The organism is Mariniflexile sp. (genome assembly GCF_041583155.1).
Lineage (GTDB): Bacteria > Bacteroidota > Bacteroidia > Flavobacteriales > Flavobacteriaceae > Mariniflexile.
In genome coordinates, this window is the sequence record NZ_JBFHGK010000003.1 from 1 (window position 1) to 115,343 (window position 115,343).

Below are 115,343 nucleotides of genomic sequence, written 5' to 3' on the forward strand. Positions count from 1 at the left end.
AGAAGAAAAAGAGGGTTTTTTATGAAAAAATGGGAGAAAAACCAGATTTATAAAAAAGATTTTAACAGTAGCTTACCTGTTTTAGTGTTAAGCGAATTAAAATAATTAAATGGGGATGTAGCTCAGTTGGCTAGAGTGCTTGACTGGCAGTCAAGAGGTCGGCGGTTCGAGCCCGCTCTTCTCCACTTTAAAAAAGGGTTGCAGAAATGTAGCCCTTTTTTGTTTTTAAATACAATTTGTATAAAAAGTATTGTTGTTTTTATAAGTTTTTAAACTTATAAAAGACCTAAGTAACTGTTAAATAAAAAATTTGAAAAGCAACAACTTCTTTGTAGTTAATTTAAGGTGTAAACTTTCAAGAGGCAAAAAATGAATTATAATTCAATAATTGTAAGGAGTAAAAGCAGAGTAGCCATTGAATGCTAATTAAAAACCCTCCCAGTCCTATCCAATTAATAATAAAGGCAATAATGACTTTTTATTTTTTATTTTTGGAACAGATGTTATCGGTTAATATTAGGTTAATAATATAAATAATGAAGCAATTTATATGGTTTTATGATACTTTAACTTTATGCAAATAAAATCAAGATTACTTATTGTTGGAGCTATTATTTCTTTAATTGCTTTAAGCACTCTACAAGGTTATTTAACCTTCAATACCTACGACCTAAGGAAACATAAGTTTGCCGTTGAATCGCGATCTAAAATAGGAAGTATTGTTAACACTCCTTATGTAGATTCTCTTTCTTGGGATTATAGAATGGATTTTGTAAAAAAAATTCCTGAATATAGGAATGGAAAAATAACAAAAGAACAATTGGTTTTAGAACTAGAAAATGCAGCTAAAGCCAGGAACGGTAAATTCCTTGAATACTTTAAACAAGGAGCAAATCATTTTGATTTAGAAGAGAATATTTATTTTAAAAAAGTTGCATCTTCTATTCAACTTATTTATGAAAATGGAGAAACAGATGACATTATTATTGAGAGTGATAATAATCCGTCGTTCTTAATTGGTACCGACTTTCCCATGGAAGAAGGTTTAATAATTAACGCCTGGAACTGGAGTTTTGATGAAGAATTTATTAACAATAATTTAGAAAAGGAAATAGTAGTAATTAAGTATCGCGCCACCTTGTATATGAAGATTGACGATTGGGATAGAATCATCTTCAAACAACTGATGCTACTATTTTTTATTGCCTTTTTGTTATTTGTATTTGTTATTTCACTAGTTACCTATTCCATTAGGAATTTGTTAAAATTAAAACGTATTTCAGAAATTAAAACAGATTTTATTAATAATATCACACATGAGTTAAAGACGCCTTTAGCTACCTTATCAATAGCTATAAAAACCTTGTCATCAAAGTATGCTAAAGACAATAACGATATAGCCCAGGTCTCCATCGACACTATAAATCGGCAAAATTTACGTTTACAAAATTTAATTGATCAAGTAGTTGATAATAGTTTAGGGTATAACGACATTATACTCAATCTTGAACCAATTAATCTCTCTGATTTTATAAATGAAATTTGTGATGATTTTTCTTTAACACTATCAAATAATATTCAGTTTTTACGATCCATTGAAAACACAACTACCCAAGTGAAAGTTGATAAATTTTATTTGAGTACTGCCATTATAAATATTCTAAACAATGCGGTTAAATTTGAAGGTACCGTTTTAAAAGTAGCCTACTCTATTAAAAAAGACATCCATATAATTTCAATTTCCGATAATGGAATAGGTATATCTAAAAAAAATAAAAAACTTATCTTTGGTAAGTTCTTTCGTGTTAGTGAAAAGGATACGCATAATTATAAGGGTTTAGGTTTAGGTCTTTATTATTGTAGCGAAATAATTAAAGCTCACAAAGGAACAATAGAAGTGGAAAGTAATGAAAATGAAGGCTCAACATTCTATATAAAAATTCCTTCAAATAATGACAAAAAGAATCTTGTTGGCTGATGATGATATTGATTTCGGCACAACTTTAAAACAGTATTTAGAACTAAATAAGTTTGAAGTTATTTGGGCTAAAGACGGTGCCGAGGCTTTAGATTTGTTTAAAATGCACTCTTTTGATATTTGTATCATCGATGTGATGATGCCCAAACTAGACGGATTCAAATTAGCAAAAAAACTAACTAAAAAAAACCCCGAAACACCTTTTCTTTTTGTAACGGCGAGAAAAACTAAAGAAGATCGTATAAGAGGTTTGAGTTTAGGAGCAGACGATTATATTTCTAAACCTTTTGAAGTAGAAGAGCTTATTTTACGAATAAATAATATTATAAAAAGAACGGAACAACAACAAACCATTTCTCTAGACCATCTAAAAAATGAATTAATCCATATTGGAAATTATTTGTTTGATATTGATAATCTTACCTTAACTTTTGGTAATACAAGTTTTAAAATAACTGAAAAAGAGGCTCAACTTATATTCTTCTTATATAGTAACAAAAACAAGCTTTTGCAACGAGATGATATTCTTGAAAACGTTTGGGGACATAGTAATTTCTTTTCTGGACGAAGTATGGATGTTTTTATTTCAAGGTTACGAAAACTATTTAAGGAGGATAAAAATATTAGTATAAATAGTGTAAGAGGCGTGGGTTTTGAGTTTAAAATAGAATCACATAATAATTAGGGTGCAGTTTTAGTTTAACTCTTTTTAAAGGTATCGCTTTTAACGGATTCTTTTAATATGGATTAATGGTTTTTGAAAGGCCGTAAGTTACCAGTTATAAAAAGAATTAACTGTTTTAATAAAAAAAGCCAGAACATTTATATGTTCTGGCTTACTTTTATCTAGTTAAAAAATGGTCTACTTAATTTAGTATTATAAATCAGTTCTTCACAAACTTTTTAACGGCACTATTTCCTTTATCGTCTACTATGTTCACAAAGTACATTCCACTTTTTAGGGTAGATACATCTATGCTGCTAGTATTCGTGTTTTGGGTTAAAATACGCTTACCATTAATACTAAAAATTGTGATTTTTTGGATATCATACCCAGTTATACTTAAAGTGTTTTTAACCGGGTTTGGGTAAATGGTAACTGAACTTTTAAAATCAAAGTCTTTAGTACTTAAAGCTGGGTTATCTTCATAGGTGAAATTATCAATGTATAAATAATCGAAGGTAGTAGCTGCATTGTACTTAAACGCTATATATTCGTCTGAACCTGTATAGCTTTCAAAAGAAATAATTTTCTCTTCCCAAGTATCATCAGGTAAATCAGCATCAAGATATGTTTTGTACGATGTAAATGTAGATGGATCTAGAGGATTTGTAATCGTACCTACTTCTAAACCGCCATTATTATCATCGTATACATGAAAAATAATACGTTTGGTATTATCCAAATCAGATAACATAGGAGTAATTAAATAAATGCCTGAATTTTCATCATTTCCACTATATAACCTTACACTAACTGTGCCTTCCTGAGCTTGAACTGTACTATATCTTACATAAGGACTGGTTGAAATTGGGTCGATTATGCTAGACCAACAAGGTTCTATTTCTGAGTTATTTGCAAATCCTTCAAAACTCTCTGAGAATGGTGCAGATTTAGGAGAACATAATGTTGTAAAGTTAATTGGTCCCATCCATGGGCTGTTGCCATTAGTACCGCAATTCGCTCTTACATAAATTTCATAGGAGGTATTTGCTGTAAGACTATTGTAATGAGCATTCGAAGTGTTGGATGCTGTGGTTGTTCCTGCTTCTGGAGTTCCCGTTCCTGCCAATTGTACTACATATTCCCATTCTGTTTGGCTACCTACAAAATCCCAACTTACTTCAGCGGAAGTGGCCGTGATATTTTCAGCACTAATGTTGTATACTTCAGCACAGGCTGGTTGATCGGTAATAGTAACATCGTCAATATAAAATGAAATACCAGAAGCAATTCCGGCACTGTGTTTTAAAACTACATATTCATCACTACTTGCTGGTAGATTAACAAAATATTTAATATTTGCGCCCGATGTGCCTCCGGTAGTAACAGGTACGGCAACTATTTCTTTAAATGTATTTGCATCTAAAGGATCACTCATTGTGCCCACAATAATACTGGCTTCAATATTTTCATTAGATTTTCTTGCATAATATTCCAACCTATGGGAGCCATCATTTGCAACAGTGTTTTGTGGCAAGATTAACAATATGTTGGCGTTAGAATCATTTCCTGTATTCATAATTATGGTATTCGTTCCCGAATTGGCATAAGAAGAAAAATTACTTACTTGAACGAGTGGAGATCCTGTTGAAGTTATATTTTTAGACCAACAAAAAGGAAATGCTCCGTTGGAATACGTATCAAAATTTTCGGTAAAGCCACTATTTAAAGGAGCGCAAGCTGTTCTAAATTCAAAAGGACCAAACCATACACTTTTTCCTGTGCCATCGCTTCCTGCTGCATCACAATTTGCTCTTGCGAATACTCTATAGATACTGTTTGGAACTATTGCTAAACCGTCTGTATCTGTAGTGATATTGGACACGGAAAGGTTAGATGTAGTTGCAGTTGGCTGAATGTTCGGATCAAAATTTAAACTTGTTTTTTTAATAATATATTCCCATTCTGTTTGTGTTTGGTAATCTAAAATTAAATTTAAATCAAAATTTACATCTTCGATATTCGTTGCCGTAACATCCAAAATACTTAAACAAGACGGTTGCGTTGTAACCTCAATATTATCTAAATATATCGTTTTATTATAAGTAGAAGTCGTTTCTGGTTTAAACGCTAAGTAATTATGGGTAGCATTAAATGGAATATTGACATAATAAAGCGAATAATTATTAGTGTTGTTTGATGAATTTGATAAGATAAAAGAAGATAATTCTACGAAAGTTGCTTCATCATTTGGGTCCGACATAAGGCCAACTTTAAAACTGTTATCATCTCCGGTAGAAGTGTTAATCTTTGCGGCAAATTCAATTCGGTGATTTCCATCAGCTATGATGGTGCTTTTTGGAGATATCAAATAGAAAGTATCGTCGTTATTTAATGAAATTTCGAAATAGTTTTCAGATGAATAAGCTAATGAAGCACTAGTATTTACTTTTGTGTTTGGTAAGGTTCCGGTTGAAGATACAATTGTTGACCAGCAATATGGTGTAGCCAATTCATCTGGAAGCGTATCAAAATTTTCAGAAAAATCATCGGTTGTTTCAGCACAATTGGTTCTTAACTCAAAAGGGCCAAACCATTCGCTAAAGCCGGTGCCTTCGCTGCCTTCTGCTTCACAATTTGCTCTAGCATAAACAATATATGGACTGTTTGGATTGATTGGATTGGCATCAGAATCCATTGTTAAACTAGTACTTAGTGTGGTGCTAACAATTTTTGTTTCTGTATCGGGGTTGTAGGCTAAACCTGTTTGTTTTACTGTTAATTCCCATTGTGTTTGGGTTTGCGTATCCAAGGTTAGATTGAGATTAAATGCGTTGGATGTAATATCACTAGCAGTAATGTCAAGTATTTGATAACATGAAGGTTGACTTATTACATTCACATCATCCAAATAAACTGTTTTATTTGAGCTGGAAGTTGTTTCAACTTTAAAAGCTAAATATTTGTAAGATGCATTTAATGCTATATTAATAGCATAAAGTGAATAGTTATTTGTGTTCTCTGAACTATCAGTTAACTCAAATGACGATAACTCAAGAAAGGTAGCTTCATCAGAGGAATCCGTCATTAAACCTACTTTTAGAGTTATTGTTTCAGATCCAAGATAACTACTCTTTGCAGCAAACTCAATTCGATGGTTGCCATCAGCAATAATGTTACTTTCAGGAGAAACTAGATAGACCAAATCATCATTGGTTAACGAAGATATTTCATAATAATTATTTCCTTGGTAAGCACTAAAAGAACTTGTATTTACTTTTGTTTTCGGAACTGATCCCGTTGTTGATATAATGGTGTTCCAGCAGTAAGGAGTTTCCAATTCATCAGGCATGGACTCAAAATTTTCAGAAAAATCGTCAATTGCTGAACATTCTGTTCTAAAAGAAAAAGGACCACTCCATGCGCTGAAATCGCCTCCAGAACAATCTGCTCTTAAATAATATTCATAAGCCGTATTTTCAGTTAGTAAGGTTGCAGTATAAGGTTTTGAAATATTGGACTCGGTTGGTGAACCTGTAGGCGTAAAACCTGCCTGACCAAGTTCTATGTCCCAAGCACTTTCACTACCTCCAATGGTCCAATTTAAACTAGCAGTAGTAGTTGTAATATTAGATGTGTTTCCATCTGTAGGAACAGGGCATGTTTGTGTAATACCTCCCAAAATAATATTTGGTATGTATGCATCTAGTCCGGAGGAGAAAACATTTGGAGGAGATGCTGGGTCAGGATTTACTGAGAAACTTTTGTAAGCCATCGTTCGCGTGCCTGATACAGGTGTGTTATGAAAGTCGTCCGCCGAATTGTCACTTCCAGTCATATTCTCATCAACAGCAACTATTAAATTGTCTGTTCCGTTGTATGCAAAGGGTGTTTGAAACGTTATAGTTACCCAACCTACGCCGGCAGATACATCGATTCCTCCAGAATATACTTGGGTTAAATTTGCTAACGGCTCCCAATCACTAGTACTATTAAACGCATCCTTAGTGGTATGGCCTAAATAAATAGTCAAGTCTTGGCTATTAGGTAATAATGTTGTGCCACTAAAATACCATTGTAAACTTGTGATGTTTCCAGAAGCGTTTATTTCAGGAGCTAAATAAATGCTTTGCGTGTAAGAGTAAACATTTGATGGATCAAATGGTGCATCTTGAAATTGGTTCGTGTCTGTGCCAATTTGCACTTGTGCAAATGAGCATAAATAAAATAATGATAAAATTAAAAAGTAAATTTTTTTCATAAAAAAGGCTTTGGTTAGTATCTTTTAAAGAGGTAAAATAATATTTGTTTTCTGTAAATTTTAATGACAATATTCTTTTACTACGTAAACTTATGGAGATAGGTTTAAAAAACAATAGTAACAAAGGTTAACGATAAGTTAATGATAATAAAACAAATAAAAAATACGCCTTTTATTTTACGATATTTGTGATAATCAAAAAATATAAATTATGGCTAAAAAACTACTATTAATCTTTACCGTACTATTGTTCCAAACAATAAGTGCACAGACTGATGAGGCAAATGGGGCTACGCCCATAAGTGCTTCTACTACATATATTTGTGAAAATGAGAAAACGGGCGATTTTATGGGGTTTACAAGATCATTGGAGTTTACTTGTGGCGAGTCGAATGGTTGGATTGACTCTTGGTATGCATTTACACCAACAGAAACAAAAGTATATTCAATAGAAATTGAAGCTTTAAACGGAAGTAGTCTGGATGTTAGAATAGGTATTTTTTCTGGTACTCCAGGAAGTCTTGTTAGCCAAACAGGGTGTTCAACCAGATATTACAGTGCACAATTAACGAGTGGACAAACTTATTATATTAATACCAGAGGAGCTTCAGCGAGTACACAATACAGATTATGTGTATATCCTTTTCCTAATCCACCTTCAAATGATGAACCATTAAATGCCGTTAATGTGTTAGAATCGACGTTTGATGTTTGTGAAAATCCAACAAGAGGTTATACAACTAGCGCTACCCATTCTACCGAGGCTATCTGTAGTTCAAGTAATAGTGATGTTTGGTACCGTTTTACTCCAAACGAAACGGCGGAATATACTTTTAAAACTACACATGTAAATGGTAATGCTCCATTATCTATTGCTGTATATAGTGGAACACCGGGGTATTTAAATCCATTATCAGAAGATTATCCATCGCCTACAGCTCATTGTCAAGATATTGTATTAGCAGATTTGTTAGCAGATCAAACGTACTACATTAGTGTAACATCTGCATCGTCGTCACGAGCCATTTATTTTGATTTATGTGCTTATAAATCGCCACCACCACCATCAAATGATGATTGTTCAACGCCATTGGCATTAACTGTAGGAGCAACTTTTGAAGACAGCTATATTGTTGCTACAAACACATCGGCATCGGTAAATGCAACAAATTCAAATTTCCCTACTTGTGGAACCTTAGATTTTTCAACACGTGGTAGAGACGTTTGGTTTACCGTAGTGGTTCCAGCTTCAGGAAATTTCACTATAGAAACACGTGTAGAGCCAACGGAAAGAAATATGTATGATACTGCGATGGAAACTTATACGGGATCCTGTGGTACAACTACTTTAGAGCCTTTTTATTACTTTTTGCCACCTCCAAATGCCACAGAAGCTTATTGTAATGACCAATTTGTTATTGGTGGTAATTCATTTGCAGGTATTTCGTTTACAAATAAAACACCAGGAGAATTAGTATATGTTAGAGTTTGGGCTTGGTCTTTACAACACGGAAAGTTCAGGATTGGAGCATATGATGCAACTTTAAATGTTAATTCATTTGACCTTAATAATTTTAATTATTATCCAAACCCAGTTAATGATATTATTAACGTTAAGTATAATAAGAACATTAATAATATAACCATTCATGATATTTTAGGTAAAGTTGTTTTGCAAAAAGACGCAAATGAGCAATTAGTACCTATTAATGTTTCTAAACTAGATTCAGGGATGTACATAGCAACGGTTAAGTCTGGTAGTGAGATAACAAACTTTAAGTTCGTTAAAAAATAAATTCAAATTGATGCTATATTGTTCTTATTGAATTAAATAGGAACAATATTAATAAAAGGTAGTAATTTTAAATTACTGCCTTTTATTTTTATAAAGGTTTTTATTTTAAAAATTTTAATAGGATAAAAAGTTTAAAGTTTAATGGTCAAAATAAATTTGCATTAAATCCATTTCATTTAAAGATCTTTTTAATGAAGTTGAATGTTGTTTAACCACATTTAAAATCTTCTGCATTTTATAATCATCTATAGAAAGATTTTTTTCTGAAAAAAAATGATTAATTGAAGCCCTGCCAGAATGCTTCCCGAAACAAAACCCAGGATTTTTTTGTCCGAAATCTAGCGGATTGATAAATTGATATGATGCCCTATTTTTTATGATAGCTGATGTGTGAATTCCAGATTCGTGGGTATATACTTTTTTCCCAATTAACGGTTTATTGGTTGCTAATTTTACCCTAGAATTGTAGGCAACGTATTTACAAAGTTTCGAAATAATTTTAGAGTTATAGGACGTGTTATTTTCCTTATAAATGAAGTAGGCTATAAGTTCCTCTAGTACCGAGTTGCCAGCTCTTTCACCTAAACCATTCACCGTTGCGCTTAAACATTTAGCGCCAGATTTATAGGCGGTAATGGCATTTGCAGTACCCATTCCTAAATCATTATGTCCGTGAAACTCAAATTCCATAGTTGGAAAACTATCTGTTAAATCCAAAAACAATGCTTGAATATCCAGAGGGCTTGAAATACCCACCGTATCTGCAATTCTAACACGGTTGGCACCACTCTCTTGAGCAAAGTAAATATATTCTTTTAAAAAATTGATATCAGCTCTTGTGGCATCCTGAGCACCAACGGTAACATGATTAAAGTAATTAGCCGCATATTTAGTTGTTTTTTTTAACTCTGTAAGTACCCAATCTTTGGATTTCGCTAAGGTTTCAATTTGAATGTTGGATACGGGCAATGAAATATTTATAGATGTGGTGTTAAGGGATGTAGCTTCCTTAATGTCATGTAAATTAGCACGACACCAACTTGATGTTTTATAAGAAAAACCTTGGGATGCGATATCTTTAATGATTAATTTTTCGTCATTACTAATTGCAGGTGTGCCTATTTCAACTTCATTTACACCTAACTCATCGAGCATTGATGCAATATGCATTTTTTCATTTTTAGAGAAAACTACGCCAGGTGCTTGTTCACCATCTCGTAAGGTTGTGTCTATAAGGTAAGGTGTCATAATCGGTGTTTTTAGATGAAAAATAATTTTATACTTGCCATGAATAGAACGGATGCTAAAAGATAACGTAAAGAGATTTCCGAAAACTTAAAACTTCCAGACCAAGATCCAAGAAAGCCGCCTATAAGTGCTACAACTATCCAAGGAACGATGGTTGGTGATAATTGAACGCCAGAATTAATTGTACCCAGTAACCCCGTGACTGAGTTTAACCATATAAACCCTGCTGAAACCGCTGCCGCTTCTTTTAAATTGGCCCAACCAAAAACAATTAATAACGGACTTAATATGATACCGCCACCAATGCCTATCATTCCAGAAAAAAAGCCTACAATAGCACCAACCATCATTGCGATTACAAAATTGGGTGTTTTGGATTCTTGGGTGCTTTTATTTTTAACCTGAATTAACATTCTGCTGACGGCAATTAAAAGACAAACACCTAGTGAAACTTTGTAAAATGTAGGATCAACCGATAGTTTAGCACCAAAATAAGCCGCTGGCATTGAAGCTAAAACAAAAGGAAGCAGGATTTTCCAATTAAAAAATCCGCCTTTATAATAGCTGTAAAAGGCAATTCCAGCAACAAATAGATTAAGGGTTAATGCCGAAGATTTCATTAATACGGTTTCAATTCCAAACATAGCCATTAAGGCTAAATAACCACTTGCTCCACCATGACCAATGGATGCATACAGAAAGGCTATGACAAAAAGCGAAATCAAAAAAATAGGATCCATAGGTTAAAAATTTAAATTGTTAGATGTTTTTAGTAAAATTTCATAACGGTTTTTAATCTGTGATTAAATAGGAATTGACAGCTTTGTTTTCTTCCAAAGCATCTAAAATTTCATCAATTTTATCTTCATCTGTAATGCCACCGTACCAATAATTATTTGGTTGCACAATAATTACCGGGCCTTGCGGACAAATATTTAAACAGGCTGTGGTAGTAACAGCAACATCCAATCCGCGATCTGCCGATTCTTCAGAAATGTATTGTATTAAATCTGTTGATCCTCTTTTAAGGCAGGTACCTTTAGCTTCGCCTACCATTCTGTAGGAGTTGCATAGTAATATTAAATAATCTGGCTTTTTCATTTTTAAAATTGTTTAGAGTAATTATGTAGTTTTATAAAAATAGGATACCATTATCCGCAGCCCATAGCGTTACCACCACAGCTACTTCCACATTTTGATAAGGTGGTTTTAAGTACAGCTTTAAGTTTTTTTCCTTTATAAACGGCATCAAGGCCATCGTCAATTAATCCAGACATTTCAACTACTGCAATGCCTACTTTTTGAAGTAAATCTACGGGTCGTGCACCAACGCCATTTACAAGAATGTAGGAGCAATCGTTTAAAGTTTTGGCAAGGTTTATCCAGCGTAAATCGCCTTCTCCTTTTGCTGGTGCTTTACGTTTTTCAACCAATTCGTAATCTGTTTCAGTTTGTTTATATATTAAAAAATCGGTTGCTTCCCCTAGATGTTTATTTATCATTAAACCTTCATAACTAGCCACGGCAACATGTGGTTTTGTATTATCTATTGCGGTTGGCATGGCAGCGCATTCATCAATTAGTTTAAAGGCACTGGTGTCATCTTTTCCTAACATGCCTGCGGCATCAGCTCTACATCGAGCACAATGTGTCATTGGTTTTATGTATTTGTGAATGGAGCGAACAATGTTTCTTACCATTTCACCCGTTGGTTTTTCAAAATCGGCCATATCGCTTCCTTCGGTAGGAATTAATGGAATGCAATTCATAGTTGAAGCTCCTAGTTCACTTACTATTTTAGCGACTTCTTCTATTTCAGTGTCATTTACACCTGGGATAATTACAGTGTTTACTTTTACAACAATCCCTTTTGCTACCAGTGCTTTTAAGGCTTCACCTTGTTGACTAAGCATTAATTTAGCAGCTTCTATACCACGGTACATTTTTTTATTGAAGCGTGCCCAATTATAAATCTTTTCCAGAGTTTCTAATCTGAAACTGTTAATGGTTAGGGTAACGTGCGTTACGTTTAATGTGGCTATTTCATCAACATATGGTAAAATATTAAGGCCGTTTGAAGACAGACAAAATATTCTATCTGGAAATTCATTTTTTATAAGTCTTATAGATTCTAAGGTTTTTTCTGGTTCAGCAAAGGCATCACCAGGGCCTGCAATTCCTATAGTTGATACGTTTTTTATTTTTTGTGAAATGGCTCTCATATAGTTAAGCGCCTGAAAAGGTTTTAAAACGGAGCTTGTTACACCCGGTCTGCTTTCGTTTACACAATCGTATTTTCTGTTGCAATAACCACATTGAACATTACATTGAGGTGCTACTGGAATATGAATTCTAGCATATTTTAATTTCGCTTCTTTGTCGAAACAAGGATGTATTTTATTTAAAGTTGTTGAATTTTCCATGTTCTTGTTTTTTAGTGATTATTTACATTTTTGTTCTTTTTTTGGCTACATGTATTTGTATCCAACAGGTGAATGATCCTGCATTTGTTGAATAAGGGTGTTCGCTATCAAATCAAACAATGCTTGTGTGCCTTCGTAACCAATGTGTTTAATTCGTGATCCGCCCAATCGGTCATGAATGGGGAAGCCTACTCTTGCCAACGGAATACCAAGTTCGCGTGCTATGTAATAGCCTTTACTGTTTCCTATTAATATGTCTGGTTTTAGTTCTTTACAGGTTTCTGCAATTTCTTCAAAATCAAAATTGTCATGAATTTGAATGTCTGATTTTGGTTTTACTTTTTCTAGAATGGTTTTTCTCAATAATCCGCTATTTCCACCTGAAGCGCATAACACCGTTTCAATGCCTATTTCCTCTAAAAAAGCAATCATTGCCACAACAAAATCTTCTTCACCATAAACCACGGCTTTTTTTCCAAACACATATTTATGACCATCAACATAGGCATCAATAAGTTTTCCGCGTTGTTTGGTGTATTTTTCGGGAGTTTTTTTAGATGTTAATGCTTCTAAAGCACTGAAAAAGGCATCAGTAGCTTTTATGCCTATCGGGATGTTTAGGTTTATGCGAGGCACATCAAAAGTTGTTTCTAGATATTCAGCAGCCGATTCTGTTTGTGGGTTCGATTTGTTTAAAATATACCCAAATTCTATAGATGCTTTTGAGCAACCGGTTTGCTGTAATTCTGTTAAGGTTGTTCCGCCTTTTGGAAGTTTTTCATATTCCCCGGTATATTCATTATCCAAAATATCGGAATAATCAGGAGTCATAATCGCATGAATAGATACTTCGGCTAAAATTTCTTTTAAATGATGTAAATCGGCTGGCGATAAAAATCCAGGAAACATATTAACGCTAAAAGTTCTTTCCCCAATACTAGCAAATGATTTTACCAAAGAGGTTACCGTATCATGAAATCCATTCATGTGTGTTCCCATGAAACTTGGGGTATTCACAAAAACTAATTCTGGAATGCTAGCATCGTGTTCCGTTTTGTATCTGTGAATTATTTTACGCATATCATCACCAATTACTTCACTTAAACAGGTTGTGGCAATTCCAATAATTTTAGGATTGTACTGTTTGGTGACATTTTCTATAGCAATGAATAAGTTTTTTTCGCCTCCGAAAATGGCCGTTTCTTCTGAAAAATTTGTGGAAGCAATATCAACAGGTTCTTTGTAATGGCTTATTAAATAGCGTCTTATGTAAGTTGCGCATCCCTGCGACCCGTGAATAAGTGGCACGCAGCCTTCAATACCTTTAAAAACAATACTAGACCCTAATGGTGTACACACTTTACAAGCATTACGTGTGGATGTAAAGGCTTTTTCTTTTATGTTGGTTTCGTTTTCCATGATAAGGCGTATTATTTTACTTTTTAGTGAATTGAAATACAGGACTCATAGCAGTTGCATAAATTTCTTTAGCAAAATTTAGCATGCCTTCATAACCAGCTAATGCTAGTTTTCGCTCGTGATTATGATCGCAAAAACCCAATCCTAATTTGTAAGCAATGGGTCTTTCTTTCACACCACCAATTAAAATATCGGCGTTGGTTCTTTTAACTAATTGCGTTAATTCTAGTGGGTTTGTGTCATCAACAAGAATAGTACCTTCATCACTAAGGTTTTTCATGGTTAAGTAATCTTCTTTATTGCCTGTTTGCGAACCAACTACAACGGTTTTTACACCTACCATACGCAATGCTTTTATAAGTGAAATGGCTTTAAATGCGCCACCTACATAAATAGCTGCTTTTTTGCCTTTTAAGGCTTTTTTATAGAATTCTAGTTTGGGTAATAAATCGCTGACTTCATTTCTAACGAGGTCGATGGCTTTATCCATCATTTCTTGGTTGTTGAAAAAACGAGCTACTCCGTATAGGGCATCGGACATATCTTCAATCCCGAAATAAGAAACCCGCATATTGGGGATTTGATATTTTTTTTCCATTTGAACGGCAAGGTTGCTCATGGACCCAGAACATTGCACAATATTTAAAGCGGCTTTATGCGATTGACGAATAGCATCAACCCGACCATCGCCTGTAATAGTTGCCACAATGTGAACACCCATTTTTTCGTAATAATCGCGTAATAAATAAAGTTCTCCGGCTAAGTTGAAGTCGCCAATAATATTGATACTGTTTGGAATAGTTTCATCGGTTCCTTTTGTGCCAACAAGTTTCATAAGCGAGTCGCAGGCCACTTTGTAACCATCTTTTTTAGTGCCAGCAAAACCAGGGGCTTGCACCGTAATAACATCAATGCCAGTAATTTTTGTAACTTCTTTACAGACACTTTCAACGTCGTCGCCAATTAAATCGACAATACAGGTTGAGTATACAAAAGCGGCTTTGGGGTTATATGCAGCAATTAATTCAATAAGTGCGTTTTTTAAGGTTTTTTCACCTCCAAAAACCACTTGTTGCTCCTTTATATCTGTTGAAAAACTGAGTCGGTGAATTTGTGGCCCCGATGATAAGGCACCACGAATATCCCAAGTATAAGCAGCACATCCAATAGGGCCGTGAACCAAATGAAGCGCATCTGCAATGGGATAGAGAACAACCCTAGACCCGCAAAATACACAAGCACGTTGGCTTACGGATCCTGCAAGACTAGATTTGTCACAACTTAATTCATGAGAATCTGTTCCCTTAGTCAATACCTGATTTTGTCTGCCTTTAAGTATAGATTCCATGTGTTTTGATTTTAATTTATTAATTCATTTTTTCTTGATTAGTAGATACTCAATCAGGTGTTACATTACTAATTCAAATTCAGATTCCGAGGCTTCTAAATCTTGTTTATCCATGAAAAGATCTAAGATTTTTTCTAGAATTCTGATGCCTCCCATATATCCTAATGTGGGGAAGTAAGAGTGACCTACACGATCTAGAATTGGGAATCCCATTCTTAAAAACGGTGTATTTTCATCTCTGGAAATATATTTACCATAGGTGTTTCCAATTAGTAAATCGACACCTTCATTTTTAATCCATTGGTGTAATAAGTACATATCTGCTCCCTGTCCGTTTTGGAATTTAGCTTCTGGTACTATGGGTAGTAACATGTCTTCTAGTTTTTGGTGCATTTTTTTTCCAGGGGTTCCAGAAACGATATAAACGGGTTTCATATTCATATCTAAAAGGAATTCAACAAGAGGAATTAATTGATCCGGATCTCCCCATAAAGCCACACGTTTTCCATGTAAATACTGTTGCATATCGGTAATCATATCAACTAATTTTCCGCGTTCTGTGGTGATGGCATCAGGAATTGATACTTCAGCAAGTTTTGAAAGTTGCATGATAAACCGATCGGTAGCTCGAACACCAATAGGTAATTCGGTAACTTCATAAGGTACTTTACACTTGTTTTCTAATTTAATGGCGGCATCTTCGGTAGCCCATTTACCAAAAGCCAATGTTGCTTTGCTATCACCAGTGGCAATTAAATCTGGTACTTTGGTGCCTCCCTTTGGGTACATTTCGTAGCTACCAGTTTGAGGTGTGTCAACCACATCGGAAGTGTCAGGGAAAAGTGTGAATTTGGCACCCATAAGGTTCGCTATTCTTTTTACTTCTTTCATGTCTGAAGGTTCAACCCAACCAGAAATGAGATTCACTTTGTCATTTTTAGTACCTGTAGCTTTTGAAAACCCATTTACTATTCCTGTAACCATATTGGCATAACCCGTTACATGCGACCCAACATAACTTGGGGTGTTGCAGTGTATAACATATTTGCCTTCTGGGATTTTACCGCCATCTCTTGCTTTTTCAATAATTTGAGTAAGGTCGTCACCAATAGTTTCTGATAAACAAGTTGAGTGTACTGCGATAACATCTGGCTCATAAATAGTAAAAATGTTTTCTATAGCTTGTAATAAGTTTGATTGTCCGCCAAATACGGAAGATCCTTCTGTAAATGAGCTTGTTGCAGCCATAATTGGTTCTTTGTAATGGCGTGTAAGTGCACTTCTATGATAAGAACAACACCCTTGAGAACCATGGCTATGTGGTAAACAACCGTGAACTCCCAATGCGGCGTACATAGCGCCAACAGGTTGACACGTTTTTGCTGGATTAATGGTTAAAGATGTTCTTTCTTTTATTTCTTCTGAAGTATGTCTTAGTAACATAATATCTCTAATTTAAGTTTGTAAATTGTTTTTTGAATGGGCTTGAATACGGCTTAGCAAGCTGAATTGGCCATTTTTGCTACCAACTCTGGTTGATTTTTCCATGGAGGTGGTATTAATCCCCAAATTTTGGTATTCACCATTTTGTCAATGTCTTTGTAAAAATTAATGGCGCCTTTAAAACCAGCATACGGCCCACCATAATCGTAACTATGAAGTTGTTTTAATGGCACTCCAAATTTTTGGATAACGTATTTTTCTTTGATACCGGCACCAATAATATCTGGTTTGTAGTATTCAATAAGTTTTTCGGTTTCCCAATGCGAAATGTCATCAATAACCAAACTGTTTTTTTCCATATCTGGCATCATACCGTCGTATTCACTAAATCCGAACCCTTCACTTTCAAGGGCGGTTTTTCTATCAACCAAATCTTGTCTCCAAAATGATTCATCTTTAGTAATATCTAGTTCTTCAATATTTCTACTATCGGCATCAATTTTAATGCTGTCAATTACTTTTCTACCTTCATAATCATCACGGTGACCAAACTCGTAACCTGCGGAAATGGTGCGCATTCCAATCTCTCCAAATAATTCTTGGTAGTGATGTGCTCTGGATCCACCAACGTACATCATGCATAGTTTACCAGTGGTTCTGGTTTTTACATCTTCAATGGTAGCTTGCACTTCTAACATTTCGCGTGCAATTATTTCTTCAGTTTTAGCAATTAACTCATCATCTTCAAAATATTTTGCAATTTTTCGTAATGATTTAGCGGTAGCATCGGCACCAATAAAGTTTATTTTAATCCATGGAATGCCATGTTTTTTTTCAAGCATTTCAGCAATATAATTGATGGATCTGTGGCACATTACCGCATTTAAATCGGCCATATGTGCATTTTCAAATTGATGAATACTTGAGTTTCCACTAAAGGTTGAAACCAATGTGATACCCATTTCTTCAAAATATTTTTCAAGAACAAAGGAATCGCCACCAATGTTATATTCTCCAAGAAGATTTAATTTGAATTTTCCACCTGGATCCGTATTATTTAATCCAACTACGTGTTTGAAAATGCCATTGTTCGCAATATGGTGACCGGCCGATTGACTTACACCTTTATAACCTTCACAACTAAACCCGAAGATGTTAATGCCTAATTCTTCTTTCATTTTTCTTGAAACCGCATGAACATCATCTCCAATTAATCCAATAGGACAAGTTGAAAACACGCCAATGGCATGTGGTTTGAAAATCTCGTAAGCTTCACGAATGGCTTCTTCCAATTTTTTTTCACCACCAAAAACGATGTTGGTGTCCTGCATATCGGTAGAAAAGCAGTAGTTCATATAGTTTTCGCCGTCTACACCAGCATCTGTTTGGTTTCTTCTGGTAAGCCAAGCGTAAAATGAGCATCCAATTGGCCCGTGTACAATATTGATGATATCGCGTGTTGGGCCTAATATTACGCCTTTACAACCTGCATAACAACAACCTCTTTGTGTAATAATACCAGGTATAGTTCGAATATTTGATTGAATTTCTTGGTCTATTTCCGGATCATTAGAAACTAAAGATTTTGCTCTTTTCTTTGCTACTTTGCTAGGGTATTTATGTAATATTTCTTCGATTAAATCGGATGCATCGGGAAATGGTGTGTTTTTATTATCTGTAGACATATTTATTTGTTTTAACTGTTAATCTAATACACTATCGCCAGATTCGCCGGTACGAATACTTATGGCTTCTGAGTTAGGAAGCACAAATATTTTACCGTCGCCAGGTGCATCTGTTCTGTTGGCGTTCATAATTTCTTGAACGGCCGTTTTCACTTTAGAATCTGGTACAGTAAGTGTAATCATTCGGTGTAGTCGTAGTCTTGGTTCTGGACCTAAAAGGGCTATGGCTTCTGGTTGATTGTTTTTAACACCTTCCATAACCTCTGCATCCCATTTTCCTTTACCACGCCCATACACTTGGCCTGTTGCTGTAAAAGAAGGTAGTCCTGCTTTAGATAGTGCCTCTTTTGTGCGGTTCATTGTGTGAATTCGTAGTATAGCTATAATCGTCTTCATGCTTTTTAAATTTTATAGTTCTTTGGTGCCACGACTAATTGTATAGGCTTCTTCTACGGCGCTAACAAATATTTTACCATCTCCAAAGGCACCTTTTTCTCCGGTGCGTGCTGAATCAATAATGGTTCTTGTAGCAAAATCTTTGTCTTCGTCTTTAACAACGATCATTAATAGTTCTTTAGGAATTTCGTCGTAGGTTATATCCCCAATTTTAATACCTCTTTGTTTTCCGCGCCCCACTACAGGTACTTTTGTTACAGCTACATAACCAGCTTCAAACAAAGCTTTAATAACTACAGGAGATTTCTCGGATCTTATAATGGCTCTAATTAATTGCATAGTGATAATTTTTAAATGATAAGTGAGTGTTTAATTTTTAATTTAAAATGCCGTATTCGATAAGTAATCCTTCAAGTTCTTCTATTTCAAGAGGCGTTGGAACTACAAATAATTTATTTTGATCAATTTTTCGAGCAAGCGTTCTATATTCATCTGCTTGAGGATGTTCTGGAGCATATTCAATAACTGTTTTTCTGTGGATTTCCGCTTTTTGAACCATGTTATCACGTGGTACAAAATGAATCATTTGGGTACCTAATTTTTTAGCTAATTCCTCAATCATTTGTTGCTCGTTATCAACCAAACGACTGTTACAAATAAGACCTCCTAACCGAACGGCACCCGCTTGCGCAAACTTTACAATACCTTTACAAATATTGTTTGCAGCATACATAGCCATCATTTCACCAGAAACAACAATGTAAATTTCTTCGGCTTTACCATCTCGAATTGGCATGGCAAATCCACCGCAAACCACATCTCCTAATACATCATAAAATGCATAGTCTAATGCTTTATCTTCATCATAGGCACCCAATTGCTCCAACATGTTTATAGATGTGATAATTCCACGACCTGCGCATCCAACACCTGGTTCTGGGCCACCAGATTCTGTACAGCTTGTATTACCATAACCTGGTTTTACAATATCGTCGAATACAACATCTTCTCCTTCTTCTCTTAAAGTGTCTAGTACTGTTTTTTGAGCTAAACCTCCTAATAGCAGTCTGGTTGAATCGGCTTTAGGATCGCATCCAACTACCATTATTTTTTTACCCATTTCGGCCAAACCAGCCACTGTGTTTTGTGTTGTGGTAGATTTTCCGATACCACCTTTTCCGTAAATTGCTATTTTTCTCATAATGAATTTATTAAATGAATATTTGACTTTCCAATTTTCATTTACTGTGCCAATAAAAATTGTAATAAGAAAAACTTGGACAAAAAACGGGTGTAACAAATTGTATTTCAAAAAGTTATAAAAATTGTTTTTTGTTTGGGGTAATAATTTCCTAAAGAATGAAGTTTACATAAATGTAAAAGTTTATAGCCTGTTTTACATTTATGTATAAAAATCAAGTTTGAATTATAATCATTAAATATTCTAAATTGATAAATAAAAAATCGAACTATCTAATTATTGTTAATAAAAATTCTAAATAAGGCTTATTTTGTTGAAAATAATGTATTTAGTAAATTTTACTTTTTATCTTTGATGATGAAGTTCAACCAAAGCATTTAGTATCCAATGTCTAGTACATTAAATAGTACGATAAAAGATGGTTTTAAAAGCCATTATTGCCACAAGGCCGGTAGGTTCTGCAAGGGTGATACCGAATTGCCGCTATTATTTGAAATTAGTACCATGATAAATAATAGTAGGTTTATTAAGGATTCGATGGGAACTATCATGGAATTGATTGGGAAATATCTGGATGCCGAACGTTGTATGCTAACCATCCTAAATAGAGAGGTTTCTAAAATCTTAATAGAAGCGTCTTATGGGGTTTCCTATGACGATAAAAAAGAAGCACGTTATTTAATAGGAGAGGGAATTACAGGAAATGTTGTTAAAACGGGTAAACCAATTTATATTGATAAAATTGATGGGGCTCAAGGTTTTGTAAATAAAACCAAAATGGACCTACAAACAAAAAGCAAAAAAGATATTTCTTTCATTATTGTGCCTATAAAAGTAGATTTTGAAACAGTTGGTACGTTAAGTATTTCTAGAGTTTATGACGAAAGAGTAAATAAAGATGAACTGATTCGTATACTTTTAGTTATAGGCTCTATGATTGGTCAGGCGGTTCGTGCTAGACAAGACCGAATGGAGGAAATTGAACGTTTGAAAAATGAAAATAAGGAATTACATTTAGAATTAGAAAACAGGTTTTCTTATGAAAATATTGTTGGTAACTGCTTTAAAATAAAAGAAGTTTTTAAGCAAATAGAGCAAGTTTCAAAAACACAAGCCACCGTGTTAATAAGAGGTGAAAGTGGTGTAGGTAAAGAATTAATTGCCGATGCGATTCATTACAAAAGTGACCGAGCTTCTAAACCTTTTATAAAAGTAAATTGTGCTGCATTGCCCGAAACTCTTATTGAAAGTGAATTATTTGGGCATGAAAAAGGTGCTTTTACAGGTGCTTCTGAAGCAAAAAAAGGCCGGTTTGAATTAGCTGATGGGGGTTCCATTTTTATAGATGAAATAGGGGAGTTATCGGCACCATTACAAATTAAACTTTTAAGAGTTCTACAAGAAAAACAGTTTGAACGTTTAGGAAGTTCCAAAACAATTGATTGCAATGTTAGAATTATTACTGCAACAAATAGAAATCTAGAAAATGCTATTGTAGAGGAAAAATTTAGGGAAGATTTGTATTATCGCCTTAATGTGTTTCCAATTTATATGCCGGCACTGCGTGAACGATTAAATGACATTCCGCTTTTAGCAGACCACTTTATCCAAAAAGCAAATACTAAAAACGGAACTAATATTAAAAGGATATCTTCTTCAGCACTCGATGCACTTATGATTTACCATTGGCCCGGGAATATCAGGGAATTAGAAAATTGTATTGAGCGTGCTGCCATTATTAGTACAGACCAAGTAATTCGTATTGAAAATTTACCGCCAACGCTACAAACAGCCCAATCTACAAGTACTTTTAGTAAAGGAACTCTAGATGTAATTGTTGAAAAGGTTGAGAAACAGCTTATTATAGATTGCCTAACTTTTGAAAAAGGAAATGTTATGCGAGCTTCAAAAGAACTGGGAATTTCCAATCGTAAACTTGGACTACGAATTGAGAAATATGGTATAGATGTGGCGAAATATAAAGCTAACAAATAAAAAGTAACAAGGTTGCATTATCCGATTTTTAGCGGTTTATATAAATTAAGATTCTCGTAATATGCCATCAATAGAATTCTTCTTTTTGTATAAATCGATGTCGTAGCTTAGTGTAACATGTAAAATATTGTTAGATATAAACGTGGTAGGATTAGTTTTGAAATAGCATTTGCCATAACCAACCCAAGCTTTTGAATTACTAAATAATTGGTAGCCCAATAATGCTGCAAAATTGTTTTGATCAAAGTCAGGTTCTTTTAAACCCGTTCCAAATCTAATTCGGGTTTCATTTGAAATTCTTCCGTAAATAATTTTATCATTTTTCATTTTTAGTAAATTGGTTGTAATTTCTAGACGATACCTAATTCTTTGACCATATGAAACGCCTTCGATTTTGTATTCATCATTGGAATTTAAGGCAACAATATCTTTAAACCGTTGTTCAAAAATAAAACGGTGACACAATTTTGTATCTCCCATGGCTGAGGTTATAACTAAATTTTGCCAAATTCTGTTTTCTTGTTTTGTTATTGGAGCATGCAATTGTCCGCTTGGATAAAGTGTGCCAAGTAAATAACCAACACCAAAGCATATATTTTTATTTAATTTATAATTAACACCAGTTTCAATAACAACATATTGGTGTTGTTGCAAAAAATCAACGGTCCGAAAATGTAAACGGTTTCCAATCGAAATGGTTTCAGAAAATTTAACATTATTGGTGAGAGTAAACCAGACACCCTGATCTTTATAAACGGTTATTTGGCTGTAGCTTTTTATAATACAGCCAATTGCAATAATAAAAATTAGTGGCCTTCTCATTTTATTAAATGCTTATTAAGGGTTTATTTATAAAAAATGGGCAGATTACTCCAAAAATCCAGTTGGAATTCTATAAGTACACTTGTAGTTTTATTTAAAAAATGAGCCTTTGGCTACGGTAACATATTTAATTAACAGGTAGGCATATATTATGCGCCATATTGCTAATTTCAATAACAGCACTTTTCAAATCTGTTAAATCCTCTTCTGAAGGTTTTGTGGTGTAATATTTTTCAATAGAGCATATAGATTGTATATTTTCATATTTTAAAATACGCGATTTAAGTGTTGCATCTATAGGAATTACAGATTCCAAAGCATTCATCAAATCTGTATAAGTATGATTATGTGGTAAACTTTTATGATAATCTAAAATGGCCATCGAATAGGCTTCAAACGACATAGACACTAAGTTATACCTAATTTCTGCGCCAAACCTACTTTTGGTACCGTAGGCTTTTAAATATTGATCTCCTTCTTGTAACCAGGTTTTCCAGTTGAGTTTCTTATTTGCCATGTTTGTTATATAAATTGTAGTTCTACTGCTTCGTTTTTTTGAGCTAATTTGAAATCCCCTTTAAGGGTAAGTGTACATTTCTGTTGTTTACAGGCATTTGAAAGTTCTTTAAAAAGCGTTTCTTTTTCGTTACAATCTTCGTGAAAGTGACAGAAAAAATGGGTGGATTTTGAGTCGTCAAATTGCATGATAAATGCTGTGTAATCAGGAAACACCAAATCGTCGTAGGCGTATGCAATTTCCAGGCCTGTGGCTGCTTCAATTATTAATCGTACTTTTTCTAAATCTCTATATTCCATAATTTTATAATATTAAAAACCATATTCTTAATTGTTGGTATGTTTCAGCCTGTTCATACGTTTGGCATTTTACCAATTCCATATTTATGGCATCTTCAAATTCTGTTTCATTAAAGTTCAGTTTTGCCAATAATTTTTCTTTTGAGAGGTCAGTGCAAGCATTTCTAAGTTCTTCACTTTCACTTGCTATTTTAACGAATTCAATGGCTTTACTAATTGACATGTTTTTTTGGTATTAATGGCATGATGCACACGAACCCAAGTTGCAAGAACTGCTACAGCTGGAAGTGTTAAACTGGATTTGTCCGGTAAATGGTTCTAATTCATTTTTTAAAAATAGCGCTATATTTTCTTCAAGATCTTTACTTTTAGATTTGTAGGTAAGCAAACCACTTTCTTTAAATAGCCTTAAGGCCAAAAAAGGCATATGGCTTGTTATGATGGTATATATTCCTTTTTGTTTGAGGGCTAAACTTAGGTTATCTTCTAGATTGCTTATTTCTTTGGTTTTAATCCATTTATAGCTATTATTAAGGCTGTTATATATACAGGCATATTCTGTATTATGAAAGCCTTTGGCTAGTTTATTTTTACCATTATCTAAATCTGTTACAGGGATAATTACATTCATAAATATAGATTTTAGTTAAACTTTAATTAGGATGAAAAAAAAATTTAAAAATCTATAAACAACTGTAATGCCGAAATTTTAAACAACTGAAAACCAATTACTTGTGTAAATTTTGATCTATTAAAAAATTACATTTTTGTAAAAAAAGTGAAGAAAATTACAAAAATGTATAAATTAGGGAAGGGTTGTGTAAAACCGAACCAATTTAAAGGGTTTCGTTTTGATATAAAGTTTTGGCTTTGCGTGAATTTAGAAATGAAAATAAAGCAAATGGTATGTTTTAGGAAGTTTTTTAAGCTTATTTTTTAAGAAATTTTATAGACTTCTTAACAACCTCGTTTAAATGTGATGGCAAATAGTCTTTTTCCCATGGGTGAGATGTACCAAACACATGGTTAGCCTCATCAATTATTTGAAAGTCGCTTTTTGGGTTCCATTCGTGAAGTTGTTCCGCTTCATTTAACAATACACTATCATCCTGATTGCCATGAATAATGAGGTGTGGTTTGTTTAAATTTGAAACTGCGCGTTTGATTGTTAGGCGTTTTTCATTTGCCTTAAAATCTTCATAAAACTGATAATAATGCGGCATTTTCTGCTTGGTTCTTCCGTTTAGAACATGGATTACGCCGGTTTGTTTCCAATTTTCTAAATCGCCGAGGGCCGTCATTCTAGAACCAAAATCACATACACTTGCTAAACTTATAACCTCCTTTATTCTTTCATCTTCTTCTGCCTTAATTAAGGCTATACCTCCGCCTCTGCTATGTCCAATTAATGAAATTCTATCAGGGTTTGCTATGTTTTTTAATTTAGAATTGCTTTCAATCCAATCTAAAACGCTTTGTAAATCGTCTAACTCTTTGGTGTAATTGTTATTTCCAAAAGCTTCCAGATTTGGAAAATCGATGGGTTGTGATACTGTACCACCATTATGTGAAAAATTGAATTTTATAAAGCAAAATCCAGCCTTTGCAAATTGGTCTGCCATCACATTCCAAGCGCCCCAATCTTTAAAACCTTTGTAGCCATGGCAAAAGATGATAATGGGTAGGTTAGATGAATTTTCCATATAGGTTACATCAATTACAATTGGTTTGTGATGGTCTCCATTTATAACAATATCATTGTGTACTAACATATTAAACTTCTTTTTCGGTGAAAGGAATATTAGGATTGCAAATTTCTAAAATAAGCTTTTTTAATTCAATGGTAAATGCATCAATAGTTTCGTTGGTAATTAAGGTTTCTTTTTTTGCATAAGCTCCTGGCTTATCTTTTTTTGCGAATTTTAAAAAGCCGGCACTTAAATTTTTAAATGAAATTATACCAGCTTCAATGGGGAGTTTAATATCACCAGAAAGTTGCATCATTAGGGCATAGGTAAGTACCTGGAAGCTTTTACTAAATTTTTTATAATCAGTTGAAAGGTCTTCCCAATTAACAATTTCAACTAGGTTTTGGTCAACCCGCCCTGTTTTATAATCAATAATTCGTGTTATGCCATTGTACTCATCCACTCTGTCTACTTTTCCAACCAATTTTACAGGGAAGTTTAATTCATCTATAGGCAGATTAACTTCACTTTTTGCTTCAATAGCTATAATTTTTATTTGATTTCCAGCTTTTAAATCTGCAATTTCCAAATCTATAAAATTAGAAACATAACGTTTTGCAATTTCAAAAATAATGAGGTTTTTACCTTTTGAAATATCACCTTCTTTATATTCCTTTTTGAAATGATGGCTTACCTGAGCTTCAATTTGGTTTTTCAGGTTGTTAATTACATCAACTGTTAAGGTTTGGTTTATTAATGGTTTGTAAAAATCTTCGAGTGTATTGTGTACAACGGTTCCTAAGGTGTTTGCGGCTACCGTTTCTTCAACATCATCATATTCATTTATTTTTAATAATTTTTGATAATAAAAATCAATAGGATTTCTAATATATGATGTTAGTGAGGATGGCGAAAAGCCTTGCTTAGCTAGGTTTATGATGTCTTTTTGTAGACTTTCTGTTTTTTCAATACTATTTAGTGCTGTTTCAATAATAGGTACTTGTGGCACTATAATTTGATGATTTAGATTATGAATGCCTTCTAATTCCATTTGTGTGATAAACCTACTTTTTTCACCACCAGTAAGTACATCTGCTTCTGTGTTGTATAAAATGTAAACATTTTTAGCACGCTGTAGAAGTCTGTAAAAGTGGTAGGTGTAAACAGCATCTTTTTCTTTGTAGGTTGGTAGTTTGTTTTCCAGTTTCACATCGAAGGGAATGAAGGAATTATTACTTTTTCCTGAAGGTAGCACGCCTTCATTAACAGACGAAATAATAACAGTTTCAAAATCCAAAACGCGCGATTCCAACATCCCCATAATTTGTAAACCTTGCAAGGGTTCGCCTTGGAAATCTAAAGTTTCGCTACTTAATAACTCTTTATAGATACCAAAGAGGGTGGAAATATCTTTAATGTGCTCATACTTTGTGTTTAATCGGGAAAGTTCATTAAACAATTCATTAAAGCGATACAAGTACTCTAACGCAAGTAAATTTGCAGTCTTATGTTCATCTAAATTATGTTTGATGGCAATTATGAGCTCTGAACAATTTTTTAGCGCATCTGCGATGGATTTATTCCAATTTTCAAATAACAGACTAATAATCTTATTTGATTTTTCTGCGATTTGATGTAAACGGGCAAGACTAACAAAAATGATGTTGTTGTCTTCTATGGTTTCAACGAGTTTAGAAGCGTAGTCTATACCATCAACAAAAAATAAAGGTCTTATAAATTGATGTGATATAATATTGATTACATCTTTAAAATAAAAACCATTTGATGGACTTTTATGTAGATAGAATAGGGCTTCGAACAAAGATGCTAACGGAATGGACTTTAGCGGAAAACCCATAGTTATGTTTAAAGCCTCGCTATTTTCTGGTAGTGAGTTAAGTACTGGAATTAATAAACTTTCATCACCCAGAATAACGGCTGTATTTTGAAGGTTTGGATTGTCCTTTTTTAAGGCATTTAATATGGAACCGATATATTTGGCCTGACCTATGTTTTTAGGAATACCAAAAGTTTGAATGTTTTTTTGTGTAGCGTAGTGTTCAATAACCCAATTGAAAGGGTTGCTTTCATAGTATGGCCAAGTAGCTTTATGATGCTTAGTGAATAAAGCAGCGTCGTGGTTTGGGTGGTTTATAAAAACAGTATCAATATCCCAGTAGACTTTCGCTAACTGATGTTTAAGTAAATCTTGAATAATAGTTTTTTCGCACGTATTTAGTGCATTAAAACCTAAAAAAACGTGTTGTTTGCCTGGGTTCTTCTTTATGTAATCGGCTAAGTTTTCAGCAGCTGTTCTATAAATTAATCCTTGGTAACCTACGCTATTATTTAAAAGTTGCTCTGTGAAATGGGAATAATATAAATGTATTTTTTTCCAAAAAGCTAAGTATTTTTTAATAAAATCGGTTTGATTTCCTTCAACCGACCAATGTTTTAAATCTTGAATATCGCTTAAATATTCAAAAATGTTTTTTTGTGGAATTTGATACCTATCAATTTCATTGAAATCCTGAAGCAGAATTTGTGCCCATTTTGAAAATACTTCAAAAGTATCTGCGTCTTGTTTTTTTGTTAAATGCAGGTAAGTGTTATAGAACTGGAAAAGTAATTCGGTGTTTGAAATGGTTTTTAGTCCGGATAACTCCTCTACAAATTCTTCAATACTTATTATGGTAGGGGAAAAAATAGTTTGATTAGTAACCTTACTAAGTTGGTGTTTTAAAAAGAGACCAGCTCTTTTGCTAGGTAGAATAAAGGTAAGTTCGGAAAAGTTTGCGTTATGTTTTTGCAAGTCTTTTAGAACATCAAAAATAAAAGTTGTCATTGTATAAAAATAAAAAACGCTTCGGATATCCGAAGCGTTTTTAAACTTATTATTTTAAAGTTAACTAGCTTTAAATTATTTAGCTAAGTTAATTTCAACACGTCTGTTGTTAGCTCTACCTTTACTAGTATTGTTAGTATCAATTGGTTTTGATTCACCGTAACCCATTGATGAAAGTCTAGCTGCATCAATACCATGAGAAGATAAATATTCTTTCACAGAATTAGCTCTTGAATTAGATAACTCTTGGTTTAATTTATCGCTACCTACACTATCAGTATGACCTTCTACTGTAAATTTAGAGTTAGGGTATTCTTTAAGAATTTTAATAATGTCAGCTAATACAGCCTCAGATTGAGATTTGATAGAAGATTTTCCTGTATCAAATAAAATTGTTTTAGCGTAAGCATTTAAAGTTTTTTGAACTTCTTCAGATACTTCAGGACAACCATTGTTTGCAACAGTACCTTTTACAGAAGGACATTTGTCATCTTTATCTAATACACCATCACCGTCAGTATCAGGCCAAGGACATCCTTGGTTAGCAGCAGGACCAGCAACAGAAGGACATTTATCGTCAGCATCAGTTACACCGTCACCGTCAGCATCAGGACAACCGTTTAATGCTTTTAAGCCAGCAACAGAAGGACATTTGTCATCTTTATCAGCAACACCGTCACCGTCAGTATCAGGACATCCGTTAAGTTCAGCTAAACCAGCTTCATTTGGACAAGCATCTTTACTATCTTCAATACCATCACCGTCAGTATCAGGACAACCATTGAAAGCTGCAATACCTTTAACGTCTGGACAAGCATCATCTTTATCGTAGATACCATCACCATCTGTATCAGTTCCACCAAATTTGATAGAGATACCAGCAGTGTGTTGGAAATGAGTTTGTAAGTAATCTTCAAAAGCATGTTTGTAAGCTGATTGAACTGTTAAACCGATGTTTTCGTTAAACCAAATGTTTAAACCTAAAGTTCCGTTTAAAGTTCCAGCACCAATGCCATCAACCCAAGTGTAACCACCACCAATTCCTAAATAAGGATCGATAGTTGTACCTTGTAAAAAGTTGTATTTAATAGTTCCATCAACACCGTAGTACGATAAATCATCTACTGAATCATCGCCCCAATTTTCAATTTTGTTTAAAGATCCAGCAACTCCAAAAGAGAATCCGTCACCTACGTATTTAGATACAGCGATTGTTGATAAAGAAGGTAAAATGTTCCAGTGATCACTTACATTGAAGTAGTCTTCAAAAATAGTCTCACTAAATGGAGCTCCATCTCCAGAAGGATAGGCGTCCACTGCATTTGTACCAATTGTAATTTGCCATGGATTGTTTTTGTCTTGCGCATTAGCGTTGCTAAAACCAAGGACTATCAACATAGCGAACAGTAATCTGCTAAGATTTTTCATATTCAAAAGTTTAATTTTTAAGTGTTAATTGTAAACAAAAGTAAGTTGTTAAATGTTATTAACAAAGACAAATATATAAAAAAAACGAAGAATTTACTTCAACCAAGATATTTCAGAACGTTTTTAAATAAGGTTTAATGTTTTTCCAATTGTAGTAAATGCTAGTATTGCTTTGTCTAAATGCTCTTTAGTGTGGGCCGCCGAAAGTTGCACACGTATTCTTGCTTTTTCTTTTGGAACTACAGGATAAAAGAATCCTATAACGTAAATTCCTTCTTTTAAAAGCATATTTGCCATAGTTTGTGCCAGTTTAGCATCGTAAAGCATCACTGGAACGATAGCCGAATCTCCATCTACAATATCAAACCCTGCCGCTTTTATGCCTTTTTTGAAATAGTTGGTATTCCATTCCAAGGTATCACGCAGTTCCGTATTGTTTGCCAGCATATCAAACACTTTAATAGAGGCTCCTACAATGGTTGGTGCTAGTGAGTTTGAAAATAAATAAGGTCTAGAACGCTGCCTGAGTATCTCTATTATTTCCTTTTTACCTGTAGTATAACCACCCATGGCGCCACCTAGAGCTTTGCCTAGAGTACCTGTAATAATATCAACTCTGTTCAAAACGTTTTTTTCTTCTAGTGTTCCTCGTCCTGTTTTACCAATAAAACCTGCAGCATGACATTCATCAACCATTACTAAGGCTTCGTATTTATCGGCTAAATCACAAATTTTATCAAGTGGCGCTACAATACCATCCATAGAAAACACGCCATCAGTTACAATTATTTTAAACCGGGCCCCATTTTTATTGGCAGCAATAAGTTGTTCTTCTAGATCTTCCATATTACTGTTTGCATAACGGTATCTTGCAGCTTTACATAAGCGTACACCATCTATTATGGATGCGTGATTTAAAGAATCGGAAATAATAGCATCTTTTTCTCCAAGTAAAGGTTCAAAAACACCACCGTTAGCATCAAAGGCTGCGGCATAAAGTATGGTATCTTCTGTTTGATAGAAATCGGCAATTTTTTGTTCTAATTCTTTATGTATATCTTGTGTGCCACATATGAAACGAACCGAACTCATTCCAAAACCATGAGAGTCCAAAGTATCTTTGGCTGCTTGAATAACGTCGGGATGCGATGATAGCCCTAGGTAATTGTTGGCACAAAAGTTTAAAACTGTTTCACCGGTATTTAAAGTAATTTCTGCTCCTTGTGTAGATGTGATGATGCGTTCTTCTTTAAAAAGCCCGCTATTTTTTATGTCTTGAAGCTCTAATTCTAAATGGTTTTTTAGTTTTCCGTACATAATTTTATTTTAATTTTTATCAAAATTACACTTCTTTTACTAAAACATGATCATTGATATAGACAAGAATTTTCTTTTTAATGCGAATGTTCATGTCTAATAATACATCTTGATAAGAATGTAATTGTTGAATGTGTTTTTTGTCTTCAAAACCTGTTTTGTAATCAATTATAACCCCTTCATTTTCATTGGTCAAAACCACGCGGTCGGGTCTTAAAATGATACCATCCTTTGCAATTATGTCTCGTTCGTTATAAATAGTTATGTTTGGTAAGTAATAAGCTTCAAGTACTGGATGGTTTACTATTTGTAATGCTATTTTTTTCAACCTTACTGCTTGCTCTGGTGAAATAATAGCAGCATTTAGGTATTCAGAAATCGCCATTTCAACATCGTCTTTTGTTTTAATTTTTGCCATAATGTTGTGAATTAGATTCCCTTTCTCTATTGCTTCCTCTTGGTTAGTATCCCAAAGCATTCCTGATTTTGTTACTACCTTAATATTCTGACTTTCTTTTGAAGTTGAAATAAATTCCGTTTGAACCGTGTTTTCGGATGAAATAAATTTAGGAACACTTTGCCTGCTTTGGGAGCCAAAAGTATAATTAATCTCCGAGTCGTTCCAAACACCCAAGTATTGCAGATAGTTGATAAAAAGTCCTGAATATTTTTTTGTAGTAACATCGCCTTTGGAGGTTGTCTCGTTCGATGAAATGATATAGAGTTGTTCTACCGCACGGGTTAATGTTACGTATAACAAGTTGATGTTATCCAGTTCTTGTTCCGATTTATGTTTAATAAAAATCTCATGTCCAACATTGCCAAAATTTTCAAAATCTTTATTGAAATTTAATAAGGTGTGTGTGAATCCGTTGTAAACTTCTTTGTTTATAGGGAGCCATTCTTTCGGTTCAATCTCCTTGTATATATCCAGATCCGCATAAGGGAAAATGACAACTGGAAATTCCAAACCTTTGGATTTATGAATGGTCATTATCTGTATTGCATCTTGCCCCACGGGAGAAACAATGCTTAAACTTTCTTTTTTCTTTTCAAAATACTCTAAGAAGCCGGAAATATTGGAGCCTTTTTTATTTGAAAATTCCAGAACAACATCTAAATAAAATTGGATATAAGCGTTCGATTTTTCAACCAAATTAAAACTTCTTACAATTGTTTCGGCTAAATCGAACAAGGGTAACTGCAGTAATTGCTGCTTGGAAATATGGATATTAAAAGTTTCAAAACTTTTAAAAAATTGTTCTGAAGAAAGATTTATATGATTAATAAAAAAGTCGTGCTTATTCTCAATTTTAAACTTTGAGGCTAAAAATTCTAGAATTAGTACTTTAATTTCATTGTTTTTTGGTTGAACTAAGATTGAAAGTATATTGTTTATTAAGGCAACCTCAGGAGCATTGCATATAAGTAACGTTTCCGATGAAATAATAGGAATGTTTTTTTGACTTAGATAATTAGCTACTGCTACACCTTCTTTTTTCTTTCGTACCAACACGCAAATATCTTCAAGTTTAAAGTTGTTATCTAAACAATTTTGGATGGTTTTGAACACAGTTTCACAGAATACGTCATCGCGGGTATCCTCCTTTTCTAGGTTTAAAAAGGATAAGGATACGTAACCTGCTTCCTCTTTACTAATGGTTTGTTTTGCATTTTCGTAAAGATTTATGTAAGCATCATTACTAAATACCTGAGATGCTAAATAATTAAAGAAACCGTTGTTAAAATTTACAACCTCTTTGTAGCTTCTATAATTAAAATCTAAACTTTTTACATTTTGTTCAAACAGAAATGGTTTTGATGTTTTATTAAATAAATGTATAAACTGTTCTGCTTTCCCGCCGCGCCAACGATAAATTGCTTGTTTAGCATCACCAACCAACATTGTGCTTCCAGACTCGGTAGCTAAAGAGTTATCCAATAAAGGCATTAAGTTTTCCCATTGCATGGTCGAGGTGTCCTGAAACTCATCAATAAAATAATGTTTAAACTTTTCACCTAAACGCTCGTAAATAAACGGTGTGGGTTGGTTGCATATTTCTTTACTAATAATGCTGTTAAATTCCGAAATGAGCATCTTGTTCTGGTCAATTTTCAACATATTTAATTCATTATTTATCGCATTTAAAACCGATAATGGCGTTATGTTTCTATAAAATGCTTTTAAGAATTTAATATGAAAAACAGCCTGTTTAGTAAGATTGAAAGCTTGTACTATTTGAGGCTGTAATTGTTCAATGGTTGAAGCTGTATGAGCACTCACACGTTTTGGATACAATGTGCCATTTTCAAGATTTTCTTGCCATTTGTTTCCAAACGCAACATCAAAATTTTTATCGGCCAATTTTTGAAAGTGTTTTGGTAAGTAACCAGAGGTGAAGTCATTAAACTCTAGACCGGCTTCTTGAAATAAGGTTAAAAGACTTTCAGCCCCTTCCACAATAGCAGTTTCTGTTGTTGCAATTTCTTTTTTTAATTGAGTTTTTAAAGATTTAAAGTCGTCTAAAGTTTTATCTTTTAAAGTTTCTATAAACGGTATATCGTTTTCATTGGTAAGTAACTTGGCTATTTTATTAAAATCGAATGCCACGTCCCAACTTTTATCATCATCGGCTTTTTCAATAGCAAATTCAACTAATACTTTTGTTAAGATAGCGTCGGTACCAGCTTTGGAAATTAAGCTATCTACCGCTTCACTTAGCAAAGCGTCCTGATCTAATTCAACTTCAAAATTTAATGGAAGTTTTAGGTCGTAAGCAAAAGTTCTTATTAGTTTGTGTGTAAATCTATCAATAGTTGAAATATCAAAAGCAGCATAATTATGCAAAATGGTATTCAATAATAACTTAGATTTTTCATGAAGTTCTTGCGGTGCTATTCGCAGTTCTTGGCAAATAGTTTCGAACATGGAATCAGGATTATCAAGTATCGCTTCATCCGAGAATTTTTTTAGCATTTTAATAATGCGTTCTTTCATTTCAGCAACAGCCTTATTTGTAAAAGTGATGGCTAGAATACGCTTGAACTGCTCCAAGTTTTTTGACTTAAATAAAATTTTTAAGTACTCTTTTACTAGTGTAAAGGTTTTACCACTTCCGGCAGAGGCATTATATATAGTAAAAAGTTGATTCTGAGACATGAAATTTCAAATTTTGCATACAAGATAAAAACTATCAATGATTTGATAACAATTAATTATTTTTAATTGATGGGTTTTATGCGTAAATTTGAAGAGGAAATAAATACTAATAATTAAAACAAAAACATTATGGCTTTTGAATTACCACAATTAGGATATGCTTATGACGCTTTAGAGCCTCATATTGATGCACGTACTATGGAGATACACCACACAAAACATCACCAAGGTTACACTACCAATTTAAATAATGCAATTTCAGGAACTGATTTAGAAGGAAAATCTATTGAAGCCATTCTTGCAGATTTAGATATGAATAATGCCGCAGTTAGAAATAATGGAGGCGGATTTTACAACCACTCTTTATTTTGGGACGTAATGAAACCAGAAGGTAAAGGCTATTTATCTGGTGAATTAAAAGATGCTATCGAAGCAGCTTATGGTTCTAAAGAAGGTTTTATGGATGCGTTTTCTAAAGCAGCAGCAACTCGTTTTGGTTCAGGATGGGCTTGGTTATGTGTTCATAAAGGAGGTAAAGTAGAAGTTTGCTCTTCTCCAAATCAAGATAATCCACTAATGCCAGGTGTTGGTTGTGGAGGTACTCCAATTTTAGGAATTGATGTTTGGGAACATGCATATTATTTAAACTACCAAAACCGTCGTCCAGATTATATAAACGCATTTTTTAATGTAATTAACTGGAATGAAGTTGAAAAACGTTACGCTGAAGCAAAATAAAACATACTTACATGTTTAAATAAAAGCAAGCTCATTTTTATGGGTTTGCTTTTTTTTATGGCGTTACCCGAAAGGGTCGGGCTATACGTTACAAGTCCTCGCTCGTACCTCGCTGTGGGCTTTTCACTGCTATCCCTAACGCAAATTCAAACGATAACAAATAGAAAAGATTAAAAAGTTGGGCAAAATTAATAGGTTAATATCATAAAAGTATATAAAATGAAAAAGGTGAACGAGTGTCCACCTTTTTGCCCCAAATCTACCATAAACTTAACCTACTTATGTTATGGTGAGCCAAATATATATTAGGATAAGCGCTGAATAAAATTTTTTAGTTAAACTACTAATATATTGGCTTAAGCGAGTATAATGCGTTTTAATGAATTTAAACCTAGATAAAAGGAAATGCGACGAAACTAAAGTGCATAAAAAAAGGCGAACGAGAGTTCACCTTTTTTTGCCCCAAATCTACCATGAACTTAACCTACTTATGTTATGGTGATACTAAAGTAGGTCTAATTTAGAAACTCTAAATATTTATTAGATAAAACGCAATTTTTTCAGATTAAATGTAATTAATTGAATTATATCTGTTTAAATTGATTATTTAAAAATTAATAAGCACGTTCTTTATTGCCTTCGTAAAAATTAATAAAGGCACGATTTACAACACGATTACCTCCAACAGTTGGGTAATTTCCAGTGAAATACCAGTCTCCCAAATGCTCTGGACATGCTTTATGTAAATTTTCAACCGGCTGAAAAATAATTTTCACTTCAGCTTTTATGTTTTCAGGACTTAAAAGTTCTCCTATTTTATCAGAAATTTGCTCATCTGTAAATGGATCATAAATCTCTTTTACAAAGTTCTGTACATGTTTGTCGTCCAAATCGGTTTGCTCAATACATTTATCATAAACCTCTTTTACAACATCGTATTTACCAGCTTCTTTTAATAACTCTAAGGCAGCTCTAAAAGCAACTAAACTTTCAAGATTTGCCATATCGATACCGTAACAATCAGGATAACGAATTTGTGGTGCAGATGAAACAACTATAATTTTCTTAGGATTTAGGCGGTCAAGTATTTTTAAAATACTCTTTTTTAAGGTAGTACCTCTTACAATACTATCGTCGATAATTACCAAATTATCATTTGGTTTTATCACACCATAAGTAACATCATAAACGTGTGCCACTAAATCGTCTCTACTACTATCTTCCGTAATAAAGGTTCTTAATTTAACATCTTTAATAGCTATTTTTTCTACGCGAATACGTTCTGAAAGAATATCGGTTACTTTTTCGGCGGAAAGGGACCGCTGTCCAGTTAAAATAGCTGCAGTTTTCTTTTTGTTTAATGCTGCTTCTGCAGTTTCAATCATTCCAAAGAAAGAGGTTTCTGCTGTATTTGGGATGTATGAAAACACCGTGTTTTTAGTATCATTATCAATAGCCTCTAAAACTTTAGGCATTAATAGTTTACCTAACATTTTACGTTCCTGATAAATTTCAGCATCACTTCCTCTAGAAAAGTAAATACGTTCAAAAGAACAAGCTTTTCGCTCTAAAGGTTCTAGAATTTTTTTAATAACGACTTTACCTGATTTTTTAGTAATAATAGCATGTCCTGGAGCTAATTCTTTTACGTCTTCAAATTTCACATTAAAAACGGTTTGAATTACGGGTCGTTCGGATGCAATTGCAACAACTTCGTCATCAATATAATAATAGGTTGGTCTGATGCCCGCAGGATCTCTTAATACAAAAGAATCTCCATGCCCAATTAATCCTGCCATAGCATAACCACCATCCCAATCTTTAGCTGCTTTTTTTAAAACCTTTGCAACGTTTAAGCGCTCGGCAATTAATGGTGAAGCCTGGTTTTTGCTATAACCTTCTTTTTTTACGTCTTTGTAAATTTTACTTACCGCATCATCTAAAAAGTGACCAATTTTTTCCATGATAGTAATGGTATCGGTATACTCTTTTGGATGTTGCCCAAGTCGGATTAGGTTTGCGAATAATTCTTTAACATTGGTCATGTTAAAGTTTCCAGCCATAATTAAGTTTCTGTGCATCCAGTTGTTTTGTCTTAAAAACGGATGTACACTTTCTACACTATTTTTTCCGAAAGTACCATAACGTACGTGGCCTAAAAACACTTCACCTATGTATGGAATATGTCTTTTTTGCAATGTCACATCATCTGCATATTCTGGATGTGATACAAATTCTTTATTTATACGTTCATTTATTTGAGCAAATATGTCTTGAATGGGTTGTTGTGCAACAGAGCGCACACGACTTATGTAGCGTTCTCCAGGTTTGGTGTCCAATTTAATACTGGCAAAACCGGCACCATCTTGCCCGCGGTTGTGCTGTTTCTCCATCATGAGGTACATTTTGTTTACCCCATAAAACGCACTACCATATTTTTCTTTATAAAATTCTAACGGTTTTAAAAGTCTTAAAACAGCTATACCACATTCGTGTTTTATTGCATCACTCATTTGTAAATATTTTCGCTTTTTCGGAAATTATAATTTATATTAAAAACGCGCTCTATTTATGAGCGCGTCGGTTTACGGTAATTTTATATCAAACTTAGTTAGGTCTCTAAATTGCAGCAGTCGGTTATGTACTTCTAAACTTTTTAAATTTTCCATACGTTCGGTTCCAAATTTCTCAACACAAAATGATGCTAACGTTGAACCGTAAATTACAGCATTTTTCATATTTTCAAAAGATGTGATACCTGTTTTTGCTATGTATCCAGCAAATCCACCCGCAAATGTATCTCCAGCTCCTGTTGGGTCAAATACAGCTTCTAATGGTAAGGCAGGGGCATAAAAAACTTGGTCTTCATGAAACAAAAAGGCGCCATGTTCTCCTTTTTTAATAACCACATATTTAGGGCCCATTGTATGAATTTTTCTAGCTGCAACAACCAAGGAGTATTCCCCGGTTAGTTGTCTAGCTTCTTCATCATTTATAGTGATAACATCTACGCGTTTCATTACATTATGTAAATCTTCAAGGGCGCTATCCATCCAAAAATTCATGGTGTCTAAAATAACTAGTCTAGGTTTTTTAGTCATTTGATCCAAAATGCTAGATTGCACTATAGGGTGCAAGTTTCCTAACATTACTATTTCGGCATTCCGATAATTTTCTGGAACAACTGGTTTAAAATCAGCCAAGGTGTTTAGTTCTGTTACTAAGGTATCTCGGGTATTCATATCGTTGTGGTATTTCCCACTCCAAAAGAAAGTTTTGCCCTCTTTTACAATTTCAATACCAGAAATATCAATATTTTTTTTAGATAAAAGATCTAAATATTTTTGGGGAAAATCGCCACCAACAATTGAAACAGCTGCTGCATCAATGTTAAAATGTGATGCTGCTAAGCCAATAAAGGTTGCTGCTCCACCAAGAATTTTGTCTGTTTTGCCAAAAGGCGTTTCAATAGCATCAAATGCTACGGTGCCAACTATTACTAATTTACTCATTAAAGCTTTAGGATAATTTTTTGCAAATATACTATTAAACTTTAAAACGGAATGTTAATTAGTATGCGATTTGTAACGAAGTTTTATTTTTTACGTTTCTGTAATAAGGGAATTTTAATTTGTTTTGCCGACTCTTTTCTGGTTAGTAGCATTGGGGCATAAACACCAATGGTAATAGCCATTAAAACAAAAAATGTTTTACTTCCATATGTAAAGGTATCATTTAATAGCGGCACAAATTCATTTGGATCTGTATTGTGTGAAAGCTTGATAAAACCTTTCATGGTGTAATACGCAAAAGCCCCGGGTAGCATGGGAATTACCGCAGGAATTGCAAATATAAATGGAGGTGAATGTTTATGGTGGGCAGCAATTATGCTAAGTAAGCCTATTAAAGCACAGCCTATTAGTGTGCTAAATATAATGTTTACACCCAAATTCATTAAAATTAATTTGGTAATACCGCCTAAGGAAGCCATTAAAAAAATGGAAATAATTGTTCTGGTAGGTACATTGAATAAAACAGCAAAACCAGAAGCGGCAGTACCGAACCAGATCCATTTCTCAATAAAAATAGTTGCATCCATGTTAGTAAGTATTATAAAATAAGATGGCAAGTAACAATCCTGTTGAAATAGCAAATGATACTATTAAACCTATAAAAGCGCGAACAATACCATTAATGGTGTTGCCATCTAGCATATCTGTAATAGAATTAATTAGTTGAATTCCTGGAATTAAATATAGTATAGACGTAATAAATACAATACGATCATGTTCGTATGGTAAAAAAGTACCCAAGCCGCCCGATATCATGGCGGTTATAAAAGAAGCAATAAATATGGTGAAGTAAGGGTTTACCTTTTTTTTAGTTAATTCTTGTCTTAAGAATAATCCTGAAAAAGCAGCAATGAAAACGATAAGCATTTCTGCAAAATTACCACCATTTAAACGGCAAAAGGAACTACATGCAAATGCTACAACCGATAAAACTAAAAAACGAGGATAGTGGGGAAGCTTTTTTAAACGCTCCACTTCATCAATGGCTTGACTTACAGGGAGTTTTTCTTCTACAATCAGCCAACTTAATTTGCTTAATCCGCTTACTATTTTAAAATTAGGGACGTGATGATAGGTTTGTTTTAATTCGTTAAAAGACACCTTTCCTTCAGAATCTTTAAGCGTTAGCATGATTGCTCTGTGGGTAATCAAGAAATCGGTTTGGAAATTATAACTTTTGCCTATTCGCTGTATGGTTATACGAATTCTGTTTGTATTTGCACCAGAGCTCATTAGCAATGCGCCAATGTCTAAAAGTAATGCGCCAATGTGGGACGGTTGGTTTTTATGCATTTTAAATGGACAAGCCTCTTTTATTAATTACAAATCTAATAATTTTTAAACGGAATAAAATAATTTAATGTTTGATAAAAACGGCTTGTTAAATTATTTTCTGCCAAAATCTGCAGGAATTTCCCCCCAAGCTTTGGTTTCCCATTTTGCAATAACGGTAGTGTAAGTGTTGGTTTTTAGCCAATTTTCAGCTCTTTGTATTAATTCAAAAAGTGCTTTGTTTTTTTCGTTTGGTTCTAATTTGGAGTTGCAAACTTTCTTTTTTACCCAACTTATCGCTGTTTTGCTATCTGTATATATTATGCGGTCGCTATTGTTTTTTTTAAGAAGTGCCAATCCATGCACTAAGGCTAAAAACTCACCAATATTATTAGTTCCTTGTTCAAACGGACCTTGAATAAATAATTGTTTTTTGGTTTTAGTATCAACTCCACGGTATTCCATAATACCCGGATTACCACTAGAAGCGGCATCTACAGATATAGAATGGTAATTTGGTTGTCCGATTTTTTTTAGTTGTTCGGGAGTTAAATCACTTTTAAAATCGGTCTTCTTACCTATATAATTAAAGTAATTACCTTTAAAAGCTTCTTTCGCAGCATCATAACTTTCAAACGATTTGTATTGGGCACCCTCATAATTGGTTATATGTGCCTTACAATCTTTCCAAGTTTCAAAAACGCCAGTTTTATGTCCTTTCCAAATAGTGTAATATTTCTTTTTCTTTTTCGACACGGATAATAAATAAATTAATGCTGATTAGCTTTTAGATTTCCAACTTAGTTTCCGGAATTTAATAGATCTTCCACTACCTTCGGAAAGTGTTCCATTTCTAATTCATGAATTTTAGCAGCTACATCTTGGGCAGAATCTGATGGTAAAACTTCACATTTGGCTTGAAAAATTATAGCGCCTTCATCATAATGCTCATTTACATAATGTATTGTAATACCTGTTTCAGTCTCTTTATTTGCAACGACAGCCTCATGTACATTCATGCCATACATGCCTTTACCGCCATATTTAGGTAGTAATGCAGGATGAACATTAATTACTTTATTTGGAAATTCATTCAATATAAATTCAGGAAATTTCCATAAAAAGCCAGCCAAAACAATTAAATCGGGATTGGATGCCTTTAAAATATTGAGAACATCGTTGGTTTTTGATAAAGCCATGCGATTAAAGGACAACGCGCTCACCTCAAGTAATTTACAACGATCTAAAACTTTGGCATGAGGGTTGTTGGTAAGGACCTGAACAACAGAAGCTGTTTTGGTTTCATTAAAAAATTTAATTAAATTCTCGGCGTTTGTACCACTTCCAGACGCAAAAACTATAATACGTTTCATTTCTTATTTTTAAATTTTAAGGGTGTAAAAAAGCAAATTATTTAATAATGTTCTGTATTTTTTTTCAAATTTATATCTTTTTGCCACCGATATTACTATCTTGTTCAAACAAAAAAACCAATAAATATTAACAAATTAATAGTTAAAACACAATAGTTGAAACTTATTTACTAATTTAGAATCACATTTTTTTAGTAAAGATGTGTTTTAAAAATAAAGTTTTTTATTTTTGCCAACTAATTAAAACCTTAAATTAAAAGATTATGTCAGACATTGCATCAAGAGTAAAAGCGATTATCGTGGACAAATTAGGAGTTGATGAGAACGAAGTTGTTACTGAAGCTAGCTTCACAAACGATTTAGGAGCAGACTCTTTGGACACTGTAGAATTAATAATGGAATTCGAAAAAGAATTCGATATACAAATTCCAGACGATCAAGCTGAAAATATAGCAACAGTTGGTCAAGCTATTTCTTATATAGAAGCTGCAAAATAAGCAAAAACATTTTATGGAATTAAAGCGAGTTGTAGTCACAGGATTAGGAGCTTTAACACCTATTGGCAATACCAAAGATGAATATTGGGAAGGCTTAGTAAGTGGTAAAAGCGGTGCTGCACCTATAACCTATTATGATACCGAAAAGTTTAAAACAAAGTTTGCTTGCGAATTAAAGAACTTTAATGCTACCGATTTTATCGATAGAAAGCTTGCAAGTAGAATGGACAAATTTACTCAATATGCAATGGTGGCTGCTGATGAAGCAATAGCTGATGCGAAGTTAGATTTGGATTCCATGAATAAACTGCGAGTAGGTGTTATTTGGGGAGCAGGTATAGGCGGTTTAGAAACATTTCAAGATGAAGTTTTAAACTTCGCTAAAGGAGATGGTACACCAAGATTTAATCCGTTTTTTATTCCTAAAATGATTGCCGATATTGCGCCTGGAAATATCTCCATTAAATATGGATTTATGGGGCCAAACTACACAACAGTTTCTGCTTGTGCTTCTTCTGCAAATGCGATGTTCGACGCATTAAACTCTATACGTTTAGGGCATTGTGATGTTGTTGTAACAGGAGGAAGTGAGGCAGCGGTAACTATTGCTGGAATGGGAGGTTTTAACGCAATGCATGCTCTTTCAACTAGAAATGAAAGTCCAGAAACAGCTTCTCGTCCATTTGATGCAACCAGAGATGGTTTTGTGTTAGGCGAAGGTGCTGGAGCAATTATTTTAGAAGAATATGAATATGCTAAGGCAAGAGGAGCAAAAATTTACGCTGAGTTTGTTGGAGGGGGCTTATCTTCGGATGCCTACCACATGACGGCGCCACATCCTGAAGGAAGAGGTGTTGTTGCTGTAATGAAAAATTGTTTAGAAAATGCAGGCCTAAAACCAGAAGATGTAGACCATATCAATACACATGGTACCTCTACGCCATTAGGTGACGTTGCAGAGTTAAAAGCAATTTCTGAAGTATTTGGCAGTCATGCAAAAAGTATAAATATCAATTCAACAAAATCAATGACTGGGCATTTATTGGGTGCTGCAGGAGCTATTGAAGCTATATCGGCTATTTTGGCAATGGAACACGGTATTGTGCCGCCAACCATTAACCATACAACGGTAGATGAGAACATTGATCCTGAATTGAATTTAACATTGAACAAGGCTCAAAAGCGTGATATTAAAGTAGCTATGAGTAATACATTTGGATTTGGCGGACACAACGCTTGTGTATTATTTAAAAAATTAGACTAAATCCCGAATGAAAAACATTCGTAATATATTAAGTTCCCGTTTTAAACGTAACGGGAATTTTTTTATGGAGTTAACCAAAATCCTTGGTTTTAAACCTAAAGAAATAAAATTCTACAAAAAAGCATTTACGCACCGCTCCATGAACATAAGAGATAGCAAAGGACATGCTATTAATTATGAAAGGTTAGAGTTTTTAGGCGATGCCATGTTAAGTGCTGTTATAGCATCACATCTTTATTTAGAAGTGCCTTCCGGCGATGAAGGCTATCTTACTAAAATGCGTTCAAAAATTGTTAGTAGAGAACATTTAAATGAACTAGGAAAAGAGCTAAATCTTATAAAATTAGTAGAAAGTAAAATACCTGCAGGGCAATTTGGTGATAATATTCACGGTAATTTATTTGAAGCTCTTATTGGAGCTATCTTTTTAGATAAGGGTTATAAATATTGCGAAAAATTTATTTACAGTCGTGTAATTACACCACATGTAGATATCGAGACACTAGAAGGTAAAGTAATAAGCTATAAAAGTTTATTAATTGAGTGGTGTCAAAAAGAAAAACATACCTTTGGTTATAACGTTTATGAAGATACTGGAAATGATGATGTTAGGCATTTCTCGGTAAAACTATCTATAGATAATAAGGTGGTTGCAAAAGCACGAGCTACTTCTAAAAAAAAGGCCGAAGAAAAAGCCTCGAAGCGCGCCTTTTTCGTGTTTCAAAGTAAAATGTCTAAAATGATTTAATTCGTTCCATTTAACGAAAAAAACTATAACGTTTTAGTTGGTTTACGTGTTAAGATTCACGTAAGTTTTACAAAGAAATGTTTTTAAATAGTATATTTACAAAGTTTTTATGTAAGTTATGGCTGTACACAAACTTATTTTAGATGATGTTTTTGATGAAGTAGAGTGTATTTTAATAGCAATACACACCGTTCTAGAAGATTATCGTTTAGCATATCTTTTGAATACGCATTTAAAATCCAACCTAATTCGAAAAAAATTAGATTTTAGTTTTGGTACAGGTGAATCAACATATCCTATTTTTGAATGGGAAGATGCCAATCACTTAACAACATGGAGTTTGGTTTCAAACATTTGTAAAACAGAGAGTTTAAAAACAGAAACTATCAATTCATTATTTGATACAGAAGAAAAAATAATAAAAACAACATATTTAGTACCAGAACATAAGGCAGTAAACTATTTTTTAAAAATAGATAACGAGTTCAATGTAAATAAAGAAAAACAAATTTTAAAGCAAATTTTACAAATTCAACAAGTTGCCACAGCCTTTAGTATTGATATTAATCAATTAAAATCCAAAGACAATTTAATTTTTAGCTAATGCCATTAACAAAAAAAACGAAAATAGTAGCTACGTTAGGACCTGCTACAAGTACCAAAGAAGTTCTAAAGGGAATGCTTGAAGAAGGCGTAAACGTATTTAGAATAAACTTCTCTCATGCTGATTATAAAGATGTAGCAGCCCGTATTAATATGATACGCGAACTTAATGAAGAGTTCGGATTTACAGCAGCTATTTTAGCCGATTTACAAGGACCGAAACTTCGAGTTGGTGTCATGAAAGAAGAGGTTATAGTTAACCCAGGTGACGAAATAATTTTTGCAACCGGAGAAAGATTTGAAGGAACCAAAGATCGTGTGTACATGACTTATAAAAGGTTTCCACAAGATGCAAAACCAGGAGAGCGTATTCTTTTAGATGACGGAAAATTAATTTTTGAAGTTGTTTCTACAGACGGTGAATCTGAAGTAAAAGCAAAAGTAATTCAAGGAGGACCTCTAAAATCTAAAAAAGGAGTAAACTTACCAAACACTAATATATCACAACCTGCATTAACTGAAAAGGATATTGAAGATGCTATCTTCGCTATTAGTCAGGATGTAGATTGGATAGCATTATCTTTTGTACGTCATGCAGAAGATTTAATTCAATTACGTGATTTAATTGAAAAACATACTGATCATAAAATTCCAATTGTAGCTAAAATTGAAAAACCAGAGGCCGTTAAAAATATTGATGCCATTGTTGCTCATTGTGATGGATTAATGGTAGCTCGTGGTGATTTGGGTGTAGAAGTTCCTGCTGAAGAGGTTCCACTTATCCAAAAACAATTAGTTCTAAGAGCTAAAAAAGCTAGAATACCAGTTATTATAGCAACTCAGATGATGGAAACTATGATTGATAGTTTAACGCCAACAAGAGCTGAAGTAAACGACGTGGCAAACTCGGTTATGGATGGTGCTGATGCCGTTATGCTTTCAGGAGAAACATCTGTAGGAAAATACCCTGTACAGGTAATTAAGCAAATGGCAAACATTTTAAAAAATGTTGAAAATTCACCATTAATTAAAGTGCCTCAATTAGCACCACATATTCGCACTAACCGATTTATAACAAAATCTATTTGTTATCATGCGGCTATTATGGCAAATGAAATTGATGCTAAAGCTATTTCAACCTTAACAAACAGTGGGTATACTGCATTTCAAATTTCAGCTTGGAGACCATCTTGTCATATCTTAGTATTTACATCTAACAAAAGAATCTTAACTCAATTAAGTTTACTTTGGGGTGTTAGAGCTTTCTATTATGATAAATTTGTATCTACTGACGAGACTGTTGGTGATATTAACAGAATGGCTAGAGACAATGGTTACGTATCAAAAGGAGATATGGTAATTAGTTTAGCTTCTATGCCAATTGCAGAAAAAGGAATGGTAAATACTTTAAGAGTCAGAGAGATTTCAAATTAAAAATTGATTCTATAAATTTTAAAAAAACGCTATTTACAATTTTGTTAATGGCGTTTTTTTATGTCCTAAAATTCAAACTTCAACTGAACACTTACTTGCTTTTCCTTAGGAGTTATTCTTGTTTCCGTATTCAAATTAGATATCGAAATTCCTAATAATCGAACAGAATTACTCAGTTTTTCTTGATATAATAAGTCTTTAGCTGTTTCTAATAGCAACGATTTATCATTTATAAAATACTGAAGTGTTTTGCTTCTGGTTTGCAAAGTAAAATCGCTATATTTTATTTTTAGAGTAACGGTTTTTCCAGAAACTTTGTTTTTTGTAAGTCTTCGTGAAACTTCAAATGCAATATGTTCTAATTTATCTAGCATGAACACTTCACTGGATAGATTTTCATTAAAAGTGCGTTCGGCAGCTAAACTTTTTCGAATGCGGTTTGGTTTTACTTCACTGGTATGAATACCTCTTACTACGTCATAATAATACCTGCCCGATTTTCCAAAATGCTCATCCAAATAGTCTACGGATTTTAATTTTAAATCTTTACCAGTAAATATCCCCAATTGGTACATTTTTTCTGCCGTAACTTTACCTACGCCGTAAAATTTCTTGATATCTAATGCTTCTAAAAAGGCAATAACTTCTTCGGGGTTTACGGTTTTTTGTCCGTTTGGTTTGTTGTAATCGCTGGCAACTTTCGCAATAAATTTATTAATTGAAATGCCTGCAGAAGCTGTTAAACCCAACTCGTTAAAAATACGTGATCTAATTTCCTTTGCAATTAACGTCGCACTAGGATTTCCTTTTTTGTTTTCGGTTACATCTAGGTAAGCCTCATCTAAAGAAAGTGGTTCTACCAGATGTGTGTAATCTAAAAAAATCTTTCTAATTTGTTTTGAAATTTCAGCATATCGTTCAAAACGCGGTTTTACAAAAATGAGTTCGGGACATAGTTTTATAGCTAAATTTCCGGCCATGGCACTTTTTACACCAAATTTTCTGGCTTCGTAACTGGCGGCACTTATAACACCTCGTTTCTCGCTTCCGCCAACCGCAATAGGTTTTCCTTTAAGTTCAGGAGCATCCAATTGTTCTACGGAAGCGTAAAACGCATCCATATCCACATGAATTATTTTTCGTATTGGTAAATCCGTCAACATAACGTAAATTTATGAATTCCTGCGAATGCGGTAATCTTCATTTGCCAGATTTAAACAAAATAAAAAGAAATGTCCACTCACGTGGTCCTTGTTATGATAGAAATAGAACGTAAGTTTTTAGTAACTTCAAACCAATATAAAACACAGGCCTTTAATAAAACCCGTATTATTCAAGGTTTTTTAAATACTCATAAGGATCGAACTGTTAGAGTTAGGTTGAAAGGTGATACCGGTTATTTAACGGTAAAAGGGCCATCTTCCATAAATGGTTTATCACGGTTTGAATGGGAAAAGGAAATTTTGAAAGAAGAAGCAGAAGCCCTTTTAAAGCTTTGCGAACCAGGGATTATTGATAAAACACGTTTTGAAGTGAAACACGGTGAGCATACATTTGAGATAGATGAATTTTATGAAGACAATGAAGGTTTAGTGCTGGCAGAATTGGAATTAGAAAGTGAAAATGAAATTTTTGAAAAGCCAATTTGGTTAGGTGAAGAAGTAACGGGCAATATAAAATATTACAATTCGCTATTAAGTAAACATCCGTATAAAACTTGGTAGTGTAAATCATAAAATAAAACAGATGAAAAATATAGTAGTAATATGTTTTACAATTTTGGCCATTGTATCATGTAAAAAAAGTAGTAAGGAAAATGGTATAACAGATGAGGTGTTGAAAGACACCATTGTTGAGCAAATTGTGCAAGTGCCCAATAAAAAAACTAATAAAGAGCTTAAAGAAGAACTCCATGCTAAAGGATTTGAAACCTTTGATTATGTAGATGAGAAAACGAAAGACACCATTTTGATGCAGCAATATTTTATGGCGTTTTTAAAAAGTGGCCCTATACGTTCGCAAAACGAAGAAGATGCTGAAATTTTACAAAAGGAACATTTGGCCCATCTAGGAAAAATGTATGAACTGGGATATGCGGATATTTCTGGACCATTTGGAGATAAGGGTAATATACGAGGTGTTACAATCTATAATGTCCCAACACTTAAAATGGCGGATAGTTTAGCCAATGCCGACCCAATGGTTAAAGCAGGACGTTTAGTTGTTGAAATACATCCTTGGTGGGCAGCAAAGGGCTTTTCCCTTAGGTAATGTTACGTTTATTAAAAACACTTTATTCGATAGCAAATGTTTTAATTATTTTTGGCATGCTATCCGTTCATTTTGTCTTAAAAGAACGTAGCTACCTTGATGCATTGCGATTTTATGCAATGCCTTTACCTATAATTATTGTTGTTGTTTTTTTGCTGTCTATTTTTCTTCGCAATAGGAGATATAATATAATCATAGCAGGGATTTTATTGGTTATTTGGCTAGGTAGAAGCTTTAAAATTCATATTCCTGAAAGCATTAAACCATCAGATTTAGAAGTTGTTTTTTGGAATGCGTCTCGAGATAACGGATTTGAAGAAGCATTTAAGTTAATTGAAAACATTCCAGATGTTTGCGTTCTAGTGGAGTCCAAAAGAAACGATATTAAGTTATTTCAAAAAAAGTATCCAAATTACTACTTTTATAAATCTGATACTGAAATTTATATTTTTTCTAAAAGTCGCATTGAAATTGAAAAGGATACAACATCCAATCACAATACAACCGTTATTAATTTTAAGAGTTTTGGCCTTAATTTTTATGCCATAGATGTTTCTGGAAGTACAGATGTACCACGCACTTGGGAGTTAGGTTTTGTAAATAAAAATATTACAACATCTCCTAAAACCATGCTTCTTGGAGACTTTAATGTGCCTTTTGAATCTATCAATTTAAAAGAAATTAAAGCAAATTTTAATCATGCTTTTAATGAAAAGGGTAATGGGTTTAGAGAAACTTGGTTTTGGAATATTCCATTATTATCATTAGACCATATTTGGGCTTCAAAGGATTTAGAAATTTTAAAGACAGAAAAAATTAATACATTTAAATCAGATCATTGTCTGCTTAAAACTTATATTAGAAAGTAATTTTTCTTAGAACTCATCTTGACTTTTTCTATTTCCTAAAAAACGGCTAAAATTCGCCCATATTTCGTTACTTTTTTATGCGTAGCAATGCTATGCCTTTCAAAAAGCACCTCATCTGTACAAATTTTATCTCATTTTCGGTTAAACACAAAAAGTCAAGATAAGTTCTTATTTAATAATTGTAATTAAAAAATTTCCATTAAAATCTTCATAGGTTTTAATAACATCATTATAGGTTACAGAATTCAATTTTAAAAAAGTCCAACCACAATATTTGGATTCCACAGTAAGATTCATAATTAAAGTATCGGTTTCAGTATCAGATAATTTAATCTCAAAAATATTATTTCCTTCTACTCCTATTAAATTCAAAACAATTAAATTTTCTAAACTTTCTACATTATCTATAACCACATTAGTCATGGTGTATCCATTAAAAATTATAGAAATATCATCTGAATTATAGACTTTGTTTTCAATAAGATTATTTCCGTTTGCATCAAGTAGTTTGATAAATAAACTAGGATTAGCGAAGTCAAGTAGGGAGCAATCAACTTCTTCTTTATCATCTTTACAAGAAAACAAGCATATACAACAAAATACAATAGATAAAAACTTCATTTAAAATTTTATTAGTAGATGGTATGTTTTAGAAAAGGTTGCGTTATTTTCTACTTTAAGTTGCAATGCGCTATAGTTTTAATTGAATCCACATGGGTCTGTGATCAGATATGTAATATTTCATATATTTTTTAAAGTTGGAAACGTTGGTTTGCCATAAATCAGGAAAAATGGCAGAATCAAAATCATAAACACCATTTGCTACAATTTTAGATTTTAAGGATGGTAAAAAAGCGATCTGATCGTATTGTTTATCATCATTAATATTAGAATAAACCTGTGTGGAATGGTCAGGTAATTTTAAACCACGTTGCATTAAGGCATCATAAGTTTGGTCGCCTTGTTCTATTTTAGGGATATTAAAATCGCCCATAGTTATGATGTTTTTTGAAAAGGCATACTTTGAATTTTTCCGTAAATCAGCATATCTTGAAATAGCATACGCTTCCAATGAGCGTCTTTCAACATCTGCTTTTTTTTCACTGCCAAAAAAAGAATGGACTGTTATAAAAATAAGTTTGTGGTTTTTCCATTGGAAGGAGCATAAGTACGGCGTTCTATCAAACCCTGTAAATTTTGTTTTTACACCAGCTAATTTGATGTATCTTAAGTCTTTTGGAGGAATGGCTATTTCGGCAACTAACTGTAATCTATCCACTTTTTTGCTGTCGTAAATAAAAGCGGAGCGCTCATTATTGCCTCCTGCATCCGAAAATATTAATTCATAGTGACCGGGTAGCTCCAGTTCTATGTTATTCAGTCCAATAAGGTTGTCGTTGGTTTCCTGAATGGCAATAACATCAAACCAACTAATTATTTCGGCAATGAGCTTATAATGTTCATTCCATCTTTTTTGAAGGCCCAAATTGGCTACATTCCAAGTGGCAATTAAAAGTTTGTCACTTGTTTTTTCTGGAATTTTACGTTTAGTTTTATGTTTTTTAAGGTTTTCAATTTCATGATCAACATCAAAATTGTAAACAAAATTTGGTTTTGGAAACGCAGGCATATCTTAATTTGTTGGTTTACATAAAGTTATAAATTATTTTTCATTTGTAAACAAATACTTTCGTTATACTTTACATGTTTTTTTTCTTACGAATAATACATTAGGTTTCTTCCTATTTGTTGTGACGCAATATGGATAGTTAGCTTTTTTTAAATTCTCATAAATTTACCTTGATATCAATAGCATGACGCTTACTTTCGATGTCTGTAGAGACTATTAGTTGTTTTGCAAGTTTCACCATTTGTACAGACATTTCTGTACAACCATGAACGTTTTTAGAAGTAAAAGTTTCCGCGTAATATGAAGTTTTTCAGTCCTTATACATGCCAATATAAAGTTCCCCTTCATGATCTATAGATGCCCTAAACATACCAGGTGTATTAAATTCCATTACTATATTACCATATTTATCAATGGCAATAATGCCCCCATCACCACCAAGTTTAGGTATTTTATTTTGAACAACATCTTGTGCGGCCTCTTTTAATGGCAATCCTTTATAATCCATTAAAGCAGAAATATCATGAGCAACGACTGAACGAATAAAAAATTCACCCCAACCAGTACACGAAACTGCGCAGGTGTTATTATTGGCATAGGTACCAGCACCAATTATGGGAGAATCACCAATGCGCCCCCAGCGTTTGTTGGTCATCCCTCCCGTTGAGGTTCCTGCTGCTAGGTTACCATTTTTATCGAGTGCCACACAACCAACGGTACCAAATTTTGAATCTTTTATATCGGCATCATATAGTGAAGCCGTTTTATTAGCTTTGGAGGCCTTTACTTTATTTAGGGCATCTATTTTACTTTCGGTTACAAAATAACTTGGATCTACAAGTTCCATACCTTGTTCTTTGGCAAATAGTTCGGCACCGCTGCCAGAAAGCATCACATGTGGCGATGTATCCATAATGGCGCGTGCTAAATTAATTGGATTTTTTACGGTTTTTGTGCCTGTGGAAGCGCCCGCTTTTAATGTTTTCCCATCCATGATGGAGGCATCATGTTCGTTTATGCCTTCATAAGTTAAAACGGCACCTTTTCCTGCATTAAAAAGCGGAGAATCTTCCAAAATGTTTATGGTTTTTTGAACAGCATCTAAGCTGGTTCCGCCTTTTTTTAATATGGCATAGCCTACTTTTATGGCTTCCTCAAGTTTTTGTTGGTATGCTTTTTCTTTTTCCGGAGTCATGTTTTCTTTAATAATGGAACCTGCTCCACCATGTATTACAATTGAGTAGGGAACACTCTGTTGCACTTCAACTTTAGTTTCGGGTTCTGCCATTTTTTTACAGGATAACATTAAAAACGAAATGGTTGCTAGCAAAAGGAGATTTTTCATGTGAGATTGTATAAAGGTTAATGCTTTAAAGTTAGTTGTTTTATCGTTTGGAAACTGGTATAAAAAACGACTTTTTATTGCTATATTAGTAGTCATTTTATTCCAAAACATATAATTATGCAAACTGTTACTACCGATTTTAAAATTAGCCAAACACTTGAAAGTTTAGGTATAAAAACTGTGAATGACGGCACTTCAACAGGGCAGGATAATTTTAGTTCTGGCGATGTTTTAGAATCCTTCTCTCCAGTAAATGGTAAGTTAATTGCTAAGGTCGCTACGACTTCTAAAGAGGATTTCGACAAAGTAATGAACGCTGCGACTAAGGCGTTCAAAATTTGGCGATTAATGCCGGCGCCACAAAGAGGCGACATTGTGCGACAGTTTGGTAACAAATTAAGAGAGAAAAAAGAAGCTTTAGGCACATTGGTGTCCTATGAAATGGGTAAATCATACCAAGAAGGATTGGGTGAAGTTCAAGAGATGATTGATATTTGTGATTTTGCAGTTGGACTATCTCGACAGCTTCATGGGCTTACCATGCATTCTGAACGACCTGGACATCGCATGTACGAGCAATACCATTCGCTTGGTGTTGTTGGAATCATTTCAGCATTTAATTTTCCAGTAGCAGTTTGGGCATGGAATACGGCTTTAGCATGGGTGTGTGGTGATGTTTGTATTTGGAAACCTTCAGAAAAAACACCTTTATGTGGTATTGCTTGTCAAAATATTATTGCAGAAGTTTTGGAGAAGAATAATTTACCCGATGGCATTTCATGTTTAATAAATGGCGATTATCAAGTAGGTGAATTTATGACGAAGGATACACGTATCCCTTTAATTTCGGCAACAGGCTCAACTAAAATGGGTAAAATAGTTGCGAAAGAAGTGGCTGGAAGGTTAGGGAAGTCACTATTAGAATTGGGTGGAAACAATGCGATTATAGTAACTCCTGATGCAGATTTAAAAATGACAGTTATTGGAGCTGTTTTTGGAGCTGTTGGCACTTGTGGGCAGCGATGTACTTCAACCAGGCGCTTAATTATCCATGAAGATATTTATGAGAACGTAAAAAACGCATTAGTTGAGGCATACAAGCAACTACGTATTGGGAACCCTTTAGATGAAAAAAATCATGTAGGTCCATTGATTGATGTTGATGCCGTAAAAATGTATCAAAATGCATTAAGAAAGGTAGTTGAAGAAGGCGGTACATTAATTGTGGAAGGAGGCTTGCTAGCCGGTGAAGGTTACGAAAGCGGTTGTTACGTAAAACCCGCTATTGCTGAAGCTAAACCTGATTATAAAATTGTTCAGCATGAAACCTTTGCTCCTGTGTTGTATTTATTAAAATATTCGGGAAGTGTAAACAATGCAATTGATATTCAAAATAATGTGGCACAAGGATTGTCTTCAGCCATAATGACCAATAATTTGCGTGAAGCGGAACAATTTTTATCAGTTTCCGGATCCGATTGTGGTATTGCTAACGTTAATATTGGAACTTCTGGTGCCGAAATTGGTGGTGCTTTTGGTGGCGAAAAAGAAACTGGTGGCGGAAGAGAATCGGGTAGTGATGCTTGGAAAGTGTATATGCGCCGACAAACCAATACAATTAACTACACTACTGAATTGCCTTTAGCTCAGGGAATTAAATTTGATTTGTAAATAAACGTCTTGTAATAAAAGTTGCAATTTCTTAACATTAAGATGCGCAACCCTTTATGAATAAATGTATCTTTAGAGAAAAAAATATAATGAAGTACTCTTCATATCTATTACTTTTTCCGTTGATACTAGTGTGTTGTGGTCCGCCTACGTTTGAAAAAGATACTAGAGTTTTAGTTAAAGGTAGTGTTTTAGATGAAAACAATAACCCGATCTCCGATGCAGAAGTAAATGTTTACACAAGGCGATCAACGAGCCTTTTTGATAGTTATGGTAGTAGTTTTTTATTAGGAAAAGATTATACCCAACAAGATGGAACATTTTCTGTTACATCACTTTTTGATAGAAATGAAGATTTCTACATAGAAATTAAAAACGGCGATAGATTCTCTAACTATATCTACACAACTAACACAGAGGAGTATTTGCCAGCTAATTTGGAGTTTAATTTAGATACCGTTTTTCTTAGGCAATTAGCCACATTTAATTATAACATTACAAGAACCACCAGCACGCAAGGAACCACTTTAAGGTTTTCCTTTTTACTTAAGAATACGAGTTGCTTCGAGGTTTATGATAACGGTGTATTAGTAACATTACAAAGTTCTTGTTATGAAGATTTTACATTAGGGGGTTCGCTTAATGATGTTGTTCCAGATTTGTCTAGTACTTACAAAACTCTTTTGGGCACTACAATAGTTTTTAAGTATTCCCTAAACAACGAGCCAGAAATAACCGAAACCTTTATTATTGACAAAGAAAATTATGATTTCAATTTTACTTATTAAAAAGCGAATATTATTTTGCTTTTTACTGTTTAGTATATTTTCTTTCGGTCAAGACTTTTCTAATTCAGAAACTCAAAATAACAAACTAGAATCAGCTAAAAGGCAGTTGTTGGGTTCTTTAGCTATAGATTATTATATACCTTCAACTTCTGGTGAAAATTTTGTTGGAAATGGAATGAAAGGTGAAGGTGGTTATAGTATAAAAATGCAATTATTTCCATATAAACAATTTTTTATAGGTTTTAATTTTGGCAATACCTATTTGAGCGTAACAGACCGTGCATTTACTGGGAATTATAATAAAACAAACATCAGGAACCAATGTTTTTTTACAGGATATGAGTTTTTGCCATTTAAATTAACAAGGTTAGGTTTAAATATAGGTATCTCTGGAGATGCGCATTATGAAAACATAGGTTTTACAAATAATGAAGAGTACAACCAAACAGATACTGGGGTAATAATGTATTATGAAATGTATTTTGATTATGAAGTTGGAAATAAATTTTCTATTTATTTTGCTTACAGTTACAGAAAAGACAAGATGAATATTATGGCTCCAGAGATTTTACAAGCCAATTTCAATGAAGCAATCTATCATAATTTTGGAGTAGGGATTAAATTTCATATTGGAAATAAAGATGTCATTTCGTTATTTTAGTCATTTTAAAAATAAGTCATTAAAAAAACCGTTCTAAATTTATAGCAATGTTGTAATGTTATTTTGCAATTAAACCATTCTAATTATTTCAAGTCAAAGTAGTTATAAGTTGCTTTTTTTGAGTTTTTTAAGAATTTTAATTGATTAATATGCAAACTAATCACATTCAACATCTATTTTGGCGCGTTGGTTTCGGCATTACACCCCATCAACTTCATGCTGTTTCTAAATTGGATAAAAAACAGTTAGTAGAAAACATCCTTAAAACTTCAAGAAAGATAACACCTTTACAAGTAGATACTTCAGAATTAGAATCATTAATGGTTGGTTTAGTTGAAGATGTCAAAAGTAACATCAAAGAATTTCAACGATTAAGCAGAGAAAAAACTAAAGCATTAAATATTGCTTGGGTAGATAGGTTAGCAAATACCGATGAGTTTTTAAGGGAAAAAACAACTCTTTTTTGGGCAAATCATTTTGTTTGCGAAGACAATAATTTTATTTACACCCAAAAATTTCATAACACCTTACGCCGGCACGCTTTAGGTAATTTTAAAGATTTTGTTATTGCCATTTCAAAAGAAGCGGCTATGACTAAATATTTAAATACCAAACAAAATAAAAAACAAACACCAAATGAGAATTTTGCCAGAGAACTCATGGAATTATTCACCTTAGGTGTGGGCAATTATACCGAACAAGACATTAAAGAAAGTGCCCGAGCTTTTACTGGCTATGGGCATGATTTAAAAGGTGATTTTGTGTTTAGAGAACGTCTGCATGATTCTGGAATGAAAACATTTTTTGGCAAAACCGGCAATTTTAATGGCGACCAAATCATTGAAATTATTTTAGAAAACAAACAATGCGCCAAATACATCTGTCAAAAAATATATCGCTATTTCGTTAATGATACGATTAATGAAACGCATATAAACGAAATGACTGAAGTGTTTTTTGCCGATTATAATATCGAAAATCTATTGCGTTTTGTATTGCTTTCCGATTGGTTTTATGACGATATTAATATAGGCTCGAAAATAAAATCTCCTATAGAGCTTTTGGTAGGTATTAAAACACTAGTTCCTTTAGAGTTTAATAACTCTAAACAGCTATTGAATCTTCAAAAACTATTGGGTCAAACATTACTAGATCCACCAAATGTTGCGGGTTGGAAAGGAGGTAAAAGTTGGATAGATAGTAATACCATTGTGTTGCGTTTAAAGCTCCCGTCGTTGTTACTTAATAACGCTTACATTTCAAAAGCTAAAGAGGGTGAAACCGATAAAACGGCCGATTTGCAAAAGGCTTTCTTTAAAAAACAGTATGGTAAACGATTTAATACAACCGTTAATTGGGAGTATTTTTTCAATCAGTTTAAAAATGTTTCTATCACCGATATGGAAAATTACGTGTTAGTAGGCTCCATGAGTCCTAATGCTAGTACATATATAAATTCATTAGCTAAAGTTTCAAAGCAAGAATATTGCGTGCAACTTATGTCGTTACCCGAATATCAAATGTGTTAATTATGGATAGAAGACATTTTATAAAAAATTCAGCCTTAGCTAGCAGCCTATTTTTTGTACCTAGTTTTGTAAAGGCATTCGAGCAGGTAGCAAGCAATAAATTAGGTTATAAACGCTTGGTAATTATTCAGCTTTCTGGTGGGAACGATGGCCTGAACACCGTTATTCCTTTTAGAAATGATTTGTACTACAAAGCGCGTCCAACCTTAGGCATTCTAAAAAATGAGGTTCTTCCTTTAACGGATGATATTGGGTTAAATTCAAGTTTATTACCATTAAAACGGCTGTACGATAATGGTCATTTAACCATAATAAATAACGTTGGCTATCCAAACCCAAATCGTTCTCATTTTAGGTCTATGGATATTTGGCAAACTGCAACCGATTCCAATAAATATTCCCAAAGTGGTTGGATAGGGCGTTATTTAGATAATTATGGAAAACAACCCTACAGCGCCATAGAAATAGATGAAAGTTTATCCTTAGCCATGAAAGGCGAAAATATTAATGCAATAGCAACACAAGATGCGAAGATTCTTTATAACTTATCGAAAGACCCATTTTTTAAAAACATTCACAATCAAGATGAACATTTAAGCGATCACAATTTAGGTTATCTGTACAAATCGATGATTGAAGCGGAATCTTCAGCAAAATACATTTATGAAACAAGTAAAACCATTTCTTCAACTAAAGTTTATCCAAATAACAAGTTCGGAAATCAGTTGAAAACAACCGCACAGTTTATAAATTCGGGCTTAGAAACTAAAGTGTTTTACAGTTCATTAAACGGATTTGACACCCATGTAAATCAAATAAATACCCAAAAACGCTTATTAAATATGTATGCTGAAAGTATTGAAACCTTTGTGCAAGATTTAAAGGATAATAATACGTTTAAAGACACTTTAATTTTAACCTTTTCGGAATTTGGCCGTCGTGTTAAACAAAACGCCAGTTATGGTACAGACCACGGAACTGCTAACAATGTTTTTATTATTGGAGACCAATTGAAGACACAGGGGGTGTATAATAACTTAGGTAGTTTAAGTGATTTAGATGCTAATGGCGATTTAAAATTTGAAATAGATTTTAGAACTATTTATGCAACGGTTTTAAATAAGTGGTTAGAGGTGAATGATGCCAAAGTTTTGGACAAAACCTTTAATCAATTAGATTTTATATAAAACAAAAAAACCTTGCTTCAATGCCGAATTTTTATCGGGAGAAACAAGGTTATATCTTAAAAAGATTAATAGCGTTACAAATATAAGTCATATTTAAAGACTAAAAAAAAATACTAAAGTTAACTTTAGGTTAAGTAAAAATTAAGTTGAACTAACTGTATTTTACCTTTCTTAAAACACGCATGGCTTCTTTATATAGAAGGTACAATTCTATACTATGAGCTCTCAAATATGGTTTAGCCTCTTCCAGTTTATCAATAGCTTCATGAAACAAATTGAAATAACAAATAAGATAGGTTACCGGTAAATTTTTTAAATCTAATTCTTCAGATTTTGTAAATGATTGTCCCTTCTTTAATTTTTCTAAGAGGGTGTTGGTCGTGTTATAAATATGATGAAGTACTTTTTTGTCGTACTGGGGTGCTTCAAAAAGTAATTTGGTTTCAATATGGTAATTGGCGTTGTTTTCAAATCGGATAATAGTTTCTTCTAATTGATAGTATTTATTGGAGTTTTGAAATCCAAGATTCACATATTCAATAATTTTAAACGAGTCTTCATCAATAAAAATGGCAACTTCATCCAAGGCAGAAAAAAACAATCGGACTTGTTCGTTTATTAATTCGATATCTACTCTAGAAAAGAAAATTTCATTTTTAACCACTTTTTTTTGTCCGGCCCAACATACTACAAAATACTCCTTAAAAACTTTATATTGAGGGTTATAGTCTCTTCTTTTTTTAAGAAAATCGAAAACTCCATTTAGTGTGTGTTCAATATTGTTTTGTGAATTATTTTCAATAGATTCAACAATTTTAGAATTTACATCTTGTATTTCAATATCAAACACTTTTGGCATACTCATACTGCCATCTCTAAAAAATACCGAGCCACCATAATACTTCCAAATGTTCTTTCTTAAAGATGTTAATTTCCCTGTAGGGCGTATGGTAACCAAACCAACAACTCTATGGTCGGGTAAATGTGGAAATGGAATGTTTTCGTATTGAACTATGGGCGGATTGGTTAAATAAGCATTTATGAGGTTTTGAATTTTGCTGTCATCGAAAAAATCGACGCCAACAATTTTATTATCTACATCTTCCACACCAATAACAATGAATGAATTGTTTTTTGGGTTGCTGTTTGAAAGTGCACAAACATGTTTAAGGAACTTTGCTTTGCCTTCTTTAAAACTAATATCAATCTTTCGCTTTTTGTCATAAAAGCTATTCTCATCGTTATGTGATAATAGGTTTTTTATAAGTAGGCGTTTGTTGATCATGTTTTTAATTTCTAGAAAATTATCACACCAAATTCACAAATTTTAAAAATATTTTTAATTAAAATAATTTATGAATTTACTGGTATTTTAAATGAACTTTGATATGCCATAAATCTTGAATAAATACGTAAAGTAAATAATGTTACAATGGTTTAGATAATTTACAAAGATTTATTTAAGATTGTTGAACTCGCTTGTGCTGTGCAAAACATTAATACATCTGCAATATTTACATGATTGGGTCTAGATATAACAAAATAAATAACTTCTGCAACATCTTCCGCTTGCAACGCTTTATATCCTTTATAAACAGTATCTGCAATTTCATCACCTTTAAAGCGTACTTTTGAAAATTCAGTTTCCACCAAACCTGGATTTACGGCGCCTACTTTAATGCCATAAGGATTTAAATCCATACGCATACCTTCGGTTATAGCTAGCACCGCATGTTTACTACCACAATACACGTTTCCTTTTGGATAAACTTCTTTTCCTGCCGAGGATCCAATGTTTATAATGTGCCCTGATTTACGTTCCGTCATTTGCGGAATAATGGCTTTGCTAACATATAATAAGCCTTTAACATTTATATCCATCATGGCATCCCAATCATCTAAACTGCCTTCATTTATGGGGTCTAAACCATGTGCGTTTCCAGCATTATTTATTAAGATATCTATGGTTTTAAAGGCTTCTGGCAGCGAGTCAATGGCTTTAAAGGTTGCTGCTTTGTCTCTTACATCAAAGTTTAGTATATGTACATTGGTTAGTTTTTGTAATTTTTCTTGTATTATCTCTAGTCTATCTAAGCGTCTTCCGCATATTACCAAGTTAATACCATGTTTGGCGAATTCGCAAGCAGTTGCATGGCCAATACCACTTGTTGCACCAGTAATTAAGGCTGTTTTCATCAGTTTTATATCATGTTGTATTATAATCCTGTATAAAAATACTTAAATCTTAGTTTATTATTTAGATAGAGTAGGTTATACTTTTATTAAATGGCCTTTTTAACCTATAATTAACGGGAATCCAATTTTTTTTTAACCAATATTTAACAGCGCTCAAAGAAAAATTTTAACAATTTGCATGCCTCAAATATGCTTACTATATTCGGGCTTTTAAAAATAAAAAATGATGGAAGATACTAGTACAATTGATATTAAGACTATTAATGAGAAAATTGAAAGAGAAAGTGCTTTTGTTGATTTACTAATGCTAGAGATGAATAAAGTCATCGTTGGGCAAAAGCATATGGTTGAACGTTTGCTTATTGGCCTTTTAGGACAAGGACACATTTTACTTGAAGGTGTGCCTGGTTTAGCAAAAACCTTAGCCATTAACACCTTGGCTCAAGCGGTGGACGGAAGCTTTAGCAGAATCCAATTTACTCCCGATTTACTTCCTGCCGACGTTACAGGAACCTTGATTTATAACATGAAGGTTAATGATTTTTCCATCAAAAAGGGACCAATTTTCGCCAATTTTGTGCTGGCGGATGAGATTAACCGTGCCCCTGCAAAAGTTCAGTCGGCTTTGCTAGAGGCGATGCAAGAGAAACAAGTTACTATTGGTGATGAAACCTTTAAATTAGATAAGCCATTTTTAGTAATGGCAACACAAAACCCGGTTGAACAGGAAGGTACTTACCCATTACCTGAAGCTCAGGTGGACCGTTTTATGTTGAAAACAGTAATTGACTATCCGAAAATTGCCGAAGAGCAATTAATAATGCGTGCCAATATGAAAGGTGCTTGGGATAAAGTAAACCCGGTAGTTTCAGTAGCTCAAATATTAAGAGCGCAAGAAGTGGTTCGTGAAGTGTATATGGATGAGAAAATTGAAAAATATATACTTGATATTATCTTCGCAACGCGTTATCCAGAAAAATATAAACTTGCCGATTTAAAACCGCTTATTTCTTTTGGAGCATCTCCACGTGGTAGTATCAATTTAGCAACAGCTGCTAAATGTTATGCCTTTATCAAACGTCGTGGCTATGTAATTCCTGAAGATGTACGTGCCGTAGTTTATGATGTATTAAGACACAGAATTGGCATTACTTACGAAGCGGAAGCGGAAAATGTAACCTCTGTAGATATCATAAACAAAATTGTAAACGAAATAGAAGTACCTTAAAAGTTTTTAATATTTGGTTTCAGTTTGCAGAAGCTTACTCAAAACCAAATACCCAAAACTAAATTCAACGGTTTATTGATAACTGAATACTGCGACTGAAAACTGTTTACTGAATAAATGGATACTAAAGAATTACTTAAAAAAGTACGAAAAATAGAGATTAAGACACGCCGATTGTCTGATCATATATTTGGTGGTGAATACCATTCTACCTTCAAAGGTCGTGGTATGACTTTTAGCGAAGTACGCCAGTATCAATTTGGTGATGATGTTCGAAATATAGACTGGAATGTTACTGCACGTTATAACGAACCTTATGTAAAAGTTTTTGAAGAAGAACGTGAACTTACCATGATGCTTATGGTAGATGTTTCAGGATCTGAATTTTTTGGAACTGAGCAACAATTCAAAAATGAAGTAGTAACCGAAATAGCTGCAACTTTAGCATTTTCGGCAACCCAGAATAATGATAAAATTGGTTTAATCCTTTTTTCTGATAAGGTTGAATTATATATTCCACCAAAAAAAGGACGTTCGCATGTGCTTCGTATTATTCGTGAATTGATAGAGTTTGAACCAGAAAGTAAACAAACTAACTTAGCCGAAGCTTTAAAATTCATGCAAAATGTAATGAAGAAAAAAGCCATTGTGTTTGTGTTGTCTGATTTTATGTCTGAGGATTACCACCATACCATGAAAATAGTTTCGGGAAAGCACGATGTTACGGGTATTCGAGTGTATGATAAACGTGAGGAAGAGATGCCTAATTTAGGTCTTGTACAAATGCAAGATGAAGAAACAGGCGAATTAATGTTAGTAAATACCACTTCAAAAACAGTGCGATTAAACTACGGAAAGTTTTACCGTGAAAAAGTAGAATACTTCAAAGAAAGTTTTAACAAAACGGGAGCAGGAACTATTGATTGCAGGGTGGATGAAAGTTATGTAAAAAAAATGTTAGGCTATTTTAAAAGAAGAGGATAAACGAATTATGAATAAAGAATTACGGATTACGAATAAAAAACCTAAAGTGAACGGTCTTCCGTTAACTAGCTTGTTGTCTTTCGTCTTTGTTTTTGTCTCTTGGTTCTCTTTTTCACAAGTATCTTCTTCAATCGATTCTACAAAAATTAAAATAGGACAACAAATCACATATAAAATACAAGTTGAAGCGGAAGCTAATAGTCTGGTGGTTTTTCCTGAAGGGCAAACGTTTTCTCCTTTGGAAATGATTGAGTCGTATGCGGTTGATACAGTTAAAAAGAACGATAAATACAATCTTATAAAGAAATACGGTTTAACCCAATTTGATTCTGGTAAATACACCATTCCGAGACAAAAAATTATAGTTGGCGATAAAACCTTTTTTACCGATTCGTTAAAAGTTGAGGTTAATAATGTGGTTGTAGATACCACTAAACAAGGTCTTTATGATATAAAACCAATTATTGAAGTTGAAAAACAAGGAGGCGACTGGTGGAAATATCTATTACTAACACTATTAATTGTTGGTGCCATCGCATTTTTAATGTATTGGTTTATTTGGAGAAAAAAGCCATTAACAGAAGCTGAAGAAATCGCATTATTACCACCTTACGATCGTGCAAAATTGGCTTTAAAGAAGTTAGATGAAAGTCATTATTTGCAAACGGAATCTATAAAAGAATATTACTCCGAGTTAACTTTTATTATCAGAAAATATCTTGATGAGAAGGTATACGATCGGGCTTTGGAAAGTACTACAGACGAGTTAATAGAAAGACTTAATTTACTAAAGGAAGGTAATCAAATAGATTTAAGTAAAGAAGATATTCGAAACCTAGAAAGTATTTTAAAACGTGCCGATTTAGTGAAATTCGCAAAATCTGCTGTAGATGTAGAACTTGCAAAAATAGATAGAAACACCATCGATATAGAAATTGATAATGTGAAAGAAGCACTTCCAGAACCAACAGAGGAAGAAAAACTTCTGGATGAACAATATCGTCAAGAATTAGAACGTAAAAAGAAACGTAAAAAAGTAATTATTACTGCTGCAATAGGTGTATTTCTTTTAATCGCCACATTTGTAGGTTTCTCCATAAAGTATGGTTTTGGCTATGTAAAAGATTTCATTATAGGCCATGATAGTATTGAGCTATTGGAAGGGGAATGGGTTAAAAGTGAGTACGGTTATCCACCTATTACCATATCAACACCTATTGTTTTAACACGTACCGAATTGCCAATTCCTGATGAGATGAAAGAGCAATTGGCTCAAACAACCTTCATTTATGGCACATTGTTAGATGAATTTAGTGTTATAGTAAATAACGTTACTTACAAGAATTTAGGTGAAAACAAGATAGATTTAGAAAAATCTTCTGAAGGAAGCTTAAAAGGCATGGAAGCTCAAGGCGCCCAAGATATTCTGGTGTTTAGAGAAAAATTTGTAACACCAAATGGGGCAGAAGGAATAAAAACGTATGGATCATTTAAAGTTAAAAACCAAATAAGTCAAGAAAATCAAGAATGTAACTACGTGATGTTGTTATTTAATTCTGGAAATGTGTTGCAGCAAATTATGGTAACTTATGCAAAGGATGATGTTTATGCAGATCAAATAACGGAACGCATTTTAAATTCAGTAGAACTTAAAAAAGCAGAAGAATAATGTTTGAAGGAATAGAGTTTTTAAACAAACAATGGTTTTGGGCACTTTTAGTACTTCCATTAGCCATTGTATGGTATATATTTAAACATAAAAAACAAACGGCCGAACTAAAAATATCCAGTTTAAAAGGTTTTAAAGTAACCAATTCTGCCTTGGCAAAATTTAAACATGGCTTGTTTATTTTGCGATTGCTGGCAATTGCGTTGCTTATTACAGCCTTAGCCAGACCACAAACAGTTGATATTTCTTCAAGAACAAAAACCACCAGGGGTATTGATATTGTTATGGCTATTGATGTTTCTGCAAGTATGTTGGCTAAAGATTTATCGCCAAACCGATTGGAAGCCCTAAAGAATGTAGCAGCTGAGTTTATAAAAGGTAGGCCAAACGACAGAATTGGTTTGGTGGAATATGCCGGTGAAAGTTACACTAGAACACCAGTAACCAGCGATAAATCTATTGTACTACGTTCCTTAAAAGATATTCATTACAATACCATAATAGAGGGCGGTACAGCTGTGGGAATGGGATTGGCCACCGCTGTAAACCGATTGAAAGATAGCAAAGCAAAAAGTAAAGTGATTATTTTGTTAACCGATGGTGTTAATAATACGGGTTTTATAGACCCTAAGATAGCCAGCGAATTGGCTGTAGAATATGGTATAAAAACATACACCATTGGTTTAGGTACTAACGGAATGGCACTATCACCAGTAGCCTTAGACCCTAGAACAGGAGGTTTTCAATATGCCCGTGTTCAGGTGGAAATTGATGAGGTGCTGCTTAAAGAAATTGCCGAAGTTACAGGGGGTAAATATTTTAGAGCCACCAACAATAAAAAACTAGAAGAAATTTATAGTGAAATAAACAAGCTTGAAAAAACAGATGTTGAAGAGTTTAAATATTATAATCATCAAGAAAAGTTTAGACCCCTGGTATTGTTAGCCGGTTTATTTCTTTTGTTAGAATTTTTACTTAGAAACACACTTTTTAGGAGTTTTATTTAAAAGTGAAGTCAGGTCTAGTGCAGTCCAGACCTATTTTATAAAAAAATTAGTGACCCGAGAGCATTGCTCGAACAAACGAAGTAATTCGTGGAGATATAACTAAACCAATCCACGACAAACATCTAAACAAAAATGTATCAATTAGACGAAAAAATATGGTTTTGGGTGTTAGCGGTTATTCCAGTAATAATCCTAATTTTTTTGGTGCTTCAATATTGGAAACACCGTACCCAACGTAAATTTGCAGACAAAACATTGCTTAAAAAGTTAAGCCCGAATGCATCATTATTTAAATCGATTTTAAAATTGGTGGTGTTAAGTTTAGCTTTTGCGTGTTTAGCAATTGCTTTAGTAAACCCTAAAATAGGTACGAAGTTAGAAACCGTAAAACGCGAAGGTGTTGATATTGTTTTTGCTGTAGACGTTTCAAAAAGTATGCTCGCTGAAGATATAGCGCCCAACCGATTAGATAAAGCAAAGCAATTGGTTACCCAAATTGTGAATAATTTGGCAAGCGACCGTGTTGGTATTATTGCTTACGCCGGAAAAGCTTTTCCGCAATTGCCCATAACAACCGATTATGCTTCGGCAAAAATGTTCCTTCAAAGTATGAATACTGATATGCTTTCTTCACAAGGAACAGCAATTAATGAAGCCATCAAATTAGCTACAACTTATTTTGATGATGAAGAACAAACCAATAGAATTCTTATTATTATTTCGGACGGTGAAGACCATAGCGAGGAGGCGACCGCAGTTGCCGAAGAAGCTAAAGAAGCAGGTATTAGAATCTTTACTATAGGAGTAGGTGATGTTAAAGGCGGGCCTATTCCTGAAAAACGAAATGGCATTGTTTTAAATTATAAAAAGGATAGCCAAGGCGAAACCGTTATAACGCGTTTAGATGAAGAAACGCTAAAAAATATTGCATCCGAAGCTAACGGTGTATATTTGAACGGACGAAATACCAATGATGTTGTTAAAAACATTGGCGATATTTTAAATGGAATGGACAAAAAAGAATTTGAAACTAAAGAATATGCCGATTTTAAAGACCAATTTCAATGGTTTTTAGGTTTTGCTATATTCTTCTTGCTTTTGGATGTTTTCCTACTAGAAAGAAAAACAGCTTGGTTGAAAAAGCTAAATTTATTTAACGAAAATTTATAATTTTCGCGGAAGCGTGGTTAAATTTTTATAAAACCTTTAACTATAAACGGTTACACGGTTTTTTATATTTATAAGTTGATTAAAGCACTTTAAAAATGAAATATAAATTACTAATTCTATTAACATTAATAACGACATTTTCTTTTTCCCAAGACAATGAAAAGAAAGCGTTATTGGCTGCAAAAAAAGCTAATAATTATGTGTATGAAGCTAATAATTTAATAGGTGAAAAGGATTTTGTTTCTGCTGAAAAGGAATACCGCAAAGCCATTTCAGAGCAATCAACATCGGTTGCCGGAATTTATAATTTAGGAAATTCATACATCAAAAAAGGCAATTTAGATGAAGCTATTTATCGTTTAGACCAGGCGGCTAAGGTTGCGACTTCAAAAGCCGAGAAACATAAAGCTTATCATAATATTGGAAATGTTTTAATGCAGAATAAAAAGTGTAAAGAAGCTGTTGAGGCTTTTAAAAATGCTTTAAGAAACGATCCTACCGATGATGAAACCCGTTACAATTTAGGTTTAGCAAAAATTTGCGCAGAACAACAAAAAGATCAAAACGACCAAAATAAAGACGATAAGGATCAAGACAAAAAGGATGACCAAAAAGATCAGGATAAAAAAGATCAGGGCGATAACAAAGACGACAAAAATCAAGATCAGAAAGATAAAGACGATCAGGATAAAAAAGAAGGCGACGATAAGAAAGATGATAAAGGTAAGCCAAAAGATGAAAAAGACGACAAGGGCAAAGGCGATAAGAAAGAGCAGCAACAGCCTCAGCAACCACGTCAGGGTCAAATGTCGCCTCAGCAAGTTAAGAGTTTGTTAGAAGCAATGAACAATCAGGAACAAAAAGTTCAGGAAAAAATAAATGCTGAAAAACAAAAAGGTGTTAAAGTAAAAACTGAAAAAGACTGGTAAAAATTCAACAATCGTTAATGGTTAATCCTTGTTCGTTATTTTTTATGAAATTCATAAAGCACATATCAATAGTATTCATAGTTTTCACAAGTATGCTTTCTGCTCAGGTTAAGTTTGAAGCTAAAGTTAGCAAGCAAAAGTTGGGGGTTAATGAACGGCTGCGTGTCGATTTTGAGATGAATCAGGATGGTGATAATTTCAACCCACCCGATTTTTTAAATTTTACCGTTATAGGAGGCCCAAATCAATCCGTAAGCCACTCCTGGATTAATGGTGTTAGAAACTATAAAAAAGTATATAGTTACTTTTTAGCACCGAAGGGACGTGGCACCTTTACAATATCTCAAGCTACAATTAATATTGGTGGTGAAACATATAAAACTGTGCCAATTAGTATTGAAGTTACTGCCGCAGTTGATATTCCAAAAGACCCGAACGACCCGAGTTATATAGCTTCAGAAGGTATTCATTTGGTCGCAGAAGTTTCAAAAACAAACCCATATTTAAATGAAGCAATTACAGTGGTTTATAAACTGTATGTTTCTCCAAATATTGCGGTTGATAATTGGAATGAAATAGATAGCCCTAGGTATAACGACTTTTGGAGTCAGAATATTGATACACAAGGGCAGAAGGTGCAAAACGGTATGTATAAAGGTGAAGAATACAGATTCTTAGTACTTAGAAAAACTGTTTTATACCCGCAAAAAACAGGTAAATTAAACATAGAGCCACTTAGTTTGGATATTGCTTTGCGAGTGCCTACTAACAGGCGTGACATATTTGGAAGTGTTTTAATGTCTCGCACAAACAAAGTAGTATCGGCAGGCAACAATACAATCACTGTAAAACCATTACCAGAAGAAGGGAAACCATTAGATTTTACTGGAGCCGTCGGCGATTTTACATTTGATGTTGTAGCTTCAAAAAAAGAATTAAAAGCTTCTGAATCTTTGGACTTAAAAGTGATTGTGAAGGGTAATGGAAATTTAAAGTTATTTAAATTACCTAAAGTCTCCTTACCAAGTTCCTTAGAAGTTTATGAGCCAGAACATACCGAAAATGTAAATACTAGTTTGTCGGGTATGCAAGGAGCTATTTCTGATAATTATACCGTTGTTCCTCAGTATAAGGGTAAATATCCAATACCAAGTATTTCATTTTCATATTTTGACCTTAAGACTGGTTCCTATAAACGTTTGTCTTCGGAAGAAATTATTTTAGATGTTTTAGATGGTCCTTTAAACGCAGGTAATAATACAACCGCTTCAAATGGAAATAAACAGCCTGTGGTTTTAAGTAAAGATCAATTTGCTTATATAAAAACTAAAACCGATCTTGTTAGTACAAACACATCTACTTTTTTTAAATCCACTACTTTTTGGAGTTTATTGTTATTGCCTTTTTTAGCAATTCCTATAGCCATTGTTATTAGAAATAAAAAAGCAACTAGAGATGCAGATGTTTACGGGAATAGAATAAGAAAGGCTGATAAATTGGCTAGAAAGTATTTGAGTAGTGCAAAAAAATCGCTAGGACAAAAGGAAGTATTTTACATTGCTTTAGAAAAAGCACTTCATAATTATTTGAAAGCAAGATTACATATAGAAACTTATGAGCTGAGCAAGGATAGAATCAATGATTTGCTAGTAGAAAAGCAGGTAGATTCCTTGGTTATAAAAGACTTCTTTAGCATTTTAGAAAGTTGTGAATTGGCACGTTACACACCTATTGACATTGTAACCATGCAGGAAGATTATGAGAAAGCGTCCAAAACCATTTCATTAATTGATAAACAAGCACGTTAAGATGAAAAAGTTATTATACATACTATCGTTTTTGTTAAATATTAGTGTATTTGCACAAAACAATGCCATTTTTGAGAGTGCTAATGCATTATATAATGAAGGAAAGTACGCAGAGGCTATTGATAAGTACAATGCAATATTGGATACCAAAAATCATTCTGCAGAACTGTATTTTAATTTAGGAAATGCACATTACAAATTAAATCACATAGCACCTAGTATCTATTTTTACGAAAAAGCACTTAAATTGGCTCCAAATGATGCCGATATAGAGAATAACTTAGCCTTTGCAAGGAATATGACTATTGATGCTATAGATGTAATTCCAGAAGCAGGTTTAGCTAAACTTTTAAATAATACTGCCAATACATTTACATATGATGGTTGGTCAAAAATATCTATTGCTTTTGTGTTTTGCTTTGTAATCCTGTTTTTAATTTACTATTTTGCTTACACAACGTTAAGAAAACGCTTGGCATTTTTAGGTAGTTTAGCATCTTTGATGTTTATGTGCATTTCATTGTTATTTGCATTTCATAAATTTAATTTAGATAAAAGAGATCGGCCAGCTATAGTATTTGCCAAAGAAAGTATTATAAAAAGTGCTCCCAATAATAGGAGTGAAGAATCTTTTAGGTTACATGAAGGTACGAAAGTCCAAATATTAGACACTTTAAATAGTTGGAAAAAAATAAAGCTTCAGGATGGTAAAATGGGCTGGATTCCTACTGAAGATTTAAAAGCGCTTTAAACTCTTTTTAATGTATCTTTAACCAAATAATGCTTTTGTATGAATTTAGATAAAGTATTTCAAAATAATGAAAAGTGGATTAAAGATAAATTAGCTGTTAATCCAAACTATTTTGAATCGTTAGGTGAGGGTCAAAATCCAGAATTATTATTTATTGGATGTTCTGATAGCCGGGTTACGGCCGAAGAGTTAATGGGTCTAGGTCCTGGAGATGTTTTTGTACATCGAAATATTGCCAATATGGTAATTAGCATCGATTTAAATGTGATGTCTGTGGTAAATTATGCTGTAGAACATTTAAAGGTAAATCACGTAGTTGTATGTGGGCATTATGCGTGTGGAGGAGTTAAAGCTGCTATGCAATCGGCCGATTTAGGTATTTTAAATCCATGGTTACGTAATATACGCGATGTATATAGAATTCATAAAAAGGAGCTTAATGCTATTGCATGTGATGAGGAAAAATACGATAGATTAGTGGAATTGAATGTACAGGAACAATGTGTGAATTTAATAAAAACTGCAGCAGTACAAAAAGCTTATAGGGAACGCGGTTTAATTGTACACGGATGGGTTTTTGATATACATACTGGTAAACTAATAGATTTGAAAATTGATTTTGATGTGATTTTGGAAAAGATTAGAGAAATTTATCATTTAGATTAATACCTTAAAGTGTTGAAATAAATTCAAATTTTTATAAAAGAAAAGGCTGCCTGAAAAAATCATGACAGCCTTTTTTATTTTTGATTCTGAAGCCTTAATAAATAAAACAAACTTATTTTAAAGTATTGCCGCCTCTTTCTCCAGTGCGGATTCTATAAGTTTCGTTTACATCCGATACAAATATTTTTCCATCACCTACTTCTCCAGTTGCAGCAGCTTTCAAGATAGTTTGTATAGTAATTTCCTCAAAATCATCGTTCACTACAATCGATAATTGTCTGCGTTGTATATCGCTTGTACTGTATGAAACACCTCTGTAAACATGTCCTTGTTTTTCATTGCCTACGCCTGTTACATCCCAATAGGAGAAAAAATTCACTCCAATTTCATGTAAAGCATCTTTCACCACTCTATATTTAGATTTTCTAATGATAGCTTCAATTTTCTTCATAATAACTTCATTTAATAGTTTTTATCAAAATTAAATAAAAAATTGGCAGTATTGTTAAACTGCTTCAATTTATACCATAAAAAAAGAGATGTTTTGTCAGTTAGCAAAACATCTCTTTTTTTAATACTATATGATGAGGCCTTATAGATTAATGCTCATTTAACCTGAAATCTGGATATGCGTCCATACCATGTTCGTGGGCATCTAAACCTTCTAATTCTTCTTTTTCAGAAACACGTATTCCCATAGTTTTCTTAAGTGTGAAAAGGATAATAAATGAGGTAATTAAACAGAATATCGCATAAGCACCTACACCTATTAATTGACTAACAAATTGGTCTACACCAGCTAGGTTACCAAAGATACCTACTGCTAAAGTTCCCCAGATACCACAAGCTAAGTGTACTGCAATAGCTCCAACAGGATCATCTAACTTAAGCTTGTCAATAAAGGCAACAGCAAATACAATGATTGCGCCCGCAACTGAACCGATAATAAGAGCATCAGTAGGACTCATTTGGTCTGCACCAGCAGTAATTCCAACTAAACCACCTAAAATACCATTTAAGAACATAGTTAAATCTAAATTTTTATACATTGCTGCAGAAACTAACATGGCAACTACACCGCCAGCAGCAGCAGCTAAACAGGTTGTAACTAAAGTTAAAGATGTTAATGTAGGATCTGCCGAAAGTACAGAGCCACCATTAAAACCAAACCAACCTAACCATAAAATTAATACCCCAGCAGTTGCTAATGGAATGTTGTGTCCAGGAATAGCTTGTGGTTTCCCGTCTTTAAATTTACCAATACGTGGGCCTAATAAACAAACGGCAATTACTGCGGCCCATCCCCCTACAGAGTGAACTAAAGTTGAACCTGCAAAGTCATAAAAAGGAGTTTCTAAAGTTTGTAAAAAACCACCACCCCATTTCCAAGATCCTGCAATTGGGTAAACAAGACCAACATATACTACAGTGAAAATCATGAAAGGCACAATTTTAACACGTTCTGCAACCGCACCAGAAACTATTGTTGCAGCAGTAGCGGCAAACATACCTTGGAATAAGAAATCTGTCCAGTATGTATAACCTTCATTATAAGTTAAATCCAAAGCACCTTCAGCTGTTAAAGGTGAATCTAAACCAAAACCAGCAAAACCGATAAAGCCATTAAATTCTCCTGGATACATTAAATTGAAGCCTACAAAGCAATATAAGAGTAAGCCAACGGTAATAATAAAAATGTTTTTGAATAAAATATTTAAAGTATTTTTTTGTCTTGTTAACCCGATTTCTAATAGAGAGAATCCAAGGTGCATAAAAAATACTAATGCTGTACAGATCATCATCCATACATTATTTGTTGTAAGTAATTCCATAATTTTATTGTTTTGTTTAGATGATTTTTATTTTAAAGTGCTTACGCCTTTTTCTCCAGTTCTAATTCGATAAACTTCTTTTATGTCAGAAACAAATATTTTTCCATCCCCTACTTCTCCTGTGCCAGCAGATTTTAGAATGGCTTGTACTGTTAATTCTTCAAAATCATCATTTACTACAATTGCTATATGTCTGCGCTGGATATCGCTGGTACTATAAGATATGCCACGGTAAACATGACCCTCTTTTTCGTTACCAATTCCAGTTACATCCCAATAAGAGAAAAAATTTACTCCAACTTCATGTAGAGCTTCTTTTACCACACGGTATTTGGATTTTCTAATAATTGCTTCAATTTTTTTCATTTGTATTAAATTTTAAATTTTGAAAAATCAAAAATAATAAATAATTCATATGGGGGTTAAAAAACAAGGGTGTAAGTTTTTATTAATAACAAATACACAACAGTACCCCTTTATTTTTGGGGATATATTTGTGAAATTCGAATTATTTGTAAAATTTGATATTCAAAGTAGGGGTGAGTTTTGACGTTTAAACCTGTTTTTAATGACTGAAAGCGCATGTGTTAACTAATTGTTTAAGCTTATTTAAATCATATTTAATGATTAATTTAGTGTTTCTCCGCCGCTTTCTCCGTTTCTAATTCTGTAGCATTCTTTTATTTCTGATACTGTAATTTTACCATCTCCCACCTCGCCAGTAGCTGCAGATCTTAAGATCGCTTTAATGGTTATTTCTTCAAAATTATCATTAACTACAATAGCTAAATGCCTGCGTTGAATATCGCTGGTACTATAAGAAATGCCACGGTACACATGTCCTTCTTTTTCATTTCCTATGCCGGTAACATCCCAGTAGGAGAAAAAATTTACGCCAACTTCTTGTAATGCTTCTTTTACTTCGCGAAATTTTGATTTTCTAATAATTGCTTCAATTTTTTTCATAATATGAATCTGTAATGATTTATTGGTATATTCTAGTTCATTTGATATTTAATTTTATTAACCCAAAAAAGCCTTATTAATTCTAATAAGGCTTTTTTCGATTTTGTATTTAAGTAATGTTAGTCTATTTCTCTTTGTCTCTTACCTGGGTAAGCTAAAGAGCCGTGTTCAGAAATATCTAATCCAGCAATCTCTTCTGCTTCAGAAACTCTTAAGCCAATTGCTTTCTTTAATATATATAAGAAAATAAAGGACAACGCTATAGACCATATGGCATATGCCACCACACCAATAGCTTGAGCGCCTAATTGAGCAGCGCCACCGCCATTGAAAAGACCGATACCAGTATCGCCGTCAACACCCCAAAGACCGATTACCAAAGTACCCCAAGCACCGGCTACACCGTGTACTGATATGGCACCAACAGCATCATCAACTTTTAAAGTTTTTTCAACAAATCCTATAGAGAATACTACAAGAAGTCCACCAACTAAACCAGCTAAGATTGCGCCTCCTTCAGTCATGTTTCCACAACCAGCAGTAATACTTACAAGACCGGCAAGTGAACCATTTAATGTCATTCCTAAATTTGGTTTTCCGTTTTTAAACCAAGTGAATAATAAAGCGGCAATTGCACCAGCTGATGCAGCTAAATTTGTAACAAGAACTACTTGAGAAGCTGCAGTAGCATCATCGCCACCCCAAGCTAATTGAGAACCACCATTAAAACCAAACCATCCTAACCAAAGGATAAATACACCTAATGTAGCGTACATTTGGTTGTGACCGTGCATCTCAACAGGTTTACCATTTAAGAATTTTCCAATTCTAGGTCCAACCATCCAAGCGGCAACTAATGCGGCCCATCCTCCTACAGAGTGAACGATTGAAGATCCAGCAAAATCAATAAATTCAGCAGGCATGATTCCGTCTGTGTTGTTTAACCAACCGCCATTCCATTCCCATCCACCGGCTATTGGGTAGATAAAGGCTGTCATTATAATACTGAAAATTGCGTATGTTGTGTATTTTGTTCTTCCTGCGATAGCTCCAGAAACAATAGTTGCAGCGGTTGCGGCAAATACAGTTTGGAAAAATAAATCGGCAGCACCTTGAGAGAATGTGAAGCCTCCCCAGTGTAAGAATCCGCCAGAAGCGTCAGCTCCATACATTAAAGAGTATCCAATAAACCAGAAAGCTAAAGAGCCTACTGCAATGTCCAAGAAGTTTTTCATTGCGATGTTTACTGCATTTTTTGAATCAGTCATTCCAGATTCAACTAAGAAGAAACCTGCTTGCATAAAGAATACTAAGATACCTGAAATAAGCATCCAAAGCATCCCCATATCACCTTTAACGGATTCAGCTAGTGCCTCAACAGCTGCGGTGTCTTGAATCAGGAGAGAGAAATTTAATATCGACATATTAATAAGTTTTAAGGGTTAGTTAATTATAAAAAGTAAGAGAACAATTGAACAATATAAATCCAATTGTTCTCCTTATGTGTTGTATTTAATAATTTCTTAGAAAGAATAGATAGCAGCTAAAGTAAATGCAGCAAGGTTGTCAGATGCCATTCCATCGCTATCAACATAAGGCATTGAGTCGCTCCAAGAATCTAATCTGATCTCTGGTTTAATAATTAAGTTTTCAATAGAGTAGCTTCCTGTTAAAGTAAGTCCTAAAACACTTTCTTCTGCAGGATTTGCATCGCCGTGGTAACCAAAATACTCACCTCTTAACCCAAGAGAAAAAGAGTCAGAAGTAGCTAACTGTGGGTATAATGCAGCTCCGTAAAAACCAGAACCATCATTGTCATTGTATGCAGCGTTTATGCCTAAGAAGAAGCTGTCAGATAAATCGAAACCACCAGTATAGTCAATTTCGAAACCTAATCCATCGTTGTTTCCACTATCATAATATAAATTTAAAAATTGTCCTGAATATCCTAATTGAGCACCAAGGGCATATTCGCCAGTCATTGAAGTGTCGTTAACGTCCCAAGGGTTTGTAACAGCTAACATTAAACTCCACTCATCAGATAAAGCGAAATCAGCTTTTAAACCCATATGTGAGAAAGGACCGCTTGAGAATAAATATGAACAGCTATAGTTAAAGTTAGCTGCAGGAGCAATAACTTCATAACCTAAGAATGTGTTCCAACGACCAAATGTTAAAGTTGTTCCTTCAGATACATTCCAGTAAACATATGCTTGGTTAACAATACCATCAACAATGTCAGAATTAAAAGTAGCGCCAGCACCTCTTGGCCCTGTAACTAAATCAAGAACAGCACCTACAGTTTCACCCTCGTAACTTGCTATGATGTTTCCCATGCCTAAGGCAAATCCTGATTGTCCAGCAAATGCAGTACCGAAAGATGTGCCAACATTATCAGGTGCTGATAAGTAAGTTTGATAGTATGCATCAACACTACCACTTAATGTGAATTTTGGTGATCCATCTTGTGCAAATACTACACCTGCCATGAAAAGCATTGAAAGTGTTATTAGTTTTTTCATAATGTTTAATTTTAAGTTATTAATTTTTATTGGTTAATGTTCCTTAAGAATAACTCAAAACTAAATCAAAAATGTTTAACCCCCATAAAAAGAGGGGGGTGTAATTTAATTTTTGTGAATATTTCATTTTTACCCCCTTTTTTTGACGGGTGCTTGTGTAAAAATTAAATTTTATTGTTTTTTTAACAAATAGCGCATTTGAATAATTGTCAGTATTTTCTAAAATTTTAATGTTTTATTCTAATATTCTCCTTAATTATTAGCATAAATTCAGTTATTTGCAATTATTGTTATATAATAGGTGTTGAGTATTTATTAAAAAATGTCTTTATTATTGATATATAATTATTTTTAACTCAACTTCCTTTCTAAAATCGAAATAATGAATAAACCCCTATTGTTATTCAAAAACTAGGTTATATCTTAGCGTTTCAACTCTAGTTTTAAACCAATATTTGTTGATTATGCTGAAGAAACAAGGAATGTATTCGCCTGAATTTGAACATGAAAATTGTGGGGCAGGTTTTATTTGTAATCTTAAAGGAGAGAAAACAAATCAAATCATTCACGATGCTCTAGAAATTCTTGTGAAGTTAGAACACCGTGGAGGTGTAAGTGCTGATGGGAAAACCGGCGATGGTGCAGGTTTGTTAATTGATATTCCTCACGATTATTTTAAGCGCGTATGTGGATTTGAAATTCCTGGGCAACGTGAATACGCCGTGGGTATGGTATTTTTGCCTAAGGTGCGTAACCAGTATCAATTCTGTAAAGATACTTTTGAAAAGGAAATTAAAGATCAAGGACTTTCTATATTAGGATGGCGTGAAGTTCCTGTTGATTCTTCTCAATTAGGGGAAATTGCCCGTGCATCAGAGCCAACTATTGAGCAAATTTTTATAGGAAAAGCTGGGGATATGGATGAGGCCACCTTTAAGGCTAAATTGTACGCTGCTAGAAAAATTACCGAACATGCCATTAGAAAATCTAAAATTTCTGAAAGTAGCTATTTTTATCTTCCAAGTTTATCTACCACTACTTTGATATACAAAGGTATAATTATGCCTGAAGATATTGGGCCTTATTATACCGATTTACAACAGCCAGATTTAGTTACACGTTTGGCATTAGTGCATCAGCGTTTCTCCACTAACACCATGCCAACATGGGAGTTAGCACAGCCATTTAGATATATGTGTCAAAATGGAGAAATTAATACGTTGCGTGGTAACGTAAGTAGAATGCGTGTTCGTGAAGAAATCATGAAGAGTGATGTTTTTGGACCACAAATAGAGAAATTATTTCCTATAATATTGCCTGGAAAATCGGATTCTGCTTCCATGGATATGGTTGTTGAGTTGTTAACACACACCGATAGATCATTACCAGAAATTATGATGATGATGATTCCTGAGGCATGGGAAAAACACAAAACCATGTCTGAGGAGCGTAAAGCATTCTATGAATACAACGCTTGTATCATGGAAGCTTGGGACGGACCAGCATCCGTACCGTTTACAGATGGTGATTATATTGGTGCATTATTAGATAGAAATGGATTAAGACCTTCTAGATATACCATTACTAAAAGCGGTAAATTAATCATGGCCTCAGAAATTGGGGTTGTTGATATCGCTCCAGAAGATGTTGAAAGACATGGTAGATTAGAGCCAGGAAAAATGTTCTTGGTTGATATGAATGAAGGACGCATTATTGAAGATGAAGAAATAAAAAGTAAAATTGTTTTAGAAAGACCATATAAAGAATGGTTGGATAAAACAAGGTTACATTTAAAGGATGTACCTTATACTAGTGAAACCTGTTCTATAGAAACTATTGATATTAAAACGCGTCAACGTTTATTTAATTATACATTTGAAGATATTCAGGATGTTATAACGCCAATGGCAATTACAGGTAAAGAGGCTTTAGGGTCAATGGGTACTGATACGCCGTTAGCTGTTTTATCGGATAGACCTCAATTAATTTCAAACTATTTTAAACAATTATTTGCACAAGTTACCAATCCACCTTTGGATGGTATTCGCGAAGAAATTGTTACAGATATTGCTTTAAATTTAGGTAAAGACCGCAATATATTCAGCATTACCGAAAGACAATGTAGAAAGTTAAGAATTCAAAATCCGGTAATTTCTAATGCGGATTTAGAAAAAATTAGAACTATAAAAATTGAAAGTTTCAAGGCTGAAACTATTCATATGTTATACCCAAAAGCACAAGGACTTAATGGTCTTGAGGATGCTCTGGAAGATATCGTAATTCAAGTTTCAAAAGCAATTGATAGAGGTGTAAATATCATTATATTATCAGATAGAGGTGTTAATAAAGATTTTGCACCTATACCTGCCTTATTAGCTTGTTCTTATGTAAATCATCAAACAAACCGCTTACGTAAACGTTCCTACTTCGATATCATTATCGAATCGGCAGAACCACGTGAACCACATCATTTTGCCACTTTATTTGGTTATGGCGCTAGTGCAATTAACCCTTATATGGTAAATGAAATTATCCGTGCGCAGGTAAAAGAAGGTTTTATTACGGGTATGGATGAAGATAAAGCTGTTACTAATTTCAATAAAGCCATTGGTTCAGGTATTTTAAAGATTATGAACAAAATTGGGATCTCTACTCTGCATTCGTACAGAGGTTCTCAAATTTTCGAAATAGTAGGTTTCAACTCTCAATTTGTTGAAAAATACTTTCCACATACAGCTTCTAGAATTGAAGGTATTGGTTTGTATGAAATTGAAAAAGAAATTACAGAACGTTATAAATATGCCTATCCAGATAATTTAATTGATAAACGATTAGGTTTAAATATTGGAGGGGATTATAGATGGAGACGTAATGGTGAACGCCATATGTTTAACCCTACTACCGTTTCAAAATTACAACAAGCAGTAAGGTTAAGTGATCAGGCAAGTTATGATGTTTATGCGAAAGCTATAAACGAGCAAGCCGAGAATTTAATGACAATTCGAGGATTGTTTGAATTTGATAAACTGGACCCAATTCCATTAGATGAAGTGGAACCTTGGACTGAAATCGTGAAACGTTTTAAAACTGGAGCGATGTCTTACGGATCTATTTCTAGAGAAGCACATGAAAATTTAGCCATTGCCATGAACCGTATTGGAGGAAAATCCAATTCAGGAGAAGGTGGAGAAGATAGAAAACGTTTCCATCCAGATTTAAATGGAGATAGCAGAAACTCGGCTATTAAACAAGTGGCATCTGGTCGTTTTGGTGTAACATCCCACTACTTAACCAACGCTAAGGAAATACAAATTAAAATGGCTCAAGGAGCTAAACCTGGTGAAGGTGGACAGTTACCTGGGGAAAAAGTATTACCATGGATTGCTGCAGCACGTAATTCAACCCCTTTTGTTGGATTAATTTCACCACCACCACATCATGATATTTATTCTATTGAAGATTTAGCACAATTGATTTTCGATTTAAAAAATGCCAATCGCGATGCAAGAATTAACGTGAAGTTGGTTTCAGAAGTTGGTGTAGGTACTATCGCAGCTGGTGTTGCAAAAGCAAAAGCCGATGTAGTATTAATTGCAGGTTACGACGGTGGAACGGGAGCATCTCCTTTAACATCATTAAAACATGCTGGTTTACCTTGGGAACTTGGTCTTGCCGAAGCACAACAAACCCTAGTATTAAACAATTTAAGAAGTAGAATTGTTGTAGAATGCGACGGACAGTTAAAAACCGGTAGAGATGTTGCCATTGCCGCTTTATTAGGAGCTGAAGAATTTGGTTTCGCAACAGCACCATTAGTGGCTTCAGGTTGTATCATGATGCGTAAGTGTCACTTAAACACTTGCCCAGTAGGTATCGCAACTCAAGATAAAGAGTTACGTAAAAACTTTAAAGGCACACCAGAACACGTTATTAATTTCTTCTATTATATTGCTGAAGAATTAAGAGGTATTATGGCCCAGTTAGGGTTCAGAACTCTGGCAGAAATGGTTGGTCAAACTCACAAAATAAACGCCAATAAAGCCATCACACATTATAAGGCAAAAGGCTTAGATCTTTCGGCAATATTACATAGACCGGAAGCTTATAAAGTAATGCCTGTTAGAAATACTGAAAAACAAGAACACAACTTAAATGATGTACTTGATTTCCAGATATTAAAAGATTCTCACAGAGCTTTATATAGAAAAGAGAAAATGACGTTGGAATATCCTATCCATAATACAGATCGTACGGTTGGGGCTATTGTTAGTAATGAAATTTCTAAAATTTATGGTCATCTTGGATTGCCAGAAGATACATTAAACATCAACTTTACAGGTTCTGCGGGTCAAAGTTTTGGAGCTTTTGGAGCAAATGGATTAACATTTACACTAGAAGGAAACACAAATGATTACCTTGGAAAAGGATTGTCAGGAGCCAAATTAATTGTTAAGAAACCTGCTAAAGCTACGTTTGTTGCAGAAGATAACATTATCGTTGGAAACGTTTGTTTATTTGGTGCTGTACAAGGTGAAGCTTATATAAATGGTATTGCTGGCGAGCGTTTTGCAGTTCGTAATTCAGGAGCTATAACTGTAGTAGAAGGCGTAGGAGACCATGGTTGTGAATACATGACCGGAGGAAAAGTAGTTGTTCTTGGTAAAACAGGAAGAAACTTTGCAGCAGGTATGAGTGGAGGTATTGCTTATGTTTACGATCCAGAAAACAAATTTACTAACGGATTGTGTAATACAGGTACTATTGAGTTTGAAGAAGTGTTAAATGGTGATGCGGATGATTTAAAAGCATTAATTGAAAAACATGTAAAATATACTAATAGTAACCGCGGTAAAGAATTATTAACAAACTGGGAAACTAGTTTGAAAAATTTCGTAAAAGTTATGCCAACGGAATACAAACGTGCTTTAATACGTTTAGAGACTGAAGAACCAATGGTAGAAGAATTAACAACAGCATAATTGTCATGGGAAAAGTAACAGGATTCAAAGAATTTGAAAGACAAGATGAAAGCAATGCGCCAGTAAATGAGCGTGTAAAGCATTATAAAGAATTTACAATTCCTTTAAGTGAAGCGGAGTTAACTAAACAAGGTTCTCGCTGTATGGATTGTGGTATTCCATTTTGCCATAGTGGTTGTCCACTTGGTAATTTAATACCAGATTTTAACCATATGGTACACCAAGGCGAATGGCAAAAAGCCTCTTGGTTATTACACTCAACAAATAATTTCCCAGAGTTTACAGGTCGTTTATGTCCTGCACCATGTGAAAAGTCGTGTGTATTAGGGATTATTGAAGACCCCGTTTCTATTGAAAATATTGAAAAAAATATTGTAGAACGTGCTTTTAAAGAAGGTTGGATAAAACCACAACCACCTAAAACCAGAACAGGAAAAACCATTGCAGTTGTTGGGTCAGGACCGGCTGGATTAGCTGCAGCGCAGCAATTGAACAGAGCAGGACATACGGTAACTGTTTTTGAAAGAGATGATGAAGTGGGTGGATTATTACGTTACGGTATACCAAATTTCAAAATGGAAAAAGGTATTATAGACCGTAGAGTCGCAATTTTAGAAGCGGAAGGAATCACTTTTAAAACCAATGTAAATGTTGGCGTTAATTATGACGTTAAGCAGTTAAAGGATTTTGATGCCGTAGTATTATGTGGCGGTGCTACAGAAAGACGCGGATTACCAACACCAGGAGCTGATGCTGATGGTGTGGTGCAAGCGATGGATTTCCTTACTCAGCAAACTAAAGTTGTTTTCGGTAAAGAAGTAGAAAACCAAGTATTAGCAACAGATAAACACGTTATTGTTATTGGAGGTGGTGATACAGGTTCAGATTGTGTTGGAACCTCTAATCGTCAGGGTGCAAAATCGGTAGTGAATTTTGAAATCATGCCAAAGCCACCAGCACATCGATCTCCGGCAACACCTTGGCCTTTTTGGCCATTACAGTTAAAAACATCTTCATCACATGAAGAAGGTGTTGAAAGAAACTGGTTAATAAATACCAAGGAATTTGTTAAAGATGCAGATGGTAAACTAATTGCTTTAAAAACTGTTAACGTAGAGTGGAAAATGGTTCCTGGACAGCGTCCAGAGTTAGTAGAGCTTGAAGGGACTGAAAAAACATGGCCTTGTGATTTAGCGTTATTAGCTCTAGGTTTTACAGGACCAGAAAGCACTATTGCAGACCAATTAGGTATAGAAAAAGATGCGCGTTCTAATTATAAAGCTGATTACGGCAAGTATCAAACAAACATTCCAAATATATTTACTGCAGGTGATATGCGCCGAGGACAATCTTTAATTGTTTGGGCAATTTCTGAAGGTCGCGAAGCAGCACGCCAAGTGGATATTTATTTAATGGGTAAATCCGATTTACCTACTAAAAATGAAAAGGACGATTTGGTAGCTTTATAATTTAATTGTCTAAGTGTTATATAATAAAAAAATGCAAACCTTAAGGTTTGCATTTTTTTATTATACTAGGTTAAGCTCATTAGAAATTCATCTTTGTGCCTTTTAGAAATAGCATTGTGTTGTATTGTCCTAAAAGGTTAAATAACCTACTAAGCAATTAATCGTTCTATTTCAAAACTGATTCTAAGGATGTTCTTTTTATTTTCTTCTAATCTGGCAATTTCATCTTTCTTTTCAACAGTAATTTTTCACGAGAGTCTTTCGCCAATACATTGGAATAAATTATAACATAATAACTTATTCTAACACGTACGAATTACGAATCAATTTAAAAGATACTTCGTGGGTTGAAGCTTGAAAATATTAAAAATAAATCAGAATAATCCTTGAAAAAATAATTAACAAGCTACAGATAATAAATAAATACCTATAAATAATAATTAGTGTTAGTTTTTTAATATATTAAAAACTAGGTTTATAGAAGCTATTAATCAATTCATATTCAGTTTTTAATGAAATCTCTCAAATTTTCGGTGACATTTATTGTTCTGCCATGGTATTTCAAGATAGAAAAGTCTTACCATGTTTCTTTTTTACTTCGTTACAAACATGGATGGGTAGAAATCTAATTCAAGCATTTTTCAAACATACGGAAGAGCATTGATTTGAATAGTTTTAAATGATATAATTAAGTTCATATCAATTACAAATTAAAAAAAATGAAAAAAATCAACTCATTATTATTTTTAGTTACACTGATAATTATAACAAGCTGTTCGGATAATGGTGGCAATGATTCCGATAATGGAGCCGTTTTTGGAACCATTCAGTTGTCTGGCCCTGATACAGCAGCCATTGGTACTTCATTAAAGGTTGGAAATATAGATATTGATGGGTTAGATACTACAGGCACTTCCAAATCTGTAACCTTACTTGATGAAAACACCAACATTGAAGATGGTGAACTTGTACCAACAAATTTTTCTAATGCCTTTGTTATTGTGGCTGTTCAATTTAGTGCAGAAGATATGGCTGACGGAGAGAAAGCAATTTCTATGGCTATACTTAAAAATGGCGAAGAGTTTAGATATGTATGCACCACACCCTCGGAAACTTCTTCCTTTGATACCGATTGTGGTACGGGCTTTAGTGTTGATAAAACAAATAAAAAGGTGACTTTTCAAAACACAACGGTTATTAATACCGACACCGGAACTATATTGACCATGAATGGGGTAGTGACTTGGGATTAATAGAATAGTATTATAATAGAGACTAAAACTAATTAGTGAAATAATTTCAGAATCAAACAGCTTTTAACTAATCTTTTAAAACCTTCACAAATGAAAATAAAAATTACTCTTTTAGTCATCGGATAATCATTGATTATCAATTAAACTCCCTAAATGTAATTGCTTTAAATAAAACCGTTCGGGTAATTGCACAGTACAATTATTTGCAGAGCACTATTTCCGAAGCTTGTATTCGATATTTTAGTTACGTAAATACTTTTAAACTAGCTATGGCAATATTACAACAGAAGCTATTAGTTTATTTAACCCAAAAATCCCTCTAAATGAAAAATTCAATAAATCTTATACTGGTATTAACTCTCTTTTCAAGCGCATTGTTAAGAGCGCAAGAAGCAGTTTCGGACTTTAAGTATAAACGAAGTTCATTACATACTTTAATGATAAGTGACCTTGAACAGGAATATAGTGATACCATTCAAAGCAAATTTATTAATGCACCTTTAATTGATAAGTTTAACAATCATATTGTAAACCTTCGCTTAATTCCAAAATCAGACTCCACGTTTGTTTATAAAGACACGTTGGTTAAGGAGGAAGATGACACAAAAAAGAAAGGCGTTTTTTCAAAGTTTAACCAAAATTCAAATGATAAAAAAGAAGAAAAAGCAAACCAACACCTAGCTATATTGAATTACCTAAACAGCAAGGGAATAGCCAAGGATTTGGTTGAAAAATGGTTTAATAGAAGTGAATTAGGCGGATTCAATATGGATTTAATTGCTGAACGAGGTTTCTATAACGCATCCGATTTAGATGTCAAAATAGCCAATAATACCGAAAGAGGATCAGCTATGTTGGCAGATGCAGGCGAGGAACTTATAAATAACACCTTTGTAATCGTGAACAATTTTAAATACACCAATAAAGAGGAGGTTGCAGAAAAAGCCAAAGGCTTATTAGCGAATATTTCTTCAGTTGCTTCCTATTTAGGTAAGGATGATATTGCGACCGCCAGTACTTTAGCTTCGGGTGGTGTTGGTGTTGCAGGAAAAGGCTATGTTATAAAAACAAATGCTTATCTCTACAAATTGGTTTGGAATGATGAAGTGGCTAGTATTTTTTACAATGATTTTTGGACCGATGATGCTTCCGTTGATTCGGAAAAGAAAAAGGCATTTGACGAAACAGATCTTTTTAAATTGGAATACATCGGAACTGAAACTTCTTGGGCAGACATACAAAGCACGTCCTTTTCTAAAAAAAGCAATCAGGATTTAATTAGTGTGGCAACTATAAGAGCTATAGATAACGTAATTGCAAAACTGCAACGAGAATTTGAGGTTTTTAGAACCAAAACACCCTTAATAAGCGGGGACCCTATAACCGCCAAAATTGGACTAAAAGAAAACTTAGAAAAAGGCGACAAGTATGAAGTTTTAGAACAAATACTAAATGATAATGGTGTAACGGAGTACAAACGGGTGGGTGTTATAAAAGTAGAGAAAGACCTGATTTGGGACAACAGATACAATGCCAACGAAGAAAACCCTTCAGACATGGCGTATACAACTTTTAGTGGCTCTAAAGGGAAATATTATGCAGGTATGTTAATCCGACAAATTAATTAACCTAAAACTATTAAAAACTATGACACTATACATGAAAAAACTAACTATCATGGTGGTTATTTTACTAACAGGAATAACCACTAATGCCCAATGGAAAAATGAAAAAGCCAATGAGGATACTGAAATATTTCGTTATGATATAGAATGTGAAGGGATTGGAAAATTAGGCTCTAAACTTGTTAAAGTTTGGTCGTATTCCAAAAATCCGAAACATGCTATTTCTCATGCCATGAAAAACGCAGTACACGGTATAATTTTTAAAGGGTTTGCAGGAGGGCCACAGGGGTGTACATCTTTCAGCCCATTATTAAGATCGGCAGAAAAGGCTTCTGAACATGCCGCTTTTTTTGAAGCCTTTTTTGCAGATGGTGGCGATTACCTTAGGTATGTTTCTGCGGCTACTGATGGCAATATCGCACCGGGCGATAGGCTAAAGGTAAGTAAGCGTGAATACAAAATAGGTGCTGTTGTTAATGTTCAAACAGACATGTTAAGAAAACGATTGGAAGAAGAAGGCATCGTTAGAGGTTTAGCGTCGGGGTTTTAATTTTAAATAATATTTTATGAAAAAACAGATTCATTTATACATTGGCTATTGTCTATTTTTTATAAGTACAGTAGCAATTAGCCAGGCCAAAAAGCCAACACTTATGGTTGTTCCTAGTGATGCTTGGTGCATAAAAAACGGCTATGTTATCAATTATGATGATCAAGGAACCATGGTACAAATACCAGATTATCAAAAAGCCTTTCAACAAGACACAGATGTTCTTCTTGTAATTAGCCAGATAAATGGTATGATGGCAGATAGAGGTTTCCCATTGAAAAATATGGAATCTGCTATTAAAACCTTAAAATCAAATGCGGCTGAAGACAATATGCGTTCGTCAAAAGATTCTGGTAGTGATGTTTCCGAAAGCCCAATTGATGCTTTAAAGAAAGTGGCGCAAGCCGATATTATCATGCAGCTTACATGGGTCGTAAATCAAACGGGACCTAAAAAGTCTATAACCTTTAATCTTCAGGGATTAGACGCTTATACAGATAAACAAATAGCCACTGCTGCAGGTACGGGTGCGCCCTCTTTCTCAGCGGAATTGCCAGTACTGCTTTCAGAAGCGGTTTTGGCGCATATGGATAAATTTACAGAACGTTTACAGGCACATTTTGATGATATGTTTGCTAACGGAAGAGAAATAATTGTTCGTGTTCAAAAATGGGATGATTGGGATGGTGATTTGGAAACAGAATTTGACGGCGAAGAACTTAGTTTTATTATTGAAGATTGGCTGGCTGCCAATACAGTAAAAGGTCGTTTCAGTACGGCTAATATAACCGAGAACATGGCATTGTTTGAACAGGTAAGAATTCCATTAGAAAATGAACAAGGCAGAGCTATGGATGCCCGACGCTTTGTAAACGAACTTAGTAAATACTTAAAAGAGGCTCCTTACAACATATCAAATAAGTTGGTTATGAAAGGATTGGGTAGGGCTACGGTTATCTTAGGAGGTAAATAAATTATAAAATTTAAACAAATGAAAAACTTATTATTCAGTTTCATGTTTCTTTGCTCCTTAGTGTTAACGGCCCAAAGTAATGTTAATTATGATGGTATTTTTTTAGGTTCTTATATTCCTAATCAAATAGAAAGTGTTCCTGCATATGCGGAAAACATGTTGACCAATAAGCTAAATCAAATAATTACAGCAAATGGTATTGGGCAAGGGGGGTATGGATCGCAGTTTATAATTACACCTAAAATTATAGTGCTTAGCAAAGATGTTATGCCAACGGCACCGCCAACCATTGCATTAAATTTGGAAGTAACCATGTATGTGGGTGATGGTTTTGAAGGTACTCTTTTCTCTAGTGAAAGTATTCAAGTGAAAGGTGTGGGTACTAATGAAAACAAAGCATTTATGGCGGCGGTTAACCAAATAAAGCCTAAAAACCCGGTGCTTCAACAATTAGTTTCTAGAAGTAAGGAGCGTATTATTGACTATTATAACACCAATTGTAATTTGGTAATTGCTAAAGCCGATGCGCTAGCTTCGCAAAATAACTATGAAGCTGCTTTAGGGCTATTGTCTGGTGTCCCTGTTGTAAGCAACTGCTTTAATGATGTTAAAAATAAAATAAACGCTGTTTATATCAAGGCCATTAATTTAGACTGCAAACGAAAATTAAATGAAGCAAGCAGTATTTGGGCTGCAAATCAAGATTTAGATGCAGCAAATGAAGCAGGTGCCATCTTATCAAGCATTCAACCAGAAGCGTCGTGTTTTAATGAAGTAAAGGTTTTGTATCAAAATATTGCTGAACGCATAAAAGCTAAAGAACTTTTAGATAGAGATTGGATTTATAAGTTAAAAGAATTAGATGTTGAAAGATCTAGTATTCAGGCTGCTAGAGATGTAGGGGTTGCCTATGGTTTAAACCAACAGCCAACATATAATATACGAGGATGGTATTAAATTTTTATATTTTTTTTTGTAAATGTTTTGTCATCTTGAGTTTTAATTAGAAATAATTAATTCTTTGATTCTTTCTAATTAAAAACAATACACTCAATCTGCCTTAAATGATGACAATTTAAAGGTAGATAGAAGCTGCCGCTATCTAAATTGATATTTAAAAATGAAATAGATTACTCACTTTATTTAAAATGAGAATACTACCAAATACACGTGTTATGCGCTATTTGAGGTTTTCATTATATCAAATCCATAATTTTTCACTATTAAAAAAAGAAATAACCAAAAATCAATAATTTTTAAATCATTTTAAAAATTATTTAACATAATAACAGGCTTTAAGTTTTATATTTGCTTTTTTGATAAGAAAAAGGATGTACAAAAAAACAATAGCACTTTTCTTTACTTTATTATTTATGGGGCTTATCATGGCTCCCATGGTAATTGTTGTATTAGATGATGCTGTTGATACATCAATCTTTTATTCTATAGCAGAGGAAGAAGAAAATTCAAAAGCAAAGAAGGTGGTATCTCCATTTTCAATTGCCTCTGCCGAATTTACAACCCATTTCAAATTAAAAAGCTATCAATTTTTTAATTTTAGGTTTAAGAGCTATCCTAAACCACATCTCAATTTAATTTCCCCACCTCCCGAATACATCATATTATAATTTTCCGGTTTTTTTTGGAACTTTTTGAATAAAGTCTAATTATCAAGTCTAACACCTTTTGAAAAATATCCAAGAGGTTAAAATTATTATAGTATGTTTAAAACGTTAAAAAACGACTTGCCCGCAAGTATCGTTGTATTTTTTGTTGCTTTACCTTTATGTTTAGGTATTGCTCTTGCCAGTGGAGCTCCTTTATTTTCTGGAGTAATAGCAGGTATTATTGGAGGAATTGTTGTTGGAGGTTTAAGTGGGTCTAAAATAGGAGTTAGTGGACCTGCAGCTGGTTTAGCCGCAATTGTTTTAACCGCAATAGGCACTTTGGGTGGTTATCAAAACTTTTTAGTTGCTGTAGTTTTAGCTGGAATTATTCAAATCATATTTGGAGTTTTAAAAGCTGGTGTTATTGGTTATTATTTCCCGTCTTCAGTTATTAAAGGGATGCTTACAGGTATTGGTATTATCATTATATTAAAGCAAATTCCTCATTTCTTTGGTTATGATTCGGAACCAGAAGGTGCTGACAGTTTTGTAGAGGCTTCAGGTGAAAATACATTTTCTGCAATTCTGAACATTTCAGATAATATTACCCTAGGTTCAATGACGGTTGGAATTATAGGTTTGTCTATTATCTTATTTTGGGATATAATCCTTTCAAAAAAGGCTAAGTTTTTTCAGGTTATTCAAGGGCCTTTAGTAGCTGTAATAGTTGGTATTATTTATGTTATGGTTACAAGTGATAATGAAGGTTTGGCTATTTTAGATAAACATTTGGTTAGTGTGCCAATTCCTGAAGATGCGGCATCCTTCTTGAATCAATTTAGTTTTCCAAATTTTGGAGCTATCACTAATACTGAAGTGTGGGTAATAGCTTTTACAATTGCATTAGTAGCAAGTTTAGAAACTCTTTTATGTGTTGAGGCATCGGATAAATTAGATCCAGATAAAAATGTTACACCAACCAACAGGGAATTATTTGCACAAGGTGCAGGAAATATTGTGTCTGGGTTGGTAGGTGGATTACCTATAACCCAAGTTATTGTACGAAGTTCTGCAAACGTTCAGTCTGGAGGAAAAAGTAAACTATCTACCATATTACATGGGTTTCTGTTGTTAATATCGGTTATCTTAATACCTCGATTATTAAATATGATTCCTTTATCCGTATTGGCAGCAATTTTATTGGTTGTGGGTTATAAACTTGCAAAACCGACGTTATTCAAAAAAATGTATGCATTAGGATGGAAACAATGGGTGCCTTTTATTTCTACAGTGGTTGGTATTGTGTTTACCGATTTACTAGTTGGTATTAGTTTAGGATTATTGGTAGGTATTGTTGTAATTTTATTAAAGAGCTACCAAAACTCCCATTTCCTTCATATTGAAGACAAAAGTAATGGTAAGCATAAAATAAAAATGACCCTTGCGGAAGAAGTTACGTTCTTTAATAAAGGTGCTATTCTTAAAGAATTAGATAGTCTACCTAGAGATACTTATTTAGAAATTAATCTAATAAAAACCAGGTATTTAGATAATGATGTTATAGAAATATTGGAAGATTTTCTATATAAAGCAAAGGAAAGAAATATTGATATAAAACTAGTTTCAAAACGTGGTATTGTTGAAAACCCACCTAGTTTTATCGATTTCTTTAGAGAAAGACCTAAGTCTGAATTAAGTTTAAGTTAAATCGTTATGAAAAAGGATAAATATAAAATTTTAGTACTGTCAGATTTAAAAAAATCGACTCAAACGATATTGAAAAGCACTGTTAGTCTGGCCAAAATGATTCAAGGTGATATTGAGTTTTTTCACATAAAGAAACCAACAGATGTAGTTGAAAAGGAAAATCAATTATCAGCTATTAGAACCATAAACAGCGAATACAGAAAAACGGAAAAGAAAATACAAAACATTATAACTCCAATCTCGAATGAATTTGGAATAAACATACCGTATTCATTTACGTTTGGAAATATTAAAGATGAAATTTTATCCTATATAAATGAACATAAACCAGATATCATTGTATTGGGTAAAAAGAAGTCTAAAGCATTCAATATCATTGGAGACAATGTTACAGATTTCATTTTAAAAAACCATGAAGGTGTTATCATGATAGCTGCCAATGAAAATGGTTTAGAGCCTGATAAGGAACTTGCTTTGGGGGTATTAAACAATATTGAAGAAGCGTTTAATTTGGAATTTTCCAATAGTTTGCTGGCACATTCTCAAAAACCATTAAAATGTTTCAAAATCATTAATAAGTCCAACGATTTAAAAGAAACTAATGGTAATGGAACAGATACAGATACAATTGAGTTTGTGTTTGAACAAAGCGATAACGCCATGAGCAGTCTATCCAACTACCTTGTAAAAAGTAAAGTCAACCTATTATGCTTAAACAGAGGTGTTGAAAAAGCTAAAAAAGTACCTTCGGTTAATTCCGACGTGAAAGATGTTATCAGTAAGCTAAAGGTCTCGCTATTACTTGCTGGAAAACAAAATCAAATATCACAAAAGTCCATATAAAAAAATCAAATAAAAATATAAATTATGAAAGCACATACAAGAGAAACCCAGTTAACGATGACGCCTGAAAAGTCTTTGCAATATTTAAAAGAAGGGAATCAAAGGTTTCAAAATAACCTAAAGGCAAACAGAAACTTATTAGAGCAAGTTAATGATACTAGCGAGGGGCAATTTCCATTCGCAACTATCTTAAGCTGTATCGATTCTAGAGTTTCGGCCGAATTAGTATTCGACCAAGGGTTGGGTGATATCTTTAGCGTTCGTATTGCAGGAAACTTTGTAAACGAAGACATCTTAGGAAGTATGGAGTTTGCTTGTAAACTAGCGGGCACTAAATTGATAGTAGTATTAGGTCACACAAGTTGTGGTGCTGTAAAAGGCGCCTGTGATGATGCTAAAATGGGTAACTTAACAAAGTTAATTGAAAAAATAACTCCTGCTGTAAATGCAGTTTCAGAGCCTAGTGATGCGAGTCTTAGAAATTCAAAAAATTTAGATTTTGTTGATAGTGTTGCCAAAAAAAATGTAGAATTAACTATAGAAAGAATTCATGCTGAAAGTCCAATTCTAACCGAAATGGAGAAAAACGGAGAAATTCTAATAATCGGCGCTATGTACGACGTAAATACAGGTGAAGTTGTATTTTACGAATAAACAGAATTATTTAAAAACATTATGAAGAAGAGGATAAGTATGGTAGCACTAACAATTTTGTTAGTGCTGCCTAACTTTGTAAAGGCACAAGACAGCGATTTCGGTAATTGGCTAATTTACATTGGAAATAAAAAGATTAATTCTAAATGGAATATTCATAACGAAGTTCAATATAGAAATTATAATGCGATTGGAGATTTAGAACAATTACTTTTACGAACCGGATTAGGTTATACCTTTAATGAGGGCAAAAATAATGTGCTTTTAGGTTATGTCTATATTTTATCGGAAAATTATGTTGGAGATACTGATGAAAAAGAGGATGTTAATGAACACCGAATCTTTCAACAATTTACAGCTTCACAAACTATAGGAAGCATTACATTGAATCATCGCTACAGATTTGAACAACGTTTTGTTGAAGCTGATTTTAAAATGCGTTTTCGTTACTTTTTAGGTTTAAACATTCCTTTTTCAGAAAGCAGTAAATATTATATTTCAGCCTATAATGAGCTGTTTTTAAACACAAAAACAGCTATTTTTGATAGAAATAGATTGTATGGTGGTATCGGTTATCAATTAAATAAAAATTTAAAAGTTGAAGCCGGTTATATGAATCAATTTTTTGAAACTTCAGGTAGAGACCAGTTTAATATAATGACCTTCGTTACTTTTTAAAATTTATAAAACTTAAAAAAATGTCGTAAATTAAAAGCCTAAACTAAATATAGCCATGAAGAAACTGTTCTCAAACATTAGAGGAGATGCCTTTGGCGGAATTACCGCAGGTATTGTTGCATTACCATTAGCGCTAGCTTTTGGAGTTTCATCCGGTTTGGGGCCAAGTGCAGGGCTATATGGCGCTATATTTTTAAGTTTTTTCGCAGCATTATTTGGTGGTACCAATACCCAAATTTCTGGGCCTACCGCACCAATGACGGCCGTAAGTATGGTTGTTATTGCGGGAATTGTTGCCGTGAATGATGGCGACGTTAACAAGGCCTTACCAGCCATTCTTATTGTATTCTTTTTATCTGGATTAATGCAGATAGGTCTAGGAGCTTTAGGCTTAGGTAAATACATTAAATACATTCCGTACCCCGTTGTTTCTGGGTTTATGACGGCCATTGGTGTTATTATTCTCATAACTCAAATTTTACCCTCAATAGGGTATTACCCAAAGGAAGATGAAGGTTTAGTAAACCAATTTAAACCTCAGGCAGAAGAATTAATACTAGAAAATATTCTAAAAGAAGAAGCTGGAGAAGGCATTTTAGTTTTAGAAGATTTTAAAGAAACTATAAAAAGGGCAGAATCCATTAGTGATGAGGATATTTTATTAGAGTCCAAAACCCTTGCAAATAACGAAGCATCTGGCGTTTTAGGAACGTTAAAAGTATTGCCTAGAGCTATACAACACATAAACTGGTTAGAGTTAATACTGGCGTTATCAACCATTATAATAATTTACGGATTTAAACGTATAACAAACAAAATTCCAAGTACACTAGTGGCATTAGTAGTGGTTTCTGGTGCTGCAGTAGCATTTGGTTTAAACTACAGACCCATTGAAGAAATTCCAGGAGGCATACCCATTCCACATTTAGAAATTTTCACAAACTTTAATGTTGGAACTATTACACCTTATGTTTTTACAGCCTTAACATTAGCATTATTAGGTGCCATTGATTCACTTTTAACTAGTGTTGTTGCCGATAATATGACTAAAACCAAGCACAACCCTAACAAAGAACTAGTGGGACAAGGTATTGGTAATAGTATTGGAGCCATTTTCGGAGGTATTCCTGGAGCAGGTGCCACCATTAGAACGGTTGTTAATATTAATTCTGGAGGAAAAACAAAACTTTCTGGAATGATTGCGGGTCTTATGCTGCTTATTATTCTTTTAGGTTTAGGACCAATAGCTTCAAGAATCCCGGCAGCTGTATTAGCGGGCATTTTAATTACCGTTGGAATAGGTGTTATGGATTATAAAGGACTGAAAGCCATTCCAAGTTTACCAAAAGATATTAAGTTCGGTATGCTTAAATTAAGTTCAGAAGTATTAATAATGCTAGTTGTATTGTTATTATCTTCACTTTGGAATTTAGTTTATGCTGTTGGTATCGGGCTTGTAATTGCTTCTTTGATGTTTATGAAGAAGATTGGTGATTTAACAGCCGAACGTTCCGACGTTAGAACTTTAAAGGAAGAAGCGTGGAAAGATGAAATTGGTTTCCCCGAAAAATTAAAAGAAGAAGTTTTTATAAAACATATTAACGGCCCGTTATTTTTTGGTACTACAAGCGATTTTCAAATTCTGGCAAAGCAAATACCCAAAACAGCGTCTACTGTGGTTATTCGATTAGAAAAAATGCCTTATATAGATCAGTCTGGGTTATATGCCATGGAAGATGTATTGGTAGATTTAAGAAAAGACAACATTACGGTATTGTTTGTAGGCTTACTTAAACAGCCAAGATTAATGATGGAACGCATTGATATCATCCCAGATTTAATTTCTAAGGAATATTTGTTTGAAACTTTTAATGAGTGCCTTAGTTGGATTAAGGATAATGTTGAAGATGTATACTAAAAAAAAATGCGAACATTCAAGTTCGCATTTTTATATTCTAATTTATTATTTATTGTGCATTACGCATAAACTCTTCTGCTTTTTCAACCATGTTTTTACTTCCGCAAATAAACGGAGCACGTTCATGTAATTCGGTTGGTTGAATATCCATTATTCTATTAAAACCATCGCTGGCCTTTCCATTAGCTTGTTCTGCCAAAAAAGCCATCGGGTTACATTCGTATAATAAACGTAATTTTCCGTTAGGATTTTTTGAACTTTGCGGATACATATAAATACCACCCTTTATCATATTTCTGTGAAAATCAGAAACCAAAGAACCAATGTATCTTGAAGTGTATGGTCTGTCTTCTTCATCTTTTTGGCAGTATTTAATATAATTTTTTATGCCTTGCGGAAATTGAATATAATTACCTTCATTTACGGAATAGATATGACCGTCTTCAGGGAATTGCATATTAGGATGTGATAAATAAAACGAACCAATGGCCGGATTTAACGTAAACCCATTAACGCCAGCTCCTGTGGTGTAAACCAGCATGGTAGAGGTGCCGTAAACGATATAACCTGCGGCTACTTGCTGACTTCCTTTTTGTAAAAAATCATCCAGAGTTACTGGTGTTCCAACAGGAGTAATACGTCTGTAGATAGAAAAAATGGTTCCAACAGATACATTCACATCAATGTTGGAAGAACCATCAAGCGGATCAATTAAAACAATATATTTATTTTGATGGTTTTCATCATTACTATTAATTGAAATAAAATCGTCTTCTTCCTCACTAGCAATGCCACAAACAATATTACGTTTTGTAAGTGTTTGTATAAACTTTTCATTAGCATATACATCCAATTTTTGTTGGTCTTCTCCCTGTATATTAGTGTCGCCAGCAGCGCCAATAATATCAACCAAACCAGCCTTGTTAACTTCGTGGTTTACTATTTTTGCGGCTAATCGGATGGAATTTAGAAGACTTGATAATTCTCCAGAAGAATACTTGAATGCCGATTGATTTTCAATAATAAATTCTCCTAAGGTTTGCTTTTTGTGAGACATAAAATTGTTTTTAATTACTACAAATATCAATTATTTTTTAATTAACTACAACGTTTTCGTCTAAGATTAATCTTTTAAATATTCAACTTTAAGCTATCTTTGAAATAATTTAAAAATATTATGAATTTTACAATTAGAAAGGCAAAAAAAGAAGATATGCCACGCGTATTGGCATTAATTAATCAACTAGCACATTATGAAAATGAACCAGATGCGGTAATAGTTACCGTTGAAGATTTAGAAAAGGATGGTTTTGGGGAACATCCTGCATTTGTGTGTTTTGTGGCTGAAGTAAACAATAAAGTTGAAGGTATTGCCTTGGTTTTTCATAGATATTCTACCTGGAAAGGTAAAATTTTGCATTTAGAAGATTTGGTAGTTAGTGATACCATGCGTGGTTTAGGCCTAGGTACTGCCCTATTGGATGAGGTTGTTAAATATGGGAGCCAATTAGGTGTAAAGCGTATAAACTGGGAAGTTTTAGATTGGAACAAACCCGCAATTAACTTATACGAGAAAAAAGGGGCAAACGTGTTACGTGAATGGAATGTAGTACACCTAAACGAAGAAGGTATTAAAAACTATATGGCAAATTTATAAAATGCGAGTATTCAAATTTGGTGGAGCATCGGTTAAAGATGCGGATGGTGTAAAAAATGTAGCCTCCGTATTGCAAAAAGTAGGTTATAAAAATGTTTTAATCGTGGTTTCTGCAATGGGCAAAACCACCAATGCTTTGGAAGTTGTAATTAAAAATTATTTTGATAATAAACCTGAACTGCAAAGTGCGATTCAAGAAGTAAAAAAATACCATAACCAGATTTTAATAGATTTATTTGAAGATGAACTTCATCCTATTTATAAAAAAATAGCTACTTTTTTTGAAGAACTTAATGCCTTTTGTAAAACAAACAAATCACCCGACTATAATTTTGTTTACGACCAAATTATAGGGTTTGGCGAATTAATCTCAAGCACAATTCTTAGTGACTATTTAAACGACAATGGATTAAAAAATAACTGGGTTGATGTGCGAGAGCAAATTAAAACCGATAATTACTATAGGCGAGCAAATGTAAATTGGGAAGAAACACAACGATTAATAACCTCTAATTTTAATAGTTCCGTTTTAAATATAACACAAGGCTTTTTAGGTAGCGATCCAAATAATTTTACTACTACGCTTGGTAGAGAAGGGAGTGATTATACTGCAGCTATTTATGCCTATTGCTTAAATGCTGATAGTGTTACCATTTGGAAAGACGTTCCAGGCGTTTTAAATGCCGATCCACGTTATTTTGAGAATGCTCAATTACTAAATCAAATAAGTTACAGAGAAGCCATAGAATTAGCCTTTTATGGGGCATCTGTTATTCATCCAAAAACCTTACAACCACTTCAGGGAAAGGAAATTCCTTTATATGTTAAATCGTTTTTAAATCCCGAAGCACCTGGAACACGCATAGGTAAAAATAGCACACTCGACCCAATGGTGCCATGTTTCATTGTTAAGAAAAACCAGGTTTTAATTTCATTATCATCTTTAGATTTCTCTTATATAGTAGAAGAAAACATAAGTGAAATATTTAATTTACTACATTTATATAAAATGAAGGTGGATGTAATTCAAAACTCGGCCATTAGTTTTTCGGTTTGTGTAGATAATATTTATAATAATCTAGATAAGTTATTACATCATTTAAAGGCGAAATTCAAGGTAACTTGTCACGAAAACGTGTCCCTTTATACTATTAGGCATTATAATCAGGCTTCAATTAATCAAATTGAAGCAGGTAAAACGGTGTTGTTGAAGCAATTAACACAAGAAACTGTTCAAGTAGTAAGTAAATAACAATTTAGTACATTTGCAGTCCATGAGCAAACAACAGGAGATAGGATTAGTTTCGGCAAAAGAAGTAGCTAAAGTAATAAACGTAGATAACTATGGATTTGTAGGAACGTTTGTTGGTTGGTTGCTAATGAAAGTGCTTAAAATATCTACACTTAATAGAATTTACAATCGAAATAAACACCTTAACGACCTACCTTTTTTAGATGCTATTTTAGATGATTTTCAGATTAAATTTGAAATTCCAGAGGAAGATTTGAAACGACTTCCCAAAGAAGGGGCGTACATTACAGTGTCCAATCACCCACTTGGAGGTATCGATGGTATTTTACTTTTAAAATTAATGCTTGAACAGCGTAAGGATTTTAAAATAATTGCCAACTTTTTATTGCATCGTATCGAGCCCATGAAGCCTTATATTATGCCTGTAAATCCTTTTGAAGATAGAAAGGATGCTAAATCAAGTCTTTCTGGTTTTAAAAATGCCATACTTCATTTAAGAGAAGGACGACCTTTAGGTATTTTTCCAGCTGGTGAAGTTTCAACCTATCGCGATGGTAAATTGGTGGTTGATAGGCCTTGGGAAGCTTCAGCCATGAAATTGGTTAAGAAAGCTGAGGTTCCAGTAGTTCCAATTTATTTTCATGCTAAAAATAGCAGATTGTTTTATAAACTTTCTAAAATTAGCGACACGCTTAGAACAGCTAAATTACCATCAGAATTGCTTACCCAAAAACGCCGTACCATTAAGGTTAGAATAGGAAAACCAATTTCGGTGGAAGACCAAAAGGAATACAGTTCTCTTGAAGATTTTTCAGAATTTTTAAGACGAAAAACGTATATGTTATCTAATGCTTTTGAAGAAAAATCGAAGATATTAGATAATATTCAATCTACTTTAAAAGCACCAAGGGCTCCAAAAAATATTGTAACACCAGTGGCAACCGATTTAATGGTTCAAGAAGTTGAGGCCTTAAGAAAGGACGATTCTCGATTGTTACAAAGTAAAAATTATGAGGTATTCTTGGCACAAGCCGATAAAATTCCTAACATACTTCGTGAAATTGGTAGACTTCGTGAAATTACGTTTAGAGAGGTAGGCGAAGGTACCAATGAAGCAATTGATCTTGACGGCTTTGATAATTATTACCACCATATGTTCTTATGGGATAATGAAAGTAAAGTACTTGCCGGCGCATACAGAATGGGCTTAGGTTCTAAAATTTTTGAACGTTACGGCATTGATGGTTTTTATTTGCAAGACTTATTTAGGTTTGAACCCGAGTTGCATAAAATGATGAGTCAGTCCATCGAAATGGGGCGCGCTTTCATTATTAAAGAATACCAACAAAAACCAATGCCTTTATTTTTACTTTGGAAAGGCATTGTGCACACAACGTTGCGCTACCCGGAACACAAGTTTTTAATTGGCGGCGTGAGTATTAGCAATCAGTTTTCAAACTTCTCAAAATCGTTGATGATTGAGTTTATGAAATCGCATTACTACGACCCTTACATTGCCCAATATGTGCATCCTAAAAAAGAGTTTAAAGTAAAGTTAAAAGACGCCGATAAAGATTTTGTTTTTGATGAAACGGAGGCCGATTTAAACAAATTCGATAAGGTTATTGATGAAATAGAACCAGGAGCGCTACGCTTACCTGTACTTCTTAAAAAATACATTAAACAAAATGCCAAGTTAGTAGCCTTCAATGTTGATCCATTATTTAATAATGCCGTAGATGGTTTAATGTACATTAAAATTGCCGACTTACCAGAAAGCACTGTTCGACCCGTTATGGAAGAATTTCAAGCAGAATTGGAACGTAAGTTTATGGAGAATAATGAGGAGTAACCTTAAATAATAAGCTAACAAAAAAGCCTAATGTAAATCTTACATTAGGCTTTTTTGTTTGAATTAAAGTGATTTAAACCAATCTTGAAAGTATTCACCTAAAATTGGAACTAATTTTTTTTGTCCCTCAAAAGCCCCTATAAAACTAATAATCCATAATGCCAACATCGCTAAGTTTAAAATCCATCCCAATACGGGAACAAATGAGCACACTAACGCTGCAAGCATTAAGCCAAGCATTTGCCTAATATAAAATGATGCAAATTCATTTTTAATATTATTATTCATAACAAAAGCAATTATCCAACCAATTAATGTGATGTGTGCGATAATTGCGATGTTTTTGCCATCGCTTAAATTTGTTTCGTAGGACATAATATTGTTTTTTTTGATTGTATAATAAAAATACTAAAAAAAGAATTAGTTATGTAATTCATCCTTATCTAAACAACATAATGACTCCACCTAATGCGGTAACGATAAGAATAAAACGTCTGTAATTTACATTAGAAATTAATGTTACGATATAAGCTCCAAGGAAAAACCCTAATATAATTACAGGAATTAAAACGGAGTTTAAAACTAATGTTTTAACACTTATGGTGTTCCAAACAAAAATATGAAAAGGCAGTTTAAAAACGTTTACAATAAAGAATAGCCAGGCAGCTGTGCCTATAAATTCATTTTTAGGCAGACGCATTGCGAGGAAATAGATATCGGAAATGGGACCAGCTAAGTTGCCGACCATGGTAGTAAAACCAGCCATGAATCCTGTTCCGTTTGAAAACCATTTGTTAGTTGGTACGTTGGCTGATTTTCTGTTTTCCATTATAAACATAATGAGAACAGAACCAATAATGATTACAGCCATAATACGTTTAAAAATCTCTTCAGAAATATCGTTTCCAACCCAAACACCAACTAAAACACCTACAATCATTGCCGGAAGTAATTTGATAATGTATTTCCATTGGGCATGTTTATTGTAATATACCACAGCTAAAATATCGGCACCAATAAGCATGGGCAATAAAACGCCTGTAGAAGCTTTTTCGCCAAACACAAATGCCAAAATAACTACTATAATGATGCCAAGACCTTTAATGCCTGATTTTGATAAGCCTAAAACAAATACAGCAAGACAGATGGCGAACCATTGGATAGCGGTTAGATGAAATGACTGGAGAATGTTTGAATAATTCAAAATGGTTTCTGGGTTTTGGAATTTGATTTGATTTTTTGTTTAGATTTTTTAAAGAAAAGCACTGTCTTTAGGTTCCCAAAGTTCTATTTTATTTCCATCATTATCTAAAATCCAGCCAAATTTCCCATAATCGTATTCTTCAATATTGCCTACAATGGTAACACCTTCTTCCTTTAAGGTTTCTAATAATTCAGTTAAATTTTCAACACGATAGTTAAACATGAAGTCTTTTTTTGAAGGTTCGAAATAATTGGTGTTTTCAGAAAATGGACTCCATTGAGTTGAGCAATCTTCCCCCTCTTTATCTTTCCACCAAAATGTGGAACCATAATCATCGGTATTGAAACCTAGATGTTTTTCATACCAATCTTTTGATGCCTTTGGGTCTTTGGTTTTAAAAAACAACCCACCAATGCCTGTAACTCTTTTTTTCATTTCATTTAGATTGAATTAAACATGTTGATCAACAAGTATGGCATTTCCATCGGGATCTAAAACCACAAAACTTGCCGGACCTTTGCTGTTTTCATCGGCTTCACTTTCAAGTTTTATTCCAGAGCTTTTTAAATGCTTTTGAATGGTTCTAACATCATCAAAAGTATCTAGTTTATTAGCGTTTTCATCCCAACCGGGGTTAAAGGTAAGAATGTTATTTGGAAACATGCCCTGAAACAATCCAACTAAAGCATTGCCGTTTTTCATGATGAGGTAATTTTTTTCAATGTCTCCCGCAAAAACTGAAAAACCCAAAGTTTCGTAAAATTGTTTTGAAGCTTTAATGTCTTTAACACTAAGGCTCATTGAAAAGGCTCCTAATTTCATAATTATTTATTTTTTTGGTTGTTTTTTTATGGCTTCTTCATAAATGGAAATCCACTCTTTTACTGTCATTTTAGATGCTAATTCGCCTATAAGTTCAAAAGGGATGTCGTCCATATATTTAAAACGGATACAGCTTTTGCCCATGTCAATTTTTCGTTTGCAATGTTTAGGATATTCAGAAACGAACCAATTGTATAAATCTTTTGTAGCGTACACACTGGAACTATACACAGCAATAAAGTTTTTTTGAGATGCAATACTCATGAAAGGTAAAGGGAGTTCTGGTGTGCAATGATACCCATCTGGATAAATGGAATGTGGTACCACATAACCAATCATACTATAATTAATGGTTTCTTCAAACCCATCCGGTAAGTTTTTTTTAATGATTTTTCGTAGTTTTTTTATAGGTTCTTGCCGGTCTTCAGGAAGTTGACTTATGTATTCTTCGGGTGAATTGGCTTGGTACTGCATAAGGTTAATTTAATTCTATAAAGTTAATAAAATTCTATAATTTTAGTTTTAGTACCTTTTTTGTTTAGAGCAAGCAACCTTTAATTACTTTTTGCATCTATATTGTAAGATAAAACAAATAAATAATGAAGTTAGTAAACATTTTCACGGTTAGTTTTGCAGTTTTTTTTAGCTTATTAATGGTTCAATCTTGTAGTACAAATGAAGAAACACCTTTAGAACCTTTTAATACTATTGCAAAAGGAGGGGCAGTTGTTTCGGCAAATAATCTTTTTGCTTTTTCTTTATTTGAGGAAATTGCTCAGAGCGAAACTGAAGCCAATTTTATGATTTCGCCTGTTAGCGCTTCACTTGCTTTAGGCATGGTTTATAATGGGGCTGCTGGCGATACCCAACAGGCCTTTTCTAATGTGTTTAATTATGGAGATATTACTTTAGAGCAAACGAATTTGGTTAATCAAAATATCATAAACCACTTAACCCGTAACGCCTCTGGCACAACTTTTGAAATTGCCAATTCACTTTGGGTAAATAATAGTTTTCCAGTAAATGAAAATTTTTTAGAAGCCAATAGAAGTTACTATACTGCTGAAGTTCAAAATAAAGATTTTCGCGACCCCAATACTTTAAAAACAATTAATAATTGGGTGTCGAATAAAACTAATGGGAAAATTTCAAATATTTTAGATGGAATTGCCCCAAATGCTGTATTGTACGCAATAAATGCGCTTTATTTTAAAAGTGATTGGAAGTATCGTTTTGATGTTAAGGACACTAAAAAAAGATCTTTTCAATTAAATAATGGCACCGTTAAGCAAGTAGATATGATGTCTATGAGTGAAGATTTGAACTATTTTTCAAATTCCATATTTTCTTCGGTTGAACTTCCGTATGCAAATAACGAATATACCATGATTCTCATGCTTCCAAATGTTGAAAATACAGTAGATGATATTTTAGCTATTATGAATAATGAAAACTGGATGTCGTGGCAAAGCAGTTATTCTGAACATAATTTAAGAATCACGATGCCTAAGTTTACGTTTTCCTATAAAAAAGAATTTAATGAGGCCCTAGTTAATTTAGGTTTGGGCATTGCTTTTAGTGATAATGCTAATTTTAGTGGTATAAGCGATATTTCAACCAAAATTTCGTTTGTGTTACAAAAAACTTTTATTGATGTTAATGAAGAAGGCACTGAAGCTGCTGCGGTAACCGTTGTAGGTGTAGAAACTACATCAGTTAACAGTCCTAAACATTTTCTGCTAGACAGACCTTTTATTTTTGCCATAAAGGAAAAAGAAACAGGGTCTATTTGTTTTATTGGGAAAGTTGGTAATCCCGAGTATCAATAAGCTATATAGTTGTTAGATTGTTACAAGTTTTAAAAAATTAGCAAAAATGTGCCTCAATCTTATCAACGATGGTTTGAGCTAATTTTTCTTTACTTTCTACAGTCCATCCTGCTACATGTGGCGTTAGCAATACATTTTTTGCTTGTATTAAATACTGAAATGGTTCAGGCATGGTGGTGGTAAACATATCTTCGAATGACGATTTTTCGTATTCCAAAACATCTAAACCTGCACCCAAAACTCTGCCGCTTTTTAATGCAGAAACTAAGTCTGCAGTAACAACACTCTTACCACGTGCCGTATTTATAAACCAAATTGGCTTTTTAAACCCTTTAATAAGTTCGGAGTTTATCATGCCTAAGGTTAATGGCGTTTGTGGTGTGTGTAAGCTCACAACATCTACCTTTTCCTGAAACTCTTTTAACGTTACTTGCTTTGCGTTTATATCGCCCACATTCTCTTTTATGTCGTAGCAAAGTACTTCAACATCAAATCCGCGTAGTTTTTTTGCGAATGCTTTTCCCATATTACCGTAGCCAATTAGTCCCACGGTTCTGCCGTCAAGTTCGATGCCTCTATTGGCTTCGCGTAGCCATTTGCCTGTTCTAACTTCTTGGTCGGCTTTATTTAGCTTGTTGAACAAAGATAGTAACATGCCAAGTGCGTGTTCTCCAACGGCATTTCTATTGCCTTCGGGTGCTGCTATTAGTGTAATGCCTTTTTTTTCGGCGTAATCGCAATCTATGTTTTCTAAACCAGCACCTACGCGACCTATAAATTTTAGGTTGGTGGCTGAATCCAAAAATTGTTTGTCTATTGAAAATCGGCTTCTTAGAATGATGCCTTCGTAATTTTGAATTTTAGCTTCTATTTCTTGTTTTGAAGATGAATAATCTTCATGATTGGTAAAGCCTAATTGATTAAGTTGATTAATTAATAACTCGTGATTGGTATCTAGGTGAAGGATTTTCATGTACAATATTTAGATTGTAAATTTATGAAGTTTTAAATAAACTCTAACGAAATTCGGTTTGTTACTGAATTTTGTTGGTAGGTTGCGTTAGGGATGGTAGCGGCATCCTTTTTAAACCTTAATAGTTGCAAACTTGTGGAAAACGAAAAATTCGCCAATTACTGCGGTTTATAATGTTGGCAAGACTGTTTTAAAAAGATATAGCGGACGGCCCGACCCTTTAGGGAAACGCCTAAATTAAGACTTATGCTATAAATTCACTATTAAGAATCATTGGAATCACTAATCCAACTACGATGGCAGAAATAACCATGATCCAATCCCGTTTATTAAACCTAAATATGGTTTGCATGATGTATCCCAAGAGTAGGACTGCGAAAACGATGATAATTTGAGCTAATTCTATACCTAAAGCAAATTCTAAAAGTAAAACAAACTTACTCTCAGAATCATTTAGTAGCATTTTGAATTCGCGAGCAAAACCTAACCCGTGTATAAGCCCGAAAAATAGTGTAGATAAAAATAGGATACCAATTTTTTCCTTTTGTGCGCCTTTACCTGATGTAAACACATTAAAAAGTGCTACAATTAATATGGTTACAGGTATTAAAAATTCTACTAATTGCGCTTTAACGGTTACTACCCCATAAACCGCTAAAACAAGAGATAGTGTATGCCCCAGCGTAAACATGGTTACTAATAGAAATACACGTTTCCAATCTTTAAAAAGATAAGGAACTGTTAATACAATAAGAAATAAAACATGGTCGTAGGCTTTTATATCTAAAACATGGTTGATACCATATTGAACATTAAACCAAAAATTATCCAACATACTAATTATAATTTAGGGAAATCAAATATACAATTAATTAGATTTCTTTAGCGCTGCATTATATTTTTTATTGAGTTGAGAAAGCATCTCCTTTGTAATATCTGTAAGGTTAAATTGATGTTTCCATTTCCAATCTTGTCTGGCATAGGAATCGTTGATGCTTGATGGCCAACTATTGGCTATTTCTTGCCTAAAATCGGGTGTGTAACTTATTTTAAATTCTGGTATTTGACTTTTTATGGAATCGGCAATTTCTTTTGGTGTAAAACTTATGGCTGCAAGATTATAGGACGACCTTATTTTTATGGCTTCCTTAGGTGCCGACATAATATCTATAGTAGCTTTTATGGCATCGTCCATAAACATCATAGGTAGTTTGGTGTCTTCTTTTAAAAAACAATCATAAGCACCTTCATTTAAAGCTTTGTGAAATATTTCCACAGCATAATCGGTTGTACCACCGCCCGGCAATGTTTTCCAACTTATAATACCTGGGTAACGCAAACTACGTACATCAACTCCATATTTTTTAAAGTAATATTCGCACCAGCGTTCACCAACTTGTTTGGTAATGCCGTACACGGTAGTTGGTTCCATTACGGTGTATTGTGGGGTATAATCTTTAGGAGTTGTTGGTCCAAATACAGCAATACTTGAAGGCCAGAATACTTTTTTAATGAAATTGGCACGGGCTAAATTTAAAATATGGAACAGCGATTCCATGTTTAAATCCCAAGCTTTTTTTGGGAATTTTTCACCAGTTGCACTTAATATGGCTGCCATTAAATACACAGTGTCTATTTTATACTTTTCAATGCATACTTTTACACTAACATAATTTTCAGCATCTACAATTTCAAAAATTCCAGAGTTTACGATGTCTAAATTACTATAACTGATGTCGCTTGCAATCACATTTTCATTGCCATACAATTCACGTAGTTTAAATGTTAATTCAGAACCAATTTGTCCACATGCACCAATTATTAATATTTTAGACTTCATTTTAATCGCTATTTATAGAATATGTTCAAAAATAATAAGATTTTGATGATAATTTTATATTTTAAATATAAAATATAGATGACTTGATTTGATACTAACTAATAAAAAAAGAAACGAATGCTATATATTTGTGTTTCCTATTTTACCTTTTATTATGAGTATTAAATTATTAAGTGTTTTAAGTGTTTTTATTGTGATGATTTCTTGTAAAGAAAAACAAGAACCAGCAAAACAGGAGGAGAAGAACCCTTTGGATAGTAAAACTATTAAAGCTAAGGATATTGCTAAATTTAAATATACAGATTATATTTTAGATTCTAGGGCAGGCGATTCTATTGCCAATTGGAATGAATATAAACAACTAGAGGATGTTGTAATTAGCGTAAAAAAAGGTGATTTAAGTTTTTTCATTTCCAACGGAAAAGGGGTTACCGAGCTAATGGTTAACTTAAAGCAAAACATTCCTTTGGAAATTAAAAGTGATGCTATAATGGCTAGGCTTACTGCCATAGAAACTAAAATTTTAAAACTGGAAAGTTTGTCAAATTTATCTACCACAGGCAAACCAGAGTTACTCTCGGTAATTGAAGAGTTTTTGGTAGCATTTTCTAATTTGAATTTACAAATGAATAAGAAAATTGAGAACGATAATATTATTATCGAAAGGCCTCAAGACACTATAATGCCGATTTGAATTGCTCTAAAAACCGAACATCATTTTCGCTTAACAAACGTATATCGCTAATTTGATGTAATAACATTGCAATACGGTCTATTCCAACACCAAATGCAAATCCAGAATATTCTTTAGAATCGATATTACAGTTTTCAAGTACGTTAGGGTCTACCATACCACAACCTCCAATTTCTAACCAACCTGTACCTTTTGTAATGCGGTAGTCAGACTCTGTTTCCAATCCCCAATACACATCAATTTCTGCACTAGGTTCTGTAAATGGAAAGTATGAAGGACGCAAGCGTATTTTACTTTTCCCAAACATTTGGGTTGTAAAGTATTGAAGTGTTTGTTTTAAATCGGCAAAACTCACGTTTTTATCAATATATAAACCTTCTAATTGGTGGAAAAAACAATGTGAACGTGCTGAAATAGCCTCATTTCTATAAACACGACCGGGTGAAATGGTACGTATAGGAGGTTGATTATTTTCCATATAACGAACTTGTACTGAACTGGTGTGCGTTCGTAATAAAATATCAGGATTCGTTTGGATGAAAAAAGTATCCTGCATATCGCGTGCTGGATGGTACTCTGGCAAGTTTAACGCTGTAAAATTGTGCCAATCATCTTCTATTTCAGGACCTTCACTAACATTAAACCCAATGTTTGAAAAGATATCAATAATTTGATTTTTTACGATAGAAATAGGGTGACGCGCTCCGATTTGGATGGGATCTCCCGGACGAGATAAATCGCCATAAATGCCTTTAACTACTTCTTTGCTTTCAAGCTCTTCTTTTAATGCATTTACTTTGTCTTCAGCAGTTTTTTTAAGAGTGTTTATTACTTGGCCGAATTCCTTTTTTTGGTCGTTTGGCACGTTTTTAAACTCTGCAAAAAAGCCGTTTAACAATCCTTTTTTACCTAAAAATTTTATTCTAAAAGCTTCAACTTCTTCTTTAGTTTGAGCTGAAAAAGCGTTGGCTTCGGCAATAAGTTCTTTTATCTTGTCTATCATGATTGGTTCAAAATGATGGCAAATTTAATGAAATTATTATCATTACAGGAATGAAACAATGAAGTTATAGGTAATTAATTAATGTATTCCATTTCTAAAAAGTAGTTTACAATAGCTTCTTTCATTAAAACACTTTGTTCACCTGCTTTTAAATGGGGTAAATTTTCAATGGTTCTGTAATGCGGCCAACCATCGGCATCCACAAATTCGAGGCTGTAGTAACCGTAAGGCGTTAATAGTTTGCAAATAGCAATGTGCATCAAATCTAATTTTTGGTCCTTTTTAAAGGTTTTATCCAACTGTCCTAATTCTTGAACACCGATTAAATAAATAATGGCATCAAGATCTAATGTGTCACCATCAGCAAATTGATTGGATAGTTTGTTTACCACCAATTCCCAGCGTTGTTTCAGTTGTTCGTCTCTAGACATTTTTTATTGTAAAATAATAAATTTGCAAGACAGCAAAGTTAACAAACCCTGGCTTTACTTCATGCCTCTATTTAAAAAATTATATATTTACAAAAAACGGATAATTGAATACTTTAGATACCATTTTGTTTGCTTTTTTAATTTTTGGTTTAGCTAGAGGTTTTTGGCGAGGTTTTTTTGTTGAAATAGCTTCATTAATTGCTTTATTATCAGGGGTTTATGGTGCTTTTCATTTTAGTAATTTTGCTTCAAATTTTTTAAAAGAGCGGGTAGACTGGAATGAAAACACAGTAAATATTGTGGCGTTTTTTGGTACTCTAATACTTATTGTGTTTGCTATTGCTTTAGCAGGAAAAGCTTTAACCAAAATGGCTAATTTTGCTGCTTTAGGTTTGTTTAACAAGTTGTTGGGAGGCGTGTTTGGGGCATTGAAAATTGCGCTAATTTTAAGTGCTATTCTAATTGTTTTTGAGAAAATGAATAGAACTTTACCCTTTACAACGGAAGCAGATAAAACAAGTTCTGTAGTTTATAAGCCTGTAAAGGGCATTATTCCTTTACTTTTTCCTGATATTATTTTGAACGGGAAACCGATTGGGGTTGAACAGGATAATACAGAACTTTTAGAAATTCAAAGTTTATAAATTAAAAAAGCCTTCATAATTGAAGGCTTTTAAATTTAAATTATAACTTAATTTAAGCAGAATTTCTACTCGCATTAATATTTCCAAATAAAGAACGGGTTACTATTTTCTCAAAAATCTTTATTTTTTCTTCATTTTGAACAGGATCTTTTTCTAGCTCTTGAATTTTCTTAAGTGCATATTGCTGTATAGTTAACAGTGGTAACACTATTGATTCTCTAACTTCAATAGACGCTTTTCCTGATGGTTCATTTTCCATTAGTTGTTCGTAACCTGTAAGTTTTAATAATAAATCTTTAGTTATTACATATTCATTGTAGATAATTTTCCAAAAGTCTCCAAACTCTTCATCTTTAGCCATATATTTTGTTAAATCGAAGAAGGATTTAGATAAAGCCATCATACTATTCTCTAATAATGTTTTGAAGAATTTAGAATTTTTATAAAGAGCTTCTACTTTATAGAATTCTCCTTTGTCTTCATACTTTTTCAAAGCGGTACCTACACCGAAAAATCCAGGTACATTTTGTTTTAACTGGCTCCAAGATCCAACAAATGGAATGGCTCTTAAATCTGAAAATACTAAAGCGTCCGAACTACCTCTTTTTGATGGTCTACTTCCAATATTTGTTTTGGCATAGTATTTTAAAGTACTCATACGCTCCAAATATGGGATAAACATTGGGTGACCTTTAAAGTCTTTATAAGCCCCGTAACTTGTTTCGGCTAAATCATCCATTACAATTCTATCTTCATCAGATAGTTCATGGTTTTTACTTCCTAAACGATTAAACATCCCAGAACTTATTAATTGTTCCAAGTTGTACTGTGAAGAGTCTAACGTTCCAAAGTTGGAGCTAATGGTTTGCCCTTGTATTGTAAGTTGAACTTCTTTATCTTCAATATTTGGTCCTAATGAAGCGTAGAATTGATGTGTTTTTCCACCCCCACGTGCTGGTGGTCCGCCGCGTCCATCAAAAAATATGGCAGTAATACCGTATTTTCTAGACATTGACGTAAGAAGTTCTTTTGCAGTATAAATACCCCAGTTAGCCATTAAATAACCACCATCTTTAGTTCCGTCAGAGAATCCAAGCATGATAGTTTGTTTGTTTCCACGGCTTTTTAAATGCGCCATGTATGCTGGGTTGGTATATAATTGCTCCATTACAGCTGGTGCATTTTCTAAATCAGGAATGGTTTCAAATAAGGGCACTACGTCCACAGGTAACTGATCTTTAAAAGCTACAATTTTAAGCATCGCAAAAAGTTGCATCATATTTAAAGCGGTTTGGTTGTTGCTAATAATGTATCTGTTAGCAGCACGCTCGCCGTTAGTTTCTTGTATGGTTTTTATAGCTTCAATGGTTTTTAAAGTATTGGAAACCATTTCATCTTCAAAAACACTAATATCTATCGAAATGTCTTTGATTTCTGATAATATTTTAATTTGTTCTGCCTCGGATAAATCGTGGTAATTTTTTGGGAAGCTTGAGTTTCCGGTACTTATTATGTGATCTATTACCGTAGTAAAAACCGAATGGTGAATACGGCTATCTTGCCTAATATCAAGTGTTGCAAAATGATAACCAAATAAATGAATTCTGTTAATTAAATTATTTACTTCGTTAACGTATAATTCCTGGAATTCTTTTACAAGTAAATTTCTAATACTTAGTAATTCAGCAAGAAGTTCTTTAGAGGTAATAGCTTTGGCATAATCTAAATTAATGCTGTTTTTGTAAAGGATAGTTTCTAAGCGTACAATACGCTCTTCAATACCTCTAAAAGTAAGTTTGCGTCTTAAATTTTTTAAATCGCCATAATATTTCTTTAAAACAGCTTGCTTAAGTTTTTTAGCAACACGGATGGTGGTGTCTGGTTTTACGAATGGATTTCCATCGCGGTCGCCCCCAGGCCAAAACCCAATATTAATTATTTCGTTATGTTTTTTACCATCATCGTAGATGTTTTGCTGAATGTAGTTATAAATTTCGCCAAAAGAGGTGTAAAACACATTTTCTAAATACCAAATTAAACTTTTTGCCTCATCGTAAGGCGTTGGTTTTTCGTGTTTAAAGAAAGGTGTTTTTCCTAACTGTCCGAATAAATTATGGATATTAGAAAGATTATTGTCTTTTATAGCTTGTGTTAAATCCGTAATAATTCCTAAAACAGACCCTGGGTAAAACTGAGTCGGGTGCGCTGTTAAAACGATACGAACCTTAAACTCTTCAAGGTAACTTTGCAGTTCCTCTAGGCTGTTATTAGAAACGGCTGTTTCTTTAAGGTTTCTTAAGGTTCCAATACCTTCCATATTATTTACAATAGGGAACGCTGCATCCTCCACAGCATCAAACAATACTACTTGTCGTTCAATGTATTGAATGAATCTGAAAAGTAAATTAATCTGACTTTGTTCATCGCGTCTTGCTTGGTATTTCTTAAAAAAAGTATCTACAATGGTAGTTGGATCATCACCATTTTCAAATCCTTTTTTACAAGTTTCATGAAACAAGGGTAAAAGTACACCAGTTTTTGTAATGGAATCAAAAGGTAAGGTCATAAATATACTATTGTATATTTGGTATTTTGCCAGTACGTTTTGTTTAAATCGTGTTAATTTTGGTTCTACAGACATAAGGTAGTTCTAATTGAAAAATTAATTATAAAAGTAAGGAAGCTATAGCTAAAGAAGGTAGTCTTTTTTAAATTTTATTAATTTTTTTTAATTATTGAAATATCATTAAGAATAATTAAAAAAAATAAGTGCATAATACCATTCTTTGTAATAACTATTTTTATAAAAATAGCTGTTTTTGTATAATTAATGGCCTTTTTGAGGTGATGACGTACCCGAGGATATGACAAATATCATGTTTTAGCCATGCCACATGGGCTATCTTCGCACTTTTAATTTGTTTAAAAAACACAAAAATCATGGCTAAAACACATTCTTTTCATATTCCTGTAATGGGAATTGGATTTACAATTGATTCACCTTTAAAGGTGGCTCAATATGGCATTGATTCGGTAATTTCCTTAGTTGACGATATTTTATTGGAAAGGCTAAGAAAAATGTATAGTGAAAAATTCCAAGTACCTTATGTTGAGATCACTGATAAAATTGAAGATTTTAGAGCTAAAAGAATTACTTCATATCTTAACTTAATAAGTGATATTGTTGACAAAAAATTTGAAGCTTTAAAAAATGGTGCGACTGAAAAAAGCGACGAGTTTAAAGCATATATAAACATGCTTCCTTCTAGTTCTGAAATAAAGCAAGAATTTAATAGACTTTCAGATAAAGGGTTTAGTATGGCTGAAATTAAAAGCTGGGTTGCTCAACATTTAACGAAAGGTAGTATTGATGTTAACATTATGACTAAAGTTGACAAAGATAACTACATTAAAGATGATAAATTATCGGTCGAGTATAACGATGCCCATGCTGCATTACGAGGCTTTGCGAATAGTAAACTGCAATCTTCAGTAGTACTATCAGCAGGTATGAATCCACGTTTATACGCTTACATGAGTCAGTTTGACGATTTCTATCCGTCAGAAAATGGCGAGTTCAAAAAGAAAATCATTTTAAAGGTAAGCGATTATCGTTCGGCATTAATTCAAGGAAAATTTTTAGCAAAAAAAGGCCTATGGGTGTCTGAGTACAGAATTGAATCTGGACTTAATTGCGGCGGACATGCCTTTGCTACCGATGGGTATTTATTAGGGCCTGTATTGGCAGAGTTCAAAGAAAAACGCGAAGAATTAAGAGCTTCCATTGAAAAAATGGTTAATCAAGAATTAACTAATCAAGGCAGACAAGTGGCAAACAAACCACTAGAAATAAAAATATCAGCACAAGGCGGGGTTGGTACACATGAAGAGCATGAGTTTCTACTTAATGAGTATCAATTAGATGCTGTTGGTTGGGGAACGCCTTTTTTATTAGTTCCGGAAGCTACAACTGTTGATGAAAAAACAATGGATCAGCTTATTCTAGCTAAGGAAGCCGATTTGTATTTAAGTGATATTTCGCCTTTAGGTGTGCCATTTAATAATTTAAGAGCGAACACAAAAGACTTAGAAAAGGAAAACTTAATTGAAAAAGGGCGTCCTGGAAGTTCATGTCCTAAAAAGTTTGTTGCCTTAAATAAAGAATTTAAAGAAAAAGGCGTTTGTATTGCTTCCAGAGAGTACCAACACCTTAAAATAAAAGAGTTGGATGCTCAAGGTCTTTCTTCAAAAGAATACGAAAAGGAATGGAATAAGATAACCGAAAAATCATGTACCTGTGTAGGTTTAGGAACATCGGCTCTTTTAGCTTATGGTTTAGATACTAAAAAGGAGGGGCCTGGGGTTTCAATTTGTCCGGGTCCTAATATGGCTTATTATTCTAAAATTATGAGTTTGAAAAATATGACCGACCATATTTATGGTAGAGATAATATGATTTCTAGAACTGATAGGCCAAACCTATTTATTAAGGAGCTATACATTTACATAGATTACCTAAAAAACAAGTTGGATGAGGTGAAAACGCTATTAACTGCTAAGGAAGAAAAATATTTTCAAACTTTTGCAAGTAACTTAAACGAGGGCGTTTTATATTATAAAATGATGTTTTCTAACTTAAAAAACACCTTTCAAAATATAAAAGAGGATGTTTTAAAGGAACTAGAACATGGTGAACAAGTACTTCAATCTATTAAGTTGGAAATTGAAAATCTTTCAATGGAAAACCAAAAATCTGGAGTAACTATTTAAAAATCTATTAGAAGGCTTTTTATATTGTTAATTAATCAAACTTTTGTTTAAAAAGAATTTAAAGATTCTTTAAAAATATAAAAGGTCTTCAATTTTAGTTAGTTTTTACTTCATTTTTTTAAGGATTCTCATTTCAATAAAATATTAATTAAGATATTTGTAAACTATTTGAGTTGCATAAGAAATTTTTTTTATGTAAAATGTTGAAGATTAATAGAATTCATGGATTTAGTAAAAGAAATAAATCGTCTTAAAAAGGAGAAAAACGCTGTAATACTTGCTCATTATTATCAAGTTGCAGAAATACAGGATATTGCCGATTATGTAGGTGATAGTTTGCAATTATCGCAAAAGGCAGCTGAAACCGATGCGGATATTATTGTTTTTGCAGGAGTTCATTTTATGGCAGAAACTGCTAAAATTTTAAATCCAACAAAAATGGTGGTATTGCCCGATTTAAATGCGGGTTGCTCTTTAGCCGATTCTTGTCCGCCAGAAGCTTTTGAGAAATTCACTAAGGCACATCCAGACCATGTGGTTATTACTTATGTAAATTGTTCCGCAGAAATTAAAGCCTTAAGTGACATTGTTTGTACTTCATCAAACGCCATTAAAATAGTAGAATCTGTGCCTAAAGATACACCTATCATTTTTGCTCCGGATAAAAACTTAGGGCGTTATGTAAGTAAACAAACAGGTAGAGATTTATTGCTGTGGGATGGTAGTTGCATTGTGCACGAGGCATTTTCAATTGATAAATTAATTGAACTTCATAAAAAAAATCCTAATCATAAAATTATAGCGCATCCAGAATCCGAGGAGCATATTTTAAACACGGCTTCATATATTGGTTCAACATCTGGAATGATAAATTTTGTAAAGGCAAATCCAACCGAAAAGTTTATTGTAGCTACCGAAGCTGGTATTTTACATAAAATGCAGTTAGAAATGCCCGACACAGAGCTCATTCCTGCCCCAGCAGTAGAAGATAATACCTGTGCTTGTAGCGAGTGTCATTTTATGAAAATGAATACACTGCAAAAACTATATAATTGCTTATTGAATGAAACACCCCAAATAGAGGTGCCAGAACATATACGCAAACGTGCGTTATTACCAATTGAACGCATGTTAGAACTTTCAAAATAACATGATTGAAGCGCATTATTTAGTTATTGGCTCGGGTGTTGCTGGATTAACCTTTTCGGTTAAAATAGCAGAACAATTTCCTGATAGATCCGTTATTATCGTTACAAAAGCTAATGAAGATGAATCCAATACCAAGTATGCCCAAGGTGGTGTAGCTGTGGTTTTGGATACCGAAAAAGATTCTTTTAATAAGCATATAGAAGACACCTTAATTGCTGGTGATGGTTTATGTAACGAGGATGTTGTGAAGATGGTTATTGAAGAGGGACCAAAACGACTTAAAGAACTTCTGCTTTGGGGAGCTAACTTTGACTTAGATGCCAGTGGTGAATTTAATTTAGGAAAAGAAGGTGGCCATTCAGAATATCGGGTAGTGCACCATAAGGATATTACTGGTTATGAAATTGAGCGCGCATTATTAAAACGGGCACATCAATTACCAAATATTTCAATTCTATCACACCATTTCGCAATAGATTTGGTTACGAACCATCATATTATAGATGACACTTCTGAAATCTTAACATGTTATGGGGCCTATATTTTCGACCAAAAAACAGATAATATCTTTACTATAAAGGCTAATAGTACCTTATTAGCATCTGGAGGTATAGGTTGTGTTTATGGCCATACTACCAATCCAATTATTGCTACAGGTGATGGTATTGCCATGGCATATCGAGCTAAGGCAGTAATTAAAGATATGGAGTTTGTACAATTCCATCCTACTGCTTTATACGAGCCGGAGGGGGAATCATCATTTTTAATTTCTGAGGCGGTTAGAGGTTTTGGTGCCTATTTACGTGATAAATCTGGACATCGTTTTATGTTAGATTATGATGAACGTGCCGAATTAGCTTCAAGAGATATTGTTTCTCAAAGTATTGATAATGAATTAAAAAAATCTGGAGAGCCCCATGTGTATTTAGATTGTACGCATTTGGATATGGATGAATTTAAGAAGCATTTTCCAAACATATATAACAAATGTTTAGAGCATCATATAAAAATTGAAACCGATTGGATTCCAGTGGTTCCAGCATCCCATTATCTATGCGGCGGAATCGATGTTGATAAAAATGGTAGCACTTCCATTAGTAACCTTTTTGCCTGCGGTGAATGTACAAGAACAGGATTGCATGGCGCTAATAGATTGGCTTCAAATTCGTTGTTGGAAGCGCTTGTTTATGCACATAACATTTTTAAGTATTTAATTGAGAATGATACTAAAACTGAAAATGTTTTAATTCCTGACTGGAATGATGAAGGTACAGTAATTCCAAAAGAGCATATTTTAGTACAACATAATTTAAAACAAATGCAAGCTTTAATGCGTGATTATGTTGGAATAGTAAGAAGTAATAAGCGTTTAAAACGAGCCATAAAGCATTTAGATTTAATTCACGCTGAAATTGAAGAATTATATAAAGAATCCAAAATATCTACATCGCTTTGTGAATTGCGTAATATGATAAATGTTTCCCATTTAATCGTGCAGCAATCTTTAGATCGAAAAGAGAACAAAGGTGGTTATTACAATATTGATAATGTAAAAAAATAAAACAAGGCTTCTTATTTTAAAAGAAGCCTTGTTTGACATTCAGTATAAGGGCAAAAAAAGGTTTATTTTCCAAGTAAAAGTAGCTCGCTACAAACAACTTCTGTAATGTAGCGTTTAACCCCATCTTTATCGTCGTAACTGCGAGATGTAAGCTTGCCCTCAATTGCAACCTCTTTTCCTTTGGTGGCATATTTTTCAACTATTTCTGCGGTCTTACCCCAAGCAATTATATTGTGCCATTGGGTATCTGTAATTTTTTCACCTTTAGCATTGGTGTAGCTTTCATTTGTAGCA

Annotated in this window: 102 protein-coding genes and 1 tRNA gene (1 of these 103 running past the window's edge); 50 read left to right on the forward strand and 53 right to left on the reverse strand. The window is 33.6% G+C overall.

Going from position 1 to position 115,343, the window contains the following annotated elements:
• The first annotated feature begins 111 nt into the window (after positions 1 to 111).
• From ABYI63_RS01565 to ABYI63_RS01575, 3 genes are all read left to right on the forward strand, one after another.
• Positions 112 to 185: transfer RNA gene (locus ABYI63_RS01565), tRNA-Ala, on the forward strand.
• 389 nt (positions 186 to 574) lie between these two features.
• Entirely contained in the window at positions 575 to 1,978 is a 1,404-nt protein-coding gene (locus ABYI63_RS01570) for a sensor histidine kinase (RefSeq protein ID WP_372752710.1), read from the forward strand.
• On the forward strand, positions 1,953 to 2,663 hold the full coding sequence (locus ABYI63_RS01575) for a response regulator transcription factor (protein WP_372752712.1): 711 nt from the start codon (positions 1,953 to 1,955) through the stop codon (positions 2,661 to 2,663). The genes ABYI63_RS01570 and ABYI63_RS01575 overlap by 26 nt, the downstream gene beginning before the upstream one ends.
• Before the next feature lie 199 nt (positions 2,664 to 2,862).
• Here the strand turns inward: ABYI63_RS01575 and ABYI63_RS01580 are convergent, their stop codons facing one another.
• Positions 2,863 to 6,903, reverse strand: coding sequence for a choice-of-anchor J domain-containing protein (locus tag ABYI63_RS01580; protein ID WP_372752714.1), 4,041 nt, complete (start codon positions 6,901 to 6,903; stop codon positions 2,863 to 2,865).
• 211 nt (positions 6,904 to 7,114) lie between these two features.
• On the opposite strand from ABYI63_RS01580, the gene ABYI63_RS01585 reads away from it, so the two are divergent.
• A complete protein-coding gene (locus tag ABYI63_RS01585) occupies positions 7,115 to 8,698 on the forward strand; it encodes a T9SS type A sorting domain-containing protein (RefSeq protein ID WP_372752716.1) in 1,584 nt (527 codons plus the stop codon).
• Between the two features lie 138 nt (positions 8,699 to 8,836).
• On the opposite strand, the gene ABYI63_RS01590 is transcribed toward ABYI63_RS01585, so the two are convergent.
• From ABYI63_RS01590 to nifH, 11 genes are read right to left on the reverse strand one after another with little or no spacing between them, the layout of a single operon-like run.
• Positions 8,837 to 9,946 (reverse strand): hypothetical protein, encoded by a 1,110-nt coding sequence (locus tag ABYI63_RS01590; protein ID WP_372752718.1) that lies wholly within the window; start codon positions 9,944 to 9,946, stop codon positions 8,837 to 8,839.
• 11 nt (positions 9,947 to 9,957) lie between these two features.
• Positions 9,958 to 10,686: a sulfite exporter TauE/SafE family protein gene (locus ABYI63_RS01595; RefSeq protein WP_372752720.1), complete on the reverse strand. Its 729-nt coding sequence runs from the start codon at positions 10,684 to 10,686 to the stop codon at positions 9,958 to 9,960.
• A 52-nt stretch (positions 10,687 to 10,738) separates the two neighbouring features.
• A complete protein-coding gene (locus tag ABYI63_RS01600; RefSeq protein WP_372752722.1) occupies positions 10,739 to 11,047 on the reverse strand; it encodes a ferredoxin in 309 nt (102 codons plus the stop codon).
• Between the two features lie 50 nt (positions 11,048 to 11,097).
• Positions 11,098 to 12,369 carry a NifB/NifX family molybdenum-iron cluster-binding protein gene (locus ABYI63_RS01605; protein WP_372752724.1) on the reverse strand — a complete coding sequence of 424 codons (1,272 nt, stop codon included), beginning with the start codon at positions 12,367 to 12,369 and terminating at the stop codon, positions 11,098 to 11,100.
• A gap of 45 nt (positions 12,370 to 12,414) precedes the next feature.
• On the reverse strand, positions 12,415 to 13,788 hold the full coding sequence (locus tag ABYI63_RS01610) for a nitrogenase component 1 (protein ID WP_372752726.1): 1,374 nt from the start codon (positions 13,786 to 13,788) through the stop codon (positions 12,415 to 12,417).
• A 16-nt stretch (positions 13,789 to 13,804) separates the two neighbouring features.
• The gene (gene nifE, locus ABYI63_RS01615) at positions 13,805 to 15,136 is read right to left on the reverse strand and encodes a nitrogenase iron-molybdenum cofactor biosynthesis protein NifE (RefSeq protein WP_372752728.1); all 1,332 of its coding nucleotides are present in this window, start codon (positions 15,134 to 15,136) and stop codon (positions 13,805 to 13,807) included.
• Positions 15,137 to 15,196: 60 nt separating this feature from the next.
• Entirely contained in the window at positions 15,197 to 16,579 is a 1,383-nt protein-coding gene (gene nifK / locus ABYI63_RS01620) for a nitrogenase molybdenum-iron protein subunit beta (protein WP_372752730.1), read from the reverse strand.
• A gap of 53 nt (positions 16,580 to 16,632) precedes the next feature.
• On the reverse strand, positions 16,633 to 18,264 hold the full coding sequence (nifD, locus tag ABYI63_RS01625; RefSeq protein ID WP_372752732.1) for a nitrogenase molybdenum-iron protein alpha chain: 1,632 nt from the start codon (positions 18,262 to 18,264) through the stop codon (positions 16,633 to 16,635).
• An 18-nt stretch (positions 18,265 to 18,282) separates the two neighbouring features.
• Positions 18,283 to 18,660, reverse strand: a complete 378-nt coding sequence (locus tag ABYI63_RS01630) for a P-II family nitrogen regulator (protein ID WP_372752734.1) — start codon at positions 18,658 to 18,660, stop codon at positions 18,283 to 18,285.
• A 12-nt stretch (positions 18,661 to 18,672) separates the two neighbouring features.
• Entirely contained in the window at positions 18,673 to 18,999 is a 327-nt protein-coding gene (locus tag ABYI63_RS01635) for a P-II family nitrogen regulator (protein ID WP_372752736.1), read from the reverse strand.
• 37 nt (positions 19,000 to 19,036) lie between these two features.
• Positions 19,037 to 19,915 (reverse strand): nitrogenase iron protein, encoded by an 879-nt coding sequence (nifH, locus tag ABYI63_RS01640; protein WP_372752946.1) that lies wholly within the window; start codon positions 19,913 to 19,915, stop codon positions 19,037 to 19,039.
• A gap of 333 nt (positions 19,916 to 20,248) precedes the next feature.
• Here nifH and ABYI63_RS01645 point away from each other — a divergent pair, with 333 nt between their 5' ends.
• The gene (locus ABYI63_RS01645) at positions 20,249 to 21,856 is read left to right on the forward strand and encodes a sigma-54 interaction domain-containing protein (protein ID WP_372752738.1); all 1,608 of its coding nucleotides are present in this window, start codon (positions 20,249 to 20,251) and stop codon (positions 21,854 to 21,856) included.
• A 45-nt stretch (positions 21,857 to 21,901) separates the two neighbouring features.
• On the opposite strand, the gene ABYI63_RS01650 is transcribed toward ABYI63_RS01645, so the two are convergent.
• The 10 genes from ABYI63_RS01650 to ABYI63_RS01695 all read right to left on the reverse strand — a co-directional run bounded on the left by ABYI63_RS01650 (position 21,902) and on the right by ABYI63_RS01695 (position 33,932).
• Positions 21,902 to 22,678: a DUF2490 domain-containing protein gene (locus tag ABYI63_RS01650; RefSeq protein ID WP_372752740.1), complete on the reverse strand. Its 777-nt coding sequence runs from the start codon at positions 22,676 to 22,678 to the stop codon at positions 21,902 to 21,904.
• 127 nt (positions 22,679 to 22,805) lie between these two features.
• On the reverse strand, positions 22,806 to 23,195 hold the full coding sequence (locus ABYI63_RS01655; RefSeq protein ID WP_372752742.1) for a hypothetical protein: 390 nt from the start codon (positions 23,193 to 23,195) through the stop codon (positions 22,806 to 22,808).
• 5 nt (positions 23,196 to 23,200) lie between these two features.
• A complete protein-coding gene (locus ABYI63_RS01660; protein WP_372752744.1) occupies positions 23,201 to 23,494 on the reverse strand; it encodes a hypothetical protein in 294 nt (97 codons plus the stop codon).
• 4 nt (positions 23,495 to 23,498) lie between these two features.
• Entirely contained in the window at positions 23,499 to 23,717 is a 219-nt protein-coding gene (locus tag ABYI63_RS01665) for a hypothetical protein (protein ID WP_372752746.1), read from the reverse strand.
• A gap of 12 nt (positions 23,718 to 23,729) precedes the next feature.
• Positions 23,730 to 24,125, reverse strand: a complete 396-nt coding sequence (locus ABYI63_RS01670) for a hypothetical protein (RefSeq protein ID WP_372752748.1) — start codon at positions 24,123 to 24,125, stop codon at positions 23,730 to 23,732.
• Between the two features lie 298 nt (positions 24,126 to 24,423).
• On the reverse strand, positions 24,424 to 25,266 hold the full coding sequence (locus ABYI63_RS01675; RefSeq protein WP_372752750.1) for an alpha/beta hydrolase family protein: 843 nt from the start codon (positions 25,264 to 25,266) through the stop codon (positions 24,424 to 24,426).
• 1 nt (position 25,267) lies between these two features.
• On the reverse strand, positions 25,268 to 28,027 hold the full coding sequence (locus tag ABYI63_RS01680) for a PD-(D/E)XK nuclease family protein (protein WP_372752752.1): 2,760 nt from the start codon (positions 28,025 to 28,027) through the stop codon (positions 25,268 to 25,270).
• A 75-nt stretch (positions 28,028 to 28,102) separates the two neighbouring features.
• Complete coding sequence (locus ABYI63_RS01685) at positions 28,103 to 29,455, reverse strand: OmpA family protein (RefSeq protein WP_372752754.1); 1,353 nt, start codon at positions 29,453 to 29,455, stop codon at positions 28,103 to 28,105.
• A 123-nt stretch (positions 29,456 to 29,578) separates the two neighbouring features.
• A complete protein-coding gene (gene kbl / locus ABYI63_RS01690) occupies positions 29,579 to 30,772 on the reverse strand; it encodes a glycine C-acetyltransferase (RefSeq protein WP_372752756.1) in 1,194 nt (397 codons plus the stop codon).
• A 25-nt stretch (positions 30,773 to 30,797) separates the two neighbouring features.
• Positions 30,798 to 33,932 (reverse strand): UvrD-helicase domain-containing protein, encoded by a 3,135-nt coding sequence (locus ABYI63_RS01695; protein WP_372752758.1) that lies wholly within the window; start codon positions 33,930 to 33,932, stop codon positions 30,798 to 30,800.
• 129 nt (positions 33,933 to 34,061) lie between these two features.
• Here ABYI63_RS01695 and ABYI63_RS01700 point away from each other — a divergent pair, with 129 nt between their 5' ends.
• Positions 34,062 to 34,670, forward strand: coding sequence for a superoxide dismutase (locus tag ABYI63_RS01700; RefSeq protein WP_372752761.1), 609 nt, complete (start codon positions 34,062 to 34,064; stop codon positions 34,668 to 34,670).
• Positions 34,671 to 35,284: 614 nt separating this feature from the next.
• On the opposite strand, the gene ABYI63_RS01705 is transcribed toward ABYI63_RS01700, so the two are convergent.
• The 6 genes from ABYI63_RS01705 to ABYI63_RS01730 all read right to left on the reverse strand — a co-directional run bounded on the left by ABYI63_RS01705 (position 35,285) and on the right by ABYI63_RS01730 (position 40,887).
• Complete coding sequence (locus ABYI63_RS01705) at positions 35,285 to 37,183, reverse strand: amidophosphoribosyltransferase (protein ID WP_372752763.1); 1,899 nt, start codon at positions 37,181 to 37,183, stop codon at positions 35,285 to 35,287.
• Between the two features lie 72 nt (positions 37,184 to 37,255).
• On the reverse strand, positions 37,256 to 38,182 hold the full coding sequence (locus ABYI63_RS01710; protein ID WP_372752765.1) for a PfkB family carbohydrate kinase: 927 nt from the start codon (positions 38,180 to 38,182) through the stop codon (positions 37,256 to 37,258).
• 83 nt (positions 38,183 to 38,265) lie between these two features.
• Complete coding sequence (locus ABYI63_RS01715; protein ID WP_372752767.1) at positions 38,266 to 38,769, reverse strand: threonine/serine exporter family protein; 504 nt, start codon at positions 38,767 to 38,769, stop codon at positions 38,266 to 38,268.
• Position 38,770: 1 nt separating this feature from the next.
• Positions 38,771 to 39,535 carry a threonine/serine exporter ThrE family protein gene (locus ABYI63_RS01720; RefSeq protein ID WP_372752769.1) on the reverse strand — a complete coding sequence of 255 codons (765 nt, stop codon included), beginning with the start codon at positions 39,533 to 39,535 and terminating at the stop codon, positions 38,771 to 38,773.
• A gap of 93 nt (positions 39,536 to 39,628) precedes the next feature.
• On the reverse strand, positions 39,629 to 40,270 hold the full coding sequence (locus ABYI63_RS01725; protein ID WP_372752771.1) for a viroplasmin family protein: 642 nt from the start codon (positions 40,268 to 40,270) through the stop codon (positions 39,629 to 39,631).
• A 44-nt stretch (positions 40,271 to 40,314) separates the two neighbouring features.
• On the reverse strand, positions 40,315 to 40,887 hold the full coding sequence (locus ABYI63_RS01730; protein ID WP_372752773.1) for a phosphoribosylglycinamide formyltransferase: 573 nt from the start codon (positions 40,885 to 40,887) through the stop codon (positions 40,315 to 40,317).
• Positions 40,888 to 41,150: 263 nt separating this feature from the next.
• Here ABYI63_RS01730 and ABYI63_RS01735 point away from each other — a divergent pair, with 263 nt between their 5' ends.
• From ABYI63_RS01735 to pyk, 5 genes are all read left to right on the forward strand, one after another.
• The gene (locus ABYI63_RS01735) at positions 41,151 to 41,384 is read left to right on the forward strand and encodes an acyl carrier protein (protein WP_007647141.1); all 234 of its coding nucleotides are present in this window, start codon (positions 41,151 to 41,153) and stop codon (positions 41,382 to 41,384) included.
• Positions 41,385 to 41,397: 13 nt separating this feature from the next.
• On the forward strand, positions 41,398 to 42,648 hold the full coding sequence (gene fabF / locus ABYI63_RS01740; RefSeq protein ID WP_372752776.1) for a beta-ketoacyl-ACP synthase II: 1,251 nt from the start codon (positions 41,398 to 41,400) through the stop codon (positions 42,646 to 42,648).
• Positions 42,649 to 42,655: 7 nt separating this feature from the next.
• Positions 42,656 to 43,396 (forward strand): ribonuclease III, encoded by a 741-nt coding sequence (gene rnc / locus ABYI63_RS01745; protein WP_372752778.1) that lies wholly within the window; start codon positions 42,656 to 42,658, stop codon positions 43,394 to 43,396.
• 118 nt (positions 43,397 to 43,514) lie between these two features.
• Positions 43,515 to 44,000, forward strand: a complete 486-nt coding sequence (locus ABYI63_RS01750) for an IPExxxVDY family protein (protein ID WP_372752780.1) — start codon at positions 43,515 to 43,517, stop codon at positions 43,998 to 44,000.
• Complete coding sequence (gene pyk, locus ABYI63_RS01755; RefSeq protein ID WP_372752782.1) at positions 44,000 to 45,433, forward strand: pyruvate kinase; 1,434 nt, start codon at positions 44,000 to 44,002, stop codon at positions 45,431 to 45,433. Before ABYI63_RS01750 ends, pyk begins: the two co-directional genes overlap by 1 nt.
• Before the next feature lie 65 nt (positions 45,434 to 45,498).
• Here pyk and dinB read toward each other — a convergent pair whose 3' ends face one another.
• The gene (dinB, locus tag ABYI63_RS01760; protein ID WP_372752784.1) at positions 45,499 to 46,596 is read right to left on the reverse strand and encodes a DNA polymerase IV; all 1,098 of its coding nucleotides are present in this window, start codon (positions 46,594 to 46,596) and stop codon (positions 45,499 to 45,501) included.
• A gap of 93 nt (positions 46,597 to 46,689) precedes the next feature.
• Here dinB and ABYI63_RS01765 point away from each other — a divergent pair, with 93 nt between their 5' ends.
• From ABYI63_RS01765 to ABYI63_RS01775, 3 genes are read left to right on the forward strand one after another with little or no spacing between them, the layout of a single operon-like run.
• A complete protein-coding gene (locus tag ABYI63_RS01765; protein WP_372752948.1) occupies positions 46,690 to 47,157 on the forward strand; it encodes a CYTH domain-containing protein in 468 nt (155 codons plus the stop codon).
• 22 nt (positions 47,158 to 47,179) lie between these two features.
• Positions 47,180 to 47,704, forward strand: coding sequence for a YciI family protein (locus ABYI63_RS01770; RefSeq protein WP_372752786.1), 525 nt, complete (start codon positions 47,180 to 47,182; stop codon positions 47,702 to 47,704).
• Entirely contained in the window at positions 47,704 to 48,573 is an 870-nt protein-coding gene (locus ABYI63_RS01775; protein WP_372752788.1) for an endonuclease/exonuclease/phosphatase family protein, read from the forward strand. Before ABYI63_RS01770 ends, ABYI63_RS01775 begins: the two co-directional genes overlap by 1 nt.
• Positions 48,574 to 48,741: 168 nt before the next feature.
• Here the strand turns inward: ABYI63_RS01775 and ABYI63_RS01780 are convergent, their stop codons facing one another.
• The 3 genes from ABYI63_RS01780 to ABYI63_RS01790 all read right to left on the reverse strand — a co-directional run bounded on the left by ABYI63_RS01780 (position 48,742) and on the right by ABYI63_RS01790 (position 51,548).
• A complete protein-coding gene (locus ABYI63_RS01780; protein ID WP_372752790.1) occupies positions 48,742 to 49,194 on the reverse strand; it encodes a hypothetical protein in 453 nt (150 codons plus the stop codon).
• Between the two features lie 70 nt (positions 49,195 to 49,264).
• Entirely contained in the window at positions 49,265 to 50,203 is a 939-nt protein-coding gene (locus ABYI63_RS01785; protein WP_372752792.1) for an endonuclease/exonuclease/phosphatase family protein, read from the reverse strand.
• Positions 50,204 to 50,513: 310 nt separating this feature from the next.
• Entirely contained in the window at positions 50,514 to 51,548 is a 1,035-nt protein-coding gene (locus tag ABYI63_RS01790; RefSeq protein WP_372752794.1) for an isoaspartyl peptidase/L-asparaginase family protein, read from the reverse strand.
• 117 nt (positions 51,549 to 51,665) lie between these two features.
• Between ABYI63_RS01790 and ABYI63_RS01795 the strand changes: the two genes are divergently transcribed.
• The 5 genes from ABYI63_RS01795 (at position 51,666) to ABYI63_RS01815 (ending at position 57,384) form a co-directional block, all read left to right on the forward strand.
• Positions 51,666 to 53,219, forward strand: coding sequence for an aldehyde dehydrogenase family protein (locus ABYI63_RS01795; protein ID WP_372752796.1), 1,554 nt, complete (start codon positions 51,666 to 51,668; stop codon positions 53,217 to 53,219).
• An 89-nt stretch (positions 53,220 to 53,308) separates the two neighbouring features.
• Positions 53,309 to 54,007, forward strand: coding sequence for a hypothetical protein (locus ABYI63_RS01800; protein ID WP_372752798.1), 699 nt, complete (start codon positions 53,309 to 53,311; stop codon positions 54,005 to 54,007).
• The gene (locus tag ABYI63_RS01805; RefSeq protein WP_372752800.1) at positions 53,985 to 54,668 is read left to right on the forward strand and encodes a hypothetical protein; all 684 of its coding nucleotides are present in this window, start codon (positions 53,985 to 53,987) and stop codon (positions 54,666 to 54,668) included. Before ABYI63_RS01800 ends, ABYI63_RS01805 begins: the two co-directional genes overlap by 23 nt.
• Before the next feature lie 149 nt (positions 54,669 to 54,817).
• Positions 54,818 to 56,197, forward strand: coding sequence for a DUF1800 family protein (locus tag ABYI63_RS01810; RefSeq protein WP_372752802.1), 1,380 nt, complete (start codon positions 54,818 to 54,820; stop codon positions 56,195 to 56,197).
• A gap of 2 nt (positions 56,198 to 56,199) precedes the next feature.
• Entirely contained in the window at positions 56,200 to 57,384 is a 1,185-nt protein-coding gene (locus ABYI63_RS01815) for a DUF1501 domain-containing protein (RefSeq protein WP_372752804.1), read from the forward strand.
• A 151-nt stretch (positions 57,385 to 57,535) separates the two neighbouring features.
• Here the strand turns inward: ABYI63_RS01815 and ABYI63_RS01820 are convergent, their stop codons facing one another.
• Together ABYI63_RS01820 and ABYI63_RS01825 are read right to left on the reverse strand one after the other, a co-directional pair.
• Complete coding sequence (locus tag ABYI63_RS01820) at positions 57,536 to 58,669, reverse strand: ATP-binding protein (protein WP_372752806.1); 1,134 nt, start codon at positions 58,667 to 58,669, stop codon at positions 57,536 to 57,538.
• Between the two features lie 161 nt (positions 58,670 to 58,830).
• Positions 58,831 to 59,583, reverse strand: a complete 753-nt coding sequence (locus ABYI63_RS01825; protein WP_372752951.1) for an SDR family NAD(P)-dependent oxidoreductase — start codon at positions 59,581 to 59,583, stop codon at positions 58,831 to 58,833.
• Between the two features lie 223 nt (positions 59,584 to 59,806).
• Here ABYI63_RS01825 and ABYI63_RS01830 point away from each other — a divergent pair, with 223 nt between their 5' ends.
• The 9 genes from ABYI63_RS01830 (at position 59,807) to ABYI63_RS01870 (ending at position 69,792) form a co-directional block, all read left to right on the forward strand.
• Entirely contained in the window at positions 59,807 to 60,808 is a 1,002-nt protein-coding gene (locus ABYI63_RS01830; RefSeq protein ID WP_372752953.1) for an AAA family ATPase, read from the forward strand.
• A 117-nt stretch (positions 60,809 to 60,925) separates the two neighbouring features.
• Positions 60,926 to 61,792: a DUF58 domain-containing protein gene (locus ABYI63_RS01835; protein ID WP_372752808.1), complete on the forward strand. Its 867-nt coding sequence runs from the start codon at positions 60,926 to 60,928 to the stop codon at positions 61,790 to 61,792.
• Positions 61,793 to 61,799: 7 nt separating this feature from the next.
• Positions 61,800 to 63,461 (forward strand): BatD family protein, encoded by a 1,662-nt coding sequence (locus ABYI63_RS01840; protein ID WP_372752810.1) that lies wholly within the window; start codon positions 61,800 to 61,802, stop codon positions 63,459 to 63,461.
• Positions 63,461 to 64,468: a VWA domain-containing protein gene (locus ABYI63_RS01845; RefSeq protein WP_372752812.1), complete on the forward strand. Its 1,008-nt coding sequence runs from the start codon at positions 63,461 to 63,463 to the stop codon at positions 64,466 to 64,468. The genes ABYI63_RS01840 and ABYI63_RS01845 overlap by 1 nt, the downstream gene beginning before the upstream one ends.
• A gap of 132 nt (positions 64,469 to 64,600) precedes the next feature.
• Positions 64,601 to 65,638: a VWA domain-containing protein gene (locus tag ABYI63_RS01850; RefSeq protein WP_372752814.1), complete on the forward strand. Its 1,038-nt coding sequence runs from the start codon at positions 64,601 to 64,603 to the stop codon at positions 65,636 to 65,638.
• A 95-nt stretch (positions 65,639 to 65,733) separates the two neighbouring features.
• Positions 65,734 to 66,567, forward strand: a complete 834-nt coding sequence (locus tag ABYI63_RS01855) for a tetratricopeptide repeat protein (protein ID WP_372752816.1) — start codon at positions 65,734 to 65,736, stop codon at positions 66,565 to 66,567.
• 44 nt (positions 66,568 to 66,611) lie between these two features.
• A complete protein-coding gene (locus ABYI63_RS01860) occupies positions 66,612 to 68,375 on the forward strand; it encodes a BatD family protein (RefSeq protein WP_372752818.1) in 1,764 nt (587 codons plus the stop codon).
• A gap of 1 nt (position 68,376) precedes the next feature.
• Positions 68,377 to 69,126 carry a tetratricopeptide repeat protein gene (locus ABYI63_RS01865; RefSeq protein WP_372752820.1) on the forward strand — a complete coding sequence of 250 codons (750 nt, stop codon included), beginning with the start codon at positions 68,377 to 68,379 and terminating at the stop codon, positions 69,124 to 69,126.
• A 39-nt stretch (positions 69,127 to 69,165) separates the two neighbouring features.
• Positions 69,166 to 69,792, forward strand: coding sequence for a carbonic anhydrase (locus ABYI63_RS01870; RefSeq protein WP_372752822.1), 627 nt, complete (start codon positions 69,166 to 69,168; stop codon positions 69,790 to 69,792).
• Between the two features lie 112 nt (positions 69,793 to 69,904).
• Here the strand turns inward: ABYI63_RS01870 and ABYI63_RS01875 are convergent, their stop codons facing one another.
• The 6 genes from ABYI63_RS01875 to ABYI63_RS01900 all read right to left on the reverse strand — a co-directional run bounded on the left by ABYI63_RS01875 (position 69,905) and on the right by ABYI63_RS01900 (position 75,112).
• Positions 69,905 to 70,243, reverse strand: a complete 339-nt coding sequence (locus tag ABYI63_RS01875) for a P-II family nitrogen regulator (protein WP_372752824.1) — start codon at positions 70,241 to 70,243, stop codon at positions 69,905 to 69,907.
• 148 nt (positions 70,244 to 70,391) lie between these two features.
• On the reverse strand, positions 70,392 to 71,624 hold the full coding sequence (locus ABYI63_RS01880; protein WP_372752826.1) for an ammonium transporter: 1,233 nt from the start codon (positions 71,622 to 71,624) through the stop codon (positions 70,392 to 70,394).
• 27 nt (positions 71,625 to 71,651) lie between these two features.
• Positions 71,652 to 71,990 (reverse strand): P-II family nitrogen regulator, encoded by a 339-nt coding sequence (locus ABYI63_RS01885; RefSeq protein ID WP_372752828.1) that lies wholly within the window; start codon positions 71,988 to 71,990, stop codon positions 71,652 to 71,654.
• Positions 71,991 to 72,251: 261 nt separating this feature from the next.
• Positions 72,252 to 72,590, reverse strand: coding sequence for a P-II family nitrogen regulator (locus tag ABYI63_RS01890; RefSeq protein ID WP_372752830.1), 339 nt, complete (start codon positions 72,588 to 72,590; stop codon positions 72,252 to 72,254).
• A 119-nt stretch (positions 72,591 to 72,709) separates the two neighbouring features.
• A complete protein-coding gene (locus ABYI63_RS01895; protein WP_372752832.1) occupies positions 72,710 to 74,014 on the reverse strand; it encodes an ammonium transporter in 1,305 nt (434 codons plus the stop codon).
• Positions 74,015 to 74,113: 99 nt separating this feature from the next.
• Entirely contained in the window at positions 74,114 to 75,112 is a 999-nt protein-coding gene (locus tag ABYI63_RS01900) for an outer membrane beta-barrel protein (protein ID WP_372752834.1), read from the reverse strand.
• Between the two features lie 464 nt (positions 75,113 to 75,576).
• Between ABYI63_RS01900 and gltB the strand changes: the two genes are divergently transcribed.
• From gltB to ABYI63_RS01965, 13 genes are all read left to right on the forward strand, one after another.
• Positions 75,577 to 80,091: a glutamate synthase large subunit gene (gene gltB / locus ABYI63_RS01905; RefSeq protein WP_372752836.1), complete on the forward strand. Its 4,515-nt coding sequence runs from the start codon at positions 75,577 to 75,579 to the stop codon at positions 80,089 to 80,091.
• A 5-nt stretch (positions 80,092 to 80,096) separates the two neighbouring features.
• Complete coding sequence (locus tag ABYI63_RS01910) at positions 80,097 to 81,560, forward strand: glutamate synthase subunit beta (protein WP_372752838.1); 1,464 nt, start codon at positions 80,097 to 80,099, stop codon at positions 81,558 to 81,560.
• 719 nt (positions 81,561 to 82,279) lie between these two features.
• The gene (locus ABYI63_RS01915) at positions 82,280 to 82,813 is read left to right on the forward strand and encodes a hypothetical protein (protein ID WP_372752841.1); all 534 of its coding nucleotides are present in this window, start codon (positions 82,280 to 82,282) and stop codon (positions 82,811 to 82,813) included.
• Between the two features lie 323 nt (positions 82,814 to 83,136).
• Complete coding sequence (locus ABYI63_RS01920) at positions 83,137 to 84,441, forward strand: hypothetical protein (RefSeq protein ID WP_372752843.1); 1,305 nt, start codon at positions 83,137 to 83,139, stop codon at positions 84,439 to 84,441.
• A 31-nt stretch (positions 84,442 to 84,472) separates the two neighbouring features.
• Positions 84,473 to 84,988, forward strand: coding sequence for a hypothetical protein (locus ABYI63_RS01925; protein ID WP_372752845.1), 516 nt, complete (start codon positions 84,473 to 84,475; stop codon positions 84,986 to 84,988).
• A gap of 16 nt (positions 84,989 to 85,004) precedes the next feature.
• On the forward strand, positions 85,005 to 85,961 hold the full coding sequence (locus tag ABYI63_RS01930) for a DUF6175 family protein (protein ID WP_372752847.1): 957 nt from the start codon (positions 85,005 to 85,007) through the stop codon (positions 85,959 to 85,961).
• A gap of 18 nt (positions 85,962 to 85,979) precedes the next feature.
• On the forward strand, positions 85,980 to 86,918 hold the full coding sequence (locus ABYI63_RS01935; RefSeq protein WP_372752849.1) for a hypothetical protein: 939 nt from the start codon (positions 85,980 to 85,982) through the stop codon (positions 86,916 to 86,918).
• 374 nt (positions 86,919 to 87,292) lie between these two features.
• Positions 87,293 to 87,589, forward strand: a complete 297-nt coding sequence (locus ABYI63_RS01940; protein ID WP_372752851.1) for a hypothetical protein — start codon at positions 87,293 to 87,295, stop codon at positions 87,587 to 87,589.
• A gap of 93 nt (positions 87,590 to 87,682) precedes the next feature.
• Positions 87,683 to 89,275 carry a SulP family inorganic anion transporter gene (locus tag ABYI63_RS01945; protein WP_372752853.1) on the forward strand — a complete coding sequence of 531 codons (1,593 nt, stop codon included), beginning with the start codon at positions 87,683 to 87,685 and terminating at the stop codon, positions 89,273 to 89,275.
• A 6-nt stretch (positions 89,276 to 89,281) separates the two neighbouring features.
• On the forward strand, positions 89,282 to 90,118 hold the full coding sequence (locus ABYI63_RS01950; protein WP_372752855.1) for a universal stress protein: 837 nt from the start codon (positions 89,282 to 89,284) through the stop codon (positions 90,116 to 90,118).
• A gap of 24 nt (positions 90,119 to 90,142) precedes the next feature.
• Positions 90,143 to 90,772 carry a carbonic anhydrase family protein gene (locus ABYI63_RS01955; protein WP_372752857.1) on the forward strand — a complete coding sequence of 210 codons (630 nt, stop codon included), beginning with the start codon at positions 90,143 to 90,145 and terminating at the stop codon, positions 90,770 to 90,772.
• A 21-nt stretch (positions 90,773 to 90,793) separates the two neighbouring features.
• The gene (locus tag ABYI63_RS01960; RefSeq protein WP_372752859.1) at positions 90,794 to 91,450 is read left to right on the forward strand and encodes a DUF2490 domain-containing protein; all 657 of its coding nucleotides are present in this window, start codon (positions 90,794 to 90,796) and stop codon (positions 91,448 to 91,450) included.
• Positions 91,451 to 91,505: 55 nt separating this feature from the next.
• Positions 91,506 to 93,368 (forward strand): SulP family inorganic anion transporter, encoded by a 1,863-nt coding sequence (locus tag ABYI63_RS01965; protein ID WP_372752861.1) that lies wholly within the window; start codon positions 91,506 to 91,508, stop codon positions 93,366 to 93,368.
• 49 nt (positions 93,369 to 93,417) lie between these two features.
• Here ABYI63_RS01965 and fbp read toward each other — a convergent pair whose 3' ends face one another.
• Positions 93,418 to 94,425 carry a class 1 fructose-bisphosphatase gene (gene fbp / locus ABYI63_RS01970; protein ID WP_372752863.1) on the reverse strand — a complete coding sequence of 336 codons (1,008 nt, stop codon included), beginning with the start codon at positions 94,423 to 94,425 and terminating at the stop codon, positions 93,418 to 93,420.
• Positions 94,426 to 94,545: 120 nt separating this feature from the next.
• On the opposite strand from fbp, the gene ABYI63_RS01975 reads away from it, so the two are divergent.
• From ABYI63_RS01975 to ABYI63_RS01985, 3 genes are read left to right on the forward strand one after another with little or no spacing between them, the layout of a single operon-like run.
• Positions 94,546 to 95,025 carry an N-acetyltransferase family protein gene (locus ABYI63_RS01975; RefSeq protein ID WP_372752865.1) on the forward strand — a complete coding sequence of 160 codons (480 nt, stop codon included), beginning with the start codon at positions 94,546 to 94,548 and terminating at the stop codon, positions 95,023 to 95,025.
• 1 nt (position 95,026) lies between these two features.
• Positions 95,027 to 96,277 (forward strand): aspartate kinase, encoded by a 1,251-nt coding sequence (locus tag ABYI63_RS01980; RefSeq protein ID WP_372752867.1) that lies wholly within the window; start codon positions 95,027 to 95,029, stop codon positions 96,275 to 96,277.
• A 22-nt stretch (positions 96,278 to 96,299) separates the two neighbouring features.
• Positions 96,300 to 98,129: a GNAT family N-acyltransferase gene (locus ABYI63_RS01985; RefSeq protein ID WP_372752869.1), complete on the forward strand. Its 1,830-nt coding sequence runs from the start codon at positions 96,300 to 96,302 to the stop codon at positions 98,127 to 98,129.
• A 63-nt stretch (positions 98,130 to 98,192) separates the two neighbouring features.
• Here ABYI63_RS01985 and ABYI63_RS01990 read toward each other — a convergent pair whose 3' ends face one another.
• The 5 genes from ABYI63_RS01990 to ABYI63_RS02010 all read right to left on the reverse strand — a co-directional run bounded on the left by ABYI63_RS01990 (position 98,193) and on the right by ABYI63_RS02010 (position 100,629).
• Positions 98,193 to 98,504 carry a DUF4870 domain-containing protein gene (locus tag ABYI63_RS01990; protein ID WP_372752871.1) on the reverse strand — a complete coding sequence of 104 codons (312 nt, stop codon included), beginning with the start codon at positions 98,502 to 98,504 and terminating at the stop codon, positions 98,193 to 98,195.
• Between the two features lie 64 nt (positions 98,505 to 98,568).
• Positions 98,569 to 99,333 carry a sulfite exporter TauE/SafE family protein gene (locus tag ABYI63_RS01995; RefSeq protein WP_372752873.1) on the reverse strand — a complete coding sequence of 255 codons (765 nt, stop codon included), beginning with the start codon at positions 99,331 to 99,333 and terminating at the stop codon, positions 98,569 to 98,571.
• 48 nt (positions 99,334 to 99,381) lie between these two features.
• On the reverse strand, positions 99,382 to 99,768 hold the full coding sequence (locus tag ABYI63_RS02000) for a VOC family protein (RefSeq protein WP_372752875.1): 387 nt from the start codon (positions 99,766 to 99,768) through the stop codon (positions 99,382 to 99,384).
• A gap of 15 nt (positions 99,769 to 99,783) precedes the next feature.
• The gene (locus ABYI63_RS02005) at positions 99,784 to 100,155 is read right to left on the reverse strand and encodes a VOC family protein (RefSeq protein WP_372752877.1); all 372 of its coding nucleotides are present in this window, start codon (positions 100,153 to 100,155) and stop codon (positions 99,784 to 99,786) included.
• A 6-nt stretch (positions 100,156 to 100,161) separates the two neighbouring features.
• Positions 100,162 to 100,629, reverse strand: coding sequence for a DUF1801 domain-containing protein (locus ABYI63_RS02010; RefSeq protein ID WP_372752879.1), 468 nt, complete (start codon positions 100,627 to 100,629; stop codon positions 100,162 to 100,164).
• A 125-nt stretch (positions 100,630 to 100,754) separates the two neighbouring features.
• On the opposite strand from ABYI63_RS02010, the gene ABYI63_RS02015 reads away from it, so the two are divergent.
• Entirely contained in the window at positions 100,755 to 101,984 is a 1,230-nt protein-coding gene (locus tag ABYI63_RS02015; protein WP_372752881.1) for a serpin family protein, read from the forward strand.
• Between the two features lie 37 nt (positions 101,985 to 102,021).
• On the opposite strand, the gene ABYI63_RS02020 is transcribed toward ABYI63_RS02015, so the two are convergent.
• The 3 genes from ABYI63_RS02020 to ABYI63_RS02030 all read right to left on the reverse strand — a co-directional run bounded on the left by ABYI63_RS02020 (position 102,022) and on the right by ABYI63_RS02030 (position 104,797).
• Complete coding sequence (locus ABYI63_RS02020) at positions 102,022 to 102,957, reverse strand: 2-hydroxyacid dehydrogenase (RefSeq protein WP_372752883.1); 936 nt, start codon at positions 102,955 to 102,957, stop codon at positions 102,022 to 102,024.
• A gap of 244 nt (positions 102,958 to 103,201) precedes the next feature.
• A complete protein-coding gene (locus tag ABYI63_RS02025; protein WP_372752885.1) occupies positions 103,202 to 103,792 on the reverse strand; it encodes a HupE/UreJ family protein in 591 nt (196 codons plus the stop codon).
• Positions 103,793 to 103,825: 33 nt separating this feature from the next.
• Complete coding sequence (locus ABYI63_RS02030; RefSeq protein WP_372752887.1) at positions 103,826 to 104,797, reverse strand: NAD-dependent epimerase/dehydratase family protein; 972 nt, start codon at positions 104,795 to 104,797, stop codon at positions 103,826 to 103,828.
• 154 nt (positions 104,798 to 104,951) lie between these two features.
• Here ABYI63_RS02030 and ABYI63_RS02035 point away from each other — a divergent pair, with 154 nt between their 5' ends.
• Positions 104,952 to 105,491 carry a hypothetical protein gene (locus ABYI63_RS02035; protein WP_372752889.1) on the forward strand — a complete coding sequence of 180 codons (540 nt, stop codon included), beginning with the start codon at positions 104,952 to 104,954 and terminating at the stop codon, positions 105,489 to 105,491.
• Here the strand turns inward: ABYI63_RS02035 and pheS are convergent.
• Positions 105,475 to 106,494 carry a phenylalanine--tRNA ligase subunit alpha gene (gene pheS, locus ABYI63_RS02040; protein WP_372752891.1) on the reverse strand — a complete coding sequence of 340 codons (1,020 nt, stop codon included), beginning with the start codon at positions 106,492 to 106,494 and terminating at the stop codon, positions 105,475 to 105,477. The two genes, ABYI63_RS02035 and pheS, sit on opposite strands and share 17 nt — an antisense overlap.
• A gap of 74 nt (positions 106,495 to 106,568) precedes the next feature.
• Positions 106,569 to 106,925, reverse strand: coding sequence for a hypothetical protein (locus tag ABYI63_RS02045; protein ID WP_372752893.1), 357 nt, complete (start codon positions 106,923 to 106,925; stop codon positions 106,569 to 106,571).
• Between the two features lie 104 nt (positions 106,926 to 107,029).
• Between ABYI63_RS02045 and ABYI63_RS02050 the strand changes: the two genes are divergently transcribed.
• Positions 107,030 to 107,569 carry a CvpA family protein gene (locus tag ABYI63_RS02050; RefSeq protein WP_372752895.1) on the forward strand — a complete coding sequence of 180 codons (540 nt, stop codon included), beginning with the start codon at positions 107,030 to 107,032 and terminating at the stop codon, positions 107,567 to 107,569.
• Positions 107,570 to 107,621: 52 nt separating this feature from the next.
• Here the strand turns inward: ABYI63_RS02050 and ABYI63_RS02055 are convergent, their stop codons facing one another.
• Complete coding sequence (locus ABYI63_RS02055) at positions 107,622 to 110,210, reverse strand: phosphoenolpyruvate carboxylase (protein ID WP_372752897.1); 2,589 nt, start codon at positions 110,208 to 110,210, stop codon at positions 107,622 to 107,624.
• 299 nt (positions 110,211 to 110,509) lie between these two features.
• On the opposite strand from ABYI63_RS02055, the gene ABYI63_RS02060 reads away from it, so the two are divergent.
• From ABYI63_RS02060 to nadB, 3 genes are all read left to right on the forward strand, one after another.
• Complete coding sequence (locus ABYI63_RS02060) at positions 110,510 to 112,339, forward strand: hypothetical protein (RefSeq protein WP_372752899.1); 1,830 nt, start codon at positions 110,510 to 110,512, stop codon at positions 112,337 to 112,339.
• Positions 112,340 to 112,561: 222 nt separating this feature from the next.
• The gene (nadA, locus tag ABYI63_RS02065) at positions 112,562 to 113,488 is read left to right on the forward strand and encodes a quinolinate synthase NadA (RefSeq protein WP_372752901.1); all 927 of its coding nucleotides are present in this window, start codon (positions 112,562 to 112,564) and stop codon (positions 113,486 to 113,488) included.
• Position 113,489: 1 nt separating this feature from the next.
• Entirely contained in the window at positions 113,490 to 115,049 is a 1,560-nt protein-coding gene (gene nadB, locus ABYI63_RS02070; RefSeq protein WP_372752903.1) for an L-aspartate oxidase, read from the forward strand.
• Between the two features lie 62 nt (positions 115,050 to 115,111).
• Here nadB and ABYI63_RS02075 read toward each other — a convergent pair whose 3' ends face one another.
• Positions 115,112 to 115,343: the 3' portion of a single-stranded DNA-binding protein gene (locus tag ABYI63_RS02075; protein ID WP_372752905.1), read on the reverse strand. 101 nt of this gene lie beyond the right edge of the window; the window shows 232 of its 333 coding nt (coding positions 102–333); its start codon lies beyond the right edge, outside the window — the gene reads right to left on this strand; the stop codon is at positions 115,112 to 115,114.

Excerpts from the sequence above, each read along its gene's own strand:
- ABYI63_RS01890 (WP_372752830.1), bottom strand. The coding sequence starts at position 72,590 with ATGAAAAAAATTGAAGCAATTATTAGAAAATCAAAATTTCGCGAAGTA.
- ABYI63_RS02035 (WP_372752889.1), top strand. The coding sequence starts at position 104,952 with ATGAGTATTAAATTATTAAGTGTTTTAAGTGTTTTTATTGTGATGATT.
- ABYI63_RS01685 (WP_372752754.1), bottom strand. The coding sequence starts at position 29,455 with ATGAAAAATCTTAGCAGATTACTGTTCGCTATGTTGATAGTCCTTGGT.
- ABYI63_RS01900 (WP_372752834.1), bottom strand. The coding sequence starts at position 75,112 with ATGAAAAAACTAATAACACTTTCAATGCTTTTCATGGCAGGTGTAGTA.
- nifE (WP_372752728.1), bottom strand. The coding sequence starts at position 15,136 with ATGGAATCTATACTTAAAGGCAGACAAAATCAGGTATTGACTAAGGGA.
- ABYI63_RS01730 (WP_372752773.1), bottom strand. The coding sequence starts at position 40,887 with ATGAAACGTATTATAGTTTTTGCGTCTGGAAGTGGTACAAACGCCGAG.
- ABYI63_RS01815 (WP_372752804.1), top strand. The coding sequence starts at position 56,200 with ATGGATAGAAGACATTTTATAAAAAATTCAGCCTTAGCTAGCAGCCTA.
- ABYI63_RS01870 (WP_372752822.1), top strand. The coding sequence starts at position 69,166 with ATGAATTTAGATAAAGTATTTCAAAATAATGAAAAGTGGATTAAAGAT.
- ABYI63_RS01830 (WP_372752953.1), top strand. The coding sequence starts at position 59,807 with ATGGAAGATACTAGTACAATTGATATTAAGACTATTAATGAGAAAATT.
- ABYI63_RS01925 (WP_372752845.1), top strand. The coding sequence starts at position 84,473 with ATGAAAAAACTAACTATCATGGTGGTTATTTTACTAACAGGAATAACC.
- ABYI63_RS02030 (WP_372752887.1), bottom strand. The coding sequence starts at position 104,797 with ATGAAGTCTAAAATATTAATAATTGGTGCATGTGGACAAATTGGTTCT.
- ABYI63_RS01835 (WP_372752808.1), top strand. The coding sequence starts at position 60,926 with ATGGATACTAAAGAATTACTTAAAAAAGTACGAAAAATAGAGATTAAG.
- ABYI63_RS01840 (WP_372752810.1), top strand. The coding sequence starts at position 61,800 with ATGAATAAAGAATTACGGATTACGAATAAAAAACCTAAAGTGAACGGT.
- ABYI63_RS01580 (WP_372752714.1), bottom strand. The coding sequence starts at position 6,903 with ATGAAAAAAATTTACTTTTTAATTTTATCATTATTTTATTTATGCTCA.
- rnc (WP_372752778.1), top strand. The coding sequence starts at position 42,656 with ATGAAAAACATTCGTAATATATTAAGTTCCCGTTTTAAACGTAACGGG.
- ABYI63_RS02025 (WP_372752885.1), bottom strand. The coding sequence starts at position 103,792 with ATGTTGGATAATTTTTGGTTTAATGTTCAATATGGTATCAACCATGTT.
- ABYI63_RS01770 (WP_372752786.1), top strand. The coding sequence starts at position 47,180 with ATGAAAAATATAGTAGTAATATGTTTTACAATTTTGGCCATTGTATCA.
- dinB (WP_372752784.1), bottom strand. The coding sequence starts at position 46,596 with ATGTTGACGGATTTACCAATACGAAAAATAATTCATGTGGATATGGAT.
- ABYI63_RS02055 (WP_372752897.1), bottom strand. The coding sequence starts at position 110,210 with ATGTCTGTAGAACCAAAATTAACACGATTTAAACAAAACGTACTGGCA.
- ABYI63_RS01875 (WP_372752824.1), bottom strand. The coding sequence starts at position 70,243 with ATGAAGAAAATTGAAGCTATCATTAGAAAATCTAAATATAGAGTGGTG.
- ABYI63_RS01800 (WP_372752798.1), top strand. The coding sequence starts at position 53,309 with ATGAAGTACTCTTCATATCTATTACTTTTTCCGTTGATACTAGTGTGT.
- ABYI63_RS01810 (WP_372752802.1), top strand. The coding sequence starts at position 54,818 with ATGCAAACTAATCACATTCAACATCTATTTTGGCGCGTTGGTTTCGGC.
- ABYI63_RS01785 (WP_372752792.1), bottom strand. The coding sequence starts at position 50,203 with ATGCCTGCGTTTCCAAAACCAAATTTTGTTTACAATTTTGATGTTGAT.
- ABYI63_RS01635 (WP_372752736.1), bottom strand. The coding sequence starts at position 18,999 with ATGCAATTAATTAGAGCCATTATAAGATCCGAGAAATCTCCTGTAGTT.
- ABYI63_RS01715 (WP_372752767.1), bottom strand. The coding sequence starts at position 38,769 with ATGGATGCAACTATTTTTATTGAGAAATGGATCTGGTTCGGTACTGCC.
- ABYI63_RS01675 (WP_372752750.1), bottom strand. The coding sequence starts at position 25,266 with ATGTTAGTACACAATGATATTGTTATAAATGGAGACCATCACAAACCA.
- fbp (WP_372752863.1), bottom strand. The coding sequence starts at position 94,425 with ATGTCTCACAAAAAGCAAACCTTAGGAGAATTTATTATTGAAAATCAA.
- ABYI63_RS01630 (WP_372752734.1), bottom strand. The coding sequence starts at position 18,660 with ATGAAGACGATTATAGCTATACTACGAATTCACACAATGAACCGCACA.
- ABYI63_RS01940 (WP_372752851.1), top strand. The coding sequence starts at position 87,293 with ATGTACAAAAAAACAATAGCACTTTTCTTTACTTTATTATTTATGGGG.
- nifD (WP_372752732.1), bottom strand. The coding sequence starts at position 18,264 with ATGTCTACAGATAATAAAAACACACCATTTCCCGATGCATCCGATTTA.
- ABYI63_RS01605 (WP_372752724.1), bottom strand. The coding sequence starts at position 12,369 with ATGGAAAATTCAACAACTTTAAATAAAATACATCCTTGTTTCGACAAA.
- ABYI63_RS01660 (WP_372752744.1), bottom strand. The coding sequence starts at position 23,494 with ATGGAATATAGAGATTTAGAAAAAGTACGATTAATAATTGAAGCAGCC.
- ABYI63_RS02005 (WP_372752877.1), bottom strand. The coding sequence starts at position 100,155 with ATGAAATTAGGAGCCTTTTCAATGAGCCTTAGTGTTAAAGACATTAAA.
- kbl (WP_372752756.1), bottom strand. The coding sequence starts at position 30,772 with ATGTACGGAAAACTAAAAAACCATTTAGAATTAGAGCTTCAAGACATA.
- ABYI63_RS01670 (WP_372752748.1), bottom strand. The coding sequence starts at position 24,125 with ATGAATGTAATTATCCCTGTAACAGATTTAGATAATGGTAAAAATAAA.
- ABYI63_RS01655 (WP_372752742.1), bottom strand. The coding sequence starts at position 23,195 with ATGGCAAATAAGAAACTCAACTGGAAAACCTGGTTACAAGAAGGAGAT.
- ABYI63_RS01945 (WP_372752853.1), top strand. The coding sequence starts at position 87,683 with ATGTTTAAAACGTTAAAAAACGACTTGCCCGCAAGTATCGTTGTATTT.
- ABYI63_RS01570 (WP_372752710.1), top strand. The coding sequence starts at position 575 with ATGCAAATAAAATCAAGATTACTTATTGTTGGAGCTATTATTTCTTTA.
- ABYI63_RS01910 (WP_372752838.1), top strand. The coding sequence starts at position 80,097 with ATGGGAAAAGTAACAGGATTCAAAGAATTTGAAAGACAAGATGAAAGC.
- gltB (WP_372752836.1), top strand. The coding sequence starts at position 75,577 with ATGCTGAAGAAACAAGGAATGTATTCGCCTGAATTTGAACATGAAAAT.
- ABYI63_RS01695 (WP_372752758.1), bottom strand. The coding sequence starts at position 33,932 with ATGTCTCAGAATCAACTTTTTACTATATATAATGCCTCTGCCGGAAGT.
- ABYI63_RS01990 (WP_372752871.1), bottom strand. The coding sequence starts at position 98,504 with ATGTCCTACGAAACAAATTTAAGCGATGGCAAAAACATCGCAATTATC.
- ABYI63_RS02045 (WP_372752893.1), bottom strand. The coding sequence starts at position 106,925 with ATGTCTAGAGACGAACAACTGAAACAACGCTGGGAATTGGTGGTAAAC.
- ABYI63_RS01795 (WP_372752796.1), top strand. The coding sequence starts at position 51,666 with ATGCAAACTGTTACTACCGATTTTAAAATTAGCCAAACACTTGAAAGT.
- ABYI63_RS01935 (WP_372752849.1), top strand. The coding sequence starts at position 85,980 with ATGAAAAACTTATTATTCAGTTTCATGTTTCTTTGCTCCTTAGTGTTA.
- ABYI63_RS02020 (WP_372752883.1), bottom strand. The coding sequence starts at position 102,957 with ATGAAAATCCTTCACCTAGATACCAATCACGAGTTATTAATTAATCAA.
- ABYI63_RS01790 (WP_372752794.1), bottom strand. The coding sequence starts at position 51,548 with ATGAAAAATCTCCTTTTGCTAGCAACCATTTCGTTTTTAATGTTATCC.
- ABYI63_RS01600 (WP_372752722.1), bottom strand. The coding sequence starts at position 11,047 with ATGAAAAAGCCAGATTATTTAATATTACTATGCAACTCCTACAGAATG.
- ABYI63_RS01680 (WP_372752752.1), bottom strand. The coding sequence starts at position 28,027 with ATGACAACTTTTATTTTTGATGTTCTAAAAGACTTGCAAAAACATAAC.
- ABYI63_RS01950 (WP_372752855.1), top strand. The coding sequence starts at position 89,282 with ATGAAAAAGGATAAATATAAAATTTTAGTACTGTCAGATTTAAAAAAA.
- ABYI63_RS01920 (WP_372752843.1), top strand. The coding sequence starts at position 83,137 with ATGAAAAATTCAATAAATCTTATACTGGTATTAACTCTCTTTTCAAGC.
- ABYI63_RS02010 (WP_372752879.1), bottom strand. The coding sequence starts at position 100,629 with ATGCAGTACCAAGCCAATTCACCCGAAGAATACATAAGTCAACTTCCT.
- ABYI63_RS01775 (WP_372752788.1), top strand. The coding sequence starts at position 47,704 with ATGTTACGTTTATTAAAAACACTTTATTCGATAGCAAATGTTTTAATT.
- ABYI63_RS01930 (WP_372752847.1), top strand. The coding sequence starts at position 85,005 with ATGAAAAAACAGATTCATTTATACATTGGCTATTGTCTATTTTTTATA.
- ABYI63_RS01865 (WP_372752820.1), top strand. The coding sequence starts at position 68,377 with ATGAAAAAGTTATTATACATACTATCGTTTTTGTTAAATATTAGTGTA.
- ABYI63_RS01650 (WP_372752740.1), bottom strand. The coding sequence starts at position 22,678 with ATGAGAAGGCCACTAATTTTTATTATTGCAATTGGCTGTATTATAAAA.
- nadA (WP_372752901.1), top strand. The coding sequence starts at position 112,562 with ATGGATTTAGTAAAAGAAATAAATCGTCTTAAAAAGGAGAAAAACGCT.
- ABYI63_RS01705 (WP_372752763.1), bottom strand. The coding sequence starts at position 37,183 with ATGAGTGATGCAATAAAACACGAATGTGGTATAGCTGTTTTAAGACTT.
- pyk (WP_372752782.1), top strand. The coding sequence starts at position 44,000 with ATGCCATTAACAAAAAAAACGAAAATAGTAGCTACGTTAGGACCTGCT.
- ABYI63_RS01665 (WP_372752746.1), bottom strand. The coding sequence starts at position 23,717 with ATGTCAATTAGTAAAGCCATTGAATTCGTTAAAATAGCAAGTGAAAGT.
- ABYI63_RS01955 (WP_372752857.1), top strand. The coding sequence starts at position 90,143 with ATGAAAGCACATACAAGAGAAACCCAGTTAACGATGACGCCTGAAAAG.
- fabF (WP_372752776.1), top strand. The coding sequence starts at position 41,398 with ATGGAATTAAAGCGAGTTGTAGTCACAGGATTAGGAGCTTTAACACCT.
- ABYI63_RS01965 (WP_372752861.1), top strand. The coding sequence starts at position 91,506 with ATGAAGAAACTGTTCTCAAACATTAGAGGAGATGCCTTTGGCGGAATT.
- ABYI63_RS01915 (WP_372752841.1), top strand. The coding sequence starts at position 82,280 with ATGAAAAAAATCAACTCATTATTATTTTTAGTTACACTGATAATTATA.
- ABYI63_RS02060 (WP_372752899.1), top strand. The coding sequence starts at position 110,510 with ATGGCTAAAACACATTCTTTTCATATTCCTGTAATGGGAATTGGATTT.
- ABYI63_RS01885 (WP_372752828.1), bottom strand. The coding sequence starts at position 71,990 with ATGAAAAAAATTGAAGCAATTATTAGAAAATCCAAATACCGTGTGGTA.
- ABYI63_RS01595 (WP_372752720.1), bottom strand. The coding sequence starts at position 10,686 with ATGGATCCTATTTTTTTGATTTCGCTTTTTGTCATAGCCTTTCTGTAT.
- ABYI63_RS01765 (WP_372752948.1), top strand. The coding sequence starts at position 46,690 with ATGATAGAAATAGAACGTAAGTTTTTAGTAACTTCAAACCAATATAAA.
- ABYI63_RS01880 (WP_372752826.1), bottom strand. The coding sequence starts at position 71,624 with ATGGAATTACTTACAACAAATAATGTATGGATGATGATCTGTACAGCA.
- ABYI63_RS02000 (WP_372752875.1), bottom strand. The coding sequence starts at position 99,768 with ATGAAAAAAAGAGTTACAGGCATTGGTGGGTTGTTTTTTAAAACCAAA.
- ABYI63_RS01700 (WP_372752761.1), top strand. The coding sequence starts at position 34,062 with ATGGCTTTTGAATTACCACAATTAGGATATGCTTATGACGCTTTAGAG.
- ABYI63_RS01590 (WP_372752718.1), bottom strand. The coding sequence starts at position 9,946 with ATGACACCTTACCTTATAGACACAACCTTACGAGATGGTGAACAAGCA.
- ABYI63_RS02015 (WP_372752881.1), top strand. The coding sequence starts at position 100,755 with ATGAAGTTAGTAAACATTTTCACGGTTAGTTTTGCAGTTTTTTTTAGC.
- ABYI63_RS01585 (WP_372752716.1), top strand. The coding sequence starts at position 7,115 with ATGGCTAAAAAACTACTATTAATCTTTACCGTACTATTGTTCCAAACA.
- ABYI63_RS01855 (WP_372752816.1), top strand. The coding sequence starts at position 65,734 with ATGAAATATAAATTACTAATTCTATTAACATTAATAACGACATTTTCT.
- ABYI63_RS01735 (WP_007647141.1), top strand. The coding sequence starts at position 41,151 with ATGTCAGACATTGCATCAAGAGTAAAAGCGATTATCGTGGACAAATTA.
- ABYI63_RS01780 (WP_372752790.1), bottom strand. The coding sequence starts at position 49,194 with ATGAAGTTTTTATCTATTGTATTTTGTTGTATATGCTTGTTTTCTTGT.
- ABYI63_RS01820 (WP_372752806.1), bottom strand. The coding sequence starts at position 58,669 with ATGATCAACAAACGCCTACTTATAAAAAACCTATTATCACATAACGAT.
- ABYI63_RS01985 (WP_372752869.1), top strand. The coding sequence starts at position 96,300 with ATGAGCAAACAACAGGAGATAGGATTAGTTTCGGCAAAAGAAGTAGCT.
- ABYI63_RS01575 (WP_372752712.1), top strand. The coding sequence starts at position 1,953 with ATGACAAAAAGAATCTTGTTGGCTGATGATGATATTGATTTCGGCACA.
- ABYI63_RS01720 (WP_372752769.1), bottom strand. The coding sequence starts at position 39,535 with ATGCATAAAAACCAACCGTCCCACATTGGCGCATTACTTTTAGACATT.
- ABYI63_RS01860 (WP_372752818.1), top strand. The coding sequence starts at position 66,612 with ATGAAATTCATAAAGCACATATCAATAGTATTCATAGTTTTCACAAGT.
- ABYI63_RS01895 (WP_372752832.1), bottom strand. The coding sequence starts at position 74,014 with ATGTCGATATTAAATTTCTCTCTCCTGATTCAAGACACCGCAGCTGTT.
- nadB (WP_372752903.1), top strand. The coding sequence starts at position 113,490 with ATGATTGAAGCGCATTATTTAGTTATTGGCTCGGGTGTTGCTGGATTA.
- ABYI63_RS01805 (WP_372752800.1), top strand. The coding sequence starts at position 53,985 with ATGATTTCAATTTTACTTATTAAAAAGCGAATATTATTTTGCTTTTTA.
- ABYI63_RS01975 (WP_372752865.1), top strand. The coding sequence starts at position 94,546 with ATGAATTTTACAATTAGAAAGGCAAAAAAAGAAGATATGCCACGCGTA.
- nifK (WP_372752730.1), bottom strand. The coding sequence starts at position 16,579 with ATGTTACTAAGACATACTTCAGAAGAAATAAAAGAAAGAACATCTTTA.
- ABYI63_RS01710 (WP_372752765.1), bottom strand. The coding sequence starts at position 38,182 with ATGAGTAAATTAGTAATAGTTGGCACCGTAGCATTTGATGCTATTGAA.
- ABYI63_RS01980 (WP_372752867.1), top strand. The coding sequence starts at position 95,027 with ATGCGAGTATTCAAATTTGGTGGAGCATCGGTTAAAGATGCGGATGGT.
- ABYI63_RS01960 (WP_372752859.1), top strand. The coding sequence starts at position 90,794 with ATGAAGAAGAGGATAAGTATGGTAGCACTAACAATTTTGTTAGTGCTG.
- ABYI63_RS01850 (WP_372752814.1), top strand. The coding sequence starts at position 64,601 with ATGTATCAATTAGACGAAAAAATATGGTTTTGGGTGTTAGCGGTTATT.
- ABYI63_RS01750 (WP_372752780.1), top strand. The coding sequence starts at position 43,515 with ATGGCTGTACACAAACTTATTTTAGATGATGTTTTTGATGAAGTAGAG.
- ABYI63_RS01610 (WP_372752726.1), bottom strand. The coding sequence starts at position 13,788 with ATGGAAAACGAAACCAACATAAAAGAAAAAGCCTTTACATCCACACGT.
- pheS (WP_372752891.1), bottom strand. The coding sequence starts at position 106,494 with ATGATAGACAAGATAAAAGAACTTATTGCCGAAGCCAACGCTTTTTCA.
- ABYI63_RS01645 (WP_372752738.1), top strand. The coding sequence starts at position 20,249 with ATGTCTAGTACATTAAATAGTACGATAAAAGATGGTTTTAAAAGCCAT.
- ABYI63_RS01845 (WP_372752812.1), top strand. The coding sequence starts at position 63,461 with ATGTTTGAAGGAATAGAGTTTTTAAACAAACAATGGTTTTGGGCACTT.